Origin of the sequence: Umezawaea sp. (assembly GCF_036375055.1) — a bacterium.
GTDB lineage: Bacteria > Actinomycetota > Actinomycetes > Mycobacteriales > Pseudonocardiaceae > Umezawaea.
On the sequence record NZ_DASUSQ010000046.1, the window covers coordinates 57,672 to 173,014 of the forward strand.

General features: G+C 72.6%; 90 protein-coding genes (2 of these 90 cut by a window edge). 55 read left to right on the top strand and 35 right to left on the bottom strand.

Annotated elements, in window-relative coordinates:
• Together VFZ92_RS13645 and VFZ92_RS13650 are read left to right on the top strand one after the other, a co-directional pair.
• On the top strand, positions 1 to 2,184 hold the 3' portion of the coding sequence (locus VFZ92_RS13645; protein WP_330876263.1) for an AfsR/SARP family transcriptional regulator. The gene continues 759 nt to the left of window position 1, outside the view; 2,184 of the gene's 2,943 nt are visible here — the last part of the coding sequence; the start codon falls outside the window, past its left edge; it ends in the stop codon at positions 2,182 to 2,184.
• 123 nt (positions 2,185 to 2,307) lie between these two features.
• The gene (locus tag VFZ92_RS13650) at positions 2,308 to 3,087 is read left to right on the top strand and encodes an endonuclease/exonuclease/phosphatase family protein (RefSeq protein ID WP_330876264.1); all 780 of its coding nucleotides are present in this window, start codon (positions 2,308 to 2,310) and stop codon (positions 3,085 to 3,087) included.
• Between the two features lie 162 nt (positions 3,088 to 3,249).
• On the opposite strand, the gene VFZ92_RS13655 is transcribed toward VFZ92_RS13650, so the two are convergent.
• Positions 3,250 to 4,719 carry an alpha/beta hydrolase gene (locus VFZ92_RS13655; protein WP_330876265.1) on the bottom strand — a complete coding sequence of 490 codons (1,470 nt, stop codon included), beginning with the start codon at positions 4,717 to 4,719 and terminating at the stop codon, positions 3,250 to 3,252.
• 161 nt (positions 4,720 to 4,880) lie between these two features.
• Between VFZ92_RS13655 and VFZ92_RS13660 the strand changes: the two genes are divergently transcribed.
• From VFZ92_RS13660 to VFZ92_RS13670, 3 genes are read left to right on the top strand one after another with little or no spacing between them, the layout of a single operon-like run.
• Positions 4,881 to 5,381, top strand: coding sequence for a TetR/AcrR family transcriptional regulator (locus tag VFZ92_RS13660; protein WP_330876266.1), 501 nt, complete (start codon positions 4,881 to 4,883; stop codon positions 5,379 to 5,381).
• Positions 5,382 to 5,394: 13 nt separating this feature from the next.
• Positions 5,395 to 5,754 (top strand): hypothetical protein, encoded by a 360-nt coding sequence (locus VFZ92_RS13665; protein ID WP_330876267.1) that lies wholly within the window; start codon positions 5,395 to 5,397, stop codon positions 5,752 to 5,754.
• Positions 5,755 to 5,758: 4 nt separating this feature from the next.
• The gene (locus tag VFZ92_RS13670; RefSeq protein ID WP_330876268.1) at positions 5,759 to 6,787 is read left to right on the top strand and encodes an alpha/beta hydrolase; all 1,029 of its coding nucleotides are present in this window, start codon (positions 5,759 to 5,761) and stop codon (positions 6,785 to 6,787) included.
• A 52-nt stretch (positions 6,788 to 6,839) separates the two neighbouring features.
• On the opposite strand, the gene VFZ92_RS13675 is transcribed toward VFZ92_RS13670, so the two are convergent.
• From VFZ92_RS13675 to VFZ92_RS13685, 3 genes are all read right to left on the bottom strand, one after another.
• Positions 6,840 to 7,727, bottom strand: a complete 888-nt coding sequence (locus tag VFZ92_RS13675; protein WP_330876269.1) for an SDR family NAD(P)-dependent oxidoreductase — start codon at positions 7,725 to 7,727, stop codon at positions 6,840 to 6,842.
• Positions 7,724 to 8,911 carry a zinc-dependent alcohol dehydrogenase gene (locus VFZ92_RS13680; protein WP_330876536.1) on the bottom strand — a complete coding sequence of 396 codons (1,188 nt, stop codon included), beginning with the start codon at positions 8,909 to 8,911 and terminating at the stop codon, positions 7,724 to 7,726. Before VFZ92_RS13680 ends, VFZ92_RS13675 begins: the two co-directional genes overlap by 4 nt.
• 301 nt (positions 8,912 to 9,212) lie before the next feature.
• Positions 9,213 to 9,674 carry a cupin domain-containing protein gene (locus VFZ92_RS13685; protein WP_330876270.1) on the bottom strand — a complete coding sequence of 154 codons (462 nt, stop codon included), beginning with the start codon at positions 9,672 to 9,674 and terminating at the stop codon, positions 9,213 to 9,215.
• Between the two features lie 88 nt (positions 9,675 to 9,762).
• Between VFZ92_RS13685 and VFZ92_RS13690 the strand changes: the two genes are divergently transcribed.
• The gene (locus VFZ92_RS13690) at positions 9,763 to 10,344 is read left to right on the top strand and encodes a TetR/AcrR family transcriptional regulator (RefSeq protein ID WP_330876271.1); all 582 of its coding nucleotides are present in this window, start codon (positions 9,763 to 9,765) and stop codon (positions 10,342 to 10,344) included.
• A gap of 22 nt (positions 10,345 to 10,366) precedes the next feature.
• Here the strand turns inward: VFZ92_RS13690 and VFZ92_RS13695 are convergent, their stop codons facing one another.
• On the bottom strand, positions 10,367 to 11,200 hold the full coding sequence (locus VFZ92_RS13695; RefSeq protein WP_330876272.1) for a phytanoyl-CoA dioxygenase family protein: 834 nt from the start codon (positions 11,198 to 11,200) through the stop codon (positions 10,367 to 10,369).
• Positions 11,201 to 11,485: 285 nt separating this feature from the next.
• Here VFZ92_RS13695 and VFZ92_RS13700 point away from each other — a divergent pair, with 285 nt between their 5' ends.
• The 4 genes from VFZ92_RS13700 to VFZ92_RS13715 are packed head-to-tail and all read left to right on the top strand — an operon-like array spanning position 11,486 to position 14,686.
• A complete protein-coding gene (locus VFZ92_RS13700; RefSeq protein ID WP_330876273.1) occupies positions 11,486 to 12,040 on the top strand; it encodes an EF-hand domain-containing protein in 555 nt (184 codons plus the stop codon).
• 4 nt (positions 12,041 to 12,044) lie between these two features.
• A complete protein-coding gene (locus VFZ92_RS13705) occupies positions 12,045 to 12,830 on the top strand; it encodes a class I SAM-dependent methyltransferase (RefSeq protein ID WP_330876274.1) in 786 nt (261 codons plus the stop codon).
• Positions 12,781 to 13,944, top strand: a complete 1,164-nt coding sequence (locus tag VFZ92_RS13710) for a GNAT family N-acetyltransferase (RefSeq protein ID WP_330876275.1) — start codon at positions 12,781 to 12,783, stop codon at positions 13,942 to 13,944. The genes VFZ92_RS13705 and VFZ92_RS13710 overlap by 50 nt, the downstream gene beginning before the upstream one ends.
• Positions 13,945 to 13,975: 31 nt before the next feature.
• A complete protein-coding gene (locus VFZ92_RS13715) occupies positions 13,976 to 14,686 on the top strand; it encodes a pyridoxamine 5'-phosphate oxidase family protein (protein ID WP_330876276.1) in 711 nt (236 codons plus the stop codon).
• 150 nt (positions 14,687 to 14,836) lie between these two features.
• Here the strand turns inward: VFZ92_RS13715 and VFZ92_RS13720 are convergent, their stop codons facing one another.
• The gene (locus VFZ92_RS13720; protein WP_330876277.1) at positions 14,837 to 15,199 is read right to left on the bottom strand and encodes a hypothetical protein; all 363 of its coding nucleotides are present in this window, start codon (positions 15,197 to 15,199) and stop codon (positions 14,837 to 14,839) included.
• Positions 15,200 to 15,443: 244 nt separating this feature from the next.
• Between VFZ92_RS13720 and VFZ92_RS13725 the strand changes: the two genes are divergently transcribed.
• From VFZ92_RS13725 to VFZ92_RS13740, 4 genes are all read left to right on the top strand, one after another.
• The gene (locus tag VFZ92_RS13725; RefSeq protein WP_330876278.1) at positions 15,444 to 16,019 is read left to right on the top strand and encodes a dihydrofolate reductase family protein; all 576 of its coding nucleotides are present in this window, start codon (positions 15,444 to 15,446) and stop codon (positions 16,017 to 16,019) included.
• A 95-nt stretch (positions 16,020 to 16,114) separates the two neighbouring features.
• A complete protein-coding gene (locus tag VFZ92_RS13730) occupies positions 16,115 to 17,452 on the top strand; it encodes a serine hydrolase domain-containing protein (RefSeq protein ID WP_330876279.1) in 1,338 nt (445 codons plus the stop codon).
• Complete coding sequence (locus VFZ92_RS13735) at positions 17,449 to 18,366, top strand: sensor histidine kinase (protein ID WP_330876280.1); 918 nt, start codon at positions 17,449 to 17,451, stop codon at positions 18,364 to 18,366. Before VFZ92_RS13730 ends, VFZ92_RS13735 begins: the two co-directional genes overlap by 4 nt.
• Entirely contained in the window at positions 18,363 to 19,001 is a 639-nt protein-coding gene (locus VFZ92_RS13740; protein WP_330876281.1) for a response regulator transcription factor, read from the top strand. Before VFZ92_RS13735 ends, VFZ92_RS13740 begins: the two co-directional genes overlap by 4 nt.
• Positions 19,002 to 19,063: 62 nt before the next feature.
• Here the strand turns inward: VFZ92_RS13740 and VFZ92_RS13745 are convergent, their stop codons facing one another.
• From VFZ92_RS13745 to VFZ92_RS13765, 5 genes are all read right to left on the bottom strand, one after another.
• Positions 19,064 to 19,186: a hypothetical protein gene (locus tag VFZ92_RS13745; protein WP_330876282.1), complete on the bottom strand. Its 123-nt coding sequence runs from the start codon at positions 19,184 to 19,186 to the stop codon at positions 19,064 to 19,066.
• A 220-nt stretch (positions 19,187 to 19,406) separates the two neighbouring features.
• Positions 19,407 to 20,582: an MFS transporter gene (locus VFZ92_RS13750; protein WP_330876283.1), complete on the bottom strand. Its 1,176-nt coding sequence runs from the start codon at positions 20,580 to 20,582 to the stop codon at positions 19,407 to 19,409.
• A 23-nt stretch (positions 20,583 to 20,605) separates the two neighbouring features.
• Positions 20,606 to 21,301 carry a GntR family transcriptional regulator gene (locus VFZ92_RS13755; RefSeq protein WP_330876284.1) on the bottom strand — a complete coding sequence of 232 codons (696 nt, stop codon included), beginning with the start codon at positions 21,299 to 21,301 and terminating at the stop codon, positions 20,606 to 20,608.
• 255 nt (positions 21,302 to 21,556) lie between these two features.
• Entirely contained in the window at positions 21,557 to 24,481 is a 2,925-nt protein-coding gene (locus VFZ92_RS13760; protein WP_330876537.1) for a DUF4082 domain-containing protein, read from the bottom strand.
• A gap of 83 nt (positions 24,482 to 24,564) precedes the next feature.
• Positions 24,565 to 26,745, bottom strand: a complete 2,181-nt coding sequence (locus VFZ92_RS13765; protein WP_330876285.1) for an MMPL family transporter — start codon at positions 26,743 to 26,745, stop codon at positions 24,565 to 24,567.
• 336 nt (positions 26,746 to 27,081) lie between these two features.
• Between VFZ92_RS13765 and VFZ92_RS13770 the strand changes: the two genes are divergently transcribed.
• Together VFZ92_RS13770 and VFZ92_RS13775 are read left to right on the top strand one after the other, a co-directional pair.
• Positions 27,082 to 28,329 (top strand): sensor histidine kinase, encoded by a 1,248-nt coding sequence (locus VFZ92_RS13770; protein WP_330876286.1) that lies wholly within the window; start codon positions 27,082 to 27,084, stop codon positions 28,327 to 28,329.
• Positions 28,326 to 28,979 (top strand): response regulator transcription factor, encoded by a 654-nt coding sequence (locus VFZ92_RS13775; protein ID WP_330876287.1) that lies wholly within the window; start codon positions 28,326 to 28,328, stop codon positions 28,977 to 28,979. The genes VFZ92_RS13770 and VFZ92_RS13775 overlap by 4 nt, the downstream gene beginning before the upstream one ends.
• A gap of 156 nt (positions 28,980 to 29,135) precedes the next feature.
• Here the strand turns inward: VFZ92_RS13775 and VFZ92_RS13780 are convergent, their stop codons facing one another.
• The gene (locus tag VFZ92_RS13780; RefSeq protein ID WP_330876288.1) at positions 29,136 to 29,693 is read right to left on the bottom strand and encodes an EF-hand domain-containing protein; all 558 of its coding nucleotides are present in this window, start codon (positions 29,691 to 29,693) and stop codon (positions 29,136 to 29,138) included.
• A gap of 84 nt (positions 29,694 to 29,777) precedes the next feature.
• On the opposite strand from VFZ92_RS13780, the gene VFZ92_RS13785 reads away from it, so the two are divergent.
• From VFZ92_RS13785 to VFZ92_RS13810, 6 genes are all read left to right on the top strand, one after another.
• Positions 29,778 to 30,836, top strand: a complete 1,059-nt coding sequence (locus VFZ92_RS13785; protein ID WP_330876289.1) for an SDR family oxidoreductase — start codon at positions 29,778 to 29,780, stop codon at positions 30,834 to 30,836.
• Positions 30,833 to 32,509, top strand: coding sequence for a fatty acyl-AMP ligase (locus VFZ92_RS13790; protein WP_330876290.1), 1,677 nt, complete (start codon positions 30,833 to 30,835; stop codon positions 32,507 to 32,509). Before VFZ92_RS13785 ends, VFZ92_RS13790 begins: the two co-directional genes overlap by 4 nt.
• Positions 32,502 to 32,747 (top strand): acyl carrier protein, encoded by a 246-nt coding sequence (locus VFZ92_RS13795; protein ID WP_330876291.1) that lies wholly within the window; start codon positions 32,502 to 32,504, stop codon positions 32,745 to 32,747. The genes VFZ92_RS13790 and VFZ92_RS13795 overlap by 8 nt, the downstream gene beginning before the upstream one ends.
• A gap of 242 nt (positions 32,748 to 32,989) precedes the next feature.
• The gene (locus tag VFZ92_RS13800; RefSeq protein WP_330876292.1) at positions 32,990 to 35,101 is read left to right on the top strand and encodes a HelD family protein; all 2,112 of its coding nucleotides are present in this window, start codon (positions 32,990 to 32,992) and stop codon (positions 35,099 to 35,101) included.
• 33 nt (positions 35,102 to 35,134) lie between these two features.
• The gene (locus VFZ92_RS13805) at positions 35,135 to 35,728 is read left to right on the top strand and encodes a TetR/AcrR family transcriptional regulator (protein ID WP_330876293.1); all 594 of its coding nucleotides are present in this window, start codon (positions 35,135 to 35,137) and stop codon (positions 35,726 to 35,728) included.
• A 73-nt stretch (positions 35,729 to 35,801) separates the two neighbouring features.
• Positions 35,802 to 36,485: a type 1 glutamine amidotransferase domain-containing protein gene (locus tag VFZ92_RS13810; RefSeq protein ID WP_330876294.1), complete on the top strand. Its 684-nt coding sequence runs from the start codon at positions 35,802 to 35,804 to the stop codon at positions 36,483 to 36,485.
• A gap of 113 nt (positions 36,486 to 36,598) precedes the next feature.
• Here VFZ92_RS13810 and VFZ92_RS13815 read toward each other — a convergent pair whose 3' ends face one another.
• Genes VFZ92_RS13815 through VFZ92_RS13825 form a run of 3 tightly spaced genes read right to left on the bottom strand, consistent with a single transcriptional unit; the run spans position 36,599 to position 40,007 of the window.
• The gene (locus VFZ92_RS13815; protein ID WP_330876295.1) at positions 36,599 to 38,356 is read right to left on the bottom strand and encodes a tetratricopeptide repeat protein; all 1,758 of its coding nucleotides are present in this window, start codon (positions 38,354 to 38,356) and stop codon (positions 36,599 to 36,601) included.
• A complete protein-coding gene (locus VFZ92_RS13820) occupies positions 38,353 to 39,573 on the bottom strand; it encodes an ATP-binding protein (RefSeq protein ID WP_330876296.1) in 1,221 nt (406 codons plus the stop codon). Before VFZ92_RS13820 ends, VFZ92_RS13815 begins: the two co-directional genes overlap by 4 nt.
• On the bottom strand, positions 39,570 to 40,007 hold the full coding sequence (locus VFZ92_RS13825; RefSeq protein WP_330876297.1) for a hypothetical protein: 438 nt from the start codon (positions 40,005 to 40,007) through the stop codon (positions 39,570 to 39,572). Before VFZ92_RS13825 ends, VFZ92_RS13820 begins: the two co-directional genes overlap by 4 nt.
• A gap of 170 nt (positions 40,008 to 40,177) precedes the next feature.
• Between VFZ92_RS13825 and VFZ92_RS13830 the strand changes: the two genes are divergently transcribed.
• From VFZ92_RS13830 to VFZ92_RS13840, 3 genes are all read left to right on the top strand, one after another.
• Positions 40,178 to 40,648, top strand: a complete 471-nt coding sequence (locus VFZ92_RS13830; protein WP_330876298.1) for a YdeI/OmpD-associated family protein — start codon at positions 40,178 to 40,180, stop codon at positions 40,646 to 40,648.
• Between the two features lie 291 nt (positions 40,649 to 40,939).
• Positions 40,940 to 41,788 (top strand): hypothetical protein, encoded by an 849-nt coding sequence (locus VFZ92_RS13835; protein ID WP_330876299.1) that lies wholly within the window; start codon positions 40,940 to 40,942, stop codon positions 41,786 to 41,788.
• On the top strand, positions 41,788 to 42,315 hold the full coding sequence (locus VFZ92_RS13840) for a hypothetical protein (RefSeq protein ID WP_330876300.1): 528 nt from the start codon (positions 41,788 to 41,790) through the stop codon (positions 42,313 to 42,315). The genes VFZ92_RS13835 and VFZ92_RS13840 overlap by 1 nt, the downstream gene beginning before the upstream one ends.
• A 72-nt stretch (positions 42,316 to 42,387) precedes the next feature.
• On the opposite strand, the gene VFZ92_RS13845 is transcribed toward VFZ92_RS13840, so the two are convergent.
• The 3 genes from VFZ92_RS13845 to VFZ92_RS13855 form a co-directional block, all read right to left on the bottom strand.
• Positions 42,388 to 42,576 (bottom strand): hypothetical protein, encoded by a 189-nt coding sequence (locus tag VFZ92_RS13845; RefSeq protein WP_330876301.1) that lies wholly within the window; start codon positions 42,574 to 42,576, stop codon positions 42,388 to 42,390.
• A 179-nt stretch (positions 42,577 to 42,755) separates the two neighbouring features.
• Positions 42,756 to 43,316, bottom strand: coding sequence for a hypothetical protein (locus VFZ92_RS13850; protein WP_330876302.1), 561 nt, complete (start codon positions 43,314 to 43,316; stop codon positions 42,756 to 42,758).
• A gap of 102 nt (positions 43,317 to 43,418) precedes the next feature.
• Positions 43,419 to 43,910 (bottom strand): SRPBCC family protein, encoded by a 492-nt coding sequence (locus VFZ92_RS13855; protein ID WP_330876303.1) that lies wholly within the window; start codon positions 43,908 to 43,910, stop codon positions 43,419 to 43,421.
• Positions 43,911 to 44,253: 343 nt separating this feature from the next.
• Between VFZ92_RS13855 and VFZ92_RS13860 the strand changes: the two genes are divergently transcribed.
• Positions 44,254 to 45,588, top strand: coding sequence for a glycoside hydrolase family 16 protein (locus VFZ92_RS13860; RefSeq protein WP_330876304.1), 1,335 nt, complete (start codon positions 44,254 to 44,256; stop codon positions 45,586 to 45,588).
• A gap of 62 nt (positions 45,589 to 45,650) precedes the next feature.
• On the opposite strand, the gene VFZ92_RS13865 is transcribed toward VFZ92_RS13860, so the two are convergent.
• A complete protein-coding gene (locus tag VFZ92_RS13865) occupies positions 45,651 to 46,409 on the bottom strand; it encodes an AfsR/SARP family transcriptional regulator (protein WP_330876305.1) in 759 nt (252 codons plus the stop codon).
• Positions 46,410 to 46,473: 64 nt separating this feature from the next.
• Positions 46,474 to 48,024: an extracellular solute-binding protein gene (locus VFZ92_RS13870; protein WP_330876306.1), complete on the bottom strand. Its 1,551-nt coding sequence runs from the start codon at positions 48,022 to 48,024 to the stop codon at positions 46,474 to 46,476.
• Between the two features lie 272 nt (positions 48,025 to 48,296).
• Here VFZ92_RS13870 and VFZ92_RS13875 point away from each other — a divergent pair, with 272 nt between their 5' ends.
• Entirely contained in the window at positions 48,297 to 50,078 is a 1,782-nt protein-coding gene (locus VFZ92_RS13875) for a serine/threonine-protein kinase (protein ID WP_330876307.1), read from the top strand.
• A 72-nt stretch (positions 50,079 to 50,150) separates the two neighbouring features.
• Positions 50,151 to 50,939, top strand: coding sequence for an FHA domain-containing protein (locus VFZ92_RS13880; RefSeq protein WP_330876308.1), 789 nt, complete (start codon positions 50,151 to 50,153; stop codon positions 50,937 to 50,939).
• A 122-nt stretch (positions 50,940 to 51,061) separates the two neighbouring features.
• Here the strand turns inward: VFZ92_RS13880 and VFZ92_RS13885 are convergent, their stop codons facing one another.
• Entirely contained in the window at positions 51,062 to 51,367 is a 306-nt protein-coding gene (locus tag VFZ92_RS13885; RefSeq protein WP_330876309.1) for a hypothetical protein, read from the bottom strand.
• 337 nt (positions 51,368 to 51,704) lie between these two features.
• On the opposite strand from VFZ92_RS13885, the gene VFZ92_RS13890 reads away from it, so the two are divergent.
• Positions 51,705 to 52,727, top strand: a complete 1,023-nt coding sequence (locus VFZ92_RS13890) for a zinc-dependent alcohol dehydrogenase family protein (protein ID WP_330876310.1) — start codon at positions 51,705 to 51,707, stop codon at positions 52,725 to 52,727.
• Between the two features lie 53 nt (positions 52,728 to 52,780).
• On the opposite strand, the gene VFZ92_RS13895 is transcribed toward VFZ92_RS13890, so the two are convergent.
• Entirely contained in the window at positions 52,781 to 55,474 is a 2,694-nt protein-coding gene (locus VFZ92_RS13895; RefSeq protein ID WP_330876311.1) for a hypothetical protein, read from the bottom strand.
• A gap of 167 nt (positions 55,475 to 55,641) precedes the next feature.
• Between VFZ92_RS13895 and VFZ92_RS13900 the strand changes: the two genes are divergently transcribed.
• Entirely contained in the window at positions 55,642 to 56,481 is an 840-nt protein-coding gene (locus tag VFZ92_RS13900) for an MEDS domain-containing protein (protein WP_330876312.1), read from the top strand.
• Positions 56,478 to 57,425 carry a sensor histidine kinase gene (locus tag VFZ92_RS13905; protein ID WP_330876313.1) on the top strand — a complete coding sequence of 316 codons (948 nt, stop codon included), beginning with the start codon at positions 56,478 to 56,480 and terminating at the stop codon, positions 57,423 to 57,425. Before VFZ92_RS13900 ends, VFZ92_RS13905 begins: the two co-directional genes overlap by 4 nt.
• Positions 57,426 to 57,483: 58 nt before the next feature.
• Here VFZ92_RS13905 and VFZ92_RS13910 read toward each other — a convergent pair whose 3' ends face one another.
• Together VFZ92_RS13910 and VFZ92_RS13915 are read right to left on the bottom strand one after the other, a co-directional pair.
• On the bottom strand, positions 57,484 to 58,581 hold the full coding sequence (locus VFZ92_RS13910; protein WP_330876314.1) for a saccharopine dehydrogenase C-terminal domain-containing protein: 1,098 nt from the start codon (positions 58,579 to 58,581) through the stop codon (positions 57,484 to 57,486).
• Entirely contained in the window at positions 58,574 to 59,602 is a 1,029-nt protein-coding gene (locus VFZ92_RS13915) for a saccharopine dehydrogenase (RefSeq protein ID WP_330876315.1), read from the bottom strand. Before VFZ92_RS13915 ends, VFZ92_RS13910 begins: the two co-directional genes overlap by 8 nt.
• A 623-nt stretch (positions 59,603 to 60,225) precedes the next feature.
• Between VFZ92_RS13915 and VFZ92_RS13920 the strand changes: the two genes are divergently transcribed.
• The 10 genes from VFZ92_RS13920 to VFZ92_RS13965 all read left to right on the top strand — a co-directional run bounded on the left by VFZ92_RS13920 (position 60,226) and on the right by VFZ92_RS13965 (position 71,295).
• Positions 60,226 to 61,542, top strand: a complete 1,317-nt coding sequence (locus tag VFZ92_RS13920; protein ID WP_330876316.1) for a lysine N(6)-hydroxylase/L-ornithine N(5)-oxygenase family protein — start codon at positions 60,226 to 60,228, stop codon at positions 61,540 to 61,542.
• A complete protein-coding gene (locus VFZ92_RS13925; RefSeq protein WP_330876317.1) occupies positions 61,539 to 62,567 on the top strand; it encodes an FAD-dependent oxidoreductase in 1,029 nt (342 codons plus the stop codon). The genes VFZ92_RS13920 and VFZ92_RS13925 overlap by 4 nt, the downstream gene beginning before the upstream one ends.
• A complete protein-coding gene (locus VFZ92_RS13930) occupies positions 62,564 to 64,537 on the top strand; it encodes a class I tRNA ligase family protein (protein ID WP_330876318.1) in 1,974 nt (657 codons plus the stop codon). Before VFZ92_RS13925 ends, VFZ92_RS13930 begins: the two co-directional genes overlap by 4 nt.
• A complete protein-coding gene (locus tag VFZ92_RS13935; RefSeq protein ID WP_330876319.1) occupies positions 64,537 to 66,084 on the top strand; it encodes an AMP-binding protein in 1,548 nt (515 codons plus the stop codon). Before VFZ92_RS13930 ends, VFZ92_RS13935 begins: the two co-directional genes overlap by 1 nt.
• Entirely contained in the window at positions 66,081 to 66,674 is a 594-nt protein-coding gene (locus VFZ92_RS13940) for a GNAT family protein (RefSeq protein WP_330876320.1), read from the top strand. Before VFZ92_RS13935 ends, VFZ92_RS13940 begins: the two co-directional genes overlap by 4 nt.
• A 21-nt stretch (positions 66,675 to 66,695) precedes the next feature.
• Complete coding sequence (locus VFZ92_RS13945) at positions 66,696 to 67,400, top strand: hypothetical protein (RefSeq protein ID WP_330876321.1); 705 nt, start codon at positions 66,696 to 66,698, stop codon at positions 67,398 to 67,400.
• A gap of 16 nt (positions 67,401 to 67,416) precedes the next feature.
• Positions 67,417 to 68,373: a cupin-like domain-containing protein gene (locus VFZ92_RS13950; protein WP_330876322.1), complete on the top strand. Its 957-nt coding sequence runs from the start codon at positions 67,417 to 67,419 to the stop codon at positions 68,371 to 68,373.
• A gap of 61 nt (positions 68,374 to 68,434) precedes the next feature.
• The gene (locus VFZ92_RS13955) at positions 68,435 to 69,628 is read left to right on the top strand and encodes an ATP-grasp domain-containing protein (RefSeq protein WP_330876323.1); all 1,194 of its coding nucleotides are present in this window, start codon (positions 68,435 to 68,437) and stop codon (positions 69,626 to 69,628) included.
• Positions 69,625 to 70,842, top strand: coding sequence for an MFS transporter (locus VFZ92_RS13960; protein WP_330876324.1), 1,218 nt, complete (start codon positions 69,625 to 69,627; stop codon positions 70,840 to 70,842). Before VFZ92_RS13955 ends, VFZ92_RS13960 begins: the two co-directional genes overlap by 4 nt.
• Positions 70,843 to 70,866: 24 nt before the next feature.
• A complete protein-coding gene (locus VFZ92_RS13965) occupies positions 70,867 to 71,295 on the top strand; it encodes a GNAT family N-acetyltransferase (protein ID WP_330876538.1) in 429 nt (142 codons plus the stop codon).
• 84 nt (positions 71,296 to 71,379) lie between these two features.
• Here VFZ92_RS13965 and VFZ92_RS13970 read toward each other — a convergent pair whose 3' ends face one another.
• Together VFZ92_RS13970 and VFZ92_RS13975 are read right to left on the bottom strand one after the other, a co-directional pair.
• Positions 71,380 to 72,372 (bottom strand): TauD/TfdA family dioxygenase, encoded by a 993-nt coding sequence (locus tag VFZ92_RS13970; RefSeq protein WP_330876325.1) that lies wholly within the window; start codon positions 72,370 to 72,372, stop codon positions 71,380 to 71,382.
• A 68-nt stretch (positions 72,373 to 72,440) separates the two neighbouring features.
• Positions 72,441 to 73,841, bottom strand: a complete 1,401-nt coding sequence (locus tag VFZ92_RS13975; RefSeq protein ID WP_330876326.1) for a DHA2 family efflux MFS transporter permease subunit — start codon at positions 73,839 to 73,841, stop codon at positions 72,441 to 72,443.
• Between the two features lie 307 nt (positions 73,842 to 74,148).
• On the opposite strand from VFZ92_RS13975, the gene VFZ92_RS13980 reads away from it, so the two are divergent.
• From VFZ92_RS13980 to VFZ92_RS14005, 6 genes are read left to right on the top strand one after another with little or no spacing between them, the layout of a single operon-like run.
• On the top strand, positions 74,149 to 75,333 hold the full coding sequence (locus tag VFZ92_RS13980; RefSeq protein ID WP_330876327.1) for a cytochrome P450: 1,185 nt from the start codon (positions 74,149 to 74,151) through the stop codon (positions 75,331 to 75,333).
• Positions 75,330 to 81,284, top strand: coding sequence for an amino acid adenylation domain-containing protein (locus tag VFZ92_RS13985; protein WP_330876328.1), 5,955 nt, complete (start codon positions 75,330 to 75,332; stop codon positions 81,282 to 81,284). Before VFZ92_RS13980 ends, VFZ92_RS13985 begins: the two co-directional genes overlap by 4 nt.
• 2 nt (positions 81,285 to 81,286) lie before the next feature.
• On the top strand, positions 81,287 to 86,260 hold the full coding sequence (locus VFZ92_RS13990; protein WP_330876329.1) for a MupA/Atu3671 family FMN-dependent luciferase-like monooxygenase: 4,974 nt from the start codon (positions 81,287 to 81,289) through the stop codon (positions 86,258 to 86,260).
• Positions 86,253 to 89,255: a type I polyketide synthase gene (locus VFZ92_RS13995; protein ID WP_330876330.1), complete on the top strand. Its 3,003-nt coding sequence runs from the start codon at positions 86,253 to 86,255 to the stop codon at positions 89,253 to 89,255. The genes VFZ92_RS13990 and VFZ92_RS13995 overlap by 8 nt, the downstream gene beginning before the upstream one ends.
• On the top strand, positions 89,252 to 91,756 hold the full coding sequence (locus VFZ92_RS14000; RefSeq protein ID WP_330876331.1) for a MupA/Atu3671 family FMN-dependent luciferase-like monooxygenase: 2,505 nt from the start codon (positions 89,252 to 89,254) through the stop codon (positions 91,754 to 91,756). The genes VFZ92_RS13995 and VFZ92_RS14000 overlap by 4 nt, the downstream gene beginning before the upstream one ends.
• A gap of 11 nt (positions 91,757 to 91,767) precedes the next feature.
• On the top strand, positions 91,768 to 96,366 hold the full coding sequence (locus tag VFZ92_RS14005) for an amino acid adenylation domain-containing protein (RefSeq protein WP_330876332.1): 4,599 nt from the start codon (positions 91,768 to 91,770) through the stop codon (positions 96,364 to 96,366).
• A 10-nt stretch (positions 96,367 to 96,376) separates the two neighbouring features.
• Here the strand turns inward: VFZ92_RS14005 and VFZ92_RS14010 are convergent, their stop codons facing one another.
• Both VFZ92_RS14010 and VFZ92_RS14015 read right to left on the bottom strand, forming a co-directional pair.
• On the bottom strand, positions 96,377 to 97,081 hold the full coding sequence (locus VFZ92_RS14010; RefSeq protein ID WP_330876333.1) for a thioesterase II family protein: 705 nt from the start codon (positions 97,079 to 97,081) through the stop codon (positions 96,377 to 96,379).
• 59 nt (positions 97,082 to 97,140) lie between these two features.
• The gene (locus tag VFZ92_RS14015; protein ID WP_330876334.1) at positions 97,141 to 97,344 is read right to left on the bottom strand and encodes an MbtH family protein; all 204 of its coding nucleotides are present in this window, start codon (positions 97,342 to 97,344) and stop codon (positions 97,141 to 97,143) included.
• 234 nt (positions 97,345 to 97,578) lie between these two features.
• Here VFZ92_RS14015 and VFZ92_RS14020 point away from each other — a divergent pair, with 234 nt between their 5' ends.
• Positions 97,579 to 98,241, top strand: coding sequence for a hypothetical protein (locus tag VFZ92_RS14020; protein WP_330876335.1), 663 nt, complete (start codon positions 97,579 to 97,581; stop codon positions 98,239 to 98,241).
• A gap of 210 nt (positions 98,242 to 98,451) precedes the next feature.
• On the opposite strand, the gene VFZ92_RS14025 is transcribed toward VFZ92_RS14020, so the two are convergent.
• On the bottom strand, positions 98,452 to 98,802 hold the full coding sequence (locus VFZ92_RS14025; protein ID WP_330876336.1) for a metalloregulator ArsR/SmtB family transcription factor: 351 nt from the start codon (positions 98,800 to 98,802) through the stop codon (positions 98,452 to 98,454).
• A gap of 78 nt (positions 98,803 to 98,880) precedes the next feature.
• The gene (gene arsB, locus VFZ92_RS14030; RefSeq protein WP_330876337.1) at positions 98,881 to 99,963 is read right to left on the bottom strand and encodes an ACR3 family arsenite efflux transporter; all 1,083 of its coding nucleotides are present in this window, start codon (positions 99,961 to 99,963) and stop codon (positions 98,881 to 98,883) included.
• A 297-nt stretch (positions 99,964 to 100,260) separates the two neighbouring features.
• On the opposite strand from arsB, the gene VFZ92_RS14035 reads away from it, so the two are divergent.
• The 5 genes from VFZ92_RS14035 (at position 100,261) to VFZ92_RS14055 (ending at position 105,349) form a co-directional block, all read left to right on the top strand.
• A complete protein-coding gene (locus VFZ92_RS14035; protein ID WP_330876338.1) occupies positions 100,261 to 100,689 on the top strand; it encodes an arsenate reductase ArsC in 429 nt (142 codons plus the stop codon).
• A gap of 214 nt (positions 100,690 to 100,903) precedes the next feature.
• The gene (locus VFZ92_RS14040; RefSeq protein WP_330876339.1) at positions 100,904 to 101,080 is read left to right on the top strand and encodes a hypothetical protein; all 177 of its coding nucleotides are present in this window, start codon (positions 100,904 to 100,906) and stop codon (positions 101,078 to 101,080) included.
• A 31-nt stretch (positions 101,081 to 101,111) separates the two neighbouring features.
• On the top strand, positions 101,112 to 102,761 hold the full coding sequence (locus VFZ92_RS14045; RefSeq protein ID WP_330876340.1) for a SulP family inorganic anion transporter: 1,650 nt from the start codon (positions 101,112 to 101,114) through the stop codon (positions 102,759 to 102,761).
• Positions 102,762 to 102,846: 85 nt separating this feature from the next.
• Complete coding sequence (locus VFZ92_RS14050) at positions 102,847 to 103,200, top strand: metalloregulator ArsR/SmtB family transcription factor (protein ID WP_330876341.1); 354 nt, start codon at positions 102,847 to 102,849, stop codon at positions 103,198 to 103,200.
• Positions 103,201 to 103,834: 634 nt separating this feature from the next.
• On the top strand, positions 103,835 to 105,349 hold the full coding sequence (locus tag VFZ92_RS14055) for a non-reducing end alpha-L-arabinofuranosidase family hydrolase (RefSeq protein ID WP_330876342.1): 1,515 nt from the start codon (positions 103,835 to 103,837) through the stop codon (positions 105,347 to 105,349).
• A gap of 81 nt (positions 105,350 to 105,430) precedes the next feature.
• Here VFZ92_RS14055 and VFZ92_RS14060 read toward each other — a convergent pair whose 3' ends face one another.
• The 3 genes from VFZ92_RS14060 to VFZ92_RS14070 form a co-directional block, all read right to left on the bottom strand.
• Positions 105,431 to 106,633 carry a hypothetical protein gene (locus VFZ92_RS14060; RefSeq protein ID WP_330876343.1) on the bottom strand — a complete coding sequence of 401 codons (1,203 nt, stop codon included), beginning with the start codon at positions 106,631 to 106,633 and terminating at the stop codon, positions 105,431 to 105,433.
• Positions 106,630 to 107,733 (bottom strand): ThiF family adenylyltransferase, encoded by a 1,104-nt coding sequence (locus tag VFZ92_RS14065; RefSeq protein ID WP_330876344.1) that lies wholly within the window; start codon positions 107,731 to 107,733, stop codon positions 106,630 to 106,632. Before VFZ92_RS14065 ends, VFZ92_RS14060 begins: the two co-directional genes overlap by 4 nt.
• Positions 107,734 to 108,004: 271 nt before the next feature.
• Complete coding sequence (locus VFZ92_RS14070; protein ID WP_330876345.1) at positions 108,005 to 110,641, bottom strand: ATP-binding protein; 2,637 nt, start codon at positions 110,639 to 110,641, stop codon at positions 108,005 to 108,007.
• Between the two features lie 194 nt (positions 110,642 to 110,835).
• On the opposite strand from VFZ92_RS14070, the gene VFZ92_RS14075 reads away from it, so the two are divergent.
• Positions 110,836 to 112,512 carry a ribonuclease J gene (locus VFZ92_RS14075; protein WP_330876539.1) on the top strand — a complete coding sequence of 559 codons (1,677 nt, stop codon included), beginning with the start codon at positions 110,836 to 110,838 and terminating at the stop codon, positions 112,510 to 112,512.
• A 135-nt stretch (positions 112,513 to 112,647) separates the two neighbouring features.
• On the opposite strand, the gene VFZ92_RS14080 is transcribed toward VFZ92_RS14075, so the two are convergent.
• Complete coding sequence (locus VFZ92_RS14080) at positions 112,648 to 113,499, bottom strand: amidohydrolase family protein (protein ID WP_330876346.1); 852 nt, start codon at positions 113,497 to 113,499, stop codon at positions 112,648 to 112,650.
• A 217-nt stretch (positions 113,500 to 113,716) separates the two neighbouring features.
• On the bottom strand, positions 113,717 to 114,505 hold the full coding sequence (locus VFZ92_RS14085; RefSeq protein ID WP_330876347.1) for a FadR/GntR family transcriptional regulator: 789 nt from the start codon (positions 114,503 to 114,505) through the stop codon (positions 113,717 to 113,719).
• Positions 114,506 to 114,696: 191 nt separating this feature from the next.
• Between VFZ92_RS14085 and VFZ92_RS14090 the strand changes: the two genes are divergently transcribed.
• On the top strand, positions 114,697 to 115,343 hold the 5' portion of the coding sequence (locus VFZ92_RS14090) for a mandelate racemase/muconate lactonizing enzyme family protein (RefSeq protein WP_330876348.1). 535 nt of this gene lie beyond the right edge of the window; the window shows 647 of its 1,182 coding nt (coding positions 1-647); it begins with the start codon at positions 114,697 to 114,699; its stop codon lies off the right edge, out of view.

A 115,343-nucleotide genomic window follows, 5' to 3' on the forward strand; every position in this document is an offset into this window, starting at 1 on the left:
CAGCTGCCCGCGAACGTGGCGGGGTTCACCGGTCGCGACAAGGCCCTCGCCCGGCTCGGCGACGACGCGGACGTCTGGGTGGTCACCGGTCCCCCTGGCGTCGGCAAGACCGCGCTCGCCGTGCGCTGGGGCCACCACAACGCCGACCGGTTCCCCGACGGCCAGCTGTACGTGGACCTGGGCGGCTTCTCCACCGGAGCGCCCCTGACGACCCGCGACGCGATGGGCAGGCTGCTGCGCTCGCTCGACACGCCCCCCGACCGGATACCGCACGACGTCGCCGAGCAGACCGCGCTGTACCGCTCGCTGATGACGGGCAGGCGCGTGCTCGTGGTGCTGGACAACGCCCGCGGCTCGGAGGACGTCCGGCCGCTGCTCCCCGGCCGCCCCGGCTGCGTCGTGATCGTGACGAGCCGCAACGACCTGCACGGCCTGGTCGGGCTGGACGACGCGCGGGCGCTGTCGCTGGGCGCCCTCGGCGACGACGACACGATCGGCCTGTTCCGGCACGTCCTGGGCGCCCACCGGGTCGAGGCCGAACTCGACGACGTGCGACGGCTGTCCGGGCTGTGCGGCAACCTCCCCCTGGCCGTCCGCCTCGCCGCCGCCACCCTCGCCGCCCAGCCCGACCGGCGGATCGGCGACCTGGCGGACCGGATGGAGAACGGCAACCGGCTCACCGCGCTGGCGGTCGGCACGGAGAGCGAGACCACCGTGCGCGCGGCGTTCGACCTGTCCTACGCCGCGCTGCCGCCGCGGGCGCGCGTCCTGTTCCGCAGGCTGGCGCTGGCGCCGGGCCCGGACTTCACCGCCCACGTCGCCAGGGCGCTGGCGGGCGACACCGCCGACGGGCTGCTCGCCGACCTGTGCGGCGCGCACCTGGTCGACCACTACGCGCCCGGCCGCTACCGGTTCCACGACCTGCTGCGCGCCTACGCCGTGGAACGCGCCGACGACGAGGGCGACCGGCACGACGCGCTCGACGCGGTCCTCCCCCACTACCTGCGGTGGACGCGGGCCGCGGTGAACACGGTGTTCCTGGTGGGCGGTCCCACCGCGACGGTCGACGGCACCGGGGCGGCACCCGAGTTCGAGGACGAGGCGTCGGCACTGGCCTGGCTGGACGCCGAGCACGCCAACCTGGTCGCCGCCGTGGACCTCGCGGCCGAGCACGGGCCCGCGCACGTCACGTGGCAGCTCGTCGACGCGCTGCACAACTACTTCTGGTCCCGGCGCAACGAACTGGACTGGACGGCGACCGCCGAGACCGCGCTCCGCGCCGCCGAGTCCGCGGAGGACGGACGCGCGCAGGCCACCGTGCACCGGACGCTGGGGCTCGCGCACTGGGCCCGCGGCGACGGCGAGTCCTCGATCCGCCACAGCAAGCGGGCGCTGGAGCTGTCACGGGCGACGGGCTACCTCCTCGGGGAGGCGAGGGCGCTGACGAGCCTCGGACTCGCGCACGGGGACCGGGGCGGTCCCGCCGAGGCGGCCGACTTCCAGGCCGCGGCACTGGCCATCGACCTGGCCAACGGCAACGACTACCGGGCCGCGGTGTCGCGGTGCAACCTCGGGTTCGCGCTGACCCACCTCGGCTACCCGGGGGACGCGGTCGAGCGGTTCGAAGCGTCCCTGGTGACCATGCGCGCGCTGGGCAAGCGGTACGCCGAGGCCAGCGTCCTCAACGGCCTCGGCGTCGCCCGGCTCGAACTCGGCGACGTCGACCTCGCGGCGGACCTGCTGGAGGAGTCGCTGCTGGCGGCCCGCGAGACCAGCCACCACCACTGCGAGGTCGGCTCGTTGACGGCCCTGGTGGACGTGCGCCGCGAGCAGTCCGACCACGAGGCCGCCGCGCGCTGCGCCGAGCAGGCGCTGGAACTGGCCCGCGACCGCGAGATGGCCGCGGAGGAGGGCACGGTGCTGACCGCCATGGCGGAACTCGCGCTGGCCGGGGGCGACCACGACGCCGCTCGACGGCACGCGACCGAGGCCCTGCGGATCCAGCAGGAGGCCGGGTACCCGTACGGCCGCGCGCGAGCGTTGCGCGCGCTCGGGTGGGCGCTCGGCGACGGGGCGGGCGGCCCCTACCTCGTGGAGGCTCAGGCCGTGTTCGACACGTTCGGCACCCCGCGGGCGGAGGAGCTGCGCGGGCTGGGACCGCGCAAGCCGTTCACCGGGACCTGAGGACCCGGCCGTCGGCGGGACCGCGGACGGGGGCGCACAGGGGATCGCCCACACCGTGCGGGTGTGTCCCCACGTCCGTACGGCGGTACGGCCGGGCACCGACCTGGCACCACCATGGTCGGCATGGACCCACCGCGCCGGAGCACCGGCCTGCTGCTCGCCGCGATCCTGCTCGCCGCGGGAGTGGCGGTCCCCGCCCTGGCCGCCACCGCGTTCAAGGTGTTGCAGATGAACCTCTGCAACAGCGGCGTCGCGGGCTGCTACCAGAACGGGCTCGCGGTCGGCGAGGCCGTGACGGTGATCCGCGACCGGCAGCCGGACGTGGTCTCGGTGAACGAGGTGTGCCTGTCCGACCTGCCCGGCCTCACCGCCGCGGTCGGCGCGGGCGCCCAGTACCGGTTCGCCTTCGTGCGCGACAGGTCCACCGGTTCCGACTACCAGTGCACGGCGGGCCGCGGCGCGTACGGCAGCGGGATCATCGTCAAGGAGGGCATCACCTCGGGCGGGACCGGCGTGTACTCGGCGCAGGACGGCGGCAACGAGATGCGGGCCTGGGCGTGCGCGCTGAGCGCGGTGCGCGGGTTCACCGCGTGCACCACCCACCTGAGCACCACCGCCACCACGGCGCTCGCGCAGTGCCGCGAACTCCTTCCCGCCACGGTCCTGTCCTTCGACCCCACCGGCTCGCCCACCACCGGGCACGTGGCGGTGGGCGACCTGAACCTGAGGTACCGCCCCGGTTCTCCCACCAACGCGCAGAACTGCGTCCCGGCGGGCTGGTTCCGCAAGGGCGACGGCGACGTGCAGCACGTCACCGCCCGCACCCTCACGTTCGTGTCGACCCAGACCTACGCGATGTCCCGCACCGACCACCCGGCGTTCGTCGTCAACTACACGTTCTGAGGCGCGACGGGGGGAACGGGCTCGCTCCGGCCGTCGTGGCTCAGCGGGTGCGGTGCGGGGTGGGCGAGGACGATCGGCGGCATGTCCCCGGCGAAGACCCCGACGTCGCGTCGGGGTCGAGGACGATCCCGTTCAACGCCCGCGCCGCGCCGCGGCCCGACGTCAGCCGGCGCGGCAGACCTCACCCGCGGGCGGGAGGACGCCGGTCGTCAGGAAGGTGTTCACCGCACCGCGGACGCACCGGCTCAGCAGGTAGGCGCCGTGGCCCGAGCCGTCCAGGGTGAGCAGGCGGGCGTTGTCGAGCTGGGCGGTCAGTTCCGTGCTCCAGCGGTAGGGGCCCGCGGTGTCCCCGGTGATGCCGATGACGAGCACCGGGGCGACGCCGGGTGCCCTCAGCCGGTGCGGCGGGACCGGTGCAGGCGCGGGCCAGTGCCGGCAGGGCGCGCCGGAGGTCAGTTCCAGCCCGTACACCGGTGCCGTCCGCGCCACCCCGGTGGCGTCGCCCCGCACCTGTGCCGCGGTGCGCGGGTCGGGTAGGTCCTGGCAGGTCGTGGCCGTGTTGCCGATGTCGATCGTCGGTCCCCGCGTCGTGGCCGCGAGGGTGCTCGCGTCTCCGGCCAGCACCCCGGCCAGCTCCTCGTCCAGCCTCTCCCTGCCGTTCTGGTCCGAGACGTCCCGCGTCAGCGCGGTCATCAGCCGCGCCTGGTTCACGACCTGGTCGCCGCCGCGGATCGGCCTGCTGTCGGTGTCCCGCACGAGCTGCTGGATCCACGCTCGGGCCGCGTCGGGCGGGATCGTCGCGAAAGGACACGCGGGGCGGTCGGCGCAGCCGGTGAGGTAGGCGGTCAGGGCCTGCTCCTTGGCCTCCGCCACCCCGGCCATCCAGGACCCGTAGGTCTGGTCCGGGTGGCCCGCGCTGTCCAGGACCACGCGGCCGACCCGCTTCGGGAACGTCTCGGCGTACCGGCCGCCCATGACGGTGCCGTAGGAGATGCCCAGGTAGTCCAGCCTCGGTTGCCCCAGCACCGCGCGCAGCACGTCCATGTCCCGCACGGTGCTGCCCGTGTCCACGTGGTCGAAGATCGGTCCGGACGCCTGCCTGCACGCGTGGGCCCACCGCCCGACGGCCGCCTCGTAGGCCTCCACCTCCGCCGGGGTGTCCGGCGAGCCGTCCACCTCCTCGACGGCCTCGGACGCCTCCGCCGGGCAGGTCAGCGGCGCCGAACCCCCGACTCCGCGCGGGTCCCAGCTGACCAGGTCGTACCCGGGGGGCGCGTGGCCGCGCACCTGCCCGCCGAACAGGAAGTCGATCCCGGACCGACCCGGCCCACCGGGGTTGACCAGCAGCGAGCCACGGCCCTCGCCCCGCAGCCGGGCCACGGCGAGTTCGACCGCGGCCCCGGCGGGCCGCGCCCAGTCGACCGGCACCGTGACGTTCGTGCACTCCGCGCCCGCGGGCCCGCACGGCTGCCAGTCGGGTTGTTGCCGGTAGAACCGCGCGTACGCGGGCGTGGTAGCCGGGTCCCGCGCCTCCTCGGGCGCCGATGGACGGCTCTGCGCCGCGGTCGCCACCCAGACGGTCGATGCCGCCGCGACCAGGACCGCGGCCAGCAGGTGGTGCTTCTTCGTCATCATCATCCGCTCCCTCGTTCCGCTCGCCCGGAAGCCTCTCGGGTGGCGGTGGAGCGCCACAGCCGGCTACCCGGCCGACCGGTGGTGGGGGTGCCCCTACCCGACCAATTGAGGAACGTTCGTTCTTGACTGATCGTTCCTCAAAACGCTACGGTCGTGCCATGGGCAGGACGAGGACGTTCGACGAGGACGAGGTGGTGCGCGCCGCCGCGACGCTGTTCGGCGGTCGCGCGTACGACGGGGTGTCGGTGGACGACCTCGTCACCCACCTCGGCGTGCACCGCAACAGCCTCTACAAGACGTTCGGCAGCAAGCGCGGCCTCTACCTGGTCGCCCTGCGCCGCCACCTCGCCCACGACGTCCGTCCCCTGGTCGACGCGCTCGGCTCGGCACCGGACGCCGCGAGCGCGCTGCGGCTCATCACGTCGGCAGACCTCGGACTTCTGCTGCTCGCGGCGGTCGAACGGGCACCGGCCGACACCGAGGTCGCCGCCGAGGTGGCCGCCGCGCTGGACGCCGTCGACCAGGCCGTCGCCGACGCGCTCGGCGTTCCCGCCGACCTGGCGGCCGCTCTCACGTCCGCCGCGCTGGGCATCCTCCTGCGCGGCAACCCCCACGGGGTCGGCACCGCGCTGGCCCACCGCCTCGATCCTCTCGGCTGACAAGGAGAACCACATGGCACTGGTCCACATCGAAGGCGACGACCTCGTCGTCGTGATCGAGGGTCTCGACAAGCTCTGGGCCCTCAAGAGCAGTCTGACGATCCCCCTGGGCAACGTCCGCGGCGCGACCGCCGACCCCGGCATCGCCGCCGAACCCAAGGGGATCCGCGCGCCGGGCGCCCACGTGCCCGGCGTCCTCACGGTGGGCACGTTCCACCTCGACGGCGAGAAGGTCTTCTGGGACGTCAAGGACCCGTCGAAGGCCGTCGTGGTCGAACTCGCCGACGAGCACTACGCCCGCCTGGTCATCCAGGTCGACGATCCCCGCGCGACCGTCGCGCTGGTCGAGAACGCCCTCATCGGGAAGGGGTGATCCGGTGTTCCCCCGCTCCGCCGCGGTCGTGGTGGCCCTGGCCGTCGCGACCGCCACCCCCGCCGGGGCGACGCCCGGCTTCGTGCCCGCGGCCGACCGCGAGGTGGTCTTCACCGTCGACGGGACCACGACGTACGGCACCCTGCACGTTCCCGCGCACCGCGCCGGGCAGCGGTTGCGCGCCGCACTGCTGCTGCCCGGCAGCGGACCCACCGACCGCGACGGCAACCAGCCTCCCGCGGCGTCCCCGAACACCCTGGCGCAGGTGGCCGACGCGCTCGCCGTCGACCGGGTGGCCACGCTGCGGTTCGACAAGTACGGCACCGGCCGCACCGGGCTCGGTGCCTACCGCGACCACCCGGACACCCTCGACCACCCGGCGTTCGTCCGCCAGGCGGCGGCTGCGTACGAGTCGTTGCGCGACCAACCGGAGACCAACCCGCACGCGCTGTCGGTCGTCGGGCACAGCGAGGGCGCGATGACCGCGCTGCTGCTCGGCGGCACCGTCCACCCGCGCCCGACCGGCCTGGCCCTGCTGCAACCGCAGGCGATCCGCTTCCTGGACCTGGTCGCGCTGCAACTGCACGCCCAGGTCGCCGAGGCGACCCGGCACGGCCTGCTCACGCCGGACCAGCAGCGCACGATCGACGCGGCGGTCGACGCCGCCGTCACGGCCCTGCGCGAACACCGACCGGTCGACACGACCGACCTGCCACCCGCGGTCGGCCGGCTCTTCCAGGCGTTCCAGGGGCCGAGCGCCCGGTTCGTGGACAGCGACGACGCCGTCTACCCGCCGGAGCACGCCGCGGCCCTGCGGCCGGGGACCAGGGTGCTGCTCACCTGCGGCACGAACGACGTCCAGGTCCCCTGCTCGACGACGGACGCGCTGACCACCGCCCTGCGCCGCGCGCACGTCGGAGGACCGGGCCGGGTACCGCTGTCCGGGGTGGACCACCTGCTGCACGACACCGACCACCCGGACGCCCTCGCCCCAGCCGTGCTCGACGCCCTGCACCGGTTCGCCGGGCGCTGAGGGCACCCGGCGGGCCGCCTCCACCGGCGCGACACCGGTTCGTCGACGGTCGTCAGCTCCGCGCGGGCCAGTGGCCGTGCACGCGTTCCCGCTCGGGCACCGGCTGGTGCACGTTGCCCGCCGCGGGCTCCGCGGGCTTGCGGGTGAGGGCGGCCAGCCGGAACAGCGGACCGACCAGCCTGTCGTAGAGCAGCGGCAGGAGCCGGAAACCGGCGATGACGAGCGGATTCCCCGGCCCGACCGCCACCGAGACGTGCCTGCGGGGGCGGTCGGCCAACCGCACGATCGCCGCACCCACCCGCTCCGGCGACAGGACCGGCCACGGCGGCCGAGCGCTCCGGCCGGTGTAGTTGGCGGCCTGGTAGTAGATGGGGGTGTTGATGCTTCCGGGGCTCACGATGCAGACGTGCACGCCGGGTTCGTCCCGCGTCTCCTGCTGGAGGGTGCGGAGCACGGCGCGCTGCCCCCACTTCGACGCCGCGTAGGCCCCCATCTGCGGGACGGTGACCGAGCCCAGCAGGGAGTTGACCCCGATGAACGTGCCCGCGCGCTGGCGGCGCATGACCGGGAGGACCGCGCGGCTCAGGTGGACCGTGCCGTGCACCGCGGTGTCGACGACGGTGGTGAACACCTCCGCGGGCATCGTCTCGACGGTGCCGTAGCCCATGACCGTCGCGGTGTGCACGACGACGTCGACGCGCCCGTGCCGGTCCAGGGTCCGCGCCACGATCCGGTCGGCCGCCGCCGGATCGCGCACGTCCTCGACGAGGACGTCCACGGCACCGCTCCCCGCGTCCCGGCACGCCGCCTCCGCGGCGTCGAGCGCGCCCGCGCTGCGCGACACCAGCACCAGGTCGTCGTCACGAGCGGCGAACGCGACCGCGGCGGCCAGACCGATCCCGCTGCTGGCGCCGACGACGACCACGACCCGTCCGGTCACGGGTTGAGCACCACCTTGACGCAGCCGTCCCGCTTCTCCCGGAACATCTCGTAGCCGTTCGCGGCCTCGGCCAGGGGCAGGTGGTGCGTGACGAGGTCCAGCGCGCCGAGCGGGTCGGCCGGGTCGAGCAGCAGCGGCAGGATCTGATCGGTCCACCGGCGCACGTGGGCCTGCCCCATGCGGAGCTGGATCCCCCGGTCGAACATCTCCATCATCGGCATCGCGTCGACCTCGCCCCCGTACACGCCGGACACCGAGACCGTCCCACCCCGCCGCACGCCCTTCAGCGCGGCGTGCAGGGCGTCGAGCCGGTCGACGGCCATCTTGTCGGTCACCTTCTGCGCCAGGGCGTCCGGGAGGAGCCCCACTGCCTTCTGGGCCGCGGCGACGAGCCGACCACCGTGGGCCTCCATCCCGACGGCGTCGATGGTGGCTTCCGGACCGCGACCGTCGACCATCTCGATCAGCGTCGCGGCCACGTCGTCGACGTCGTCGAGGTTGACGGTTTCGGCGCCGTACCTCGCGGCCAGGGCGAGCCGCTCGGGCACCCGGTCGACCCCGATGACCCGGCCCGCGCCCAGGTGCGCGGCGATGCGCACGGCGAACTGCCCGACCGGGCCGAGGCCGAGCACCGCCACCGAGCCACCGGGCGGCACGTCGGCGTAGCGGACCGCCTGCCAGGCGGTCGGGAGGATGTCGGACAGGAACAGGAACCGCTCGTCCGGCGTGTCCGCGGGCACGATGACCGGTCCGAACTGGGCCTGCGGCACGCGGAGGTACTCGGCCTGCCCTCCGGGCACGGAGCCGTAGAGCGAGGTGTAGCCGAACAGGCTCGCGCCCTTGCCCTCACCGCGGACCTGGGTCGTCTCGCACTGCGCGAACAGTCCGCGACCGCACATCCAGCAGTGGCCGCACGAGATGTTGAACGGCACCACGACCCGGTCCCCCACCGACAGGTGGCCCGCGGCGTCGGGGCCCACCTCCTCGACGACGCCCATCGCCTCGTGGCCGAGCACGTCACCCGGTGCGAGGTACGGGCCCAGCACGCCGTAGAGGTGCAGGTCGGAACCGCAGATCGCGGTCGAGGTCACCCTGATGATCGCGTCGGTGGGCTCCTCGATGCGCGGATCGGGCACCTCGGTGACCTGAACGTTCTGATTTCCCTGCCATGTGAGTGCTTTGATGTCGACTCCTCGATCGGTGGTTCGACTGGGGCGTCGCAGAATTTTTCACGTTCGCGTACGACGATTCGTTCCAGGAGTCGAGTCAAGCACCACCTCGCGGAATCCGCATGACGGCTCGGCCGCGGAACGCGCTGGTGGGAATCGTCAAAAAAGCTCCCCCAGCGCGTTTGAACATCTGGTGGGCGACCGAAACACCCTTTCGCGGGAATTTCGAGCGGTGCCGGTGCCCGAACCGCACCCACGGGTCCGCACGGCCGTCGCCGTGGTCACCGGACCCGTGGGTCGACCGGGGGGCCGGAGGTCACGTGGCGTACTCGGTGGACGGTTCGGTGGCGTAGTTCTCCCAGATCGGCGCCATGGTCTCGCGCGTCATCGGCTGCCCGGACTCGACCATGGCCTTGAGGTCGCGGAAGTACTGCACGTACAGGTCCGGCGTGAAGGTGCTCAGCATGACCAGCGGGTCGTCGCCGATGTTGGCGAACGTGTGCGGCGCCCCCGGCGGGACCAGGACCCACGTGCCCGCGCCGACGTCGTGGTCGTCCTGCCCCACGGTGAACCGCGCGGTGCCCGAGAGCACGTAGAAGCCCTCGTCGTGCTGGGCGTGGCGGTGCTGCGGAGGGCCGGGGGTGTGCGGGGGGATCGTGATCTCGCCGATCCCCAGGCGGTGCTCGGTGTTGCCGCCGTCTTCGAGGATCCGGATCCGCGCGGGCCCGTTGGCGATGACTTCGCCGTCACCGGGGCCGACGACCGATACAGCGACCATGGAGGAGCCTCCCGAGTGAAGTGATTGCAGCTTGTGCAATCACTGTAGCACCGATGACTGCACATCGTGCAGTCGCTAGGCTCGGACCATGCCGCGATGGAAACCGGACGCAGCCGAACGCCTGCAAGCCGCCGCACTGGAACTGTTCGACGAGCAGGGGTTCGAGAGCACGACGGTCGCCGAGATCGCCCAGCGGGCGGGGCTCACCCAGCGGACGTTCTTCAACCACTTCACCGACAAGCGCGAGGTGCTGTTCATCCTCAGCTCGGAGATCCAGCGGGCGGTCGTCGGCGAGATCGCGGCCTGCGACGACGCCGTGCCGCCGCTCGACGCGGTCGTGCGCGCGCTGGAGGTCGTCGCCGACGGGCTGTTCGAGGAACGCCGCGCCGTGGCGACCCGCAGGCACGCCGTGATCGCCGCCAACCCGGAGTTGCAGGAGCGCGAACTCGGCAAGAACGCCGCGCTCACCGACGCCATCGCGGCCGAACTCCACGCACGGGGGTGCGACCCCGACACCGCGTTCCTCGCCGCGGGCACCGCCGTGCTCGCGCAGCAGGCGGCGTTCCAGCGGTGGACGCGGCCGGGCGAGACCCGGACGCTGCGCCACCTCCTGTCCGAGGCGGTGCGCTCCCTCGGCACGATCGTCAGCGAGGACCCGGTGACCTCCTAGCGCGATCGCGGGTGCCGCCCGATCAGCCGCCACCCGGACGGCGCCCGTCGACGTCCTTCCGCGTGGCGTCGCGACCGGCGACCAGTTCGGGGTGCGGCACGGTCGGGTCGGCGTAGACGTTGCCCGCCCGGTCCCGCCCCCGCGCCAGGAAGATCTGGTGGCGCTCGCCCACCTCCTCGTGGTTGAACCGCACCGCGGTGCTGATGTAGCGCATGGTGAACCCGGCCCGTCGGCGGTCGCCGCGGTTGGCCCCGCTGCCGTGCACGAGCGCCGCGCTGTGGACGCTGCACTCGTTGCGCCGCAACAGGATCGGCACGGCGCGGGACTCGTCCACGCACTCCGGGTCCAGTTCCTCGTCGAACACCCCGTCCGCGCCGCGCGTGGGCCGGTACCGCCGCTCGCCGGGTGCGTGGCTGCCCGGCACCACCCTCATGCAGCCGTTGCCCTCGTCCACCTCGTCGAGCGCGAGCCAGATCGTGACGGCCCCGGCGGACGGGGTGATCATGTTCCGCCAGTAGTAGGCGTCGTCGTGCCACGGCACGCTCCTGCCGTCACCGGCGGGCTTGCAGAGGAAGTGCGACGAGAACACCGCGATGTCCGGCCCGACGAGCTGCTGGACCAGGTCCAGCACACCGGGGTCCATGAGCCACTCGAACAGGCGCGGATCGGTGAAGTGCGGGACGTCCATGTCCTCCGGGCGCGTCCCGTCCGGCAGCTCGGCGAGCGTGCGCTCGAAGTGCTCCCGCAACGCCTCGTACTTCTTCGGCGGCAACAGCTCCGGCAGCGTCAGGTACCCGTTGTCGCGGTAGAACGACAGGTCCCGCTCGGACAGGTGCCTGCTGGTGGCGATGGTCATGTCCGCTCCTCCTGGAGCATCGGCTCGGCGGTGGCCGACACGTCACCGCCGGGCTGGCGTCGACGGCGCAACGCGTTCGTGCGCCTGGACTCCGAGCGTGCCACCGGTCGGCCCGATGACAAGGCCCTCAGCAGCTCCGGGGACTGGGAAATGGTGGATCCCTTGTGCCCTTACGGGATTCGTCCGCCCGGCAGTACCCTGCGATCACCGGCGCCTCGCCGCCGACACGCACGACGTGAACGGTGCCGACAACCAACCTCCATTCGCAGGACCGAGGTGGACCCGATGCCGCATCAGATCACCGATCGCAAGTTCGACATCCTCTTCGACTGGTTCGACCACACCAACGACAACTGGCTCACGCACGAGGACTTCGAGCAGATGGCGGAGTTGTTCACCGCCGTGGCCCGTCCGGACGACCACGAGAACCGCGGCGCCATGCGCGAGGCGTTCACCGCGTGGTGGGACCTGCTGCGCGACGCGGGCGTCACGGACGCCCAGGGGCGCGTGGGACGGCAGGGGTTCATCCAGGTCATGCGGTCCGGCGTGACCGAGCCGAAGAACTTCGAGCACGTGATCATGGGAATCGTGAACGCGCTCATGAGCGCTCTGGACACCGACCGCAGCAACGAGCTCAGCGCCAGGGAGTACGTCCGGATGTACGAGGCCCTCGGGATCAGCCCGGAGACCTCCGACGCCGCGTTCCGGCGCCTGGACCGCAACGGCAGCGGCAGCATCACCCACGCCGAGTTCCGCAGGGCCATCGAGGAGTTCTACCTCAGCACGGACCCCGAGGCTCCCGGCAACTGGCTGCTGGGCGACCCGCTGTCGGCAGAGTGAGGAGTTGAGCAGCCGCTTCGACACCCTGGCTCGGGTGTACGAGGAGATGTTCGCCCTGCCCTGGCGGCGGCACCTGGAGTCGTACACGGTGCTGGAACTGCTCGGGGACCTGTCCGGCAAGGCCGTCGCGGACCTGGGTTGCGGTGCGGGCGACTACTGCCGACTGCTCAAGCGGGCAGGGGCCGCCAGGGTGGTGGGCCACGACACCTCCGCCGGCATGATCGCCCACGCCGCGGCGCGCGAGGCGCGGGAGGGGCTGGGCGTCGAGTACACGACGACACCGCCGCGGGCGGGCGCGTTCGACGTCGTCCTCGGCGTGTACGTCCTGCCCTACGCCGAGGACTACCGCGCCCTCGCGCGGTTGTGCGCGGTCGCGGGTGACGCGCTGCGCGACGGCGGCCGGTTCGTCACCCTGCCGGTCAACCCGGACTACGACGGCGCACCGGACCACTACGCGCGCTACGGGTTCCGGCTGCACGAGGCCGAACCCCGCGCGGACGCGTCGAAGGTCGTCCTGGAGTTGGCGTTCGGCGCGCACCGCGACACCATCACGGCCCGCTGGTGGAGTCGGCGCACCCTGCACCGGGCCCTGGCCGAGGCCGGGTTCACGGACGTCGCCTGGCCCGGCTTCCGGGTCTCGCCCGACGGCGTCCGGGAGCACGGCACCGAGTTCTGGTCGGCGTACCTCGACCGCCCCCACGCCGCGATCGTCACCTGCCGGAAAGGAACGCCGAGCCGCCATGTCGACGCGAACGACGAAGACCGCGGCGGGCCGCGCGTCAGCACCTGACCACGTGTCCACGCGCGTGGTCCCCGACATCCTCGACGTGCCGGGTGCGCGGTGGGACCGGCTCGTGGGCCCGGACGGCTTCTACAGCACGCACCGCTGGCTGCACGGCCTGCGCCACGCCTTCGGCCCCGACCGGGTCCTGATCGCCGAGGGCCGCGGCGGGGAACTGCTGGGCGGGCTGCCCACCTGGTCGGGCGAGGCCGACGGGTCCGGCCTGTTCGACCTGTCGCGGGTGCTGCCGGGGGCGGGCGCGGACTGGTTGTGGCTGGGTGCCCGCCGGGCGACCCGCAACGAACTGGTCGCCTCGGCGCGGCCGGTGCTGCGCGCGCTGCTGGAGCACGCGCTCGCCCTGGCCCGCGAGGAGGGACGTGCCGGGCTGGTCATGCCCTACCTGCCCGCCCGGCACGCGCTGCTGCTGGCCGCCGCCCACCCGCGCGCCCAGGTCTTCCTCCACAGCGCGGACGTCGTGCTGCCGATCCCACCGGGTGGCCTGGACGTCCACCTGGCAACGCTGTCCCGGCGGGACCGGAACCGTCGCAGGCGGGAGGAGCGTGCCGTCCGGGAAGCCGGGGTCGAGGTCGCGTGGCTGCCGTTCACCCGCGACCTGGAGGCCGACGCCGTCCGGCTGGTCACCCAGAACCGGGCCCGGTACGGGGGTACGGCGGACGAGGGGTGGATGCGGCGGGTCTTCGAGGGCCAGCGGGCCGCGGGGCTGCTGGACGACGCCCACGCCGGTGTCGCGGCCAGGGACGGCCGCCCGCACGCGGTCATGATCTTCTACGGTCGCGGGGACCGGCTGCACGCCCGCTACTTCGGCTTCGACTACGCCCACGCCCGCCCGGCGGGCGAGTACTTCCTGCTGCTGCACCGGATGCCGCTGCGGCACGGGGCCGCGGCCGGGTTCCGCCACTGCCACCTGGGCATCTCGGCCTGGCACGGCAAGGTCCAGCGCGGCGCGGTGCTCTCCCCGCTCGCCGCGGTGGTCCTCTCCCCGAACGGCACGATCCCCGGCGCGGAGCACAACGCCGCCGCGCTCCGGACCTGGCGCGCGCTCGCACCGGGCCGCCCGGAGGCCTACGACCCGGACTGGGACCTGTGGGACCGGAGCCGCTGAGCGGACCCACCGCGAGGGGAAGGGGCACCACGTGCTGCACCTGGTCTACCGCATCAAACCGTCTCCGGCCGCCGAGCGGGACCCGCACGCCTTCTGGGCCTGGGTGCGGGACCGCGAGCGGTGGTTCTACGACGGGCTCGACACCGTCCTCGCCACCCGGTGGCGGGTGCGGACCATCGGCCAGGACGTGCACACCCTCGAACACACCGTCACCTTCGCCGACGAGGCCGCGTGGGGCCGCTACCGCCGTGCCGTCGCCGACCGCGGCAGCGACCCGGAGTGGGAGCGGCGCCGCGTCGAGCAGGGGCGCTGGTGGACCCTGCTCGACGCCGACCTGCTCAGCGACCCGCCGGTCCCCCTCGGCATCACCCGCGACACCCCCGAGGACGCGGCGGGGCCCGCCGACCGCGTCCGGCACCTCCTGGGCACGGGGCGCCGGGCCACGCTCGCCACCACGGACGGCACCACACCCTGGATCGACACGGTCGACGTCACCGTCCTGCGCGATCCCCTGCGGCTGCTGTGGCGCTCCCCGCGCGAGGCCCGCCACTCCCGCGACGTCGCCACCCACCCGGACGTCTCCGGGATCGTCCACGCGGACGGGTCGGCGGGCGGTGGGGTGCGGTTCACCGGCACGGCCCGCGACAGCGACCCGCTCGGCCGCCACGTCCTGCACGTCGCCCGCCTGTGGTGGTCGGACGACGAGCAGGACGTGGAGGTCGACCCGCGCGCCCTCGGCTGAGCGCTCGTCGGGTCACGCGCGGTCCTCGATCCGTTCGAGGACGGCGGTGGTGCTGCCCGCGGCGTCGAGCCCGTGCGCGCGCAGCCTGGTCGAGGCCCAGCCGGACCGGATCGCGGGCGACCGGGCGCACGCAGGCGGATGACGTCCGGCTCAGGGCCCGAGCACCAGCTTCTGGTACTGCTCCCGGTCCAGGTCGTACACCTCCAGCGTGACCTGGGTCGGGAGGCCGTCCACCGGCGCGAGGTGGTCGCGGACGATGCCGATGCCCACCCGCCCCACCTCCTGCTTGAGCCCCACCGGCCGCCCGGACAGCAGGCCGATCCGCACGTGGACCATCGCCGCGGGCGCCCCGTCCCCGATCACGGACTCCTCGATCCGCCGGAACCGGGTCTTGAACGCGGCCACGTCGGAGTCGACCAGCGGCGCGACGGTCCGGTGCAGCGCGAGGGCGAGGGCTCGGCGGTCCAGGGCCCCGCTCAGCTCGGCGGAGTACTCGACGGTGATCTGCGGCATGGGCTCACGCTACCGGCGCGGTGAGGACCGGGAGTTCGGTGCGGCCCCAACCGGAACCCGACCCCCGCACGGTCGAACGGCGCCCGAGCGGTGGACGTGCTCCCGGAGGGTAGATCGCCGCGGCACCGTGAACGCCTGACCAGTGCGTGCACGGCCGCGAAGGATCTTCGAGCGATCTGTCGAACGTGGCCGGGTTCGTTCGACGCAGAGATGACAGCACAGCAGGACTACCCAGGAGCACCCGATGCGCACCCTGATCAGCACCGCGTTCGTCTCGCTCGACGGGGTCGTGGAGGCCCCCGGCGGCGAGCCCGGCCACCGCAGCTCCGGCTGGACCTTCAAGGACATCGAGTTCGTGGAGGCCGCCTACGAGCTGAAGGCGCGCGAGCAGGACGAGGCCGCCGCCATGATGATGGGACGCGTCAGCTACGACGCCTTCTCGCCGGTGTGGCCGACCATGACCGAGGAGTTCCCGCGCTACAACGCGATGCCGAAGTACGTCGTCTCCACCACGCTGGAGGACAGCGACCTCGTCACGAACTGGGGCGACATCACGATCCTCCGCTCCCTCGACGACGTCGCCGCGCTCAAGGAGACCGACGGCGGGCCGATCCTGGTCCACGGCAGCGCGAAGCTCAACCGCGGCCTCGCCGACGCCGGTCTCGTCGACCGCTACCACCTGCTCGTCTTCCCCGTCCTGCTCGGCGCGGGCAAGCGCCTGTTCAGCACCACCGACCGGGACAAGCAGCGGCTCACGGTCGTCGAGAGCGAGACGTACCGCAACGGCGTCCAGAAGCTCGTCTACGAGGTCGACCGCTGACCGATCGACCACGGTCACCCCCGACGATCGTCGGGGGTGACCGTGGTCGATCGGCGGATCCGGCACCACCCCGCCGATCCCTAGCGTTCCGGCCCATGAGGACACTCGTGGCCGGACTGGTGCTGGCCCTCTCCCCCGCACCCGCGCCCGCGTCGATCGACAGCTACCTGGCCCTGGCCCTCGACGCGACCGGGCTGCCCGGCGTCTCGGTCGTCGTCACGCACGGCGACCGGGTCGTGCACGCCACCGGCGCCGGGCGCGACGGGCACGGCGACCCCGTCACCGCGAACACCGCGATGCGGGTCGCGTCGGTGAGCAAGTCGTTCACCGCCGCCGCCGTCCTGACGCTCGTCGAGGACGGCCGTGTCGGGCTGGACGACCAGGTGCACGACCGGCTCCCCCAGCTCCCGCCGCGCATCACCGTGCGCCACCTGCTCAACCAGACCTCCGGCATCTCCGACGCCTCCGTCGACATCGGACGGCTGACCGGGGCCCGCACGCTCGCCGAGTACGTCGACCTCCTGCCGCCCGTCGACGCCGCCGAACCCGGCACCCGGTACGCCTACTGCAACGTCAACTACGACGTCGCCGCCCGCCTGGTCGAGGTGGTCTCCGGCCAGTCCTACGAGGACTACCTGCGGCAGCACGTGTTCGAGCCGCTCGGCATGCGGGACAGCAAGGCGGGCGGCGACGCGCCGAACGGCTTCAACTCGCTGTACGGGATCTGGCTCGACCGGCCCGAGCTGGACGACGGCCCGGCCGTCGGCGGCGCGGGTTCGGTGATCACGACCGCGCACGACATGGGCCGCTGGCTCGTCGCCCAGAACGGCCACGGCCCGTTCGCCGCGGCGTCGCTCGACGCCATGCACTCGCCGTCGGACGTGCACGAGTACGGCATGGGCTGGCAGCCCGACGACAACGGCCTGCTCGTGCACAGCGGCAACCTGTGGACGTACAACGCGATCCAGGCCATCGACCCCGAGACCGGCTACGGCTACGCCGTGATGACCAACGGCGCCCCGCTCGTCGACGACACCGCCACGATCCTCGACGGGCTGATCGCGCTGAGCCGTGGCGGGACGCCCGCGGAGCCCGGCAGCTCCCGGCAGCTCGTCGAGTGGGTGCTCGCGGCGGTCGGGCTGCTCGCCGCGGCGCTCGGGGTGCTCGGGGTGGCGCGGGCGCGGCGCTGGGCGGAACGCGAGCACGGGCGGCGACGGTGGCTGACGGTCGCGCGGCTGCTGGTCGTGGCGTCGCCCGCCGTGCTGTTCGCGCTCTACCCGTGGTTCGTGTCGTTCATCAGCTCCGGCCGGACGGTGCTGTGGGCGCAGCTCGGCTACTTCGCGCTGCCGCTCACGATCACGCTCGCCGCCGCGGGGCTGTCCGGGCTCGCGGTGCTGACCGCTCGCGTCGTCCGGCTAGTGTCGGTCCGATGAGCCTCGGGGTCCTCGCCGTCCTCGGCCTGATCAGCGGGCTGAACATGGAGGGCGGCCTGCCGGTGTGGCGGGTGTGCGCGTTCGCGGTGCTGGCGCTGCTGGCGTACCTGCACGGCAGGCACGTCGACGCCCGCTTCGGCTGGCAGGTCCTCACCGGGGTCGGCGTCGTCGGCTGCTCGGTCGTGGCCGTGCTGGACCGCACCGAGGTGACGTCGGTGCTGCTCATCCTGGTGCTCACGGTCGTGCTGCCGCGGCTCGCGGGCCGGTACCGGCGGCAGCAGGCGCTGCTGATCGCGGCCGAGCGGGAACGGGTGCGGCAGCTGGAGCGGGAGCGGGAGCACGTCGCCGAGCGGGCGCGGCTCCAGGAGCGGGGCAGGCTGGCGGCGGAGCTGCACGACTCGCTCGGCCACGACCTGGCGCTGATCGCGCTGCGGGCAGGCGCGCTCGAACTGTCACCCGGCCTGTCCGGCGAGGACGCGGGCACGGCCGGCGCGGTGCGGGCATCGGCGGTGGCGGCGACCGACCGGCTGCGGCAGTCGATCGCGATGCTGCGCGAACGCGACGAGGTGCCGCCGGTCGCGGCCCTGGTGGCGAACGCGCGGGACGCGGGCATGACCGTGGCGGTCGACGGTCTGCAGGACCTGCCGGACGTGGTGGACCAGGCCGTGCGCCGGGTCGCGCGGGAGGCGCTGACGAACGCCGCCCGGCACGCGCCGGGCGAACCGGTGACGATGACGATGACGGTCGCGGAGCGGCTGGTGACGCTGGAGGTCGGGAATCCGTTGAGGGGTCCGGTCGGCAGGGGCAGTGGCCTGGAGGGGTTGGCGGAGCGGCTGCGGCTGCTGGGCGGCGAGCTGGTCGTGACGACCGAGAACGGGTCGTTCACGCTGCTGGCACGGGTGCCGCTGACGTGATCAGGGTGCTGCTGGCCGACGACGAGGCCATGATCAGGGCGGGGCTGTCGGCGGTGCTGGCGACGGATCCGGAGATCACCGTGGTGGCGGAGGCGGCCGACGGGCGCGCGGCGGTGGAGCTGACGCACGCCCACCAGCCGGACGTGGTGCTGATGGACATCCGCATGCCGCGCCTCGACGGCCTCGCCGCGGCCCGCGAACTGCGGGACGTCGTCCCGGTCGTGATGCTGACGACGTTCGACGAGGACGAGTACGTGGCCCAGGCCCTTGAGGACGGCGCGAGCGGCTTCCTGCTGAAGGCCGCGGACCCCCGTGAGCTGCTGATCGCGGTGCGGGCGGTCGCCGACGGCGCGGCGTACCTGTCACCGCGGGTCGCCCGCCGCGTCCTGGCCGGGTTGCGGACGGGCCTGACCAGGCCCGCGGCGGCGAAGCGCAGGGTGGCGGCGCTGACCCCGCGCGAGCGGGACGTGCTGGCGCTGGTCGGGCAGGGCCTGTCGAACCAGGAGATCGCGGGACGCCTGCACCTGGCGGAGGGCACGGTGAAGGCGCACCTGTCCGCGATCCTGCGCGGGCTGGACGTGCAGAACCGCGTGCAGGCGGCCATCACCGCGTACGAGGCCGGCATGACGGAGTGACCGTCGTCAGCCGGTCGCGAGCAGCGGCGCGGGCGCCCACCCGGCCGGCCGGCGCACCGTGCTCACACGACCTCCTCCGCGGTCACCAGCGCACCGGTCACCACCACCACCATCGCGACCGCGACCCGCACGTCGGCGACGAGTCCTGGAACCAGGACGGCGGCGACGGATCCCTTCGCGGGCACCGGGGAACTCCTCCGGCCAGCGGCCCGTCACGCGGCCTCGGCTCGGTCTCGATCCGGTTCGACCAGGAAGCCACAGGCCGGCGAGTGCGCCACCCTCAGGGCGCCGACGCCCAGCGGGCGCGGCCCAGGACTCTCGGCGAACGCCGCCACGGCCGCCTTGACCCGCGCGCAGCCGCGCGGAGCAGGAGTCGGTGGAGGTCGGCGGTCGTGGAGGTGTCCGTCACGGATCGTCTCCGTCGTCGATCGGTGGTGGGTCGTTCTGCTTCAGGCGCGCCGCCGCGACACCCGCGGCCGTCAGCCCCGCTGCGGTCAGGACGAGGACACCGGAGGCGCCGGTACCCGCCGCCAGCAGGCCCGCGACGCTGGGCACGAACACCTGGCCGACCCGGTTCCCGGTCAGGCGCAACGACATCGCCCGGCCCCGCAGGCCCGGCGGAGTGGATTCGGCGAGCCAGGACATGGTGAGCGGCTGGCCGACGCCGAGCCCGAGGCCGATCGCGAGGACGACCACCGCCAGCAGCCACACCGGCATCGGCACCGCCGCCGCGACGAGGCCGACGGCGGACAGCGCGATGCTGCCGACGAGCAGCGGGCGGCGGCCCAGCCACGCGGCCAGCCGCCCCAGGAACAGCCGCGACCCCATCGACGCCACGGCCCGCAGGGTGAGCAGCCCGCCGACGACACCGGAGGCGATCCCGCGTTCGGCGCCCAGCGCGGGCAGGTACACCAGGGTGATGTCGACGGCCGCGATCACCACGCAGCTCACCGTGAGCGCGCGGAGCAGACCGGGGCGGCGCAGCAGGTCGCGCAGCCCGGCGGGTTCACCGTCCGCGGCGGGAGGTCGGCGCACGGCCGGTGGGCGGAGCGCCAGCGTGACACCCAGCAGCACCACCGTGATCGCGACCGTCACGCCGAAGATCGTGCCGGTGTCCGGGATGGTCCGCGAGCCGCCGAACAGCAGGATCAGCCCCGGTCCCACGGCCTGCCCCAGCGACGCGGCGAACGTGTAGTAGCCGAACGCCGCGTCGTAGCGGTGCGGCGCGGTCACGTTCGCGACCAGCGCCTGCTGCGCGACCACCGAGCACAGGTGCCCCGTGCCCAGCAGCACGCTGCCCACCAGCAACCCCACCACACCGCCGCCGACGAGCACGAACGCCCCGGCCGAGGCGCACACCAGCAGCGCGCCCGCCAGCAGCACCCGGCGTTCCCCGAACCGGTCCACGGCCTGCCCGGACGGGATGGCCAGCAGCAGCGGGGCCACCGCGAACGCCGCCGACAGCACCCCCAGCCACGCCGGGGGCACGTCCAGCTCCAGGGCGCGGTAGGTGGAGGTGGGGCGCAGCACGAACGTCACGAGCTGGACGAGGACGGTGTGCGCGAGCAGCAGGACCAGCATCCCGCGCCCGCCGCCGACGCCGTTCAGGGCAGCGCGCGAGGTGTCGCGACCGGGCCCACGCCCAGGCGCGACGCGGCCTTCGCCCCGAGGCTGGTGGAGATGTGCTGGTGCATCACGGCCGCCGCCGCGTCGGAGTCGCCCGCCACGACGTGCTCCACGAGCCGGTGGTGCTCGGCGGTCGTCCGCGCGCGCTCCTGCTCACCGCGCACGACCTCCAGGCCGAGCCTGCGGTAGCGGTCCGCCTTGTCCCACAGTCCGTCGAGGGTCGCGATGAGCAGGTCGTTGTGCGACGCCCGGTAGAGCGCGGCGTGGAACCGCCGGTGCGCGATCAGGTCCTCGACGCCGGGGTTGCCCGGCAGCGGTTCGAGGCCCTGGACCGCGGCGCGGATCTCCTGGATGTCGGACTTCGTGCGGCGCTGCGCGGCCAGCGCGACGGCCAGCGGGTCCAGCGACCGGCGCAGCTCCAGCAGGTCGCGCGCCTCTTCGGCGGTCAACTCGGTGACCCGCGCGTCGCGGTGCGCGTCCAGCTCGACCAGGCCCTCGGACTTCAGCCGCCGCAACCCCTCCCGCAGCGGCGTCGTGCTGATCCCGATGGTGCGCGCCAGCGTCGCCTGGTTGAGCACCTCCCCCGGCCCGAACTCGCCGGACAGGATCTTCTCGCGCAGGGTCGTGTACGCGAAGTCGCTCTTCGTCATGAAGGGCTCAGCGGGTTCCGCCATCCAGGACCTCCCTCAGGGCTAGGTTATAACCTACATGCTGCCCCAGTGAGCCTGGCCAGAGGGACTACCAGCGGGAAAATCCCTGACCGGAGGGAAGCCCGACCGGCAGGAGGCATAGGTTATAACCGGCAGCGTCACACGGAGCTGGTGGCCGACGAGTCCCGCGGCCGGGGTCGGCACCGGCTCGAAGCGGTGGGGCGGGCCCCGCACAGGGACCGCGCGGGGCGGGCCCCACCGCCGTTCAGGGGTTCGGCACTACGTCGTGAACACCACGTCCACCCAGTAGTTCAGGTCGCGGTAGGTCTTGTCCGGGAAGCTGCCGCCGACGTTGTACACCCCGTTCCCGCCGCTGCCGACGGAGGACGGCGCCGTGAGCGGACCACTGGTGCGGGCGGACGTGAAGTAGTCGTAGTCGTACGAGTACCGCCCGCCGGGACAGAGGTACGACGCGACGTACGTGCTGCCCGCGACGACCGTGACCGGCGTGGGCAGCTGCACCGTCTGCCAGCCGCTCGGCGTCTCGTTGGTGGCGGTGGCCGTGCCGAGCCGGGTGCCCGCGGACGACCACACGCTCACCGTGTGCGTGCCGAGGTTCTGCGGTCCTTTGTAGAACTTGACCGCGGTGATCCTCCCGTTGACCGCGGGGGTGAACTTGACGCCCAGCTCACCGGTGCTGGTGTCGGTCGTGGTGATGTTCCCCGGCGGGGTGGAACCCGACCAGAACGAGGCCGGGAACGTGTGCGGCGTGTAGACCGCGCTGAAGTTCCCCGCCACGACCGGGAACATCGCGTACGTGACGCCCTTGACGGTCTCCTGCGCGTGGGCGACCGCCGTGCCGTTCCTGGTGATGGCCGTGAGCGCGCCCTTGACCGACTGCACCGGCAGCATCCCGCGCAGCATCCCGTTGGTCCGACCGTCCACGGTGGCCGTGAAGGTCAGGTTGTTGCCGCTCCAGGCGATCTCCGAGAAGAACGAGTTGTTGCGGCCGTCGGTCCAGTCGAGGATCTGCTTCGCGGTGATCATCGGCACGCCGCGGGCCTTCGCCGAGGCGATCACCTTCGCGCCGAAGTCGTCCGCGAAGTAGTAGTGCGTGCCGAAGACGCCGTAGTAGCCCTCGACGCCGAGGGCGCGGTCGAGCATGGTGTCGATGCCCGCCGGGTAGGTCAGGCCGTTCTCGTCGACGAGCTGCGAGACGACCTGGTAGACGTCGATCATCGTGCCGTCGAGGTCGGCGAACCGCATCGGCAGGCCGGAGCCGGTGAACATGCCGGGCCGGTTCTGGACCCACCAGTGCGGTGCGTAGTAGTAGTTCAGGTCCATCCGGATGCCCTTGCCCAGCTCGACCTTCGGCTGGGTCGCCCAGTCGCTCCACGCGATGCAGTGCGTCCGGTTGCCCTGCTGCGGCGGCAGGCTCGGGAAGGCGGAGGCCCACGCCGCCAACTCGGAGGTGAACGTCGCCTCCAGCGAGGCGGGCGTCCAGTTCGCGCAGCCGGTGTTGACGTGGACGCCGAGGTCGAACCCCTGCGCCGCGTAGGCCGCCGCCTGCGCGTCGGTCATGGTCGTGCCGTCGACGAACATCCAGGACGTGGCCCGCAGGCACTCCCACCCGTCCAGCGCCGCACCCGCGGGCGTGTTGGTCTTGAGCAGCTCGAAGTAGTCCCGCGTCCCGGTGGCGGTGCCGTGGTCGTCGAGCGCCATGACGATGGCGGCCTTGAGCCCCTTGGGCAGGTACCACGTCCTCGGGATCGGCTTCTTGGCGTGGTTGATCGACGCGAGGACGTTCACCAGCAGGCGCTGCTGCTCGTCCGCCTGGGGGATGGCCACCCTGCTGAAGTCGATCCAGTCCGGCTGGACGTCACCGGCCCTCGCGCCGAAGAACAGGTCCACCGGCCGCAGCGGCGGGTCCGCATCGCGCTCGTCGCCCGCCCAGGCCGGATTCCCCTGCCGGGTCTGGACGACCGAGCGCGCCAGGTCGTAGGTGAACGCCACCGCGTGACCGCCGCCCGCCGTCTGGCGCACCGTGACGGCCGGGCTGGTGGTAGCGGTCGTGGCGGTGCTGCAGAGCGTGGCCACGGTCGTCGCGTTCGTCGCCGCGTAGCGGTCCGCGGTGCCGTGGTACTGGAGGGTCGCGGTCGGCAGCCCCGGCACCCGCGCGCTGTCGATCAGCAGGTAGCCGTTGTCCAGCGTGGTCCCCAGGTCGGTGAGCCCGAGCAGTCCGCTGAGCTTCTTGTCCGGCCGGGCCGCGACGAGGTTGCCACCGGCGTCGACCCAGTCGGTGAACATCGTGACCTGCGCCTGGGTCAGCGGGACGTCGCCGAGCACGGCCACGTCGTGCTGGCCGAGGACGGTGGCGTCGACCGCGGACAGGTCGACCGTCGTGAACGAGCCGATGCCCTCGGCGCGCAGGATCTCGCTGTAGTACCGGCTGTACGGCCGCGCGTCCGACTTGATCAGCAGGACGGGTCCGCCGAACCCCTGGTCCAGCGGCGCGGGCTGGAAGAGCACGTCGACCCAGTAGTTGGCGCTCGCGTGCGTCGAGTCGGGGAACCCGCTCGTCGGCCCGTACCGGAACACGCCGTTCGGCTCCGCCGGTGTCGACGCGGGCGCGTGCAGCAGCCCGCTGAGCCTGCCGGTGGCGAAGTAGCCGTAGTCGACGCTGTAGTGGCCCTGCGGCGCGAAGTACGAGGCGATGCAGGTCGTGCCCGCCTGGACCGGGACCGGGGTGGCGAACGTCGCCGTCTGCCACCCCGTCGCGGTCTCGTCCGTGAAGACCGCGCTCGCCAGCCGCACCCCGTTCGCCGTCCACACCGAGCCGGTGTGGGTGCCGTCGTTTCCGACGCCTTTGTAGAACCTCACCCCGGTGATGCGACCGGATCCGCCGACTCTGAAACGAACTCCCAACTCCAGCGGTTCGGCGTCCGCCTCGGAAATGATCGAGGGCGTGTCAGATGGTCTCCATATGCTGTAAGGCCCTTCGGTGGCGACCAGGTTTTCCACCTGGACAGCGGCCGCTGAGCCAATCATTTGATCAGCTGTCATGCACGACTCTACCTCCGCAAACACGCCCGCTGCCTGCATGGTTGCGCAACTGTCACCAATCAAGGATTCGAATGGGTGCCATTTAATTGACGATTTCCGCAAAAAGATGATCTCGCCCGCGGTGATTGGGCCGACCAGCATGTCGGAGGCTTTGAAAGGATTGCCGACGATCCCGTCCCTGCGGGTCGGCACAAATGGATGTCGGGTCCACCCGCTCCACCGGTTCAGCGGACGTCGGCGGTCGACCGCTCCTCGCGCGCGGGCTCCCGCGGCTGGAGGGTGGCGCCCTCCACGTCGAGCCGGGGCAGCCACCGCAGCCGGCGCGGTAGCCACCAGGCCCGTTCGCCGAGCAGGGCCATGGCCGCCGGGACGAGCACCATCCGGACCACGAACGCGTCGACGAGGATGCCCGCGGCCAGCGCGAACGCGATCGACATCATGGTCGCGTCCGCTCCGGGGAAGAACCCGGCGAAGACCGCGAACATGATGGCCGCCGCCGCGACCACGACCGGGGCCGCCTGCCGGAAGCCCGTGCGGATCGCCGCGGTGTTCGGTTCGCCGTCGCCGTGGGCCTCGTGCATCCGGGACACCAGGAAGACCTGGTAGTCCATGGCCAGGCCGAACAGGATGCCGACGACGAGGATCGGGGTGAGGCTGATCAGCGGGCCGGGGTCGTCGATGCCGAACAGGTCGCTGAACCAGCCCCACTGGAAGATCGCCACGGAGGAGCCGAGCGCGGAGCCGATGGTCAGCAGGAAGCCCAGCACGCCCACCAGGGGCACGAGCAGGGACCGGAACACCAGGACCAGCAGCACGAACGCCAGGCCGACGACGAGCGCCAGGTAGCCGGGCAGGGCGGCGTTGACGGTGGCGGCCACGTCGACGCCGACGGCGGTCTGCCCGGTGACGTAGGCGCGGGGGTCCTCGCCGCGCAACCGGTCGCGGATGTCGTCGACCAACCGCTCCGTGGCCGCGCTGGCCGGACCGGACCCCGGGATGACGGTGAGCAGCGCGGCGGTGCCGTCGGCGTTGGGCACCGGGTCGGTCACCACCGCGACGTCGGGCAGGGCGGCGAGGGAGGCCTTGGCGTCGGCGGCGGCCCGCGGGGCGCCCGCGCCGTCGAAGAACACGGTGAGGGGGCCGGTGAAACCCGCCCCGAAGGCGTCGGCGAGCATCAGCTCGGCCCTGCCCTGGGTGGTGCTCCCGGTGGGCGTGGCGGCGAGGGTGGTCCGCAGCGAGAACAGCGGGATGCTCAGCGCGCCGAGCGCCGCGGTGGTCAGCACCAGCGCGACCACCCGCCTGCGGGTGACCCCGTCGACCCAGCCGCGGAAGAAGCCCCGGTCCCGGTGCGCGGGAGCCGGTTCGCCGGTCGGCGCGGCGCGCTCCCCGCGGGGGAGCGCCCGGCGGCCGAGCAGCGCCAGCACCGCGGGGACGAGCGTGGTGGCGATGAGCACCGCGATGACGACGGTGAAGGCCCCGGCGACACCCATCTGCGTGAGGAAGGGGATGCCGGTGACGAACAGGCCGACCAGTGCGATGACGACGGTGAGACCGGCGGTCACCACGGCGGCGCCCGCGGTGCCCACCGAGGTGGCGACGGCGGTGCCGACGTCGTGGCCGCGGCGCAGCTCGTGGCGGAACCGGCTGACGATGAACAGGGCGTAGTCGATGCCGACCGCCAGGCCCAGCATCGTGGCCAGCAGCGGCGTGGAGGAGGTCAGGTCGACGAAGCCGGTGGCGATCTGGATGCCGCAGACGCCGACCCCGACGCCTACCAGCGCGGTCAGCAGGTTCATCCCGGCGATCGTCAGCGCGCCGTAGGTGACGACCAGCACGACGAGGGCCGCGAGCACGCCGATGAGTTCGGCGGAGTGCGCCCCGCCCCCGCCGACCTGGACGGCGTCCCCGGACGCCTCGACGGTGAGCCCGCCGCTCCGCGCTCCGGCGACGGCGTCCGAGAGGGCGTCGTGCTGGGCCTTCGTGAGGTCGAAGGAGCTGACCTCGTAGGTGACGGTGCTGTAGGCGGTGGTCAGGTCCGGCGACAGGGCGGTGGGCGTCGGCTGGAGCGGGTTGGTCGCCGAGGCGACCCCGTCGAGGCCGCCCAGCCTGGTGACGAGGTCGCTGACGGCGGCGGTGTTGGCCCCGGTGGTCAGCGTCTGCCCCTCCTGGGCCTTGACGACGATCCGCGCGGTCGCGGTGCCACCGCCGCCTCCGCCGAACTCGCGCTCGATGAGGTCCATCGCCTCGACCGACTCCTGGCCGGGCAGCGAGAAGGTGTTCACCGTGGGGCCGGACAGCTGACCCGCGCCGACACCCGCGCCGATGAGCACCACCAGCCAGGTGAGGATGAACAGGGCCGGGCGCCGGTAGGCCGCGGCGCCGACGCGGAAGAGCAGGCGTGCCACGGTGATCAGCCCTCCGCGCGGTCGCGAAGGGACGGACGGGGGGCGGGGGTGCGGTCGGCGAGCGCCGGAACGTGGAGGCGGGACATGGTGTCCAGCCTGTCTCCCCCCACCGCGGACGGCATCGCTCGCCAGGTGGCTTTCCGGGCCCCGTCCGCTAGTCCTCGCGAGCTACGTCCCCGGCGTCGCGGGCACCGCCGCGGTCGCTCCGCGACGTGGACGTCCTGGTGCGCCGTCGTCCCCCTTCGACATCGCGTAGTCCTGGAGGACTAGTGGCGACGTCCGGGTGTCGATCCGGCGGCCGATGCGACGAGGGCGCGCGGAGAGCATCCTGGGGAGGTGTCGTCCACAGTGGAACCACCCGACCGGTCGTCCCGATGGCCCCCGCACGAGCAGGTCGGCACGACGACCCCGCTGAGAGCGGCCGTCCGCGACCTCTGGCCGCTGCTCGCGGTGGTCCTGCTGGGTCTGCTGGTGCTGCGCGATTCCGGGATCACCGCTCCGCCCTGGCTGGTCGTGCTGGTGGTGGTCGCCCCCCTGCTCCCCGCCCTCGGGCGGCACCGCCGTCCGGTGCCCGCCTTCCTCGGCACCGCCGCGTGCGCGGTCGCCGCCTTCGCCGCCCTCGGGCTCAGCGGTCACGAACTCGTCGTCCCGGTCCTGGCGCTCACCGTCTGCCTGGTGACCGTCGTGGACCGGGAACCGGACCGGGTGGTCGTCCCGGCGGTCGTGGCGTGCCTGCTGTTCGACGCCGCCACCGTGCTGACGCCCATGGCGCCCGCCCCTGGGGCCACCAGGCCGGTGTACGCCCTGGTGGCGCTCACCGGGGCCGCCGTGCTGCTGGGGCGCAACCGCCGGGCCCGGCGTGCCGTGCTGGCGGGGTTGCGGGAACGCGCGGAGACCGCCGAACGCACCAGGTACACGCTCGCCCAGGCCGCCGTGGCCGAGGAGCGGCGGCACATCGCCCGAGAGGTGCACGACATCGTCTCCCACAACATCGCCGTGATGACCAACCTGGCCGACGGGGCCGCCGTCGCGTTGCGCCGCAACGCCGAACCGCCCGGCGCGCTCACCGCGGTCGAGGCCATCGCGAGCACCGGGCGGGAGGCGATGGAGGAGATGCACGCCCTGCTCGGGGTGCTGCGGGACCCCGGTGAACGCGACGAGCCCACCCGGCCGCCCGCACCGGGGATCGACCAGCTGCCCACCCTGGTGGAGCAGGTCAGGGCCGCAGGCCTGGACGTCGCGCTGGTTCGGCACGGGAACTCCCGCTCCGTCGGCGGCGGCACCTCCCTGACGGCGTACCGCCTGGTCCAGGAGGCGCTGAGCAACAGCCTGCGCCACGCCCGCGACGCGCGGTCGGCCGTGGTGACGCTGCGGTGGTCGACCGATCAGCTCGTCCTCGACGTCGTCGACGACGGGGCGTCCCCCGGCGCGGCCCCGGCAGGCGGCGGGCACGGCCTCATCGGGATGCGAGAACGGGTGCTCGCCCACGGCGGCACGATCACCGCGGGGCCGGGTACCACCTCCGGGTGGCGGGTCACCGCACACCTTCCGCTGGCCACACCTCACGCGGGGAGCCCGACATGACCACGGTGGTGCTCGTCGACGACGAACCGCTCGTCCGGCTGGGCCTGGGCATGGTCCTGGACGGCAGCGACGACATCGAGGTGGTCGGCCAGGCGGGCGACGGCGAGGAGGCCGTGGCCCTCGTCGCGCGGTTGCGGCCCGACGTCGTGGTCATGGACATGCGGATGCCGGGGACCGACGGCGTGCGGGCGACGCGGCGGATCGTGGCGTCCGGACTGCCCAGCCGGGTCCTGGCCCTGACCACGTTCGACCTGGACGAGTACGCGTTCGCCGCGCTCCGGGCGGGCGCCAGCGGGTTCCTGCTCAAGACCTCCGACCCCCGGCTGCTGGTCGACGCGATCCGCACCATCGCCCGCGGTGACGCGGTGGTCGCGCCGCGGGTGACCCGGCGGCTGCTGGAGACCTTCGCCGAGCACCTGCCGACCGGCGACGCCCCCACCACCGACCCGAGGGTGGCCCGGTTGACCGACCGCGAACGGGAGGTCCTCGTCGAGATGGCCACCGGCAAGTCCAACGCCGAGATCGCCCGCGACCTCGTCGTCTCCGAGTACACCGTCAAGGCGCACGTCGCGCGGGTGCTGGGCAAGCTCGAACTCCGCGACCGGACCCAGGCCGCCGTCTTCGCGTTCCGGCAGGGCCTCGCCCGGTGATCCGCCCCTCGTCCCCCGGCCGCGGTGCGGCTCGGCCACCACCGCGGCCACCCGACCGTCGACGACGCCCACCCACCGGCGTGGAGCCCGCGGGCCGGGCCGTGGACCCGGTCCTGTCGGGTGCGGGCCGCTCGCGGCCGACACCCGACAGCCGGGTCAGACCGCGATCGGCCCGAAGATCCAGTTGCCCGTGGAGCTCTCCTCCGGGCTGCGGAAGAACTGCTCGTTGGCCGCGTGCAGCTCGTCGCGGCTGAGCCAGCCGTTGCCGTCCAGGTCGAGCTTGTCGAACGCGGTGCTGCTCGCGTCCTCGGACAGGCGGAACGCGCTGGCCGTCATGCGCACGTACTCGGTCCGGGTGATCCGGCCGTCGCCGTCGACGTCCATCAGGTCGTAGAAGGCGTCGGCGATCGGTGCGATGTGGGTCCGGTAGCCCTCGTCGGACGTGGTCACGAACCGGTCCATGCCCGAGGAGTACTCCCCGACGTCGACGCGCTCGTCCCCGTCGGCGTCCATCGGGAGCGTGACCGCCTCCCACAGCCTGTTGTAGCGCTCCCGGACGAGCCCGCTCTCGGACGAGCCCGGCGCGTACCCGAACGCGGTGACGAACCGGTCGGCGGAGGCCGTGTAATCCATCTTGTCGATGGTGCCGTCGTCGTCCACGTCCAGCAGTGCGAAGAGGTGTGCGAATTTTCGTCTTTGCAACTCGTTGAGCATGGGACGCGACCCTTTCATCTCGGGCATTGCCGTGACAGCATGAAACACTACTTTCCGTGATGCCGCCAGGGGAAGGTCGTTCTCATGGATTACCACGTCGTGGACGGGGCCAACGGTTTTGTGGCCTCCCACCTCATCGCCGCGCTCGTGGCGCGCGGCGATGAGGTGGTCGCTTTGGCGCGCGCCAGTGGGGAAGTCGTCCGGAGAAAGGTCGCGGACGCCCTGACCACACTGCACCTGGATCCCGACCTGGTGAGGAAAGTCCAGTTCACAGCCTTCTCGCTCGCTCGATCCGACCTGGGAGCATCAGCGCCTGATGTATTCCGGAAACCGTGCGCGTATTGGCACGGCGCCGCCCTCATCACGTTCTTCCCGCGCCGCGAGGCGGAACTGCACGCCGTCAACGTGGTCGGCTCGGCCAACACCGTGGCCGCGTTCACCGAGCACGCCCGACCCGGCTCCAGGTACGTCCACGTCGGCACCGCATACCAACACGGCACTACTCAGGGTAAAGCGATTGAGCAATGGCCTGACTATAGTCACCCGTCCGAGTTCAGAAATGACTACGAGCATTCCAAGAGAGTGGCCGAGGTCGAACTCTCGCAGTCCGGACTGGCGCGGAACGGTGACGTGCTGGTCACTCGACTAGGTGTCATGGTCGGACACTCCGGAACCGGCAGGGCGCTGTCCGACCTCGGGATCTACGACTTCATCAGGGTCATCGCGCTGTTCGCGAGGCGGAGCCCCGGCGAACGCGTCCGCTTCGTCTGCCACCCAGGGGCGGCGCTGCACCTGACCCCCGTCGACGGCACCGTGGACCGGATGCTGGCGCTGGCCGACGGTCCGCTCGACCGGCCGGTGCGTCACCTCGTGCCCTCGACCGCGGTACCGGTCACCGACCTGTTCGCCGCGATCTCCGCGCACCTGCCCGTCGAACTGGTCGCGGTCACCGCCGCCGACGTCGAGGCGGAGCCCTTCGGCAGGTTCGAGGCGATCGTCAACATGCGGTGCAAGTTCACCTCCCCCTACCTGAGGTACGAGTACGAGTTCGAGTCCCACCCGGACGCCGAGCCGCCACCCGTCACGCCTCGGATCCTCGACCTCCTCATCTCCTGGTACATCCGCGAAGGACTCCCCGAATGACGGACTTCGTCACCCGCTTCCGCGCCCGCCCGCGCTCCGACCGGAAGGTCACCTACCTCCCCGACGGACGCCCGCCGGTCGAACTGACCCACGCCGAACTCGACCGGAGGGCAAGGGCCGTGGCGCACTGGCTGACCGGGTCCGGGATGGCGGGCGAACCGGTGCTGCTGCTCTACCCCGCCGGGCTGGACTTCCTCGTCGCGTTCCTCGGCTGCCTCTACGCGCGGGCCGTGGCGGTGCCCGCGCCCCTCCCGCTGTCCGGGGCCTCGCGCGTGGACCGGGTGGGGCTCCTGGCCGAGGACTCGGGCGCGCGGATGGTGCTCACCGACGAGGCGCACGTGGCCGCGCTGGGCGGTCTGGCGGCGCGGACCTTCGACGAGACGGCCGACCCCGGTCCCCTGGAACCGCCGGAGGTGGACGCCGACACCGTCGCCTACCTCCAGTACACCTCCGGATCCACCAGCAGGCCGCGCGGCGTCGAGGTCACCCACGGCGGTCTGACGCACAACCTGGAGCTGTTCGGGAAGGTCAGCGGCGCGGTCCCCGTGCGGCGGCTCGGCGGCTGGCTGCCGCACCACCACGACATGGGACTGGTCGGTCTCCAGTTGCAGGCCCTGCACGCGGAGGCCGACCTGGTCCTGCTCTCGCCGGAGGCGGTGGTGGCCCGTCCGATCCGCTGGCTGCGCGCGATCAGCGACCACCGCGTGGACTGGACCGTGGCCCCCGACTTCGGCTACGCGTGGGCGACCCGCAGGGTCGGCGACGAGGAGCTCGGCGGACTCGACCTGTCCTGCCTGACGATGGCGGTCAGCGGAGCCGAACCGATCCGGATCGCCACGCTGGACGCGTTCGCGGACAGGTTCGCGCCGGTCGGGTTCCGGCGCACGGCGCTGAACCCCGGCTACGGGCTCGCCGAGTCCACCCTGGTGGTGACCTGCACGTCACGCGGCCTCGGGCCGACCGTCCTCTCGGTCACCCCGGCCTCGCTGGCGGCGGGCGAGGTCGTGCCCACCCCGGACGCCGACGGTGTGCCGCTGGTCGGGTGCGGCGAGCCCGACGCCATGGACGTCCGCGTCGTGGACCCGGCCACCGGCGTCGAGGTGGGTGACGGCACGGTCGGCGAGATCACGGTGTCCGGGCCCAGCCTCGCCGCGGGCTACCACGGCGACCCCGCCGCGACGCGCGCCGCGTTCGTCACCGGCCCGGACGGCCGGTGGCTGCGCACCGGCGACCTGGGGTTCCTGCTCGACGGGCAGCTGTACGTCACCGGGCGGCTCAAGGAACTCCTCATCGTCCGCGGCCGGAACCTGTACCCGCAGGACATCGAGCTCTCGGCGCGGGAGGCGCACCCGGACGCGGGCAGGGGCGCGGCCTTCGGCGTGCGGGACGCCGAGTCGGTGGAGCACGTCGTCCTGGTGCAGGAGATGCGCCGCGCCGCGCGGGGCGTCCCCTCCGAGTTCGCCGACGCCGTGCTCGACGCCGTGACCGAGCAGTTCGGCGTGTCCGCGAGCATCGTCGTCGTGCGGTCGAACGCGATCCGCCACACCACGAGCGGCAAGGTGCGTCGAGGGCACATGCGCGAGCTGTTCCTCACGGGCGGACTGCCGTCCCTGCACAGCGCCCTGTCCCCCGCGGTCACCGCCGTCGTCGCCTCGGAGGGGGTCCATGTCTGACGAGTCGTTGAGGGCGTGGCTGGTCGACGCCGTGGCGGGCTACCTGGGGCTGCCGCCGTCGCGGGTCGGCACCGGGGTGAAGCTGCGGTCGCTCGGCCTGGACTCCGTGCACGCCATGGGGCTGTGCGTCGACGTCGAGGAACGCTGGGGGATCCTCGTGGAACCCACGCTGGTGTGGGACTTCCCGACCATCGACGCCGTCGTGGCGCACCTGGGAGGGCGGATCGACCGGACGTGAGCGCCGGGTCTCGGGGAACCGTGCGCCGGGTCGGCGGCGGACGCGGGGCGTCCCCACCGGGCACCCGCACCGATCGCGGGAGGAGTGGTCGACGCCCTCCACCCCGCGCAGGCAGACCAGTGCCCCGTGGTGGAGCGCCGCCTGAACCGGGCGGCTGAGGTGGCGGGGAAGAACAAGACTGTTCTTCCCCGCCGTCGCCGTGCACGCTCGACGGCACTGATCACCGACCTCGGGGGGACCGCGTGGCCGTGTCCGGTGGTGGCATCGACCGTGAGATCGACGTCGAGCAGGAGTACCTGACGGCCCTGTACGTCCGCCTGGACGCCGTGCGCGAGGAGGCCGCCGAGCGGCTGGCGGCCCGACGGGCCGAGGGGGACCGGGACGCCGCCGCGGTCTGGCGGGCGGAGGTGGCACGGCTCGACGCGGCGGAGCAGGGGTTGTGCTTCGGGCGGCTGGACCTGCACGACGGACGGCGCGTCCACGTCGGCAGGCTCAGCCTGTTCCGGGACCAGGACGGCGAACCGCTGCTGGTGGACTGGCGCGCTCCGGCCGCCAGGGCGTTCTACACCGCGACGGCGGTCTCCCCGGACGGGGTGAGGCGACGGCGGCGCATCACGACGCGGGGCCGGACCGTCGTCGCGCTGGACGACGAGTTGCTGACCCCGGACGGTGCCCGCGACGACGACCTGGTCGGTGAGGCGGCGCTGCTGGCGGCGGTGACCGCCGAGCGGACCGGGCGGATGCGCGACGTCGTGACGACCCTCCAGTCCGAACAGGACCGGATCATCCGGCACGGGACCAGCGGGGTGCTGGTGGTGCAGGGCGGTCCCGGCACGGGGAAGACGGCCGTCGCGCTGCACCGGGTCGCGTACCTGCTCCACACCCGTCCGCACCTGCGCACCCGCGGTGTCCTGGTGGTGGGTCCCAGCCGGGTCTTCCTCGACTACATCGGCCAGGTCCTGCCGGGTCTCGGCGAGCACAGCGTGGTGACCGCGACCATCGCCGACCTGAGACCGGACGTCGAGGTCAGCCGGGTGGACCCGCCGGGGATCGTCGAGCACAAGGGCGAGGCGGTCATGGCCGAACGGCTGGCGGCGGCCGTGCGGTCGCGGATCCGGACACCGGACCACGTGGTCGACGTCGAGTTCGAGCAGCAGGTGCTGCGGCTCGACCCGCGCTGCTGCGACCGCGCCGCGCGGAAGGCCCAGCGGTCCGGGCTTCCGCACAACCAGGCCAGGTTGGTCTTCCAGCAGGCGGTCGTGGACGTCCTCGCCCAACGCCTGACCGAGTCGATGGAGGCCGTCGTGCTCACCGACACCGGCGAGGCGATCGACGGCGGCGACCCCGACGGCGGGCTCGGCGAGGCCGATCTGCGTGCGCTGGCCGCGGCGGGTGTCGTGATCGACCGGGACGATCGCGACGACGGGCCGAGGACCCTGTTGGACGAGGACGACCGGGCCGGTCTGCGGGACTCGCTGCTCGCCGACACCGGCGTCCGGGCCGCGCTCGACGCGCTGTGGCCGCCGCTGACCCCGGAGCGCGTCGTGTCGGACCTGCTCGACGAGCGGGCTGACGGCTGGAGCGCGGCGGACGTGCCTCTGCTGGACGAGGTCGCCGCCCTGATCGGCCAGGGCACCGCCCGCGCGACGTTCGGGCACGTGGTCGTCGACGAGGCGCAGGAACTGTCCGAGATGGCCTGGCGGATGCTGATGCGCCGGTGCCCCAGCAGGTCGATGACCATCGTCGGGGACCTCGCGCAGACCGGGAACCCGGCCGGCACCTCGTCGTGGGACCGCGTGCTGCGGCCACACGTGCGGGACCGGTGGCAGCTCGCCCGGCTCAGCGTCAACTACCGCACACCGGCGGAGGTCATGGCCGCCACCGCCGACCTGCTCGCGGCCCACCACCCCGGAACGCCGCCACCCCGGTCCGTCCGCTCGACCGGAGAACCACCGTGGCGCACCGGCACCGCGGACCTGGTCGCGACCATCGCCGACCTCGCCGCGGCGCACACCGACGGCCGACTCGCGATCATCTCCCCAGGGGTCCACATCGAGTCCCTGGCCGCCGCGCTGTCCCTCACCACCCCGCCGGACCTGACCGGCGAGGTGGTGCTGCTCACCCCCGACCAGGCCAAGGGCCTGGAGTTCGACTCGGTCCTGATCGCGGACCCCGCCGAGATCCTCGACTCCGCACCACGGGGCCACAACGACCTCTACGTCGCCATGACGAGGGCGACCCACCGGTTGGGCGTCGTGCACCCCGGCCGACCACCAGCCGAGCTGTCCGCGCTGCGGGAGCTCCACCCGGACGCGACCGGACAGGCCCTCGGCACGGCACCACCCATCGACTAGACGACCGGTCTAATTGAGTGCTACCGTCCGCCCATGCCGACCGCACCAGGGAGCACCGACACCCGCCGGGGCATTCTCGACGCCGCTCAGCGGATCATGGCGCACAAGGGGTACGCCGCGGTCGGCATCAACGAGGTGCTCGCCGAGGCGAAGGTGCCGAAAGGCTCCTTCTACCACTACTTCAGCTCGAAGGACGCCTTCGGCGAAGCCATGATGAAGAGCTACTTCCAGGAGTACCTCGCCGACATGGAGCGCGTCCTGGAGCAGGGTGGCCGGTCGGCCGCCGAGCGGCTGATGACCTACTGGCAGCAGTGGTACGACACGCAGAGCGTGGACGAGTGCCACGGCCGGTGCCTGGCCGTGAAGCTGGGGGCCGAGGTGTCGGACCTGTCGGAGGCCATGCGCCTCGCGCTCAAGGAGGGCACGACGGCGATCGTCGACCGCCTGGAGCGGACGATCGACCAGGGGCTGCGGGACGGCTCCCTCACGATCACCGGGCAGGCCCGCGCGACGGCGGAAGTCCTGTACAACACCTGGCTCGGCGCCAGCGTGATGGCCAAGATCCACCGCAGCGGCGCACCGCTGGACACCACCATGGCGGCCACCCGCCTGCTGCTGGGCCAGTAGAGCGCCGCGTCGTCCACCACCGGTCCCAGGCGTGTGCCCACATCAAGACGACCGGTCTGCTGAAGGAGTACCAGTGAAGGTTCTCGTAGTCCTCACGTCCCACGACGAGCTCGGCGACACCGGGCGCAAGACGGGCTTCTGGCTCGAAGAGCTGGCGGCCCCCTACTACCGCTTCACCGACGCGGGCTGGCAGGTCGTGCTCGCCTCCCCCGAGGGCGGGCGGCCGCCGCTCGACCCGGTGAGCAACGAACCGAACTCCCAGACCGACGACACGCGCCGCTTCGAAGCCGACCCCGAGGCCACCGCGGCCCTGGCGACCACCGCACGGCTGGACTCCGTCACGGCCGACGACTTCGACGCGGTGTTCTACCCCGGTGGGCACGGGCCCCTGTGGGACCTCGCCGAGGACGCGGACTCCGCTCGGCTGATCGAGAACACCCTGCGTTCGGGCAAACCGGTCGCGCTCGTGTGCCACGCGCCCGGCGTGCTGCGCCACACCACCAACGAGGACGGCACCCCCTTGGTGCGGGGCAGGGACGTCACCGGCTTCGCCAACACCGAGGAGGCCGGGGTGCAGCTCACCGACGTCGTCCCCTTCCTCGTGGAGGACGAACTGGTGGGGCTGGGCGGGAACTACTCCAAGACCGACGACTGGCAGCCCCACGTCGTCCGCGACGGACTGCTGATCACCGGCCAGAACCCGGCCTCCTCCGCCCCCGCCGCCGACGCCCTCATCGCACTGCTCGACGAGCGCTGAGGGACCCCGCGCGGGTCCGTCCCGTCACGGGCCGGACCCGCGCGGGTCCGTCCTCGCCGGAGCGGGTGTCCGGGCCGTCCTCGGCGGTGTTCGCGGTCCTCGGATGAACGCGATCACGGAACGGTGGTGGCGGACACGGAGATCCGGACGAGCCCCCCGGTCCCCCACCACAAGCCGAGTCGGTGCTCGGCGAGGTCGTAGTTGACCGTGACCTCGCCGGTGGCGCGGTTCTCCCAGCTGTTGTGCACGGGGGCGCCGTGCGCCCGCACGTAGGCGTCGACCGGTTCGCGGTGCCCGACGAGGTCGAGCCCGGAGATCACGCGGTCGGCGCCCCGGCAGAGCGCGACGTCGACGGTGACCTTCTTCACCAGCCCGTCGAGCAGCGCGACGTCGACGCCGCCGGGACCCGGGACCACGGGATCCAGAGCACTCCGCCGGACGGTCGCGCCGGGGAAGAGCCTGAGCAGCTCCGCGTACGGCGCGGAGCCCTCGGACGAGCCCAGGGCGGCGTACACCGTCGAGATGGCACCGGTCAGGGACGTCCCGGGGACAGGAGGCAGGTCGGTCGGGACTTCCTCGACCCTCCGGGGTGCCGGCCGTGGGTCCGACCCGCCGAAGGCGGCCACCCGGTCCCAGACCCAGTCGGCCATCGACGCGGCGACGGGTACGTCGGGATGTCCGGGTCGACGCTCGACCAACTCCCCGAACGAGACGACGACCAGGTACGCCCCGGCGTCGTCGGTCATCACCTGCTCCCAGGCCTCGTTCTCCGGCCAGTCCGGGTGCGCCGCCGGGTCGGCCCCGATCTCGGCGCTCGTGTCGACGATCTCGGCTGCCGACATCAGGCGGAACGGCGCGGCCAGCCCCCAGGCAGCGCCGGATCCGGGCCGCTGGCCGTCGTGCCAGGCCACCAGGTCCTCCGCGACCATGGAGCCGACCTCGTCGCCGTGAGGCACCTCGGAGAGCGAGACCCCTGGCCGCAGCGCGGCCCGCAGGTCGGCGGGCGCCACCTCGTCCAACGCCGCCAACGCGGAGGCCAGGTCGGTGCCGGTCACCTGGTCGCGGAGCTGCCGCCACCCCAGCTCGATCACCCCGGTGCGGCGGACGTCCTCCAGCGTGATGTCCTGGGCGTGAGCGTTCTCGACGATCCTCAGCATCGTCCGAGCCGTCCCCACCAGGTTGTGCAGCAGGTCCTCGGTCGGGTTCTCCCGCAGCAGGCGCAGACCGAGCTGTTCGGCATCGGTGAACCGGTACCGCACCAGGTAGGACCAGCCGAGCACCAGGGCGATCCAGGGGTTCGCCGCACCGGCCCGCACGGCCTCCTCGGCCGAGGGGACGAACCTGTCGAGCGGTGCGAAGCTCCCCAGGAGGTACGCGGCGCGCTTCCCGAGCGCGTTGCCGAGCGCGTCCGGCGCCGTCCGGGAGCACAGTGCCACCGCCTCGTCGAGGTGGCGCCACCCGTCCTCGTGCTCCCCGTGGAGCGCCAGGGCGAACCCCAGCTCCATCCAGTCGTCCCACTCCCCGTGATCCTCGGCCAGCACGGTGCGCGCCCACCGCAGCGCCTCGGGGTGATCGTGCTCAGCCAGCGCCAGGTGCCGGAGGGCACGAGCCGCGTTGGTGAACTGGCCGTCGCGGCGACCGGCCACCTGGAGGAAGAGGCGCCGCGCCTCGTCCGCCTCGCCGCGGACCTCCCGGTGGTTGCCGAGCAGCAGCGACGCGCTGCTCCGCTCCGGCTGGGCCGCGAGCACCCGCGACGCCAGCACGGCGACCTCGGGGTGCGACGGTTGTGCCGCGAACAGCTCCCAGGCCAGGTCCAGGTCCCGCTCCACGGCGTCGCCGTCGTCGGAGGCCGTGCGGCCGACGTCCCTCACCGCATGCCTCGCCGGACCCGGTACGCCCGCAGCTGCTCGAAGGTGCCGTCGTCGACGCCGTACTCCAGCACCGGCGCCACCTGGTCGAACCAGGACGTCGTGGACGGGGTGACGCCGCCGACCGCGGCCAGCACCGCGTCGGTGGTGACCGGCACCAGCTCACCCCTGTCCATCGACTCGATCATCGCCTGCTGGAGCACGGTGGTCGTCAGGTGAGTGAGGTCGGCACCGGAGAGCCCCTCGGTCACCGCCGCGACGGCGACCGCATCGACACCGTCGGCCGGTCTGCCCTCCAGCACACCCCGGACGATCGCCGCCCTGGCGGTCGCGTCCGGCGGCAGCACCAGCACCGTCTTGTCGATCCGACCCGGTCGACGCAGCGCGGAGTCGATGTCCCACGGCCGGTTCGTCGCGGCCAGGAAGTAGACCCCGTCGTTCACGCCTGCCACGCCGTCGAGCTCCTCCAAGAGCTGGGTCACGAGCATCCGCATCGACTGCGATCCGCCACCACCGGAGGTGCGCCGCCCGCCGAGCGCGTCGAACTCGTCGAAGAAGATCACGCACGGCGCTGCCGCGCGTGCGTTGCGGAACACGCTCTGGACGGCCTTCTCGCTCTCCCCGATCCACTTGCTGAGCAGGTCCGCGAGGGTCACGTGGATGAAGGACGCTCCGAGATCGCCCGCGATCGCCCTGGCGATGAACGTCTTCCCGCAGCCGGGCGGGCCGTACATCAGCAGCGACCCGCCCGGCTTCTGCCCGAACGCCGCCGCCAACTCGGGATTGCGCAGCGGAGCCAGGAACACGGTGTCCAGGTGCCGCTTGACCTCGGCGAGACCCGCGACGTCGGCCAGCGTCACCGCCGGGCGCTCGGCGTCCCACGCCGACGCGGCGGCACCGCCGTCCCGGCGGTCCTCGTCGACCGGCGTCGGGACCGGTCCACCGGGGCGCCCCGTCGGCGCGGACAGCGCGCTCTCGGCGGGCGGCGGCGGGTTCGAGGCGCGCAACCGCGCCGCCAGCAGCCGGGCGCGGAGCAGGCGGACCCGCGCGGGATCGCCGCCGAGGGCCTCCAGCGCGTCCAGTTCGACGGCGGCCCGGCCCGGATCCCGCTCCAGCAGCAGCGTGACGAAGTCCTCGCGCAGCGCCGGGTTGCCGGGGTCGGCCTCCACCTCGCGCGCGATCACCTCGACGAAGCCGTCGCCCGGATCGGCGCCGTTCACCGCGCGGCCCCGTCGACCCAGCCCTTGAGCAGACCCAGGTTCGCCAGCGGGATGTAGTGGCCGAGCCGCGGGTGGTCCAGCGTCACGCCGAAGACGCCTGCCTCGCCGAACGAGGCGACGTAGTCGATCGCTCCCGGCACCGGGACGCCGAACAACGGCACCGCACCGCCCTCCGCGTCGGTCAGCCCGAGGGCGCGGGCGGCGTCACCTGCCCGTGCGGCACTGCTGTAGAGGCAGATCATCGGCCCCTGCTCGGCCGCCGCGGCGTAGGGACGGGGCTGCTCGGCCGAGCCACGCGCGATGAAGAACCAGTGCTCCAGCGCGGTCACCTGCCGCCACAGCGCGATCTGCGCCGCGGTGTCCCCGGCGGGCGCTGCCCTGACCGCCTCGTCGAGGCGGTCCAGCTCGGCGACGGTCTCGGGGTTGTTGTCCATGGCCACTCGGTTCTCTCGTCTGCTCGGCTGTCCGCGCGGCGGTCGCGGCCCCGAGGGCAAGCATGCCTCCGAGCACGGCGAACAGGCGGTTGGACATGTCGTCGTGGCCCTGTTTCTCCTCACATCGGCCAGGTCGCCCCCGCGCAGCGGCGCCCGTACGATCCCCGCACATGACAGCGCGTCGTTTCACCGGCACGGTCCGCGAGGAGGGGCGGGGTCGGGTGGTCGTGCCCGTCCCGTTCGACCCCGACCAGGTCTGGGGTGTGAAAGCGCGGCACCACATCACCGGCACCGTCGACGACGTGCGCGTCCGCGGCGTCGTCGAGGCTTCCGGCACCGACCGCTGGGTCGTCCTCACCCCCGCCTGGCTGCGCGACCACGCCCTCGCCCCCGGCGACCGCGTCGCGGTGGTGCTGGCCCCGGAAGGCCCGCAACGCGCCGACCTCGCCGAGGACATCGCGTCCGCGCTCGACGCCGCACCTGCGGCGGCCGCGCACTTCGACTCCCTCGCCCAGTTCTACCGCCGCGCCTACCTGCGCTGGATCGACGGCACCGCGCGCCGCCCGGAGCTGCGCGCGGCGCGGATCGCCGAAGTGGTCGACCTCTTGGCGGCCGGGATCAAGCAGCGCCCCAAAACCTGACCGCTCAGCCCGCCGGGCAACCGCCCCTCACCGCGACACCGCGGAGCCGAGCCCCGTTCCGGGACGACGGCCGCGTTCACCGACGCCCGCTCCCGCCGGTGCGCGGGTGCAACGCACCTCCAGACCGGGACGTGGGGCCGTCCGGTAGTCCGTTCCACGCTCCGTCCCGCTCGACACGACGGTCAGCGCTGCCGGCGGGCCCCGGAACGCCCGGCGACAGCCGGTTCGGGCGTCGCGATCGCCACCGGCGCGAACGCGCCCGCGGGGGACGACCGCGGCGGTCCTGGCCGAGTGCCCCGCACGACGCGGAACGTCCACCGGGGCACCTCGGAGACCGTCGTCCAGGCCGGGAGCATCGGTTCGGTGGTCTTCACCGGGGACCGGAAGGTGGCGATCGCCATCGTGGCCGCCGCGGTGGTGGTCGCGGCGGCCGTCGTCCTCAGCGGCGGGGATGCCGAACCCGCTGTCTCCGCGCCCCCGCCGACGACCACGGGTTCCCCGGTGCCCACCGAGCCGCTCCTCGTCACGCCGGAGAGGAACACCCACATGTGCGAGGGCGACTGGACCACGCCCAAGGCACCGCACCAGCTCAGCCCGCCGCCTGCCGGTGCGACGCGGTGGACCGAGTGGGGCCTGGTGTCCGACGGGGCCGCCACGGAGCACAACCACGTCACGGTGACCGTGCACGGCGCTGCCGGTCCCTACAGCGTGGTGCTCACCGGTATGTCGGTGACCGTCGACCGTGCCGCCCCGATGACCGGGACCCGGCTGACGAAGCGGTGCGGTGGACCCGAGCACGTGCGCCTGGTCGAGGTCGACCTCGACGAGCCGGAGCCCCGGCCGACCGGGCTCGACCTGACGCCGACGATGCGGACGTGGGCCGAGGAGAACGCCCAACCCGCCGAACCGGTGCGGTTCCCCTACGAGGTGAGCCCGCTGGACAGCGAGACGTTCGCGGTACGGGCGCACACCACCACGTGCGACTGCGCGTGGCGGCTGGAGATCCACTGGGCCGGCGGCGGACGCCGCGGCACCACCGTGGTCGACGACGACGGGCGTCCGTTCCGGGTCACCGCCTCCCCCGCGGGCACCACCACGTGCAGCGTGGTCACCGACCCCCCGCTCTGCGAGGCGCACTAGTGCACGTGATCGTCAAGGCCACGATCGCGGCGAGCGCGTTGGTGCTCGCCGCGATCGGCATTCGGATCGCGCAGGACGCCTCGACCACGGCGCCCCCTCCGCCGACCGCCGCGGCACCACCGTCGACCACCTCCGCCACCACGCCCGCGCGGCGGCCGTGCGGCACGGTGCTGACCGAGGACGCGAGCAGCCTCCCGCTCGACCAGACCACCCTCACCCTGGTCCGGTCGATCCACGACGCCGCCTGCCGGCACGACCACGACGACCTCGTCCTGCTCATGGAGCCCCGGTTCGGTGGCGGCACGGCGCACGAGGCCATCGCGGGGACGCTCGCGGCGACACCGGAGGGGGCCGCGTTCGACACCCTGGCCGCCGTGCTCGGAACGGCGGCCGAGGGCGGCCAGGGCGGGATCACCTACTGCACACCACGGGGTGACTTCGCGTCGTTCGACCGGGGCACGATCACCCGGCCCGGCGGCTGGAGCGACTTCGGGATGGCCAGGGGCGAGAACGCGCCCTGCCGCTGAGGCACCAGCCCACCGGCACCGGCGCGCGACGGCGACCTCCGACCGGGTCGCGGTGGTGCCCGTCGCCCGCTGTCACGCCCGCGTGGACGGGATGTCCAGCCGCGGCAGCACCAGCGGGTCCTCACCGGGGTCCCGGTCGGCGGGGCGATGCCGGTCGGCGGCGTCCACCCGGTCGCGGCCACGCGGTCGGGATCCCCGGCAGGCGCCCCGGCCCGGAAGTCGACGATCGACCTCGGCGACGGACATAGCGGAGCGGTCCACGTCAGCGCGTCCGCGACCGAGCGCTGCGGCTGGTCCCGCACGTCTCGACCGGGTCGGTCGCGGGCGCCGGAGCACAGGCCACGGGCGCGGACGAGCGCGGTCGTCTCGTCGCGGACCGCCCTGCTCGTCCCCGTGGCCGGGCTGCGCCGCTCTGGCACGGGAACCTCCACCGGGCTACCTCAGGTCGCGCGGTCGGGCGACGGGGGCAGGGGCTGGAGGGACTTCCACGTGAGTTCGGGGAGCGGGCCGCTGGTGATGTCGAGGTCTCCCCTGGCGCGGGCGTAGAACTCGTTGCGCAGCCGCATGGCGTTGCGGTAGGCGTTCAGGAACGCGGACGGGTCGGGGTTTTCCTCGCGGAGGATGTGCTCCAACTGCCACACCTGCTCGCTCCACGCCCGTGCGGCGGAGATCGTCGCGGGCTCGCCGAGGAGCAGGACGGTCTCCCACCGGGCGGCGCGGTCGGTCTCCCCCTCGGCGAGGGCGGTGAACGCGGTGTCGAGGTCGACGGGCTGCCCCGTGGCCAGCAGCCCCTTGGTCTCCGCGATCCGACGGCACAGCCGGACCATGTGCTTGACCGCGCCCGCGTACTCCGAGTACGCGAGGAGGCGCTTGTCGTCCCAGCGGGCGGACTGCGTCCGCCGCCAGCGGGCTCGCTCGATGGTGGAGGTGAAGAGGAACGTGGCGGCTGATCCGAGCAGGACACCGGCGATGGTCAACACCTGCGCAACGATCGGGTTCACAGGTCGCAGCCTGCCACCTCCCAGGACGCCCCACACCCCGTTCGGAGAAGCGGGCAGGGTGTCCGGGGGGATTCGTCCCAGCCCTCCCGAGCGGACCGCGGTTCAGGCCCGCGCCTCGCGGACGTCCTTGCCGCGCTCGGCGAACGCCTTGAAGTCCTCCATGTGCCGCAACGACTGCTTGCGGAAGGAGCCGGGCATCACGAGCCCCACCAGCCGCATCGCCAAGCCGCTGAACCGGTACTCGTTCTCGTTCACCCAGAGCGTCGTCCCCTGGCCGGTTTCGGTCAGGCGGTCGCTCACGGCGCTCCACATTCCCTTGCCGACGATCTCGCGCTCGAAGTGGACGACGGCGTCCCCCGCGATCCCGTGCAGGTCCACCGGTTCCCGGCGCGTGACGGTCTCGGTGCACTCGAACTCCTGCCGCCCCGTCCGCAGCACGACCCGCGACGTGGTGCCGACCTGCCCGTGCTCCCCGCTCAGCGGCTCGTGCAGCACCAGGCCCCGCAGCCACTTCGGCAGGTGCTCCGGGTCTGCGAGCAGCTGAGCCACCTTCTCCCGAGGCAGGGCGATCTCCATGGAGACGGTGTACTTCACGGCGGCACGCTCCTGTTCTCGGGTGAACGGACGCACACCAACAGCCTCGTTCTACCTGAATCGGCCCTGCTTCATCGTCGCACCGGCCGAAGCGCCGCGCATCTTGGTCCGGTAACTGGAACTCACCACCCCGACTCCTTTCGACCGGATCGCCGAACCGAACCGTAGCCGCGCGTTTCGGGACGGGTCCCAGGACGGGAACCGCAGGACGGGACAAGGGAGCGACACGCCGGAGAACCGGTGCGGTCCACCGTGGTGGACCTGGTCGGCACCGGTTCAGCGCCGGTTCAGCGCGGTGCGCGATCTTCCCGTCGACCCGTGCGACGAACAGGAGGAACGACCCATGACGCTGTACCGAAGGAGATGGCTCGCCGGTGCGGGTGCCCTCAGCGCCGCGACCGCGCTGGTCGTGGCCGGTGTGGCGATCGCGCAGCCGCCGACCGGGGCGGGCACGAACGTCTCGACGTGCAACAACCCGGTGCTGAACAAGACTCTCGCCGAGTGGGGCTCGCTGCGCGGGGCGAGCGCGGTCCGCGAGGCCGTCGCCGACCACCGGTCGGCGAGGTTCGCCTACGCGCAGAGGAACAACTCCGTGCTGAACCCCTCGTTCTACCTGCCGCAGCAGCAGGTCACGAGCGGTGAGGTGTGGACCTTCTCCTACGACGTGGCGGCCGAGCAGAGCGGGCGTGCCCGCGTCGAGGTCGACTGGTACTCCACGCCCGAGGGCGACAACAGCGGGTACCTCGGGAACGTCCCCGGCACGTGGGTGTCGTTCGCGGCCGGTGGGTGGACCCGCGTCGCGGGCGAGTTCACCGTTCCGCCCGGTGCGGTGCGGGCGAACGTGGTCACCGACCACGAGTACACCGCCACCGGCGCGAGCTTCCGGGCGACCGCGTGCGACTACCGCGTGGGCTCCACCACGACCACCACGACGACGACCACCACGCCCCCGTCCAACGACCAGGCGCAGGCGGCCGTTCGGCACGGATGGGGCGCACCGCTGCCGAGCTCCGACGAGTTCAGCGGCACCGGTGCCGTCGACCCGGCGAAGTGGTCCGTGCCCAGCGGCACCGTCGGCGGGACGGCGGGCTGCTGGGAGGGGCACAACGGCAACGGCAGGCGCTGCGCGAAGAACGCCGCGGTGTCGGGCGGGATCATGAGGATGACCGGTGAGGCGAACGGCGACACGGGCTGGCTCAAGCACCGGCTCGACCGGCAGTACGGCCGCTGGGAGATCCGCTCGCGCTCGCAGAACACCGGCACCTCGGGCGGTCGGTACCACGTGCTGCACCTGATCTGGCCGACCTCCGAGCGGTGGCCCCAGGACGGCGAGTACGACTGGGTCGAGTACACCGATCCCGACGCCCAGTGCCTGTCGGCGTTCCTGCACTACCCGCACCCCTCGAACGTCGGCGTCCAGCAGGAGTACCGCGAACGCTGTCCGGTGGACATGCGCCAGTGGCACAACTTCGCCTTCGAGTGGACCGCGTCCGGCTTGGTCGGCTACGTGGACGGCGTCGAGTGGTTCCGCGTCTCCGGCGGTGGCGGCCCGAACGGGCGGCAGAACATCCAGACCATGCCGTCGGGGCACCTCAACATCCAACTCGACAACTTCACCGGCGACAGCGGCCTGCGCGCGGCGGTGTTCGAGGTCGACTGGGTCCGCGTCTACAACTGACCCGCCCACGGCGGAGGAGGCGCGGCGGTGGTCCCGCCGCACCCACCGGGTGCGGCGGGACGCTACCGGGCGGTCACCGCGACCGGGCGGTCCAGGGCGGGGTCGTTCCGCAGCATCCGCTCGTACAGGCGGTGCAGGTCAGGTCCGGGGCCGGTGCCCGTCGCGACGCCCGACGCCCGCCGCGCGTGGTGGAAGGCCCGGAACGCGTCGGTGGGCCGTCCCGCGCGGTACAGGGCCACCATCAGCAGCCCGTGCAGCCGCTCGTGCCACGGGTGGGCGGCGACGAGGACGCGCAGCTCCGGAACCAGCTCCGCGTCCCGTCCGGCCCGCACCTCCAGGTCCAGGCGCTCCTCCAGCACCGCCAGGCGCTCCTCGGTCAACGCCTGCTTGATCGAGGCGACGCCGGGCGCGTTCACGTCCTCCAGCGGCTCGCCCCGCCACAGGTCCAGCGCTCGGCGCAGTGCCGCCGCCCGTCCTTCGCCGCGGGACCGCGCGACGAGCGCGCGAAACCGGTGGAGGTCGATCAGCGCCGGGTCCACCTCCAACACGTAGCCCGCGGTGTGGTGCGCCAGGCGAACGCCCGGATCGATCGACAGGATCCGCCGCAGACCCGACACGGCCTGCTGCACGACGTTGCGCGCCGTCCGCGGCATCCGGTCGTCGTCCCACAGCGCGTCGACGAACCGCTCGAACACCACCACACGGCCGACGTCCTTCAGCAGCAGTGCCAGCACGCACCGCTGCTGCGCCTTGGGGACCGCGACCTCCAGGCCCCGGTGCCACACCGCGACCGGCCCCAGCAGACCGAATTCCACACGCACCCCCGGTCATCCCTCCACCACCGACCCCTCGGCGCCCGTCTTCGCCACGGCGGCTCCAGCGGGTCTAGCCGGAACCTCCTGGTCGCCCCTTCCTCAGGATTTCCGCCAACTCCCTGGCCGTGTCGTCGGAAATCACGTCCTGCGCGGTGACCACGCTCTTGACCGCGGCGCGGAACGCCCGGCTGAACTCGGTGTAGTTGGCGGTCCTCGGGCGCAGCCCGGCGTCCCGCAACGCCCCGCGCACCTGGCCGAGGTGCTCTCCCCTTGCTCGGTCGTACACCGAGTCCCTGGTCGGTGCGAAGCCACCGATCTCGGCCAGGATCTGCTGGCTCTGCGCGCTGGTGAGGAACTCGACGAGGGCCTGCGCGGCCTTCGGCTCGTCCGTGTGCGCCGAGATCGCCAGGTTCTGACCGCCGAGCACGCTCGGCGTGGGCGGGATCGCGGCGCGGAAGGTGACGCCCGCCGCGTCCAACTCGTCCCGCCGGTCGGTCAGCTGCTCGCGGGCGACCGCCCAGTTCCGCATGAACGCGGTGCGCCCCTTGGCGAACTGCTCGACGGCGTCGGGGGCGGTGGTGTCCTCGGGTAGCGGGTCGTCCAGGGCGACACCGGGTGTCCTCGTCTCCGCGTTGAGCTTGCGCATGCCCTCGTAGTCGTTCTTCGTGAAGCGCACGCGGCTCTTGTCGGGGGTCAGCGTGACGTCGCCGTCCTCGGTCACGACCTCACCGCCCGCCGCCCGGATGGCCTCCAGCGCCTCGACCATGAACATCTCGCCGGAGAACTGGGCGGTGTTCGCCGCTTCCAACCCACCTCGCGCCTCGGCCGCGGGGATGCCGGAGTGGCCGTCCCAGCTGGTCGGCGGGGTGATGCCCGGGATGTCGGTGCGGTGGTAGATCAGACCGACGTCGGTGTTGAGCGGTAGCGCCCACAGCTCGTCGCCCACCTCGCAGGTGCGCCGCGCAGGGGCCATGAAGTCGTCCAGGTCGTCGCCGGAGTTCGACCGGTCCACCGCACGGAGGTAGCCGTTGTCGATGAACTCCGTCATCCACACCACGTCGAGGACGTAGATGTCGGCCTCGTGCTCACCGTCCTGCCTCGCGTCGCTGGTGATGCGTTCGTGCTGCTCGTCGGTCTCACCGGCCGCGGTCACGATCCTGGCCCTGTGTCGCGGGCGGGATTCGTTCCACTGCTCGACCAGGGTGTTGCGCGGGTCGCCGGGGCTCAGGTCCGACGCCGTCATGATGACGAGTTCGCCGGTCTCCAGCGGGGACGGCAGCAGGACGCAGCTGCCCAGGCCGAGGACCAGGACCGTGCTGACGACGCCGACCGCCTTCAGCGGGCGGACCAGTGCCTTCAGAACTCGCTCCGCCACCGAGGGGAACGGTCCCGACCACTGCCAGAACTCCTTCGCCGCACGGGGCAGGGCGGTGATCAGCACGCTCGACACGACCAGCATCACCCCGGTCGCGGCGAGGTGGGGGATGCCGTCGACCCGCCACCACTCGTCCGCGTCCGCGGCCAAGCGCGCGGACGTCGAGGTGACCACGAGGGTAACCAGGACGAACAGGACGATGAGCGGAACTCGACAACCGGGCCGTCGGCCCACCGGATCAGTCATGCCTTCCTCCGGTCGAAGCGGTCGCCCCCCGTCGAACGCGAGTCGCGGGACGAAGCGACGCCCTGGCCGGAACGGGCCGTCGGCGCACGTCGCCCGGCCACCGCCGCGGACGTCACCACGCGCTCGCGGGCAGGTCCCACCACGTCCTCCTCGTCGGGAACGATCCGCACGCAGCATGGCGGTAGAGGTCCGGGAGGGTTCCCGCGAAAGCCTGGAGAGCTGCTTGTTCGACTGGATACGATGCGGAGAAGGTCACACGGGGAGAGCGAATCGTGCAGACGGAGCAGCTCGTCGCCAACAGGTACCGGCTGGAGGAGCAGATCGGCTCCGGGAGCGGCGGAGTCGTGTGGCGGGCCACGGACGAACGCCTCGGCAGGCCGGTCGCGCTGAAGCGAGCGCTGTCCGGGGACGGGGACCCGCAGCGGTTCCGGCAGTTGGAGCGCGAGGCGAAGCTGCTCGCCCAGCTGAACCACCGGCACGTCGTGACGATCCACGACGTGCTCGACGACAACGGCGAGTGCTGGCTGGTCATGGAGTACGTGCCCGCGCGGAGCATGGCCGAGCTGGACGTGGTCGCACCTCGGCAGGCCGCGAAGCTGGGCGCGCAGATCGCCGACGCGCTCGCGGCGGTGCACGCGAAGGGGATCCTGCACCGCGACATCAAACCCGGCAACGTCCTCATGATCTCCGACGACGAGGTGAAGATCGCCGACTTCGGCATCTCCCGCGGCGCCACGGGTGAGCAGACCGTGACCTGCCCCGGTCTGCTCACGGGGTCACCGGGGTACGTGGCGCCGGAGGTGGCCAACGGTGCCGCGCCGACGGCGGCGTCCGACGTGTTCTCGCTGGCGTCCACGCTGTTCGCCGTGGTGGAGGGCGAGTCACCGGTCGGCGCGACGAACGACGACGTGCAGCGGCGCCTCCGCCGGGCCGCCAACGGGGCCATCGCCTCGCCGCGCAGGAGCGGCCCGCTCGCGCCGGTGCTGGAACGGATGCTGCGGGTCGACGCGGACCAGCGTCCCACCGCGGCCGAGGCGCACGAGATCCTCGCCGACGTCGCGGGCGTGGAGGCGACGCGGCGCGCACCCCGCCCGAGGTCCCCTCGGCGCCGCGGACTCCTCGTGACCGCCGGGGTGCTGGTCGCGGTCGCGGCGGTGGTGGCGAGCTGGATCGCGTTCTCCGGTGGACCCAGGACACCGACGGGGCCGGTGCTGGCCGACCCGAGGACCGCCGATCCGTGCGCGCTGCTGCGCGACGCGTCCCAGGCCCTGGAACCGTTCGGGAACCCCAACCTGGTGTCGGACAACTCCGGGTTCAACCAGTGCAACGTCATCGTCAAGAAGCGCGGGAGGGAGGCGAACGTCGTAGCGTTGATCGACAACACTCCCAGCGATCAGCCCCTCGTGCAGGAACAGGACAGGGGGCGGTACCGGCTCGTGACCGAACCGGCGGGTGAGGGGTCCTGCAAGCGCAGGTTGCTGTTACCCGACCGCTACGAGATCAAGATCGAGGTGACCAGGGCCAACGGGATCGAGGCCAACGCGTGCGACATGGCCGACGCCACCGTCCGGAGCGTCGACGCGGTGATCACCGAAGGACCGGTTCCCACGCGCCGAGCCGAGAACCCGGCGTTGCGGCCGGACTCGCTCAGCCGGACGAACGCGTGCAGGGCCAAGGACTCGCCGTCGTTCCCCGATCGGTCCGGGATCGACCGCGCGAATCCGGAGGTCGGCTTCGGCCGCTGGAAGTGCACCTGGACCAGTACCGCCGACGGGACCGTTTACCTGCTGCGCTTCACCCGTGCGGAGCTGTTGGGCAAGTCCGGTGCGACGATTTCGATGATCGACAACCGGCCTTCCGCGACCAGCTACCCCGGAGACAAGCCCAGCGACGACAAGTGCGAGATCGAGGTGTACAACCTCACCTACGTGGACTCCTACGGCCACGAGAAGAACGAGGTGCTGGAAGCCACTGTCATCGGCAAGCACCTGCCCCCGGACGAGCGGTGCGGGCTCGCGACCCGGTTGGCCACCGCCTTCTTCCCGTCACGGTGACGCGGGAACCCTCCCGCGGGTCTCGGACAGGCTGACGGACGCGCTGCTCACCCGAGGTGCCAGGAGGCTGACATGCCAGAGGAACGGCCGAACGAGCTCCCGGCGAACCACCACAGCCTCGCCCTCGGCGTCTCCGTCGGCGTCGCGCCCGGCATGCTGCACGTGCTGGCGGCGACCGGCGGCATCACCCTCGGCCCCAAGGAGGGGCGGACCGTCCTCTTCGGACGGAGCAGGCCGGACGTGCACGTCTGCGTCGGCGAGGACGACCTGCGCGTCAGCAGGGAGCACGGGGCGCTCACCTGTCGCGGTGACCGGTGGTGGATCAGCACGCTGGGCCGCCTCCCGTTGCGGCTGCCCGAATCCCGCCTGCTGTTCCGGCAGGACGACCCGATCCCGTTGCGAACGGGGTACACCCCGCTGTTCGTCCGCGGCTCCCACGAACGACTGCACCTGCTCGAAGTGCACGTGCAACCCGAGGAGGGCGACCGACCACCGACCGACCACCACGCGCCGACCCGGCCTCCGCGCACGTGGCACCTCAGTCCCGTGGAGAAGCGCGTGGTCGTCGTGCTCGCCCAGCGGTACCTGCTGCACGAGCTGCACCCGATCCCCCTGTCCTGGCGCCAGGTCGCGGAACACCTCAACGAGATCCGGCCGGACGACGACTGGAACCACAAGAGGGTCGAGCGCGTCGTCGCCGAGGTGCGGAACCGGTTGAGCAGGAACGGTGTTTCCGGCCTGACCCGCGAGGAGGTCGGCGAGCCCATCGGGAACACGCTGAACCACAACCTCATCCGCGAGCTGATGGAGAGCACCACCCTCGTCCCACCGGACCTGCGCGTCCTCGACCACGACGGCTGACACCACCGCGGTGCCACGTCCCGGTTCGGCGCGGAGGAGCACGAACGGGTCTTCCCGGTCGGCGGACGCGGTGGTCGAACCCCACGATCCGCCGCCGGAAGACCCGCACCGCGGTCGCGCGCCTAACTGCCGAGCGCGTACCCGTGGTTGGCGGCGTACCAACCGGCACCGCAGTCGGCGACCGAGGTCTCGTGGACGCGGACACTGCGTCCGTACACCACCTTCTGCGGCACCAGGTCACGCCGGCAGTAGGCGATCGCCATCACCGTGCTCAGGGCGCCCGCACTGCTCGTGCACCGCGCCCCCACCCTCGGGGTGTCGATGAAGTAGCTGGAGCAGTTGGTGATCGCGCCGGCAGGAGACGCGCTGAACACGGTCACCCCCGCGATGGCGAGGGCTACTGCGAACGCCGCCGTTGTCTTGCGCATGCTCACTCCGATCGACGGGGGTCAGGTCGTGCACACCGCCGATCGTGACGACGTCCGCGGGGAGCGGTCCCGCGGTCTCGTTGTAGGGGCCGCGGACGAGGGGGTGAACGGCACCAGCCCGTCCACTTCGAACACGTCGTCACCGGCGTGGTGACGGGGTGCGCCGCGGTCTGGTGGCCGCCGCGAACCCAGGGTTGCGGAACCGGGTGCGCGCTGATCGAATCCATCACCCACCTCGTCCTCCACGCGGACGGGCCCCAGGGCGATGGCCGTCGCCGGAGAGATGCCCAGGACCGACCGTCACCCGATCGAACACACCCCCGAGGAGCACCCGACCATGCGCGGAGCTGTCATCCACGCCCCCGGCGACGTCCGCCTGGAGGACCGTCCCGACCCCGCCGTCCAGTCCCCCACCGACGCCATCGTCCGCCTGTCCGCCACCTGCGTGTGCGGGTCGGACCTGTGGCCCTACCGCGGCGTCGAAACCGTGTCCGGGCCCACGCCGATGGGCCACGAGTACGTCGGGATCGTCGAGGAGGTCGGCGGCGAGGTCACCGGGATCAGACCCGGCCAGTTCGTGGTCGGCTCGTTCTTCGCCTCCGACAACACCTGCGAGATCTGCCGGGCCGGGTTCCAGACCTCCTGCGTGCACCGCCAGGCGGTCGGCGTGGACGGCGCCCAGGCCGAGTACCTGCGGGTCCCGCTCGCCGACGGCACGCTCGTCGCCACCCCCGAGGTGCCCTCGGACGACCTGCTGCCGAGCCTGCTCGCGGCCTCCGACGTGCTGGGCACCGGGTGGTTCGGCGCCGTGGCCGCGGACGTGGGTCCCGGCAAGACCGTGGCCGTCGTCGGCGACGGCGCCGTGGGCCTGCTCGGGGTGCTCGCCGCCCGTGAGCTGGGCGCGGAACGGATCATCGCCATGAGCCGCCACGAATCCCGGCAGGAGCTCGCCACCGCGTTCGGCGCCACCGACATCGTCACCGAACGCGGCGACGACGGCGTCGCGCGGATCAAGGACCTCACCGACGGCCTCGGCGCCCACAGCGTGATCGAGGCCGTCGGCACCCAGGAGTCCATGACGCAGGCCATCCGCTCCACCCGGCCCGGCGGCTCCACGGGTTACGTCGGCGTCGCGCACGACGTCACCCTCCCCGGCGAGGAACTGTTCTTCAGCCACGTCCGCCTCCTGGGCGGCCCGGCCCCCGTCCGCCGCTTCCTCCCCGACCTCATCGACCGCATCTGGACCGGCGCCATCGACCCCGGCAGGGTCTTCGACCTCGCACTGCCCCTCGACCAGGTCGCCGAGGGCTACCGGGCCATGGACGAACGCCGCGCCATCAAGACCCTCCTCCGCCCCTGACCCCTGGCGCGGACGGCGCTACCAGCCCGGAACCCCGCCGCTGGGCCCGCGGTTCACCCGGCGGGCGTGCCGTCGGCGACCTCTCCGGAGGCCGACCCGGTGGACGAGAGCAGCGTGAGGTTGAGGCGGATCCGCTCGACCGGCTCGACCTCCAGGTCGGCCACCGTCGGCACGGTCAGCACCCCGGTCAGCTCCCCGCGCGGGATGCTGGCCAGCGGCTGCACCCGCGTGCTCGACAACGGCCGCGAGGGCAGCGGCTCCTCCTGGGAGACGTTGCGGCGGAACCACAGCTCGTCGACGTCCGTGGTGGACAGCTCGGCCCCCTCGGGGGCGGTGGGCCTGCCCGTGACCAGGAGCATCCGGTCGGCGGGCGCGGACAGCGTCATCCGCCACGCCAGGGTGCCGCCCTCGGTGATCGCGTCGGTGACCGGGGTGGCGGTGAAGGTCGGCTCCGGGTCGTCGTTCGGCACGGTCAGCCTGTCGGCGTACCGGCCGACGACCGCGCCCCGCACGGGTTTGACCAGCACCGTGCGCCGCGCGTCCAGGTTCCAGCGGGTGTTGCCGGTGATCCGCACCAGGACCTCCAGCTCGCGCTGTCCCGGCTCGATCGCCACCAGCTGCTCGGTGTACGCGGCGTCGCCCTCGTTCTGGACGAACACCCGCACCGCGCCCGCGCCGCTCCCGGTGACCGAGACCGGGAACCGGACGGTCCGCACGCCCGAGTCGCCCTCCTCGGCGGTCAGCGCGCCCAGGTCGACGCGCGGCAGCGCGACCGGCCGCGGGGCGGGCAGGCCGGGAGCGTAACCGTGGGCGTCCACGAGCCACGCCTGCCCGGAACCACCGTGCGGGACCAGTTCCAGCTCGGCGACGCGGCCCAGGTCGATCCCCTGCGCGGGCAGCGGCACGCGCACCTCCTGCGCCCAGCGGGCGGAGATCCGGTCGGTGGCGGGCAGCCCGTCCAGCGCCACCGACCCCAGCGCCGCGCGGCGCCCGGCCGCGTCGGTCACGGCCACGTCGAAGCGGGTGGTCGGGCTGTTCGGCGGCACGGCCAGCCTCAGCGCCAGCTGCCGCGCCCCCTCCAGCGACACCGGCGTGCCGGGTCGCGCGGTCGCGGCCTGCCCGTCGGCCGTCCACCCCAGCGCCACGGCGAACCGGCCGGACTCGGGCACGATGCGGTTGAACCGGACGAAGTGCGGCGACGGGCGGCCTGCGGCCGGGTCGACGCACGCCGCGGCCGGGTCCGCCGAGACCTGCGCGCACACCCGTGCCGAACCCGCGGCCGAGGTCGCCTCGTCGGGCACGACGAACGGGGAGCGCGCGCCGCCGACGGCGTGGGCGAGCACGCGCGCCGGGTCGGCCGAGGGCGCTCGGACGCCCGAACCGTCCAGCAGCGGCAGCACCCGCCGGTCTCCGGCGACGAACAGGCGTGCCGCCGCGGCGATGTAGGTCGCGCCCGCGGTCTGCTGCTGCTCGGCGGTGAGCCGGGTGGGCGTCCCCGGCGAGCACACCGGGTCCTCGGGTGGGGAGAGGAAGTCGTCGGACGCCGGGGCCTCCGCCTGGCCGGGCGTCCACTCGCTGTTGAAGAAGTTGTGGTTGGCGCCGACGAAGTACAGCGCGCTGTGCAGCGCGGCCCCCCGGCTCACACCGCGGGTGGCGTCCACGTACAGCTGGCCCTGGAGGTCGGACACGTCGCCGTCGCAGCCGGGCAGGATCGTCACCGACGGCACGTCCGGCGCCGGGTTGTGCGCGAAGACCGTCGGGCCGATCAGCAGTTGGCCCTTGATCGTCCAGAGCACCGGGCCGTCGTGGCCGCTGCCCGGCGGCGGCGGGGAGAGGCTGTCGACCGCGGCCCGGTTGACGCCCTCGCCGCCGCGGGAGTGCCCGACCAGCAACACCTGACGCAGGTCGGCGACCGGTGCGGCGCGGACCACCTCGGGCGCGGAACCGCGACCGGCCCCCGCCCAGTCCGCCCACCGCGCCAGGTGCGCGCGCACCAGCGCCGACCGGGCGCCCGCGCCCAGTTCCACGTCCAACCCGTCCTGGGCGTTGACCGAGTTGGCGGACACGGACACCGTCACGTAGCCCTGCGAGGCCAGCAGCCGCTGCGCCCCCAGGTAGCCGCGGTAGCTCGGCACCGGCTCGGCGGGCTCCGGACAGGGCCACGTCAACAGCATCTGGGTGCCGTCGTAGCAGGTGATGTGCCTGCCGTGCAGGAACAGCGCCACGGGGCGACGGCCCGTCGCACCGACCGGCGCGACGACCACGGCCCTCATCTCCAACGGCACCGCGTAACCGGGCGCGGTGATGGGGTCGAGCTCGTACTCCCCGGTGGACGTGGCGAACGGGCCGGGCGTGCCGGGGTCGGTGCTCCCCGCGGGCAGGAGCGCGGGCGGCGGCGCGACCGAACCGGCCGACGGGAGAACGGGCTCCTCGACGTCCAGGCGCCTGCCCGACAGCCGCACCTGGAGCGCGTCGACGCCCTCGACGTCCGCCGCGTCCAGGGTGTAGGTGCGCAGGTCCGCCGACGGTCGCGGCACCCCCAGCAGCCGGTCGCCGTCCCAGAACTCGACCGCCGCGCCACCCGGCGGGACCGGGGCGGTCGCCGTCCACACCAGCCCCGTAGCGGTGATCGCCCACCCCGGCCGCGGCGGCGCGTCGGGCGCTCGTCGGACCTGGGCCGTCGCCGTGACCGGCGCGACGAGGGTCGCCGCCACCAGGACGGGCAGCAGCAGTTTCGCCCAGCGCATGTGGTCCCCCCGGATCGACTGGCGGTCGACCAGTTCTAGCGCTGCCGGACACCGCGGCACAAGCGTTCTCGAAACACTTTCGCACCTTTGGCCGAAACACCTACCGGCCTGAAAACCACCGCACCGGTGGTGCGGACCCTCGCCACCGGTACGCGTAGGATCACGGTATGCGCAGGTCAGGGCTCGTGGAACATGCTCGTGATCTGGGGGTTCACGATCACGTGTGCTGGCGGTACGACGACGTGCTCGAATTCCAGGCCCGCGCGCGGGAGTTCTTGCGCGAAGGCCTGGAGCAGGGCAGTCGCATCCTCTACACCGCTCCCGGCCCGGTGGACGCCCTGGTGGAGAGCTTGCGGGGGATCGACGGGATCGACCGGGCGTTGCGGGACGGCGCCGCCCACGTGGCGTCGGTGGACGCGGTGTACTCCGCAGGCGGGGTGGTCGACCCCGTGGCCCAGGTGCGGACGTACGCCAACGCCACCGAGGCAGCCCTGGCGGACGGGTTCTCCGGACTGCGGGTGGCCGCGGACGTGACTCCCCTGGTGCGCTCCGCGCGGCAGTTCGACGCCTTCGCCCGCTACGAGCACCTCGCGGACCGCTACATGGCCGATCACGCGTTCTCGGCGTTGTGCGCCTACTCCGCCGCGGACGTCGACGACCGGGCGTTCGCGCACGTCGCGAGCTTGCACCCGAACACCAACACCGACACGTCCGGTTTCCGGCTGCACGCCCTCGGCGGAGGCCTCACCGCCCTGGGTGGCGAGGTGGACTCCTCCACCGAGCTGTTCACCGCGGCCCTGGACCGCGTCGACCTACGTCCTCAGAACGGAGAACTGGTGCTCGACGCCACAGCGCTGACGTTCCTCGACCACAACAGCTTGCTGCGCCTGGTCGATCGTCTCTCCGACCGCGGCTCCCCGGTGGTGCTGCGCACCTCCTGGCCCGGTTTGAGCCGACTCGTGAAGCTCCTCGACCTGCACTCCGTGCGAGTCGAGGAAGTCGCGTGACGCTCCAGGCGACGCCGCCCCGCGGTGGATTCATCCACCCGGCCCTGTTCTACGGCTCCGACGACGACTACCTGAGCACACTCGTGCCCTTCATCACCGACGGCGTGGCGAACGGCGAACCCGTCGCCGTGGCGGTGCCCGGCGCGCGGCTGGAGCTGCTGCGCGAGGCGTTGGGCACGGCCGCGGACGACGTGCGGATGCTGGACATGGAGGAGGTGGGCCGCAACCCCGGCACGATCATCCCGACCGTGCTGCGGCGGTTCGCCGACACCCACCGCGACCGGCACGTGCGCATCATCGGCGAACCGATCTGGGCGGGCCGCACCGCCACCGAGTACCCGGCCTGCGCCCAGCACGAAGCGTTGATCAACCTGGCGTTCGCCGGGCGTGACGTCACCATCGTCTGCCCCTACGACACCTCGACGCTCGACGACCGGGCGCTGGCCGACGCCCTGGCCACGCACCCGACGGTGTGGAACGCCGACGAGCGCCGCGACAGCGACCACTACGCCCCCGAGGCCGTGGTCAGCCTCTACAACCAACCCCTGGACGTGGGCCAGGACCCCGTCGACCTGGTGATCACCACCACCGCCGAGATCCGGGACGTCCGCAGGCTCGTCGACGCGTGGGCGCCGCGGTGGGGACTGGCCACCGACCGGGTGGCCGACCTCCAGCTCGTCGCGACCGAACTGGTCACCAACAGCCTCCGGTACACCGGTGCCGGGTGCCGGGTGCGGTTCTGGCTCGACGGGGAGACCCTGGTCTGCGCCGTCGAGGACACCGGTCGTCTCACCGATCCCCTCGCCGGTCGCCGCCCACCCGAGCCGGGGCAGCACGGAGGACAAGGACTCCTGCTGGTCAACCAACTCGTCGACCTCGTCCGCGTGCACACCAGCCCGCGCGGCACCACCGTCTACACGTTCCTGGCCCTGTCCGCCCCGTAGCGCAGGCCCCGAACAGCGTTCCGCGCGCTGTTCGGGGCGACCTCGGACCGCGACCGGCCTACCGGTGGGACCGGGTGGTGATCCCGTGCGCGCGCAGGGATTCGAGCCAGCGCTCGGCGTCACCGGGGCTCTCGGCGGCTCGGTGGAGACCCGCGGGCAGCCGTCCGGCGAGGATCTCGCCGACGCCCACCGCCGCCGTCGTGGAGACCAGGCGGGCCATGGCGCTGTCCTCGTCGTCGCCGACGAGGTCGAGCACGTGTTCGCCGGACCACGAGGTCCCGTCGGCGCCGTCGACCCGCAACGCCACGGCCAGCACGACCCTGTCGCGGTCGGCGCTCGTGGTCGGGTAGCGAGTGGCCAGCTCCTCGGCCAGCTCGGTGATCCGGTCCTGGTCACCACCGCGCAGTTCGGCGAAGACCGGTTGCCACGCCGCCTGCCAGCCGTCGAGGCGGAGCGTGCCGCGGACGAACTCGTCCAGCGTCCACCCCGCGTCCATCCCGTACTGGGCGACGAACGGCACGCTGTCCCGGTTGGGGTAGACCTCGAACCGCTCTCCGCCGATGACGTGCGGGCGGACCGCCTCCCACGGCCTGTCCGCGATCCGCTCGGTGCCGTCCTCGACGTACCGGGCAGGCGAGCACAGCGCGGTGAGGACACCGCGCGGCGCCCAGCTGAAGCGGTACCGGAAGTCGTTGGGCACGGCCGGAATGCCACCGCAGTAGGAGGTGAAGGCGACCCGCGCCGGTCCCTCGACCGCGGCTCGCGCCTCCGCGACGAGGCTGTGGGCCAGGAGGTGGTCGATGCCGGGGTCGAGCCCGGCCTCGGTGAGCACCACGACCCCGGCGTCGCGGGCCTGCTCGGCGATCTCGGGGGACACGTAGCTGGTGTTGGCGAAGTGCGCGCCCGCCGCGAGGCAGACCCCGAGGAGTCGCCCGTGCTCGGTGGCGGGCAGCATCGAGACCACGACGTCCCCCGCGGCGGGAGCGAGGTCGTCGAGGGCGGCCGTCCCCACCCGGCCCGCCAGTCCGAGCCGCTCCGCGCAGGCCGCTGCCTTCGCGGCCGTCCGCCCGTGCACGACGACGTCGGCGATCTCGCTGAGGACGCGGACACCGCTGCCGGTCGACAGGCCGGTCCCGACCCAGTGCACCCTAGGCATCGACGTTCTCCTTCACCGCGTCGTGGAAGTGCTTCACCGCTCGGCGCCACGGAGCGGCGTCGAGGTCCAGCAGTTGGGGCGTCAACTCGGCGGAGAACGCCGCGCTGGCCTCCACGGGCAGCAGGGACGGCAGGTTGTCGATCGCGATCACGTCCACGGGCCGCTCCCCGTCGCGCAGCCTGCGCGCGGGTTCGTCCCAGGACGTGACGCGGTCGTTGACCGGCAGGACGTTGTGCCGCGAGGTCACGTCGCAGGTCACGTCCGAGACCACCCGCAGCGAACGCCCCGGCGCGTCCAGGTCGGCGTCGGTCAGGAACGGGGGCGACGGGCGGGTGGTGAGCACCGTGTTGACCAGGACGTCGTGCCCGATCAGCGCCGCCCGGTCCAGGTTCGCGGTCTCGGGCAGGTCCCACTCGGTCGGGACGAGGCCCGCGACGACCAGTGCGTCCCTCGCGCCTCGCCCGCTGCGGCCGAGCGCGCCGATGACCAGACCCCTCAGCGGATCGCCCGGCACCCGCAGCGCGGCGTCCAGGTCGGCGCGGGTGGTCGGCAGCAGCGGTGCCGACAGGCGACCGCGCGCGTGCAGCACGGCCAGTGCGGCGCCGACGTAGCCCGCCCAGTAGCCGAACGCCGCGAGCCGTCGTCCCGCGTCGTCGGTCAGGTACTCCAGGTCGAGCAGCGTTCCGCCACCGGAGTGGAACCGGTCGAGCAGGTCGCGGGCGCCCGCCTGGCCCTTGAAGGCGTGTCCGAAGAACACGTGCCGGTGGCGGAGCTCCCCCGGGTGGTCGGGCAGTTCCTTCAGCCCGACCACGACGACGTCGGACGGCGCGTCGACCCAACTGCCCTCGGGAGCGACGTCGCAGCCCGCGGCCCGGTAGTCCTCGACCGGGAACGCCCGCTGCGCCGACGCCTCGACGGTCACGTCGATCCCGGCCTCGACGAGGACGTGCACGTCCTCGGGCACGACCGGCGCGCGCCGCTCCGTCGCCCGAGCTTCCCCTCGGATCCACAACCGGGTCATCGCGAAGAGTCCTTTCGAGACAGAGGTGCGGAGTTCGGGGGCGGGACGTCGTCGTCGGATCGATCGACGGATGGTCGCACGCGCTCGCGGGACATCATTTCCCGACAGGCCAAGGGGTTCCCGGACCGCGGTTCCCCCCACCGCACGGGTGCCGAAACTACCATGATCCACTGTGGTCGACAACGAGATCCGACCACCACGCGGGGGGTTCGGACCGGGCCGCGCCCGCGCCCAGCACACCACCTCCCCCTGGCGCAACCGGTTCCACCCCCTCACTGCGGCTTACCGAAATATCGGGCAGCCCCACGGCCGGTACCACGTTTTTTCGTAACTTGGTTGAAATGGGCGCGCGGCCGCTGTAGCCTCGAACGAGGGGAATATCAGGTGCTCATCCGTCTGGGGAGAAGCTTTGAGCTCTGGGGTTGATCTTTTTTCTGCGACTTCGACCGAGTGGTCGCACGAAGTCGATATGCATCAGTAGACGATCTTTTCCATAACGTCGGGCGGCCGGTTTCGGCAGCCCCGCGTTGTGCTGCGCGACCTTCGTGAACCGTCGGTCGCGCGCCTTGCCCTGCCCTGCGCGTTCGCGTTCCTGGGTCGTATGGACTATGGGGGTCTTTGCAATGCGCGATGCTTCTGTGCGCACGCACTACGATTGTATTGGAATTGGCGCTGGCCCGGCCAACCTGAGTTTGGCTTCACTTCTGCACTCCCGTCCGGAGATCACGAACCTCTTCCTGGAAAAAAGGGCTGAATTCGGCTGGCACGACGGTCAACAGTTACCAGGAGCGACGCTTCAGGTGTCGATGCTCAAGGATCTGGTCAGCCTGGCCGATCCGACGAGCAAGTTCTCGTTCCTGTCCTACCTGCACTCGTGCGGCAAGATCTACCACTTCATCAACGCCCAGTTCGACGCGGTGCCCCGCCAGGAGTTCCGCAACTACATGCACTGGGCGAGCGACCAGAACGAGAACGTCGTCTTCGGCGAGGAGGTCCTCTCCGTCGACTTCGACCAGGTCTTCGTCGTCCGGACCAACAAGCGAACGCTGACCGCGAACAACATCTCCGTCGGCGTCGGCACCAAGCCGTGGGTGCCCGCCGTCGCGCAGCTCGGTGAGCAGCAGTTCCACGTCAGCGACATCGTCGAGCTGGGGGCGAACCTGCGGAGCAAGCGGGTGTGCGTGGTCGGCGGCGGGCAGTCCGGCGCCGAGGCGTTCCTCGACCTCATCAGCAGGCCCGAGCACGAGCGGCCGCGTCGCGTGTCCTGGGTGACCAGGCGGCGCAACTACTTCCCGATCGACGATTCGCCGTTCACCAACGACTTCTTCGTGCCGAGCTACTCGGACTACTTCTTCAACCTCGACCGGGCCAAGCGGGAGGAGTTCATCTCCCAGCACGTGCTCGCCAGCGACGGGATCTCCGAAGCCACCCTGAGGGAGATCTACCAGCGCATCTACGTGCTCAGGTTCATCGAGGGAGCACACGACGCCGTCGCCCTCTACCCGAACCGCGAGGTGTTCGACGTCGGTCCCGGCAGCGGGCAGAACGACCTGGCGATCAAGGTGTCGAACAGCAACCACCCCGGTGTGGTGGGGCAGGTCGACGCCGACGTGATCGTGTGGGCGACCGGGTTCCGGTCCGCGCCGTCGGACTTCCTCGACCCGATCGCGCACCGGTTCGAGCGCGAGGGCGCCGAGCTGAGGATCGACAAGGACTTCATCGTGCGGTGGGACGGTCCCTCCGACCGCAACGTGTTCCTGCACAACGCGGCACCGACGCAGCGGGGCCTGCCCGACCGGAACCTCAGCCTCATCGCGTGGCGCAGCCAGCGCGTCGTCGACCGGCTGCGCGGTGTCCGCAGCGACGAGCAGCTCGCGTCGTTCATCGAGTGGTCGGCGAAGCTCGGCACCGAGGACGCCACGAAGGTCGTGTTCGGATGAGCGGGCCCGACGTCGACGTCGCGGTCGTGGGCGGCGGGATCGTGGGCTGCCTCATCGCCCGCGAACTCGTCGCGCGCGCACCGCACCTCGCGGTCACCGTGCTCGACCGCGACATCGCCGGGTCGGGAGCCAGCAGGAGGTCCGCGGGCGTGCACTTCCCGCGCGGGGCAACCCCGCGCGTGCGGCGGATGACCGAGTACAGCCACCGCCACTACGAGCGGCTGGCGGAGTCCGACCCGGCGCTGCCGATCTTCCCGCTCGCCGCGTCGGTGGTGTCCGCGGACGCCGCGGCCGTGACCGGCGCGTACCTGGAACTGGCTCGGCCCACCGAGCGGCCGGACGGCTCCTGGGACGTGGCCGGGTGCCACTACGCCGATGTCGGCGCGCTGACCACCGTGCTCGCCGGTGAGCTGCGGTCGCGGGTCAAGTTCCGCGAGGGTGTCGCGGTGACGGCCGTCGAGCCGGGGCCGGACGGGGTGCTGCTCCGGCTGGGCACCGGCGAGTCGCTGCTCGCGGGGCGGGTCGTCATCGCGCCCGGTCCGTGGGTGCACGCGCCCGCCTGGCGCGACCTCCTCGAACCGCTGGGCGTGCGGGTGAAGCAGGTCGTCGCGCTGCACGTCGACCAGGTGCCCACCGCCGAGGACCGCCTCGTCGTGTTCCAGGACGTCGACGCGTTCCTGCTGCCCATGGCGCACCGCGGCCACCAGCTCTTCAGCTTCACGAGCAAGCACTGGGACGTCGTGCCCGACGAGTTCACCGACGGGCTCAGCGAGCGGGCGCTCGCCGAAGGACGCGAGGTGCTCGGGCTGCTCGCGCCGCGGCTCGTGGAGCGCACCACGTCCGGTCGGGTGTTCTGCGACGCCTACAGCCCCACCGGGGAGCCGCTCGTGCGCACGGTCGACCCGAGCGGTCGGGTCGTCTTCGCGGGCGCGGCCAACGGCTCCGGATACCGGCTCGCTCCGGCCATCGCGGCGGAAACCGCCGACCTACTCCGCATCGGCTCAGGACAAAGGATCAGCGCGTGATCGTCAGCCAGTACAACACCGACGAGCTGTCCAAGGCGTTCGGCATCGACATGAGCTCGGAGTCCGGGTTCGGACCCGGCGCGGGCTGGGGCCGGGTCGTCCCCGGTGCCTCCAGCGATCCGCACCAGCACGACGAGACCGAGGTCTTCGTCATCGTCCGCGGCACGGGCGAGCTGGTCGTCGACGGCAGGCGCAGCCCGGTCGCGCCCGGCACCGTCGTCCGGTTCGAGCCGTTCGAGACCCACGTCATCGAGAACACCGGCGACGAGGACCTGATCTTCTTCGACCTGTACTGGCGGGACCCCGCGGAGGCGACCTCGGCGGCCGCGGGCAGGAACCGGTTCGGCGACCGCCCCGTCTTCGTCTTCTCCACGCCGCCGACGCCGAACGGCGACCTGCACCTCGGGCACCTGTCCGGGCCGTACCTCGGCGCGGACGCGTTCGTCCGGTTCCAGCGGCTCAACGGCGTCAACGCCTGGCACCTCACCGGCAGCGACGACTACCAGAGCTACGTCGTCGACCGCGCCGAGCGCGACGGGAGGTCCCCGGCGGAGACGGCGGCGCACTTCTCGTCCGAGATCGCCGAGACGCTCCGCATGATGGACATCGAGGTCGAGCAGTACACGGTCACGAACGCGGACGAGACCTACCGCGCGGGCCTGCGGCGCTTCTTCTCCCGCGTGGTCGAGTCCGGTGTCGTGCGACCGCTGGAGGCGCCCGCGCTGCTCGACGACGAGACCGGCGAGTACCTCTACGAGGTGGGCGTGTCCGGTGGCTGCCCCGGTTGCGGCAACGGCACGAACGGCAACATCTGCGAGGAGTGCGGCGAGCCGAACGTCTGCGCGGACCTGGTCGACCCCCGCACGCGGCGCACCGGGAACCCCGCCGCGCACGGCGTGTCGACCCGGTACTCGTTGCCGCTGCACGAGTTCCGCAAGGAGGTCACCGCCCACCACAACCTCGGCCGGGTGCCCGCGCGGCTGCGCGAGCTGACGCACCGGGTGTTCGCCCGCGAGGAGTTCGAGCTGCCGATCACCCACCCCTCGCAGTGGGGCGTGCCGCCCGCTGAGTCCGGTGTGGACGGTCAGGTCATCTGGGTGTGGCCGGAGATGGCGTACGGGTTCCTGCACGGCATCGAGGCGCTCGGCAGGAAGCTCCAGACCGGGTGGCAGGCCGACGCACCCGAGCAGGACTGGAAGGTCGTCCACTTCTTCGGCTACGACAACAGCTTCTACCACGCGCTGCTCTACCCCGTGCTCTACTCGCTCGCGTTCCCGTCCTGGCAGCCCGACATCGACTACCACGTCAACGAGTTCCTCCTCCTGAACAACGAGAAGTTCTCGACCAGCCGCAAGCACGCCATCTGGGGCAAGGAGGTGCTGACCCCGGAGAGCGTCGACGCGGTCCGCTACTTCCTCGCGGGCACGCGGTCCGAGGGCAGGCGGACGAACTTCGACCCGACCCGGTACGACCAGGTGCTCGGCGACACGCTGATCGGGTCGTGGCAGCGCTGGCTGCACGAGCTCGACGGTCGGGTGCGCGAGTGGTACGGCGGCGTCGTGCCGGACGCGGGTGTGTGGACGCCGGAGCACGTCGCGTTCCTCGACAAGCTGGCCAACCGGCTGTCCGCGGTCACCGGCGGACTCGGTGCGGACGGCTTCTCGCTGAACCGCGCCGCCGCCGAACTGGACGGCATCGTGCGGGACGTGCGCGAGTTCGCCGAGTTGGAGCACCAGGTCGCGGGCATCGACACCTGGAAGGACGAGACCCGCAGCGTCGTCGCGCTCGAACTGGCGGCCGCGCGGCTGCTGGCGAGCGTCGCGGCACCGGTCATGCCGGGCTTCGCCGCCCGGCTCACCGCCGCGCTCGGCCTGCCGGGGGCGACCACCTGGCCGACCACGGTCGAACTGGTCCCGGCGGGCACGCCGATCGAGCTGGGGGTCACCTTCTTCCACGGGGGGACCGCCTGATGCTCGACGTCGTCAACGCGATCGCGTTGCAGCGCAACACCGACACCCGGCACCGCTTCCACCACGCGCACGAGGGCGAACTCCGGTCGCTGAGCCTGGCCGAGGTCGACGCACGGGCCACCGCGGTGGCGCTGCGGTTGCGGGAACTCGGGATCGGCCGCCGCGACCGGGTCGGCATCATGGCCCGCAACAGCCGCGAGTGGGTGCTGCTCGACATCGCGGTGCTCAAGCTCGGTGCCGTCACGGCGGGGTTCGAACCGGGGCGGTTCGACTCGGAGGAGGTCGTGCGCGACTTCGGTCTCTCCGCGCTGTTCACCGACTCCCCCGACGCCGACGGGCGGGTGGTCCTCGACATCGCCGTCATCGCCGACTGGGCGGGTGACGGCGCGGAGAGCGAGCCGCTGCACACCGGCTACGACGCCGCCGACATCTGCGCGATCAAGTTCACCTCCGGCAGCACCGGCATGCCGAAGGGGCTTGAGGCGACCGTGGCCAGCGTCAACAGCGCGCTGGACGCGACGCAGGACATGTTCGCCCACGGTGACGGCGACAACCTGCTGGTGTTCCTCGGCAACTGGTTCCTCCAGCAGCGGTACTGGATCTACTCCGCGCTGGTCTTCGGGCACGACGTCACGCTCGCGTCCGTCGACGACGTGCTGGACGTGGCACCGCTCGCGGCGCCGACCGTCGTCATGGGCGTGCCCGGCTTCTACGAGGACGTGAAGACGCGCATCGAGGCCACCGGCGCCACCCCCGGCACCGAGGTGATCCAGAAGTGGCTCGGCGGCCGGATCCGGTACCTGTGGACCGGTTCCGCGCCGGCGAGCCGGGCCGTGCTGGAGTTCTTCAACGACAACGGGGTGCCGCTGTACGAGGGGTACGGTCTCAACGAGACGTGCATCGTCTCGAAGAACCACCCCGGCGCGTTCCGGCTCGGCAGCGTCGGCAGGGTGCTGCCGGGCAAGAGGGTCCGGTTCGACCAGGACGGTGTGCTCATCGTCGGCAGCACGCACCCGATCAACACCAGGTACACCTGGTCGGCTCCGGGCGTGAACGAGAAGACGTTCCTGCCGACCGGTGAGGTGAAGACCTACGACGTCGGGTACGTCGACGACGACGGCTTCCTGTTCGTGCAGGGCCGGGTGGACGACGTCATCGCGCTGGGCACCGGGTACAACGTGCTCGCGCCGATGATCGAGCACCTGGTGCGCGAACACCCGGCCGTCCACGAGTGCGTCCTGCACGGCAGCGGCAGGCAGTTCCTCTCCGCGGTCGTGTCGCCCGCCTCACCCGACGTCGACGAGGCCGACCTGCGCCGGTTCGTCCGGTCGCTCAACGAGGGCCTGCTGGAGGAGCAGCGCGTCCAGGCGGTCGTGCTCGCGGCGGAGCGGTTCTCCATCGAGAACGGGATGCTCACCGGCCAGTTCAAGCCGCGGCGCAAGGACATCCACACCCGCTACGCGGCCGAACTGGAGTCGATCTACGCGGGTGCGTTGCCCGACGACGTCCCCCTGCTGGTCACCGAGCAAGTCAAGGAGCACGCATGAGCTGGGACAAGTTCACGGACCTGGTCCTCACCAACAGCAGGGTCGAGCTGCGCCGGGTGCGGATCACCGACAGGGAGGCGTTCGAGCGCATCTCCTTCGACGAGAGCATCTGGACGTACTTCGTGTCCCGGATCTCGACGCAGGACGACCTCGACCAGTTCATCGAGACCGCGGTGCGCGACACGCTCACCGGGACCCGCATCGTGTTCGCCATCATCGACCGCGAAACCGGTCGGGTCATGGGCAGTTCCGCCTACGGCAACCTCAACGAGGCGGACCGCAGGCTGGAGATCGGCTGGTCGTGGGTGGCACCCGAGGCGCGCCGGACCGGCGTCAACCGCGGGGCCAAGCTCGCGCTGCTGGACCACGCGTTCGGCGAGCTCGGCTGCGAGCGGGTCGAGTTCAAGACCGACGTGCTGAACACCGGCGCCCGCGACGGGCTCAAGGGGATCGGCGCGACCGAGGAAGGCGTGCTGCGCAGCTTCAACTACATGCCCGGTGGGCGCCGTCGCGACGTCGTCTACTACAGCATCCTGCGCAACGAATGGCCGTCCGTGCGGCAGGAGCGGTTTTCCGCGCTCGGCACGTGAGGCGAAACCCGGGGGAGGACAATGAACACGGAAGAACTGACGTTCGTCGTCGGTGAGCACCGGCTCGCCGCCACGAAGGTCCTCGGCGACGACGGGCGCGCCCCGAGCGTCGTGCACCTGCACGGGCTCGGGCCGACCGCGGACCGGCACGGCGTCCGCTACCTGCTCGACGAGCTCGCCGAACACGGTCACGGGTCCCTGACCTTCGAGTTCTCCGGCAACGGGGACAGCACGGGCGTGCTGGAGGAGTCCACGCTGGGCATCCGGCTCGCCGAGTCGCGGGCGGCGGCCGCCCAGCTGGGCTCCGACGAGGCGCCGGTGGTGATCGGCACCAGCATGGGGGCGCACCTCGGTGCGGCGCTCGTGCCCGAGCTGCGGCCACGAGCACTGGTCCTGTTCGTGCCCGCCGCGTACCCGGCGGGCTCGGACGACGACCGCTTCTACGACACGCTCGCCAAGCCGGGCAACCACCCGGACTCCCCCGCGTTCGCGGGGATCCGGGAGTTCGACGGCGACCTGCTGATCATCGCGGGCACGCACGACCAGGTCGTGCCCCCCGACGTCGTGGACGGGTACGTCGCGAACGCGGTGCGCGCCCGATCGGTCGACGTCGTCGAACTCGACTGCGACCACTTCGTCCACCGCTGGCTCCCTGCACAGGACACCGTCCTGAACGACGTCCACAAGGCGATTCTGCAGGTCGTCTCCGCACACATCTCACGCTGACACGAAAGGCAATCGAGTGGTCATCGAGGAAAACATTCTCCGACGCCATGACAGGGAGAGCCAGGACGCCGTCGAGGCGGGCTTCCAGTCCGGCCCCCTCGTGGACGCGCTGGCTTCGGCGCCCGTCCTGGAGACGCGCGGCGGCCTGTCGAAGGAGGAGTTCGACGAGGAGTACCGCACGCGGCTCCGCCCGGTCGTGCTCAAGGGCTTCGTGAAGGACTGGCCGTCGGTGCAGACCTGGTCCTTCGAGCACCTCGCGCAGCGGTGCCCGGACGTCAAGGTCACCGTCAACAGCTACAACTCGAAGGAAGCGCGCACGGTCACGTTCCCCGAGTTCGTCACGCTGCTGAAGGAGAACGAGGGCAACACCGAATCGCCCCTGTACCTCCAGGAGTGGTACTACCAGACGAACGCGCCGCAGATCGCGGCCGACATGCCGGAACTGGACGTCGCGCAGTACGACTTCCGGCAGGACCTCTACGGCGAGAAGGCCTCCACGAACCACCAGCTGTGGCTGGGCCAGGAGGGTGGCGTCACCCGCCTGCACCAGGACTCGTACTCGGTCGACGTGATGCACGCGCAGATCGTCGGTTCGAAGCGCTGGTACGTCATGGGCCCGAAGGCCGAGCTGCGCCTCGGCGCGGACGGCAAGCCGGACTGGGACGGGCTGCTCAGCTCGCCGGACACCCAGCTGCACCAGTTCGACCTCATGCCGGGTGACCTGCTGTACCTGCCCGCGAACTGGTTCCACCGCATCCAGTTGCTGAGCAACTCGATCGGCCTCGGCCGCAAGTGCCTGGACCAGGCGCACCTGCGGGTGCACATCAAGCAGCGGATGAACGAGCTGCTCGCGCTGCTGCTCAACTTCGACGAGGTCAAGGAGACGCACCCGGAGCTGGTGCCGGTCCTGATGTCCCGCAGCCGGGCGTTCGCCGACCGTCTGGGCGTCGACCTGTCGAGGCTGCGCCCGTAGTCGCACGAGTTCCCCGGACCCCCACGGGTCCGGGGAACTCGACTTTCCGAGGAGATTCGTGGTGAAGCACGTTCTGGTGGTTGGTGGACCCAGCTCCACCCTGGACAAGCTGGACAAGCTCGGGGTTCGGTACTCGATGGTGCAGATCCCGCGCATGGTGGACGAGCGGCAGTTCGGCGGTGCCGAGCGCTACGCGGTGCTCGACTACCGCGACCTCGGCGAGCTGTCCGCGGTCGCGCGGGCGTGGCACGCCATCGATCCCTTCGACGCCGCGGTGTCCTTCACCGAGTACGGCCTGGAGCCCGCCTCCCGCATCGCCCGCGATCTCGGCATCGCGGGCGACAACCTCCGCGCGGTGCTGGCGACGCGGGACAAGACGAGGACGCGCGCGCTGCTCAACGAGCACGGCCTGAGTTCCGTCCGGCACCGCGTGTGCGCGACCCTCGAGGACGCCCGCGCGTTCTTCCGCGAGCTGGGTGGCGATCCCATCGTGCTCAAGCCCACCGACGGCGGGCTCAGCGAGGGTGTCTTCGTCGTCGAGGCGGAGGACGAGCTCGACGAGCGGTGGGCGTGGACCAGCGCCGCCGCCTCGGGCACCGTGCTGGCGGAGGAGTTCCTGAACGGTCCCGAGTACAGCGTGGAGACGATCTCGTTGGACGGTGCGCACGAGATCGCGATGATCACCGAGAAGCTGACCACCGAGCTGCCGCGGTTCGTCGAGCTGGGCCACCAGGTGCCCGCCCGCCTCGACCCGGCCGTGCGCGCGCGGGTCGAGACCCTGATCCTCGACTTCCTCGACCTGATCGGCCAGACGACCGGCCCCGTGCACACCGAGGTCCGCGTGACGGCGGCCGGGCCGAAGCTCATCGAGTCCCAGACCCGCGTGGGTGGCGACCAGGTCTGGGAGCTGTGCGAGATGGTGAGCGGCATCGACCTGATGGCCGAGGGGATCGCCCGGCAGGTCGGGCTGCCCGCACCGGCCAGGACCCCGGTCGCGCCCGCCGCGGCGATCCGGTTCTTCGGCCACGAGAACGTGCGCGTGCTCGACGTCCAGGACGTCGCGTCGGCCGAGGGCGCGCGCGGTGTGGTGCGCGTGGTGTGCTCGCTGGAGCCGGGGCAGGAACTCGGGCCGCTGGAGTCGTCCAACTCCCGGCAGGGTTACGTGCTGTGCACCGGTGACGACCCGGAGGACGCGGTCGCGAACGCCGAGGCCGCTCGTCGCCTGGTGCGGGTGAAGGTGGAACCGCTGGCATGACCAGGACCGCACCGCCGCCCGTCGACAGCGCCTACACGCGCCGGGCGACGACCTACGTCGTCACGCACTACCTGCTGGTGTACCTGGGGTACTACGGCGTGGTGTCCACGCTGGTGGTCGCGTTGACGGCGGCCTCGTTCAACACGGCGCAGATCGCGGCGCTGGTCGTGGTGTTCTCGCTCACCAACAAGATCGCGAACATCCCGCTGGCGCCGTGGCTCGACCGCATGCCGGCCGCGCAGTCGGTGCTGCTCGGCTGTTCGATGGCGGGCGTGGGCTTCGTGAGCCTCCGCTTCTCCTCCGGCATGACGATGACCGTGCTGTCGCTCGCGTTCGCCGGCGCGGGCATCTCGATCAACGCGCTGGCGACCAAGCAGCTCGCGGCCGCGGCCAGCGACCGGATCGCCAACCACTCCACGCTGTTCTCGCTGATCAGCATGGGTGTGAACATCGCGGCCGCGGTCGCGGCGCCGGTCGCGCTGTTCTTCGTCGACCGCGAGATGCACGACCAGGTGCTGCTGGCCATCGCGGCGATCTACGTGGCCGCCGGCGTCGTGGCGTTCCTGCGGCGCGACACCGTGCGGACGCGGCGGACCACCAAGGCCACCTCGTTCCGCAGGTACCTGGACGTGCTGGTGGAGCCGGGGATGCGCCGGTTCCTGCTGATCAACTCGTTCTACTGGATCATCTACGGCCAGCTGTTCACCGTGCTGGCGGTGTACGTCTCGTCCACGCTGGGGTCACCGAGGCTGCTGGGCTGGCTCTACACGGGCAACGCGCTGCTGGTGGTGTTCCTCCAGCTGTTCGTCACCCGCTTCGCGAACAGGGTCGCCAAGGGCAGGGCCCTCACCATCGTGGTGCTGTCGTACGGGCTGTTCGCGGTGTCGTTCCTGACGCCGCAGCTGGTGCCGGGCTACCTCGGCGCGGTCCTGTTCGTCGTGCTGTTCACGATCGCCGAGATGATGTTCGTGCCGAGCGGTGACGTGCTGATCGTCGGCCTGATCAACCCGGAGAGCCGGGCCGTGGGGTACAGCCTGTTCGCCATCAGCACCGCGCTGGGCGAGGCGCTGGGCTCCGGTGCCGGTGTCGCCGCGTACCGCTACCTGGTCGACCAGGGCCGGGGCGGCTGGTTCTGGGTGGCCGCCGCGGGGCTCGCCGTGGTGTTCGCCGTGATCACCCAGAGCTTGCGGGGCACGTCCCTGGCGGGCAAGTGATGGTTTGATCGACGCATGGTTGAGGTGAGCCCGTTGCGTCAGGACGATCGAGCGGCATGGGAGGTGCTGGCCCGCGCGTACAAGGACTTCTACGACACCGAGGTGCCGGACACCGGGTACGACGAGGCGTGGCGCCGTCTCGGGGAGGGCACGGAGCTGTTCGGCTTCGCGGCCCGGCTGGACGGTGAGGTGGTGGGCATCGTGCACTACCTGTTCCACGCCAACGTCTGGTCGCCCGGCGCGTGCTACCTCCAGGACCTGTACGTGGACGAGAGGGCGCGGGGCCACGGTGCGGCACGCGCCCTCATCGAGCGGGTGGCGCGGGAGACCGAGGAGCGCGGGCTGTCGCGGCTGTACTGGAACACGAAGCAGGACAACGCCCTCGCCAGGGCGCTCTACGACAAGGTGGCCAGGTTCCGGGGTTTCATCACCTACGAGTACAAGTTCGACTGACACCGCACGCGAGAGGCCCTCGACCGCACTGGTCGAGGGCCTCTCGCGCTGGTCGCGGGTGACCGCGCCGCACCGGCCTCGGGGTCAGCGCGGCGACGCCGAGAACGGGTCCGCCATGCCGACGACCACCTTGCGCGCGCCCGTGAACGGGGCACGGCCGTGCGCGGCGAGCATGTTGTCGAGCAGCAGGACGTCCCCCTCCCGCCACGGGAACTCGATCATCTCCGCGTCGTAGGCCGCGCGCAGCTCGTCGAGCACGTGCGGCTCGATCTCGGCACCGTCGCCGTAGTAGGTGTTGTTCGGCAGGTTGTCGGCGCCGAGCGCGTCGGTCAGCGCCGCCGCCATGTCCGCGCCGAGCGTGGAGACGTGGAAGAACGTGATGTGGTTGAACCACACCCATTCCCCGGTCCTCGGGTGCTGGGACACCGCGGTGCGGTGCTGCCTGGTGCGCAGCTCCCGCGCGGAGCGCCACTCGGTCTCGATGCCGTTGGCCGCGCAGTACCGGTCGACCTCGGCCGGGTCGTCGGTCTGGAACGCCTCCTGCCAGCTCAGGCCGAGGCCCGAGCCGAAGTTGCGCACGTAGAGGTAGCCGCGTTCGGCGAAGTCGTCCCTGATGCGGGCCGGGATCCGGTCGTGCACGCGGCGGCAGTCCGCGATCGGCGTCATGCCGCCCCCGCTCGCCGCGGTGAGGCAGCAGAAGCAGATCCGCAGCGGCCAGACGAGGTTGTAGGACTGCTCGTTGTGCAGGTAGATCCGCTCGTGCGACGGGTGGTCGGTCGAGGTGAACACGTTGCCGTGCACCGCGTGCCGCGGCGAGGAGCGCTCGACGTAGTCCAGCGGCTCGCCGCAGACGGTCCGGACGACCCGCTCGAACGCCTCCGCCGTGACGCCGCCGAACCCGCGCAGCAGCACGGCGCCGTAGGTCGAGACCCGGTCCTGGAGCAGGTCGCGGGCGTCGGACGCCCAGTCCACCAGGTCGGGGGGCGATCCGACCGGCTCGACGACCAGCGGCATCGTCCGTCCGTCGACCAGCAGTCCCTCGGTGATCTCCAGCCCGGCGGTGGTGTGCTCAGCCATGGCAGTCCTTCCCGGCCGCCGCCCGTGGCGCGCGGCAGTGGTGGTCGAGTCCTCGTCGGGTGCCGCCGCTAGGAGCGCTGGGCTCCGGGCAGACCGCGCGGCAGCGACCAGGTGAGCAGGAGTGCGGCCACGGTGACGCCCGTGACCACCCAGAACGTGACGCCGAAGGCTTCGGCGCCGCCCGAGCCGATCTGCGACTGGAGCACGACGGCGAACAGGGCGGCGCCGAACGAACCGCCCACCCGTTGCAGGATGTTCATCGCGGAGGAGGCGCGCGGGATCGCCGAGTCGGGCAGACCGCCCTGGAACACCGCGGCCATCAGCGGGCTCACCGCGAGACCGAGTCCGGCGCCGCGCACCAGGAGCGCCAGCCACAGCAGCACGGGGTGCGGGTCGGACGGCAGCAGGGCGAACACCAGGGTGGCCAGCGACATCACCGAGAGACCGGCCAGCATCGCGGGGCGCGGACCGAGCTTGTCGGACAGCTTCCCGCCCAGGAACAGCATGAGCAGCATGCCGACGCCGTGCGGCGCGACGTCGAGACCGGCCTGGAGCGCGGTGTGTCCCCGCGCCTGCTGGAAGTACAGCGGGAACAGGTAGACCGCGCCGTAGAGGATCGTCCCGCAGACGACCATCATCGCGGACAGCGTCCAGAACCACCGGGACGAGAACAGCCGCAGGTCGATGATCGGCGTCACCGTGGTGCGCAGCGCGTGCACGACGTAGCCCCCCAGCAGGGCGAGCCCGCCGATCACGGAGACCAGCACGGCGGTCGAGGTCGCGCCCGAGGTCGGCACCCGCGACAGCCCGTAGACCAGCAGCGCCAGGCCTGGCGAGAGCAGCATCAGGCCGACGACGTCGAGCGTCTTGTCCCCCGCACCCTCGTCCGCGGGCAGCATCCGGGCCGCGATCACGCCCGCGACCAGGCAGATCGGCAGGTTGATGTAGAAGATCCACCGCCACCCGACGGTGTCCACCAGCAGGCCGCCCAGCGTGGGGCCGAACACCGAGGCGAACTGGGTCGGGATCGTCACCAGCGCCATCAGCCTGCCGACCCTGGTCGGACCGGCCGCGCGGGCGAGGATCATCTGCGCGAGCGGCACGATCATCCCGCCCCCGAAGCCCTGCACGACGCGGAACGCGATGAGCGAACCCGCCGACCAGGCCAGCCCGCACAGCAGCGAGGCACCGACGAACAGGCCCAGTGCGGACAGCCACATGGTCTTCGCGCCGAACCGGTCCACCGCCCACCCCGTCACCGGGATGACGGTCGCGATGCCGAGCAGGTAGCCGGTGATGATCCACTGGATGGTCGACACCGGCGTCGCGAAGTGCGCGCCTATGCCGTTGAGCGCCACGGAGACGATGGTCGCGTCCAGCGCGGCCGTGAAGGTGCCCACCGCGATGACGGCACCGAGCACGACCAGGCGGCGGTCGATCCGCTCGACCTCCGACACATCACTTGGCATGGTGGCATCTCCCCAGAGTCACTTGTAGACACCATGGCGGGTCACCGCCCGTACGTCAACACTCTTGCGCGGAGCCGAAAACACCCCTTCGGCTCGGGTGCGAACCCTGGTGTTGTTGTGCCATAGTCGGAAAGAAGCCGCGGTTCCACCGAACCCGGCGACACTGGGGCAACTACTGGGGAGTAGCAACCTTTCGCCGTGGCAGTGCCACGTGGAACGCCGTCGACGACGCACGCCTTGACGACGGTCCCGAGAAAGGATCGTCATGCACGACAGGCCTAGACCATCCGCGGCACAACTGTCCACAATGGACTTGAGTGATCCGGGGACGCACGCCGAGAACGACCTCACCGACGCGTGGCGGGAGCTTCGGGCCGAACAGCCCGTGCACTGGCACGCCCGGTCCGGTGGCAGGAGGGGGTTCTGGGTGTTGAGCCGGTACGACGCCGTGCTCGCGCTGCACCGCGACGACCGCTTCACCTCCGGGCGGGGCAACGTGCTCGACACGCTGCTGGCGGGCGGGGACTCCGGCGCGGGCAGCATGCTGCCGGTGACCGACGGGCCCCGGCACGCGGCCCTGCGGCGGTTGCTGCTCAAGGCGTTCACCCCGCGCGCGCTCGACGCGATCGGGGACCAGGTCCGCAAGACCACCCGCGGGCTGCTCGACGACGCGCTCGCCGCGGGCGAGGTCGACTTCGCGCTCGACGTGGCCGCGCACGTCCCCCTCGCCACGATCTGCGACCTGCTGGGCGTCCCCGAGGAGGACCGGCGGTTCATCCTCGACCAGACCAAGCAGGCGCTGGGCTCCGAGGAGGGCGGGCACTCGGCCGACGACTCCTGGCTGGCGAAGAACGAGATCCTGCTGTACTTCGCCGAACTGGCCGCGCAGCGGCGCGACGTCCCGCACGCCGACGTGGTGAGCCTGCTGGCGACCGCGCAGGTCGACGGCGTGGACCTCAGCGACGCGGACGTGGTCCTCAACTGCTACAGCCTGATCCTCGGCGGCGACGAGACCACCAGGCTGACCATGACCGGCGGCGTGCTCGCGCTGATCGAGCACCCCGACCAGTGGCGTGCCCTGCGCGCCGGTGACGTCGGGCTCGACGAGGCCGTCGAGGAGGTCCTGCGGTGGACCACCGCGACCACCCACCTCGGCCGCACCGCGCTGGTGGACACCGAGATCGACGGCGTGACGATCGCCGAGGGCGACGTCGTCACCGGCTGGACCTCCTCGGCCAACCGCGACGAGCGCGTGTTCACCGACCCCGACCGGCTCGACCTCGGCCGCAAGCCCAACCGGCACCTGGCGTTCGGGCACGGCCCGCACTTCTGCCTCGGTGCCCACCTCGCACGCGTGGAGATCGGTGTGCTGCTCGACGAACTGCGCTCGTCCGTCCGCTCCGTGCGGCAGACCGGCGCCCCCAGGTACTTCCACTCCAACTTCCTCTCCGGCGTGAGCAGCCTGCCGGTGGCGCTGGAGGCCGTCCGATGACCGACCTCATCACCCTCTTCGAGGCGCGGGTCGACGCGGACCCCGAGCGGACCGCCGTGGAGTTCGGCCCCTGGACGTGGACCTACGGCGACCTGGACGCGCGCGCCAACCGGCTGGCCAACCACCTGGTCGAGGCCGGGGTGGCCCGCGGCGCGTTCGTGGGGATCTGCACCGACCAGCGGTCGGACATGGTGGTCGCCGCGCTCGCGATCCTCAAGGTGGGCGCGGTGTACGTGCCGCTGGACGTCACCTACCCCGCCGAGCGCCTCGCCTGGATGGTGCGCGACGTCGGCCTCGCCGCCGTGGTGACCCAGCGCAGGTTCGCCGATCTGCTGCCCGCCACCGGGACCGCCGTCGTGCGGCTGGACGTGGACGGGCCGCGGATCGCCGCGGCGTCGCCCGCGCGCCCCGGCGGCCAGTCGGCGACCACCCCGGTCTGCCTGATGTACACCTCCGGCTCGACCGGGCTGCCCAAGGGCGTGCTGGTACCGCAGCGGGGCGTGGTGCGGCTCGTCGTGGACGCCTGCTACCTCACCGTCTCACCGGTCGACCGGGTCGCGTTCGCGGCGCACTTCTCCTTCGACGCCGCGCTGCTGGAGGTGTGGGGCGCGCTGCTGAACGGCGCGTGCCTGGTGGGGCTGCCCAAGGACGTCCTGGTCTCCCCGCGCGACCTGGCCCGGTTCGTCCGGCGCACGCGGATCAGCACGATGTTCCTGACCACGTCGCTGTTCAACGAGGTGGTGCGGGCGGACGCGACCGCGCTGGCGACGGTCGCGCGGCTCCTGGTCGGCGGTGAGGCCGCCGACCCGGACGCGATGCGCGCCGCGCTCGCCCACCACGGCGGCGGGGAGCTGCTGAACTGCTACGGCCCCACCGAGGCCACGACGTTCGCGGCCGTGCACGAGGTCACCGCGGTCGACCCCGGCGCCCGGTCGGTCCCGATCGGCACGGCCATCGACGAGACCGTCCTGCACGTGCTGGACGAGCGGATGCGGCCGGTCCCGGACGGCACGACCGGCGAGCTGCACATCAGCGGCTCCGGCGTCGCGCTCGGGTACTGGCGGCGGCCCGCCCAGACGGCGCTCGCGTTCGTGCCCGACCCGTTCGCCGGGGACGGCAGCCGGATGTACCGGACCGGCGACCTGGTGACCCGACGGCCCGACGGCGTCCTGGAGTTCGTCGGCAGGGTGGACGACCAGGTCAAGGTCCGCGGGTTCCGGATCGAGCTCGGCGAGGTCGAGAACGCCCTGCGCGCGCACCCGGCGCTCGACGCGGTCGTCGCCGCGGTGCGCGAGGAGCGGCCGGGCGACAAGCGGCTGGTCGCGTACCTGCTGCCCGGCGCGCGGGCGGCCGAGCACGTGCCCGCCACCGAGCTGTGGCGCACGCTGTTCGACGAGACCTACGCGGGGCCGGGTGCCGGTGGTCCCGGCATCGACGCGACCCGCTGGACCAGCAGCTACGGCAAGCCGTTCAGCGAGCTGGAGATGGAGGAGTGGCGGCTGAGCACGCTGCCCCTGCTGCGCGGGCTGCCGCACGACAGCGTGCTGGAGATCGGCTGCGGCGCGGGCAACGTGGCGCGCGACCTCGCGGCCGAGACCCGGCGCTACGTCGCGACCGACTTCTCCGCGTCGGCGCTGGAGCGGTTCCGCACCCGGATGTCGCGGGACGGCCAGCGGATCGACCAGCTGGAGCTGGTGCTCACGGCCGCGGACGACCTGTCCGGGATCGACCCGGACCCCGTCGACATGGTGCTGCTGGAGTCCGTCGTCCAGTTCTTCCCCGACCTCGACCACCTGCTGCGGGTGCTGACCGACGTCACCTCCCGCGTCCGCGACGGCGGCGTCGTCGTGGTCGCCGACGTGCGCAACCTGGCCCTGCTGGAGCACTTCCACGACTCGGTCGGCGACGACCCGGAGTTGGAGGACGAGCTGGTCGTGCACCCCGCGTGGTTCCGGGCGCTGCCGGGTCTCCTCGACCGGATCGGCCACGTCGAGGTGCGGCACAAGCGCGGCACCGTCGCCAACGAGCTGACCCGCTACCGCTACGACGTGGTGCTGCACGTGGCCCCGGCCTCGGCGGCCGAACCGGTCGAGTGGCTGGACTGGTCCGACGTGGGTGACCTGGAGCGACTGGCCGCGCTGGTGGCGGGCACGCGCCTGCTCGCCGTGGCCCGCGTGCCCAACGCGCGGCTGACGGCGGGCGGGGTGGAACCCGAGGACCTGTGGGTGCTCGCCGAGGGCGCGGGCCGCACGGTCGACGTGCTGCTGTCCGATGTGGACGCGATGGACGTCGTCTTCTCCCCCGCCACCGAGCCGCGACCGCTGGTGGCGCAGCGAGAACTCGACCGGCCGGACGTCCTGGCCAACGAGCCGCGCGCGGGCAGGCTGCGCCGCAGGCTGCCCGCGCTGGTGCGCGAACTGGCGCGGACCGCGCTGCCGCCGCAGATGGTGCCGAGCGCGTTCGTCGTGGTGGACCGGTTCCCGTTGTCCCCCACCGGCAAGGTGGACCGGGCGGCACTGCCCGCACCGGGCAGGACGGCCGCGGCGGAGGTCGCGCGGTCGACCCGGGGCGCGGTGGAGGACCTGATCGCGCGCATGTGGTCGGAGGTGCTCGGCGTCGACGAGGTCGGCGTGCACGAGAACTTCTTCGACCTCGGCGGGCACTCGCTGCTCGCGACCCAGGTGGTGTCGCGGATGCGCACCGCGTTCTCGGTCGACCTCCCGCTGCGCGAGATGCTGGACGGCCCCACCGTGGCCGGCCTGGCCGAGGTCGTGCGCGGCCTGGCGGGCACGGGTCGTGGCAGGAGGCTGCCCGCGGTGCGGGCGAGGCGGCACGAGGGCGCGAGCGCGCCGTCGTTCGGGCAGGACCGGTTCTGGTTCCTGGACCGGCTCCAGCCCGGCAACGCGCTCAACAACCTGGCGCTGGGCTTCCGGCTGCGGGGCGCGCTCGACGTCGACGCGCTGCGGTCCGCGCTGGACGTGCTCGTCGCCCGGCACGAGGCCCTGCGGACCGGCTTCCAGACCGTGGACGGCGGCCCGAGGCAGGTCGTCGTGGAGCCGGTCCCGATCGTGCTGCCGATCGTGCCGCCGGGCGAGGACCTCGACGCGACCCTCAGGGCGGAGGCGCGCAGGCCGTTCGACCTCACCGCCCCGCCGCTGGTGCGCGCACTGCTGGTGGCCATGGGCGAGCGGGACCACGTCCTGCTGATCACCGTCCACCACATCGTGTCCGACGGCTGGTCGCTCGGCGTGTTCTACCGCGAGCTGGCCGCCGCGTACGCGGGCGAGGCGCTGCCGGACGCGCCGCCGGTGTCCTACCGGGACTTCGCGGACTGGCAGCGGGACCGGATGACCGGCGACGTGCTGGCGGGCCAGCTCGCCTACTGGCGGGAGCAGCTGGCCGGGGCGCCGGAGCTGCCCGCGCTGCCGACCGACCGGCCGCGTCCGGCCGCGCAGTCCTTCCGGGGCGCGACCCACCGGTTCACGCTGGCGCCGGACCTGGTGTCCGCGCTGGAGGAACTGGCCAGGCGCCGGGAGGCGACCCTGTTCATGGTGCTGCTGGCGGCGGTCAAGGCCGTGCTGCACCGCTACACCGGCGAGCACGACGTGGTGCTCGGCACCCCCATCGCCAACCGGCTCCGACCGGAACTCGAAGGGGTGCTGGGGTTCTTCGTCAACACGCTGGTGCTGCGCACGTCACTGGCGGGCGACCCGACGTTCGACGACCTGGTCGACCGGGTGCGCGAGACGGCGCTGTCCGCCTACGCCCACCAGGAACTCCCGTTCGAGAAGCTGGTCGACGAGCTGGCACCCGCCCGCGACCTGAGCTACCCGCCCCTGGTGCAGGTGCTGTTCGCCCTCCAGAACACCCCCGGCGAAGGTCTGCGGCTGCCGGGGCTCGACGCGGAACCCGTGCACGTCGACCGCCGCGCGACCCAGTTCGACCTGGTGTTCTCGCTGGAGCAGGAGAGCGGCGGCGGCATCACCGCGACCATCGAGTACAGCACCGACCTGTTCGACGAGGCCACCGTGGTGCGGCTGGCCGGGCACCTGCGGACGCTGGCGGCCGGTGTCGCGTCCACTCCGGGCGCACCGATCTCGGCGCTCCCCCTGCTCACCGAGGAGGAGCACGCCCAGATCGCCGGGCTCAACGACACGGCCGCGTCCGACGACGGTCCGCGGCTGCTGCACCAGCTCGTCGAGGCGCAGGTCCGGCGCACGCCGGAGGCCACCGCGCTGGTGCACGAGGGCGAGAGCCTCACCTACGCGGAGCTGGACGCGCGCGCCAACCGCGTGGCCCGGTGGCTGAGGTCGCGCGGGGTCGGGCCGGAGAAGGTCGTCGCCGTCCTGCTGCCGCGCTGCCTCGACCTGCCGGTGGCGCTGCTCGCGGTGCTCAAGGCGGGCGGGGCGTACCTGCCGATCGACCTCGCCTACCCCGAGGAGCGGCGCGCGTTCATGCTCGCCGACTCGCGGGCGACCGTCGTGCTCACCGAGTTCGGGACCGCGCTCGACGAGGCCGTCGCGGGCCTGCCGGACGAGGACCCGCGCACCAGGGTCGACCCGGCGAACCCGGCGTACGTCATCTACACCTCCGGCTCCACCGGGCGTCCCAAGGGCGTCGTCGTGCCGCACTCGGGCGTGGTGAACCTGCTGGGCGACAGCACGTTCGCCGAGATGGTCCCGCGCGGCGAGCGGGCGAGCCTGTGGACGAGCACGAGCTTCGACGGGTCGGTCCCGGAGCTGTTCCTCGCCCTGGGCCGGGGTGCCGAGCTGCACGTCGTCCCCGAGCACCGGCGCACGGTGCCCGCCGACTTCGTGTCCTGGCTGGCCGAGCACGACATCAAGGCCGGGTACCTGGCGCCGTTCATGGTCGCCGAGGCCGCGAGCGCGCCCGCGCTGCCCGCGCTGCGCGGGCTGACGCTGGCGACCGAGCCGATCGCGGCGGGCACGTACGGCAGGCTCGCGGAGCGGCTGGACGGCTGCTACGTGGTCAACGCCTACGGCCCCACCGAGGCCAGCGTGGCGGCGAGCGCGTACGTGGTGCCGACTCCCCCGCCCGCCGACGGGATCCTGCCGATCGGCAGGCCGCTGCGCAACGTCCGGCTGCACGTCCTGGACGCGACCGGGGCGCCGGTGCCCGCCGGGGTGACCGGTGAGCTCTGGATCGCCGGTGCCGGACTGGCCCGCGGCTACCACGGCGACCCCGGTCTGACCGCGGACCGCTTCCGGCCCGACCCGTTCGGGCCGCCGGGCGGCCGGATGTACCGCACCGGCGACCTGGCCTGGCGCCGCGCGGACGGCGAACTCGTGTTCGCGGGCCGGGCCGACGACCAGGTGAAGCTGCGCGGGCTGCGGATCGAGCCGACCGAGGTGCAGGCCGCGATCGAGCGCCACCCCGGTGTGTCCGACGCGCACGTCACCGTCCACTCGGGGCGGTTGGTCGCCTACGTCGTCCCGGCGGACGGCACCGGTGTCGACGTGGACGACCTGCGGGCACGGCTCGCGGGGTCGCTGCCGCGGTTCCTGGTGCCGAGCCACTTCGTCGAGCTGGCCGCGCTCCCGCTGCTGCCCAACGGGAAGCTCGACCGCGAGCTGCTGCCCGCGCCGAGCACCGCGCGCTCCGGCAGGGGTCGCGCGCCCCGGACGGAGCTGGAGCGGCTGGTGGCGGGGATCTGGACCGACCTGCTCGGCGTCCGCGACCCGAGGGTCACGGACAACTTCTTCCGCGAGGGCGGGGAATCGCTCACCGCGGCCCGCGTCGTGGCACGGCTGTCGGCGGAGCTGGGGGTGGAGGTGCCGGTGCGGCTCGCGTTCGAGCACGAGACGCTCGGCGACCTGGCCGCCGCGGTCGCCGACGTGACCACCCGTCCGACGGCGTCGATCCCGCTGGTGCGGACGGCGCCGACCACGCTCGCGGAACTCGTCGCGGCCGACACGACCCGGAGGGCCTGACCATGGCGGAGCTGCGCAGCGCGAGACCGTCGTTCGGCCAGGAGCGGTTCTGGTTCCTGGAGAAGCTCGTACCCGGCAAGCCGGTGTACCACCTGCCGGTCGCCCTGCGGCTGCGCGGCGACCTCGACGTGGCCGGGGTGCACACGGCGCTCGCGGCGGTCGTCGCCAGGCACGAGTCGTTGCGCACCAGGTTCGTCGAGGTCGACGGCCGGGTCTACCAGGTGGTCGAGGACTCCGTCGGGGTGGAGCTGCCGACGGTGTCGGCGACCGAGGAGGAACTGCCCGCCCTGCTCACCGAGGCCGCGGCGGTCCCGTTCGCGCTCGACCGCGCGCCGCTGCTGCGGGCGCTGCTGGTGCGCCTGGCCGAGGACGACCACGTGCTGCTGGTGACGACGCACCACATCGTCTCCGACGCGGTGTCGCTGGAGGTGTTCCTCACCGAGCTGGGGGACGCCTACCGCGGCGCCACGTCGGCCCCGCCGCCGTTGCAGTACGTCGACTTCGCCGAGTGGCAGCGCGCCCGGCTGTCGGGGCCCGTGCTCGACGAGCACCTGGCGTTCTGGCGCGAACGGCTGGCGGGCGCGCCCGAGCTGCTCGAACTGCCGTCGGACCGGCCTCGACCGGCGACCCAGAGCTACGCGGGCGCCACCCACCGGTTCGACCTCGACCCCGCGCTGATGACCGCGCTGCGGGACCTGGGCACCGCCCGCGGGGCGACGCCGTTCATGACCCTGCTCGCCGGGTTCCTCGCCGTGCTGCACCGCTACACCGGCCGCACGGACCTCGTGGTGGGCACACCGGTGGCCAACCGCACCCTCCCCGAGCTGGAACGGCTCGTCGGCTTCTTCGTCAACACGCTGGTGCTGCGGACCTCGCTCGACGGCGACCCGTCGTTCGCCGAACTCCTCGACCGGGTGCGCGGCGACGCGCTCGACTCCTACCGGTTCGCGGACGTGCCGTTCGAGAGCCTGGTGGAGGCACTGGCCCCGCCGCGCGACCCCAGCCACTCCCCGCTGGTCCAGGTGCTGTTCGCGCTGCACGACTCGGCCGCGCTCACCCTGGCGCTGCCGGGGCTGCGCGTCGACCCGGTGCCCGTCGACAGCGGCGCCAGCCAGCTCGACCTCGCGCTCACCGTGGAGACCCGCGCGACCGGCTCCACCGGTGTCGTCGAGTACAACACCGACCTGTTCGACGAGGCGACGATCGTCCGGTTCGCCGGGCACCTGACGACGCTGCTCGCGGGCGCGGTCGCCGACCCCGACCGGCCGCTGTCCCTGCTGCCGCTGACGACGGCGGCCGACGCCGACGTGGTGCGAGCCCTCAACGCCACCGACCTCGACCACGCCCGCGACGCGCTGGTGCACGACCTGGTCGCGGAGCAGGCGCGGTCGCGACCGGACGCGCCCGCGGTCGTGTTCGGCTCCACGACGCTGACCTACCGGGAGCTGGACGAGCGGGCCAACCGGGTGGCACGGCACCTCGTCGAGCGCGGCATCGGGCCGGAAAGCCTGGTCGCGGTGGCGATGCGGCGTTCCCAGGACCTCCCCGTGGCGCTGCTCGGCGTGCTCAAGGCCGGTGGCGCCTACGTCCCCGTCGACCCCGAGTACCCGGTGCGGCGCAAGGAGTTCATGCTCGCCGACTCCGGCGCGTCCGTGGTGCTCACCGGGCTGGACGGCATCGGGGACCACCCCGCCGACGCCCCCGCCGTGCCGGTGCGGCCGGACAACCCGGCGTACGTGATCTACACGTCGGGCTCGACCGGCACGCCGAAGGGCGTGACCGTGCCGCACCGGACGCTGACGAACTTCCTGCACGCCATGGACGAGCACATCACCGCGGGCCCCGGATCGGTGTGGCTGGCGACGACGAGCGTCTCGTTCGACATCGCCGCGCTCGAACTGCTGTGGACGCTGGCCCGCGGCGTCACCGTCGTGGTGCAGGGCGACGCCCCGGTGCCCCCGGTGGACTTCAGCCTGTTCTACTTCGCCAGCGCCGACAGCGGCACCCACGACGCCTACCGGCTGCTCCTGGAAGGGGCGAAGTTCGCCGACCGCAACGGGTTCACCGGCGTCTGGACGCCCGAGCGGCACTTCCACCCGTTCGGCGGCCCCTACCCCAACCCCGCCGTCACGGGCGCGGCCATCGCCGCGGTGACCGACCGGATCGCCATCCGCGCGGGCAGCGTCGTGCTGCCGTTGCAGGACCCGCTGCGGGTCGCCGAGGAGTGGTCCGTCGTGGACGGTCTGTCCGGTGGGCGCGCGGAGGTGTCGTTCGCGTCGGGCTGGCTGGCCGACGACTTCGTGCTGGCGCCGGACAACCACGCCGACCGCAAGCGCGTGCTGGCCGAGGGCATGGCCACCGTGAGGGCGCTCTGGCGCGGCGAGGCGGTCACGCGGGTCAACGGGGCGGGCGAGGAGATCGAGGTCCGCACGCACCCCCGGCCGGTGACCGCGGAACTGCCGACGTGGCTGACCTCCGCGGGCGACCCCGCGACGTTCGAGGCCGCGGGCCGGGAGGGCGTCAACCTGCTCACCCACCTGCTCGGCCAGGACCTCGACGAGCTGGCGGTCAAGATCACCCGGTACCGCGAGGCGTGGACCGAGGCGGGGCACGCGGGCACCGGCAGGGTCGCCCTCATGGTGCACACCAGCGTCGACCGCGACCCCGAGGTGGTGCGCGAGCGGGTCCGCGAACCCTTCATCGCCTACCTGCGCAGCTCGCTCGGCCTGATCAAGCAGCTGCTCACCGGGCCGGACGGCCCGGTCGACCTCGACTCGGTGCCGCCTGCCGAGCTGGACGAGCTGCTGTCGGTGTTCTACGACCGCTACGCCACCGAGGCCGGTCTGTTCGGGTCGCCGGAGTCGTGCCGTCCGATGGTGGACCGGATCGTCGCCGCGGGCGTGGACGAGATCGCCTGCCTGATCGACTTCGGCATCGACGCCACGACCGTGCTGGAGTCGCTGCCGCGGCTGGACGAGCTCCGCGCGGCCTACGCCCGCACCGACGGGTCCGACGACACCGTGCCGACCCAGCTCGCCCGCCACGCCGTCACGCACGTGCAGTGCACGCCGTCGCTGGCGCTCGCGCTCACCGGCACGGACGCCGGGCTCAGCGCGTTCCGCGGGCTCGACCAGCTCGTGATCGGCGGCGAGGCGTTCCCCGCCGCGCTCGCCACCCGGCTGGCCGAGTCCGGGCAGCGCGCCGTGCTCAACGCGTACGGGCCCACCGAGACCACGATCTGGTCCACCCTGCACCCGGTGGACCCGGCCGCGGGCGCACCGCCGATCGGGCGGCCCATCGCCAACACCCGCGTCCACCTCGTCGACGCGGCGGGCGAGCCCGTCCCGGTCGGCGTGCCCGGTGAGCTGCTGATCGGCGGCGAGGGCGTGGTGCGCGGCTACTGGGGCAGGCCGGGGCTGACCGCCGACCGCTTCGTCCCGGACCCGTTCGGGCCGCCGGGCCAGCGGCTCTACCGCACCGGGGACATCGCGGTGCTGCGGCCGGACGGCGTGCTGGAGTACCGGGGACGCGCCGACGGCCAGGTGAAGCTGCGCGGCAGGCGGATCGAGCTCGGCGAGGTCGAGTCCGCGATCGAGGCGAGCCCCGACGTCGACCAGGCCGTGGTGCGCGTCGCGGACGAGGGCACCGACCGCGCCGCGCTGGTGGCCTACGTGAAGCCGCGCGGCGGCGTGGACGCGGGCGACGACCCCGAGCTGGTCGCGCTGCCGACCGGCGGGGTGCTCGCGACGGTGGACCGCCGGGGCGCCGCCGAGCTGCACCAGGAGATCTTCGTCAACGAGGAGTACCTCGACGGCTTCCTGCGGCTGTGGGACGGCGCCGTCGTGGTCGACGCGGGCGCCAACGTCGGCGCGTTCACGCTGTTCGCCCACCGGCGGTGCAGGCCCGCGCGGATCATCGCGGTCGAGCCGATCCCGCCGACGTTCGCCCGGCTGGAGAAGACCGTGCGCGCCAACGGCATCGACGCCGTCCTCGTCAACGCCGGGCTGGCCGCCGAACCGGGAACGGCGTCGTTCACGCACTACCCGGAGCTGACCGGGCTGTCGGGCCGGTACGCCGACCCGGTCGCCGACCGCGAGCGGGCGGCCGTGCTGTTCGACGGGCCGGAGCGGGACGTGGAGCAGTTCCTGGACCAGCGCTACCGCAACGAGTCCTACGACTGCGCGCTCACCACGCTGTCCGAGGTGGTCCGCGAGCACGCGCTCGACCGGATCGACCTGCTGAAGATCGACGTCGAGCGCGCGGAGATGGACGTGCTCGACGGCCTGTCGGACACCGACTGGGACCTGGTGCGCCAGGTCTGCGTCGAGGTCGAGGGCGACGACCGGCGCGACGAGGTGCTGGCCGTGCTGACCAAGCGCGGGTTCGAGACGCACTCGCTGGTGCTGCTGGACGCGCTGGAGGTCTCCATCGTGCACGGTCGCCGCGCGGGCCTGCCCGCGCGGCCCGCGACCCGCGCCGACGCGCCCCTGGACCTCGCGGCGCTGCGGACTCGGCTCGCGGACGCGCTGCCGGGGTACCTGGTGCCCGAGCGGTTCGTGGCCGTGGCGGGTTTCCCGCTCACCCCCAACGGCAAGGTGGACCGGCGCGCGCTGGCCGCGACACCCACCGCACCGCCACCCGCGCGGGCTCCCGTCGCACCCCGCGGCGACCTGGAGCGGAGGCTGGCGGCGGTGTGGTCGTCCGTGCTCGACGTCGACTCGATCGGCGTGCACGACAACTTCTTCGACGCGGGCGGCAACTCGCTGCTGCTCATCAGGGTGCACGCGAAGCTGGCGGAACTGGGCGCCGGAGCCCCCCGGCTCGTCGACCTGTTCTCGCACCCCACCATCGCCTCGCTGGCCGCCTCGATGGAGGGCGCGGCCCCCGTGGCGCACGAGGACATCGAGGACATCGAGGACCGGCGCTCCGGCCGCAGCCGGTTCCTCCAGCGCAGAAGGGGAGGTTCCGGTGCTTGACGACGACCTGATCGCCATCGTCGGGATGGCGGGCCGGTTCCCCGGCAGCCCCTCGGTGGCCGAGTTCTGGGCCAACAGCCTGGCGGGCGCCGAAGGGGTGTCGTTCTACGGCCGCGACGAGCTGATCGAGGCGGGGGAACCCGCCGAGCTGGTCGACGATCCCGCCTACGTCCCGGCGAGCGCCCCGCTGGCCGACCACGACCGGTTCGACGCGGAGCTGTTCGGCTACAGCCCGCGCGAGGCGCGCGTGATGGACCCGCAGCAGCGGGTGTTCCTGGAGTCGGCGTGGGAGGCGCTGGAGGACGCGGCCTGCGACCCCGACCGGCTGCGCGCCAGGATCGGCGTGTTCGCGGGCACCGGCATGACCCGCTACCTGTGGCAGAACGTCGTGCCCGCGCTGGGGTCCTCGCTCAACCCGCTGGAAGCCAGGCTGCTCAACGACAAGGACTTCCTGGCCACCACCACGAGCTACAGGCTGAACCTGCGCGGTCCGAGCGTGAACGTGCAGACCGCGTGCTCCACGTCCCTGGTCGCGGTGCACCTGGCCGCGCAGAGCCTGCTGTCGCACGAGTGCGACCTGGCGCTGGCGGGCGGCGTCACGATCGAGCTGCCGCACCGGGTCGGGTACCTCTACCAGGAGGGCGGCGTCAACTCGCCGGACGGGCACTGCCTGCCGTTCGACCACCGCGCCGCCGGGTGCGTCGGCGGCAGCGGCGTCGGGGTCGTCGTGCTGCAACGGCTCGGCGAGGCGAGGGCGCAGCACCGCCGCGTGCACGCCGTCCTGCGCGGGTCGGCGGTCAACAACGACGGCTCCGGCAAGGTCGGCTTCACCGCGCCCAGCGTGACCGGGCAGGCCGCCGTGGTCCGCGACGCGCTGTTCATCGCCGAGGCCAAGCCGGAGAGCATCGGGTACGTCGAGACGCACGGCACCGGCACGCCCATCGGCGACCCGATCGAGGTCGAGGCGCTGCGCGGGGCGTTCGACGGGGTGGCCGCGGGCAGCGTCGCGCTCGGCTCGACCAAGGCGTCCATCGGACACCTGGACGCGGCGGCGGGCATCGCCGGGCTGATCAGGGCCGTGCTGGCGGTGCGCGAGGGCGTGCTGCCGCCCAGCCCGTACTTCGAGGCCCCGAACCCGCTGCTGGAACTGGACGGCTCACCGTTCTACCTGCCGACGACGGCCACGGCGTGGCCGGGGGGCGACACCCCGCGCCGGGCCGGGGTGAGCTCGTTCGGCATGGGCGGCACCAACGCGCACGTCGTCGTCGAGCAGCCCCCGGCGGTGCCCGACAGCGCGCCGGACGTGCCCGGCAGGCAGCTCCTGGTGCTCTCCGCGGCGAGCGAGCGGTCGCTGGAGGCGTGGCGGCTGCGGCTGGCCGACGCGGTCCCGGACAGCGGGCTCGCGGACGTCGCGCACACGCTGGCGACCGGCCGCCGCCGCCTGCCGCACCGGCTGGCCGTGGTGGCCGACTCCCCGGAGCAGGCCGTCGACCGGCTGCGCGACGTGAGCGCGCGGCGCATCCGGATCGCGGGCGACCCGCCCTCGGTGGTGTTCCTGTTCCCCGGACAGGGCGCGCAGCGGCCGGGGATGGCCGCGGGCCCGCACCGGGTGGCGCCGGTGTTCCGCACCGAACTGGACCGGTGCGTGGAGCTGTTCGAGCGGCAGGGCGTCGCCCTGCGGGACCCGCTGCTGGACGCGGGCTCCGACCCGGACGCCCTGCGGCGCACCGATCTCGCCCAGCCCGCGCTGTTCGCGCACTCCTACGCGCTGGCGCGGCAGTGGGAGCACTGGGGTGTCGCGCCGGCCGCGATGGCGGGACACAGCGTCGGCGAGTACGTCGCCGCCTGCCTGGCCGGTGTGCTCGACCTGCCCGACGCCGTGCGGCTGGTGGCCAGGAGGGGCGCGCTGATGGCGGCGCTGCCCGCCGGGTCGATGCTCGCCGTCGCGCTGCCCGAGGACGAGGCGGTCGCGCTGCTGACCGACGGCGTGGAGCTGGCCGCGGTCAACGGACCCCGGCAGTGCGTGCTGTCCGGCCGGACCGACGCGATCGAGCGGCTGCACGGGACCCTGTCGGCGAACGGCGTGCGCTGCAAGGTGCTGGAGACCTCGCACGCGTTCCACTCGGCGATGCTCGACCCGGTGCTGGAGCGGTTCGAGCAGGAGGTGCGCCGGACCCCGCTCCGGCCGCCGTCGATCCCGTTCGCCTCCTGCGTCACGGGAGCGCTCATCGAACCGGGCCAGGCGACCGACCCGGCCTACTGGGCGCGCCAGGCACGCCGGGCGGTCCGCTTCGGCGACGCCCTCGACCTGCTGGCCGCCGATCCCGGCACGCTGTTCATCGAGGTCGGCGCGGGCCGGGGCATGGCGGAACTGGCGCGCAGGCACCTGCGGGCACTCCGGCACGCGCCGATCAGCTCACTGCCGCTCACCGGCGGCGACCACGACGAGCACCTGCTGGCGGCGCTGGGCCAGGCCTGGGAGCACGGCGTCGACGTCGACTGGACGGCGGTGCACGGGGACGGGCCCCGGCGCGTCGCGGCGCTCCCCGGATACCCGTTCACCCGCAAGCGGCACTGGATCACCGCACCCGGCAGGTCGTCGACCGCGACGGCCCCGGTCGACGAGCCCGCACCGGTGGTGGCCACGACCGGGCGGGCCACCACGACCGAGGCCGAGGCCATCGTGATCGCGGTGTTCCGGGAGGCGTTCGGCGTGGACGACATCGGCCCCCAGGACGACTTCTTCGGCCTCGGCGGGACCTCGCTGCTGGCCGCGGAGGTGGTGCACCGGCTGCGGAAGCGGTTCGCCGTCGAGTTCCCGGTGCGCTACCTGTTCGAGGCGCCGGGCGTGGCGGACCTGGCCGCGCTGATCAGCGGCACCGACCAGGGCGACACCGAGGAGGACCTCGACGCGCTCGTCGCCGAGCTGTCCGCGCTGCCCGACCACGAGATCGCCCACCTGCTCGCCGACGGCACGGACGGAGCAACGCCATGACGCGGACCCTGCGGCAGCGGCTCGCGGCCCTGACGCCCGCGGAACGGGCCGCTCTCACCGAGCGGCTGCACACCCGCTCGGCGAAACCGGCCAGGACGCTGGACTTCAGCCTCTTCTACTTCGCCAACGCCGCCGAGGACGAGCCCCGGTACCGGTTCCTGCTCGACACGGCCGCGCTGGCCGACAGACTCGGCTTCACCGCGGTGTGGACGCCGGAACGGCACTTCCACTCCTTCGGCGGCCTCTACCCGAACCCGTCCGTGCTCAGCGCGGCGCTCGCGATGGCCACCGAACGGGTGCGGATCCGCGCGGGCAGCCTCGTGCTGCCGCTGCACCACCCGATCCGGGTCTGCGAGGACTGGTCGGTCATCGACAACCTGTCCGGCGGACGCGTCGGCCTGTCGTTCGCCACGGGCTGGCACGGCACCGACTTCGCGCTCGCCCCCGACCACTACGAGGACCGCCGCGAGCGGACGTGGGACGCGATCGACGTGGTGCGCAAGCTGTGGCGCGGCGAGACCGTGGACTTCCCCGGTCCCGGCGGGACCACCGTGACGCCCACCCCGTTCCCCCGCCCCGTCCAGCCGGAACTGCCGGTGTGGGTCACGGCGTCCGGCAACCCGGACAGCTTCACCAAGGCGGGCGAGCTCGGCGCGAACGTGCTGTCGGCGCTGATCGGCCAGTCGCCCGAACACCTGGCCGCCAACATCGCCCGCTACCGCGCCGCCCGCGCCGCGCACGGGCACGACCCGGACGCGGGCACCGTGACCGTGATGCTGCACGCCTACCTCGACCGGGACGCGACGGCCGCTCGGGACCTGTGCGCGGCACCGCTGCGCGAGTACCTGCGCGGCTACCTCGAACAGCAGCGGGACATGGTCGGCGACCAGGACCCGGAGGTCGACGTCGAGGCGCGGCTGGACTTCGCCTACGAGATGTACTCCACGCAGACCGCGCTGATCGGCTCGCCGGACACCGTCCGCCCGCTGCTGGCCCGGCTGGGCGACGCGGGCGTGGACGAGATCGCCTGCCTGGTGGACTTCGGCGTCCCGCTGGACAGGGCGGTCGAGAGCATCCACCTGCTGGCGGGGGTGAAGGACGGCCAGACGGCCACCACCGCGCCGGTCACCACCGCACCGCTGGGCATCGACCAGGACCGCATGCGCAGGCTGGAACTGGCCAACCCCGCCGGTCCGGCCAACTACGTCACCACGGGGCTGCGGATCCGCGGACCGCTGCGCGCCGACGCGCTGGACGACGCGCTGCGGTTCGTCGGCGGCAGGCACGAGGCGCTGCGCACCACGTTCGACACGCGCGACGGCGTTCCGCTGCAACGGATCGGCACCGACTTCGCGGTGCGGCTGGAGCGGTTCGACGTGACCGACGTGCCACCGGGGGAACGGGTGCGCGCCGCGCGGGAGCTGCGCACGGAGTTCGCCCGGCGCCCGTTCCCCGACGACCGGCCCGCCGTGCGGGTGGCGCTGATCAGGCTCGCCGAGGACGACCACCAGCTGGCGGTGGTCAAGCACCACATGATCACCGACTGGGTGTCGTTCACCGTCTTCCTGCGCGAGCTGTTCGGCGCCTACCGGGACCTCGTCCTCGGCCGCGCACCGGACCTCCCGCCCGCGGTGCCCTACCGGGCGTTCGCCGAACGGGAGCGCGAGCGGTTGCGCGGCGGGAAGCTGGACGACCAGCTCGACCACTGGGTCGAGCAGCTCGCCGGAGCACCGGACCCGGTCACCCTGCCGATGGCCGTGGAGCGCCCGGCGAAGCAGACGTTCGAGGGCGAGCGCGCCTGGATGCTGTTCTCCCACGAGACCACGGCCAAGCTCAACGCGGTCAGCCGGGCGGAGCGGGTGACGCCGTTCATGACCGCCTACACCGCGCTGGTGGCCTGCCTGGGCCACGTCACCGGCGAGTCGGACCTGGTGCTCGGCTCGCCGACGGCCAACCGCGACTGGGCGCCGGAGAACCTCCTGGGGCTGCTGCTGCGCCCGATGCCGCTGCGCACCCGGCTGCGGCCGGAGCAGACCTTCCGCTCGGCGCTCGCGGACGTCCGCGCGGTCACCTCGGCGGCGCTGGCCAACGCCGAGGTCCCGTACCAGGCGCTGGTGGACCGGCTGGCGCCGGAGCGCGACCTGGACTGGCTGCCGCTGTTCAAGCTGCGGTACCTGTTCCTGCGCTGGGACGAGCCGGTGGCGATCTCCGGGCTGACCCTGAGCCCGCTCGACACCGACCCCAGGACGTCGCTCTACGACGGCACCGTCTCGCTGTGGGACGACGCGCACGGCATGTTCGGCCGGATCGAGTACAACTCCGACCTGTTCGCGCGCGACACCGTCGTGTCGACCATCGAGACCTTCGCGACCATGCTCGACGCCGCGGTCACCGATCCCGACCTGCGCGTCGGCGACCTGCCCACGTCGGGCTCCCGGCGCTTCCACGTCGACCAGGACGAGCTCGAAGTCCGCCTCGGCGACCAGCGCCCCCGTTCCTGAGGAGTACCACAGTGCACACCCGCGACGAAGTCCACGCGGCCGTCACGCCGGTATGGCGCGACGTCCTCGGCAGGTCCGAGCTGCCCGCGGACGCCGATTTCTTCGAGCTGGGCGGCGATTCCATCCAGGGCGCCCGGCTCATGGGCAGGCTGCGCGAGCTGTTCAGCCTGCCCCTCCCGCTCCAGCTGATCTTCTTCCACCCGGCGCTGCCCGACTTCACCACCGCCGTGGGCGAGGCGGCCGAGCGGCTCCGGGCGGAACCGGCGGTGGACAGCGCCGCGATCAGCGCGGGCCCGCTGCCGCTCTCGGCGCAGCAGGAGGAGCTCTGGGTCGCCGACCAGCTGACGCCCGGCAACCTCGCCTACACCGAACTGCTCCCGCTGCGGCTGACCGGGCCGCTGGACGTGGCCCGGCTCCAGGCCTCCGTCGACGCGCTGGTGGCCCGGCACGACTCGTTGCGCACCAGGTTCCCCACCGGCCCGGACGGCGTCCCGCACCAGGACGTGCTGCCCGCGCTGGAGGTGGCGCTCGACCGGGTCGACGTGTCCGATGTGGACAAGGCGCGGCAGGTCGCGCTCGACCGCCTCACCGAGCCGTTCGACCTCGCCGAGGGGCCGCTGGTGCGCGCGGTGCTGCTCGCCCTCGACCCGACCGACCACGTGTTCCTGCTGTACGCGCACCACATCGTCGCCGACGGCCTGTCGCTCGCCGTGCTCTGCGACGAGCTGGCCGACCACTACGCCGGACGCGGGCTGCCGCGGCCCGCCCCGACCACCCGAGACCGCGGTCCGGTCGACCTCACCGGTCAGCTGGAGTACTGGAAGGAGCAGCTCCGGGGCGTGCGGCCGCTGGACCTGCCGCTGGACCGACCGCGCGCCGCGGTGCGCGACAACGGCGGGAGCAGGCTGCGGACCACGATGTCCGGCGAGCTGCGCGACGCGGTGCGCGCGCTGGCCCGCGACGAGGGCGCGACGCAGTTCGTCGCGCTGCTGGCGGCGTTCCAGGTGCTGCTCGGCCGCTGGGCGGGCACCGAGGACGTGGCGATCGGCTCGCCGGTGTCCGCGCGGTCGGCACCGGAACTGGAGCGCGTGGTCGGCTACCTGGTCACCATGGCCACCTTCCGCGGCGACCTGTCCGGCGACCCGAGCTTCCGGGAACTGCTGCGGCGCACCCGCGACGTGGCGTTCGGCGCGCTGACCAACAGCGACGTGCCGTTCACCAGGGTGGTGGCGGAGCTGGCGCCGGAGCGCGACCAGTCGCGTCCGCCGATCTTCTCGGCGACCCTGGTGTCGCAACCGACCCCGCCCACCCTGGTCGCCGACCTCGGTGACGTGACCGGGGCGTCGTTCCCGGTGCCCCGCCGGTACAGCACCTACGACCTGACGCTGTACGCCTGGGACGCCCCCGACGAGCTGATCATCGACATCGAGTACGCCACCGCGCTGTTCGACACCTCGACCGCGCGGCGGCTGGCCGAGCAGTTCGCCCGGCTGGTCGAGGGCGCGGTCGCCGCGCCGGACGCCCCGCTGTCGACGCTGGAGATCCTGCCCGAGCCGGAACTGCGGCGGGTGGTGCGGGACTGGAACGACACGGCGGCGGCGTTCGCGCTCGACCGACCGGTGCACGAACTCGTGACCGCGCGGGCAGAACGCGCCCCGGACCGGATCGCGGTCGTCGACGGCGAGCACGAGATCACCTACGCCCGGCTGCACGACCGGGCCGCCGCCCTCGCGCGACGGCTCCGCGAGGGCGGTGCCGGGCCGGACGTGGTGGTGGCCGTGCGGATGGCGCGGTCGGTGGACCAGCTCGTGGCGCTGCTGGCGGTGTGGCAGGCGGGTGGCGCGTACCTGCCGCTCGACCCGGCCTACCCGGCCGAGCGGCTCGACTTCATGATCACCGACAGCGGGGCGCGGCTGCTCATCACCGCTGCGGACGGCGGCGGGCACGAGGTGCTGCCGCTCGGCGACGCCCTCCCGGCCGCCGGTGGGTCCACCGTGGACAACCTCGCGTACGTGATCTACACCTCCGGCTCGACGGGCGAGCCCAAGGGCGTGCTCGTGCCGCACCGGGGGATCCTGAACCGGATCCTGTGGATGCAGCACGAGTACGGGCTCACCGAGGACGACGTGATGCTCCAGAACGCGGCGTACACGTTCGACTTCTCGGTGTGGGAGTTCTTCGGGCCGCTGGTGCTGGGCGCGCGCGTGGTGCTGCCCGACGCCGACGGGCACCGCGACAACGCTCAGCTCGTCGAGCTGATCGCCCGGCACGGCGTGACCACGGTGCACTTCGTGCCGTCGATGCTGCGCTACTTCCTGGCGGAGCCGGGGCTGTCCCGCCTCACCGCGCTGCGCCGGGTGTTCAGCGGCGGCGAACCGCTGCCCGCCGGGCTCGTCGCCGAGTTCTCCGCGCGGTTGGGCCACGTCGAGCTGCACAACCTCTACGGGCCGACCGAGACCAGCGTGGACGTCACGCACTGGCCGGTGGCGCCGGACGAGGCGGCGGTCATGCCGATCGGCCGCCCGGTGGACAACACCACGTGCTACGTGCTCGACGACCGGATGCGCCCGCAGCCGATCGGCGTGCCGGGCGAACTGCACATCGGCGGCGTGCAGCTGGCGCGCGGCTACCTCGGGAGGCCGGGGCTGACCGCGGACCGGTTCGTGGCCGACCCGTTCGGGCCGCCCGGCGGCAGGCTGTACCGCACCGGCGACCGGGCTCGGTGGCGCGCGGACGGCGTGATCGAGTTCCTCGGGCGGATCGACCGGCAGGCCAAGGTCCGCGGGTTCCGCGTCGAACCCGGCGAGGTCGAGGCCGCCCTCACCGCGCACGCGGGCGTCCGCGAAGCGGCGGTGGTCGTGCGGGAGGACGAGCACGGCGAACGGCGGCTGGTCGCCTACCTGGTGGGCGACCCGGTCGGCACGGCGGCGCTGCGCGCGTGGCTGGCCGACCGGCTGCCCGACCACTCGATCCCGACCGCGTACGTCCAGCTGGACCGGCTTCCGCTGTCCCCCAGCGGAAAGCTCGACCACGAGGCGCTCGCGGCCCCCACCGGCGACCGGCCGGACGTGGCCGCGGGGTACAGCGCGCCCGTCGGCGAGCGCGAGGAACTGCTCGCCGGGCTGTGGTCGGACGTGCTCGGCGTGGACCGCATCGGCCGCGACGACAACTTCTTCGAGCTGGGCGGCGACTCGATCCGGGGCATCCACGTGATCGCCAAGGCCAGGCGCGCGGGCCTCGCGGTGACCGTGCCGCAGCTGTTCCGCCACCAGACGGTCGCGGAACTCGCCGCCGTGGCCACGGCCGTGGTCGACGCGCCCGCACCCGCCAAGCCCGTGGGGGCGACGTTCCCGCTCACGGCGTTGCAGATCGGCATGGTGCGGGAGGCGGCCCTGGCACCGGGCAAGGGGATGTACGTCGTGCCCGCGGAGGCGCTGCTGTCCGGCGACGTCGACCCGGACGCGCTCCGCGCGGCGTTCGCGGCGCTCACCGCCCACCACCCGGTCCTGCGCACGTCGGTCAGCGGGGACACCCAGACCGTCCACCCGGCTGTCGAGCCGGTCTTCACCCACGAGGACTGGAGCGCGTACCCGGAGGCCGAGCAGGAGCGGCGCAGGCGCGAGCGGATCGAATCCGAGTGGCGCAGGGGTTTCCGGCTGGACACGGCGCCGCTGTCCCGGCTCTCCCTGGTGCGCCTGGCCCACGACCGGCACAGCCTGGTGTGGACGCGGCACAACGTGCTGCTCGACGGGTGGAGCTACGCGCGGCTGTTCGACGAGCTGCTCCGGCTGCACGCGGCCATCCGCGACGGCGAGCCGGTGCCGGAACTCGCCGCGCCGGAGTCGTTCGGGCGCTACGTCGACTGGCTCGCGCCCCGCGCCGAGGCGGCGGCGGACGCGCTGTGGACGGAGTTCCTCGCCGACCTGCGGCCCGTGACGCTGTTCGACCCCGCACCGGTCGCACGGCAGGCCCCGTACGAGGAGCTGCGGTTCGAGCTGCCCGCCGAGGCCGAGACGTTCGTGCACCGCGCCCGGCTGACGCTCAGCGCGATGCTGGAGGGCGCGTGGGCGGCGGTGCTCGCCCGGCACACGGCCACGACGGACGTCCGGTACGGACTGGTGTTCTCCACCCGCCCGGCCGAGCTGCCCGCCGTCGAGGACATGCTCGGACTCCTGATCAACACCGTGCCGTCCGGCCTGCGGGTCGACCCGGCGCTACCGGTGGTCGAGTGGCTGCGGTCGCTCCAGGAGCGGGGCATCCGGCTCAAGGAGCTGGCGCCCGCCAGCCTGGAGGTGCTCCGCGACCGCGCGGGCGGCCCGCTGTGGGACACGTTGCTGCTGCTGCACAACTACCCGCACAACTTCGACGACACGATGCCCGGTGGCCTGCGGATGCTCGACACGCAGGGGTTCTCCAGGGTCGGCGCCGCCCTCATCGTGTCGGTGGACCCCCGACCGCTGCGGGTGGCGATGCTCTTCGACACCGCCAGGGTCGACTCGGACACGGTGCGGCAGCTCGGCGCGGACCTCGCCGAGCTGCTCACCGCGATGATGGCCGATCCCGACCGGCCGGTCGGGGAACTGCTCGCCCAGCGCCCTCAGGACGGCTGAGGCGGACCGGTCACGGTCCCGGTGGCGCTTCCAGGTCGGATTCGACCGCGGAAGTGATCATCGGGACCGACTCCGGCCGGAAGAACGCCCCGTCGTCACCGGGCAACAACCGGAGCCGGAATGACGAGGCGGTGTGGGACTTCCATTCCGCCACGTCATCCTGCGGGACAATTTCGTCGAATTCACCGACGAACGCGGAAATCGGGCAGCGCACGACACGATCAGGAGGCGACTGGTACCTCTCGACCAACAGCGAGTCCGCGCGATAGGTCGGCAGCATGAGTTCGACGAAGAACGGATCGGCCTTCAACGGGCTGTCCTCGCGCACCCTGATCGGGTCCGCCAGGAATTCGGCGTCGCTGAGCCGGTCATTGGTCACCGCGGGCGGCACGATCAGGTGCGGCGCCGATTCGGCCGACACGAACAGGTGGAGCGGGCCGGGCGCACCCGACTCCTCCTCCAGCTTCCGCGCCAGCTCGAACGCGACGAGAGCGCCCATGCTGTGCCCGAAGAACGCGAAGGGCACGTCCAGCAACCCGCGCAGCCCGTCCGCCAACCGCGCCACCAGTTCGTCCATGTCCGCGATGGCGGGTTCCCGCAGACGAGCCTCCCTACCAGGCGTTTGCACCAGAACAGGCTCGATCTCCTCGCCCAGCCGGTCGGCCAGTTCGCGGTAGCCCGAGGCCCCCTTGCCCGCGTACGGGAAGAAGAACAACCGCACCGGGCGGCCGCTCTCCACCGGCCGCCGGTACGCGATCCAGTCGTTCTTCGCCACTACCGCACCTGCTCTTCCATGAGCCGACGCAGGCTGAGCGGCCGCATGTCGCTCCAGACCTCGTCGATGTGCGCGAGGCATTCCTCCTTGGCCCCGACGAATCCGTCCGGCCGCCACCCCTCCGGAATGGCCTTGCCCTCGGGCCAAATGGAATACTGCTCCTCGTCGTTGAGGACCACGACGTACTGCGACGTTTCACCCATGCTGTTCCTCCCCAGTAGGCAGAACTAGATTATGGCATAGCGGAGGGCGGCCATGAGGAAGTCGAATGACCTCCGAACCACGCCGGTTGTCGCACCCCCACCGCGATGGTACGGTGCTTTTCCGGTCATCCGCCGCGGACCAGGCGCCGTAATCCTGGGTTTAGTCGAACCGAATCATCCGACCAGTTCGGAACCACGCGCACCGGCGCGGCTCGGCCAGAAGGGATTTCGACCATGTCTCCGTGGCAGCGCACCATCCCGGTCCTGCTCCTGGCGCTCGTCTCAGCGGGGGTGGCGCCCGCCCGGGCCGACACGTCGCACCACCCGGTGACCATCGCCAGGGCGCGGACCCTGCCGCTCGGCACGGTGGTCACGGTCGAGGGCACCGCCACGACCCCGTCGGGCGCGTTCGAATCCAGCTTCTTCGACAAGGGCTTCGCCATCCAGGACCGCTCCGCGGGCATCTACGTCAGCGTCGCGACCGACCTGCGCGTCACGCCCCGAGCCAGGGTGCGGGCCACGGGCACGCTGCGCGACAGCTCGGGCCTGCGCGTCCTGGTCCCCGACACCCCGGCCGCGGTGCGCGTGCGCGGTACGGGACCCGCGGTCCCCCCCAAGCGGCTGGCCACCGCCGCCGTCAACGAGACCACGGAGGGCCTCCTGGTGCGCGTGACCGCCACGATCACCCGAGCCCCCGAGTCGGACCTGCCCTACGGCCACAAGTTCTTCGTCGACGACGGCTCCGGCGAACTCACCATCTTCGTCAACACCCAGACCGGCATCGACCTCACCGGCCTCGCCGTGGGCAGGCGGGTCGGCGTGACCGGCTTCAGCAGCCAGTACGACACCCACTACGAGATCGACCCGAGGTTCCCGGCGGACATCACCGTCCGGTGAGCGGACGCCTCCACCCTCCCACCAGGCGAACCGGAGCAGCACTGCCGGCGGCCGGCCGACCTCGGCTCGACGGGCGGAGGCGGCGAGCCGCGCGCGGTTCGCCGCGCCGGACTCACCGTCTCCCCGTGACCCGGCCGCGCCGAGGACCCGCACCCGACGGCGGTCGTGCGGAGGTGTCTCCGGGCATCCCGAACGGCGAGCGGAGTCAGGTCACGCGAACAGGGCGCGCAGCGCCTGCCACCCCTCGGGGACGACGCTGAAGTACGCCCAGGTCCCCCGGCGCTCACGGGACAGCAGGCCGGCGTCGGTGAGCACCTTGAGGTGGTGGCTGACCGTGGGCTGGCTCAACCCCAGCGGTTCCACCAGGTCGCAGACGCACACCTCACCCCCCGGAGCGCCGTGGATGATGCTGAGCAACTGCAGGCGAGCCGGGTCCGCCACGGCCTTGAGGAGCTTGGCCAACCGCTCGGCGGTCGACCGGTCCAGCGGTTCGGCGGCCACGCTCACGCGAGCGCAGCCGTCGACGAGCGCCGGGAGCCCGCGCGTGCTCGTCGCATCCACACCCGTCACAGTACGCAGGTCACGGCCCTGGTGCCGTGGGCGGTGCCGCGTCCGAGGCACCGAGCGGGCCGCCCGTGCTCAACTCCCGCTCCGCGCGACCCAGCGGCGGCGCAGCCGCAGGCTGACGTAGACCAGCCCCACGAGCACCGGCACCTCGATCAACGGCCCGACCACGCCCGCGAGCGCCTGACCGGACGTGACGCCGAAGACGCCGATCGCCACGGCGATGGCCAACTCGAAGTTGTTGCCCGCGGCCGTGAAGGCGAGCGTGGTGGTGCGCTCGTAGGACAGCCCGGACGCCCTGCCCAACGCGTACGACCCGGCCCACATGATCGCGAAGTAGACGAGCAGCGGGAGCGCGATGCGCGCCACGTCCCACGGACGGGACGTGATCGTCTCCCCCTGCAACGCGAACAGGACGACGATCGTGAACAGCAGGCCGTACAGCGCGACCGGACCGATCCGGGGCAGGAACGTCGACTCGTACCAGCTCCGCCCGCGACGCCGTTCGCCGAGCGTGCGACTGAGGTAGCCGGCGGCCAGCGGGATGCCGAGGAAGATCAGCACGCTCTTGGCGATCTGCCACGGCGAGAAGTCGACCGACGCCGTGCCCAGGCCGAGCCAGGCGGGCAGCAGGTCGAGGTAGAACCAGCCGAGCACGCCGAACATGACCACCTGGAAGACCGAGTTGAGCGCGACCAGCACCGCGGCGGCCTCGCGGTCACCGCAGGCGAGGTCGTTCCAGATGATGACCATCGCGATGCACCGCGCCAGCCCGACGATGACCAGCCCCGTGCGGTACTCCGGCAGGTCGGGCAGGAAGGTCCACGCCAGCGCGAACATCAGCGCGGGTCCGAGGACCCAGTTCAACACGAGCGACAGGGCCATCGTCCGCCTGTCCCGCGTGACGGTGTCGAGCTTGTCGTAGCGGACCTTCGCCAGCACCGGGTACATCATCAGCAGCAGGCCCAGCGCGATCGGCAACGACACCCCGTCGACCTCGACCGCGTCGAGGACGCCCTGGAGCCCCGGCACGAACCGGCCGAAGGCCAGCCCGACCACCATCGCCACGCCGATCCACACCGGCAGGAACCGGTCGAGGAAGGACAACCGCTGAAGGACGTCGGACTCCGCCGCGACGGGCTGGGCGTCCTGGCTCAACCGGGCCTCCGAACTCGGTGGTGGGCGCCCGCCACGTCGGCGGGCACGCACAGGCGATCCTTGGATCGACTGTCATCGATCCGGAGAGTACATCGACATCGGTCGATCCGTCAGGTGGCGTCGCCCACGCGGGCGACGCCCACGCCCGACCCGTGGACACGACTCCCCTCACATTGACATACGTCGATCCAAGCTGGTCTGCTCTGCGTCGACGGCGCCGAGGGGTCGCCGTCCGATCGGCGGGCGGCGAGCCGCACGCGACGTCCCACGACCAGCGCCACGACGAGGAGAACGACGGTGGGCAAGATCCCGGAAGTGCTGTTCGTGTGCGTCCACAACGCGGGCAGGTCCCAAATGGCCGCGGCGCTGCTCCAGCACTACGCGCTGGGCAGGATCGCGGTCCGCTCAGCGGGTTCGGCACCGGCGGAGAAGGTCAACCCGGCCGCCGCCGAAGCCCTCGCCGAACTCGGCCTCGACATCACCGCCGAGATCCCGACCAAGCTGTCCCACGCCGACGTCGAGGCCTCCGACGTGGTGATCACCATGGGCTGCGGCGACACCTGCCCCGTGTTCCCCGGCAAGCGCTACCTCGACTGGCCCCTCGACGACCCCGCGGGCCGGGGTGTCGACGCCGTCCGCCCCATCCGCGACGACATCGACCGCCGCGTGCGCGCGCTCCTCGCCGAACTCCTCGACCGGAGGAGCCACGTCGAACCCCTGGCGTGACGGACGCGCCGCTCACGGCGCTCGGCCGATCGAGACCAGCGGGCGGTCGCACCCGTGGGACGGCGGCCGTCGGCGACCTGCCGTCCGGCGTCTTCGACTCGCCCATCTCGACACCGGGACCGACGATCGCGCGCCGCATGACTTGAAGAAGTTTGCAATTCATAAGATGATGTAACTCGCAACCTTCAGGGGGTCGTCGCACAGGAGGGAACGGATGAGCGAGTTCGCCACCACGGTGCGCGCCAGGGTCGAATCGGCCCACGAGTCGGCCCGCGCGGCACGGGCCGCGGGCGACGAGGAGCTCGCGGGCCTGCACGAGGCCGACCTCGGGAACCTGCTGCGCCTCGCCCGCGAGCACGGCGTCGACCTCGACGACGAGCAGGCGTGCTGACTCCGCCGTCGCACCTCCGGAGCGTCCGCTGATGCCGCGGTCCCTGCTGCCGGGCCGGGCCGAGTTCACGTCGTTCACCCTGTCCCCCCGACGCGATCTGCTGGCCGGGGTGACGGTGGCGGTCGTCGCGCTGCCGCTCGCGCTGGGGTTCGGCATCGCCTCCGGGCTCGGTGCCGCCGCCGGCCTCGTCACAGCGATCGTGGCGGGCGCGGTGGCGGCCGTGTTCGGCGGCTCCAGCCTCCAGGTGTCGGGACCGACCGGGGCCATGACCGTCGTGCTGGTCCCGATCGTGGCGGCTCACGGTCCAGGAGGTGTGCTGACGGTCGGCCTGATGGCGGGCGTGCTGCTGGTCGGGCTGGCCGTGGCGCGAGCGGGCAGGTACGTGCGGTACGTGCCGGCTCCGGTGGTCGAGGGGTTCACCCTGGGCATCGCAGGGGTGATCGCGTTGCAGCAGGTCCCCGCGGCGCTCGGCGTGCCGACGCCGCACGGGGAGCAGGTCGCGCTGGTCGCGGCGAAGGCGGTGGCCCGCTTCGCCGTGAACCCGACCTGGCAGGCCGCCACCCTCTCGCTCGGCGTGGCGCTGGTGGTGCTGCTCGGCGCCCGGTGGCGTCCGGCGATCCCGTTCTCGCTGGTCGCGGTGGTCGTGGCGACGCTCGTCGTCTGGGCGGCGCACCTGCCGGTGGCGCGCATCGGGGCCTTGCCGTCCTCACTGCCCGTGCCGTCGCCGGCGTTCCTGGACCTGACGACCCTCACGACCCTGCTGCCGTCGGCCGTGGCGGTGGCGGCGCTGGCGGCCCTGGAGAGCCTGCTGTCCGCCACGGTGGCGGACGCGATGAGCGTGGGCGAGCGCCACGACCCGGACAAGGAGCTGTTCGGTCAAGGCCTGGCCAACCTGGTCACCCCGCTCTTCGGCGGCGTGCCCGCGACGGCCGCGATCGCCCGCACGGCGGTCAACGTCCGGGCTGGGGCGAGGTCGAGGCTGGCCGCCCTGAGCCACGCGCTCGTGCTGGCCGCCATCGTGTTCACGGCGGCCCCGCTGGTGGCCGCGATCCCCGTCGCCGCGCTGGCCGGGGTGCTGCTGGCCACCGCGATCCGCATGGTCGAGGTCGGGTCGGTGCTCGCGCTGCTGCGCTCCACCCGTTCCGACGCGCTCGTCCTCGTCCTGACCGCCGCCACGACGCTGGCGCTGGACCTGGTCACGGCCGTCGTCGTCGGCCTGGTCGTCGCCTGCGGCCTGGCGCTGCGCTCGATCGCCAAGACCGCCAGGGTCGAGGAGGTCGTCCTCGACCACAGCCACCACGGCGAGGAGGAACGGTCGCTGCTGGCCGAGCACATCGTCGCCTACCGCTTGGACGGGCCGCTGTTCTTCGCCGCCGCTCACCGGTTCCTGCTGGAGCTCACCGAGGTCACCGACGTCAAGGTCGTCGTCCTGCGGCTCTCCCGCCTCACCACCGTCGACGCGACCGGCGCGATCGTGCTGCGCGACGTCGTCGAGCGCTTGGAGCACCGGGGCACCGCCGTGCTCGTCTCCGGCATCAGACCCGGCCACGAACGCGTGCTCGACGCGCTCGGCCTGGCCACCCGCCTCCGCGCGCTGGGCCGGGTGTTCGCCTCCACGCCCGAGGCCATCGAGCACGCCCGCACCCTGCTGCGCGAGGAGGGCGGGCAGCGGCGTTGCTAGAGTCCGATGACCAGACGGCGGAACGGGGGCGGCACGTGACGACGACCGCCGCACCAGGCCCACGACGCGACGACGGCGGACCCGCATGAGCAAGCCCCTGTACCAGCTCAAGGCGGAGTTCTTCAAGACGCTGGGGCACCCGGCCCGCATCAGGGTCCTGGAACTGCTCAGCGAACGCGAGCACGCCGTCGCGGAACTCCTGCCGGAACTGGGCATCGAGCCGTCGAACCTGTCGCAGCAGCTCGCGGTGCTCCGCCGCGCGGGCCTCGTCGTCACGCGCAAGGAGGGGTCCACCGTGTACTACTCCTTGACCAGCCCCCACGTGGCGGAGCTGCTGGCGGTGGCGCGCACCATCCTCACCACCGTCCTCTCCGGACAGGTCGAGCTGCTGGAGGACCTGCGCACCCCGGATCCAGCCCGGAGCCAGGTCACCGGCTAGCCGCGCTGCCGCGGGATCGACCAATGCTCCTTTCCGGGGAGCGCGGCGATGAGTTGTCGAACGGACCTCTGCGGAAAGCTGCTTCACGGGGACCTCCGCCCCTGTTCGACGAGCCTCGGCGGTGACCACGATGGGTAGGCCGACCGCATAGGGATGCCGGGAAACCCCGACCACCGGTTCACCACGACGAACGCACCGCCGCGGCCTGGGTCCTCACCGAGCCGGGGCCGGCCACGACCGTCGCGGCGACGAGCTTCCCAGGCTGGTGTCCCTGCCCGCGCCGGGCGCTCCTCCACGGCTTGATCCTCCCGACGCGACCCCCTTACCAAGATCCATGTTAACGCTAAATATTTAGCAAACGATCCACCCATAGAATCGGACATCAAAAACGCCTGATAAAAGCCCTAAATCACCCACAATTACTCTATTCAGTCCACTCACAACAAGTACCTTGGCGTTAAATTGTGATCGCTAACATCCGCACTGGCCGTTATCGGACGGGCCGCCGGACCGACAGGGCGGCCCTGCCGATCAGTCCCGCGTGCTGCCGCGACCACCGCGGGAAGCACGGGGATCGAGCCCTGTCACGCACCTCGGGCCTCGTGCGGGCCCTGATGCCGAAGGAGAACCACCGATGAGTTCGATGGGCCAAGCCCCGCCGACCGTGCCACCCCGCCGTACGGGTCGCCTCCGACGCGGCCGATGGGGACGTGCGCTGACCGCCCTGCTCGCGACCGCCCTCGCGGCCTCCTCGGCGGTCGCGCTCGACACCGGCGTGGCGTCGGCGGCGACCGTCGACACGAGTGCGTGGTACGCGCTGGTCAACCGCAACAGCGGCAAGGCGATGGACGTGTCGGGCACCTCCACCGCCGACGGCGCGGTCGTCCAGCAGTGGGCACGCCACGACCTCGGCAACCAGCTGTGGCAGTTCGTGGACTCCGGCGGCGGCTACTACAAGCTGAAGTCGAAGAACTCCGGCAAGGTGCTCGACGTCGACAGCAGGTCGACCGCCGACGGCGCGAAGGTCCAGCAGTGGGCCGACCTCAACGGGACCAACCAGCAGTTCAGCCTCGTCGACACCGACAGCGGGTACGTCAAGCTGATCAACCGCAACAGCGGCAAGGCGCTGGAGGTGACGGGCTCGTCGACCGCGGACGGCGCGGCCGTCGTCCAGTACGGCGACCAGAACGGCGCCAACCAGCAGTGGCAGCTCGTCAAGGTGGACGCCCCGCCGACCGGATCGTGCACGCTCCCGTCGACCTACCGCTGGTCGTCGACCGGCTCGCTGGCGAACCCGAAGTCGGGCTGGCTCTCGCTCAAGGACTTCACCAGCGTCATCCACAACGGCAAGCACCTCGTCTACGGGTCGACGGTCAACTCCTCGGCCCAGTACGGCTCGATGAACTTCAGCACCTTCACGAACTGGTCCGACATGGCCTCGGCCGGTCAGAACGGGATGAACTCCGGCACCGTGGCCCCCACGCTGTTCTACTTCGCCCCGAAGAACGTCTGGGTGCTCGCCTACCAGTGGGGCGGGACGGCCTTCAGCTACCGGACGTCGAGCGACCCCACCAACGCCAACGGGTGGTCGGCGCAGCAGACCCTCTTCACCGGCAGCATCCCCAACTCCAGCACCGGACCGATCGACCAGACCCTCATCGCCGACGGCTCGACCATGTACCTGTTCTTCGCCGGTGACAACGGCAAGATCTACCGCGCCAGCATGCCCATCGGGAACTTCCCCGGCAGCTTCGGCTCGTCGTGGACCCAGATCATGAGCGACACGCAGGCCAACCTCTTCGAGGGGGTCGAGGTCTACAAGGTCAAGGACCAGAACCAGTACCTCATGATCGTCGAGGCGATGGGCAGCGGCGGGCGCTACTTCCGCTCGTTCACCTCCAGCAGCCTGGGCGGCTCGTGGACTCCGCAGGCCGCCACCGAGAGCAACCCCTTCGCGGGCAGGGCGAACAGCGGCGCGACGTGGACCAACGACATCAGCCACGGCGACCTGGTCCGCAGCAACCCCGACCAGACCAAGACCATCGACCCCTGCAACCTGCAATTCCTCTACCAGGGCAAGGACCCGAACGCGGGCGGCGACTACAACCGCCTGCCCTGGCGACCGGGAGTGCTGACGCTGCAACGCTGATCGTCCAGCGCGGCCGGGTCGGCGCCCCCACCCCTCCCCGGGTGGGGGCGCCGACCCACCGGTGCCGAGCGCCGTGCTGGTTCAGCCGCGCCGCACGCGGTCCCGGACCGCGAGCGCGGCGGCGAGCGCGTACGGGCCGAGCAGCGCCGTCGCGCACAGCAGGGCGTACCAGAACCCGCCGGTGAGCGGTCCCGGCGCCATCCGCGTCGCCGCCCAGCTCAGCACGGTCGCGAGCACCGGCAGGACGAACACCGCGAACCAGGTGAGCACGCCCGCGAAACCCGCCAGCCACAGCCAGCGGAACCAGCCCGCGGCGCGGCGGTCGGCGGTGGAGGCTCCCGCGAGTTCGGCGGCCTGGTCGGCCGTGAGCGCGCCGAACGCCTCGCGCAGCCGCAGCGTCTTGACGCGCCACAGGTCGTGGCAGCCCAGCAGGTTCACCAGCACCGCGTACAGGTCGGTGCGCAGGAACACCATGCACTGCCACAGCAGACCCGCCAGCTTGAGGTACACGCCGACCGCCAGCACCGCGTCCACCGGGTCCGCCGCGGACCAGGCACCCGTGTGGATCAGCAGCCGACCGGCCAGCAGGAGGGCGAGCAGCACGACGTCGAGGGCCATCCCTCCCAGCAGCGGGCCGTAGCGCGCGCGGCGCGGGACGCTCCACAGCTGGGTCAGGTCGGTCTCGAAGACCAGGAGCATCATCCGCCGGTCCACGCCGAACCGGGCGCGCAGGCCCGCGGCTCGGGCCGCCAGCCAGTGCCCGCACTCGTGCAGCGCCATCGTCGACATCGACAGCGGCACGAGCAGCACCGCGTTCAGCCCGGTGTCACCGAGCGGGAACGCGTCGCGGGTCGGCTCCGGGAACAGCGCCGGGACGGTGGCGAGGACGGCCGTGCAGAACACGGCGAGCGCGGCGTAGCAGGTCCAGGCGACCCGGCCGAAGAACGGCCGCACCAGGCGCGGACCGACGCCCGCCACCCAGCGCCTGCCCTGGATCGGCGCGGTGGCGGGCGCCTCGCGGGGTTCGCCGGTCCCGTCGTCGACGAACCCCAGGTCGGTCAGCACGGCCACGAACGCGGTCACGTCCACCGGTTCGCCCGCGGCGGCCTCGGCCTCGGCCGCGGCGGCCTCCACGCTGTCGCCGCGCCGCAGCGCGGCGACGACGAGCCCGCCGATGGCGGGCACGGTGACGAACGTGCCGGTCTCCGGGTCGCCGATGAGCACGTCATCGCCTTCGGCCACCACGCTGAGCGGCCGCAGGCGGACCACCTCGGGCGCGTTCACGGCCGGGTGACCGGTTCGGCCGCGAGAGCGCACGCCGGGCACAGCGGGTCGCGCGGGAACGGCTGCCAGGTCGGCACGAGCCCGGTGCGCAGGTCGAGCACGACCTGCGCGCCCGCCGCGCGGGGCGGTTCGAAGCCGCTCAGGTAGCGCAGCGCCTCGTAGGCCATCAGCGATCCGAGCTGCATGGCGATCGGGCCGATGAGCGCGTTGTTGAACCGCAGGGACCTCGACAGCTCCTGCGCCACGCCCGCGGAGGTCGGGTCGCCGGGGGCGGGGCGGTCGGACTCGTCGCACAGCAGGCACGGGCTGGTGCCGGGGTCGACGGAGAAGTACATGAACTGCGTCCGCTGCATCCCCCCGCCGACGTACGGGACGCCTGCGCGCAGCGCGGCCTCGTTGACCCACAGGTGGGCGCCCTGCTCGGAGTCCAGCCCGCCGACGACGATGTCGACGTCGCCGGTGAGGTCGGCCAGGTCGGCGGCTCCGGTGATCCACCGGTCGACCGCGCGGACCTCGATGGCCGGGTCGTACTCGCGCACCCACTCGGCGGCCCGCTCGACCTTGGAGCGCCCGAGGTCGCGGTGGCGGTAGACGAACTGGCGGGCGAAGTTGCGCGGCTCCACGTCGTCGCGGTCGACCAGCGTCATGGCACCGACGCCGAGCCCGGCGAGGCACTGCACGATGCTCGACCCGACCCCGCCCGTGCCCAGGACCAGCACGCGGGACTCGCGGACCCGGCGGACGAACTCCGCGCGGGACTGGTCGCGCCGGGCGTAGGACGCGAAGAACGTCAGGTTCGAGAACTGGCGGGCGTCCAGTTCCGGGTCACCGAGCGACCGCTGGTCCGGCCGTTCCAGCAGGCCGAGCGAATCGAGCCCGTCCAGCCCGGAGGCCACGTCGTCCTCGGTGATCTCGACACCGCGCGCCACGAGGGCCCGCGCGAGGTCGGCCGCCGTCGCGGGTCCGCGGCGGAGTTCGTCGAGCAGCGCCGCCACCCGGCCGTCCGGGTCGGCCAGCGTGAGCGCCTCGCGCGGATCGCGGACCAGGACGAGGTCCCCGTCCAGCGGCTTCCACGCGCATTCCTTCAACACCACTCGCATCGGTTCTCCCCCTCTGTCGCCGACCGGACGGCACGGGGTGGGGCCGACGCGCGACCCCACCCCGTGCGGGCGACCGGCTCAGCCGTCGTTGCCGGTGGCCTTCACGGACTCGACCCTGCGAACCTCGATGGTCATGGCGACACCCCCCTTCCGCGCACGCGCCGGTCCCCCTGACCGGACGCCGGACCGGCCTCGTCGGCCTCGGTGCCGAGCTTGCCGCCCCCGGCCCGGCGGAGGCGGTTCTCGAACGAAGTCGAACGGGGCCGCGTGCTCAGCGGTCGCGCAGTCGGGCGCGGACGGTGTCGGCTTCCGCGACGCCCAGCCGCTCGTAGAGGGACAGCGCCTGCCGCCACCGCTCGCGGGCCTGGTCGTGGTCACCGAGGACGTGGTGGGCGTGGGCGAGGCCGTCGCAGGCGCGGGCCTGCTCCTGCTGGTGGCCGATCTCGCCCGCGCACGCGCACGCCTCGGCGTGCGCGGTCAGCGCCGCACGGGGAGAGCCCGTGGCGAGGGCCGTCTCGCCGAGCCCGTTGAGCGCTGCGGCCTGCCCACCGGGGTCGCCGAGGTCGCGGTAGAGGGCCAGGGCCAGCTCGTGGTGTTCGACGGCGAGGTCGAACCGCCCCGCCGTCCGGTGCAGGTCGCCCAGGTTGTCGAGCGCGCGGGCCTCGTCGTCCCGATCACCGATCCGCCGGGACAGCTCCAGTGCTCGGCGGTGGTGGTCGTGGGCCTGGTGGAGGCGGCCGGTGAGCCGTTCGACGACGCCCAGGTGGTCGTGCGCCGACGCCTGGCCTTCGAGCGCCCGCACGTCGGTGAACAGGTCCAGGGCCCGCCGGTGGTGCTCGGCCGCCTCGGAGTACCGCCCGAGGAGCCGGGCGAGGGTGCCGAGGTGGTTCAGCGCGCGGGCCTTGTCCTCCAGCGCGCCGAGGGCGTCGAACACGACCAGCGCGCGCCGGTGGTGGTCGGCGGCCTCCGCGTAGCGCCCGGTCAGCTGGTGGACGACGCCGAGGTTGCCCAGGCCGCTGGCCTCGCCGGGTCGGTCGCCCGCCCTCCTGCTCACCTCGACGGCCTGCTCCAGGTGGTCGATGGCGCGGTCGTAGTGGCCGGTGAACTGGTTGGCCATCGCGAGGTAGCGCAGCGCGCGGGCGACGGGCAGGGGCCCGGCGAGCCCGTCTGGCAGGGCCAGGGCGTCCCGCACGTGGTCGATCGCCAGGTCGTACCGCCCGGTGCGCACGTCGATCTCGCCGAGGTCCAGCAGCGCGCGGGCCTCGGCGGCGGTGTCGCCCCGCCGTCCGGCTCGGGCGATGACGTGCTCGTGCAGCAGCCGCGCGTCGGTGTAGCCGCCGGTGACGGCCAGGTGCCGGTGCAGGACCGCGGCGAGCAGCGCGCCGTCCTGGTCCGGCTGGGTGGCGACGGCGAGGAGATCGGTCCGCTCGACGTCCAGCCAGGCGCGGGCGGCGGCCGGGTCGGCGAGCGGCGCGGGCGGCACCCGCTGGTCGGGGATGCGCGGTCGGCGGTCCCGCTCGTGCGGGTAGAGCAGGTCCACGGCGAGGCCGGTGGTGTGCAGGTAGTGCCCGACCAGACGGGTCAGAGCGGCGCGGCGGGCTCCGGCGGGGTCCTCGTCGTGCGCGCGGCTGGTGGCGTAGGTGCGGATGAGGTCGTGGAAGCGGTAGCGGCCGGGCACGGGCTGCTGGAGGAGGTGGGCGGCGGCGAGCTGGTCCAGTTCGCCGCGCGCCTGGTCGGGGTCGGTGCCGGTGAGCGCCGCGACGGCGGGCGGGGTGAGGTCGGAGCCGGGGTGCAGGGCGAGGAGCCGGAACGTCCGCCGCGGCGCGGCGGGGAGGTCGCGGTAGGACAGGCTGATCGCCACCTCGACGCCGGTGTCCAGGCGCAGGCCGCGCCGGTGGTGCAGGAGCCTGTCGAGGTGGTCGGACAGCGCCCAGTCCGGGTTCGCCCGCATCCGCCCGGTGAGCAGGTCCAACGCCAGCGGCAGGTGGCCGAGCAGTCCGGCGATCTCGGCGGCGGTGCCGAGGTCGGCGTCGACGGCGTCGCCCGAGGCGCGGCGCAGCAGTTCGACCGCCTCGTCGGCGGCCAGCACGTCCAGGGTCAGCGAACGCACCGAGGGCAGGTCCGGCAGCCTGCGGCGGCTCGTGATCAGGGCGAAGGAGCCGGAGGTGCCGGGCAGCAGGGGGGCCACCTGCTCGGCGGAGGCGGCGTTGTCCAGCAGCAGCAGCGCGGTGCGGCCCGCCAGCAGTTCGCGGAACCTGTCCGCCCGGCCCGCCAGGCCGAGGTGCTGGACGCGGTCGCCGGGCACGCCGAGCTTGCGCAGGAAGCCCTCCAGCACGGCGCTCGGGTCGGCGGGCGGCCGGTCGGGGTCGTAGCCGCGCAGGTCGACGGCGAGCCGCACGTCGTCGAACCGCCCGTCGGCCATCAGCCGGTGGCCCGCGTGGACGGCCAGCCTCGTCTTGCCGACCCCCGGCATCCCGGCGATGACCCACCCGAGGGCGGCGTCCGGCGCGAGGACGCGGCGGAGGTCGTCCTGACGACCGGTGAACGCGGGCAGGTCGTCCGGCCAGGTCCCCGCGACGCCGACGATCGCGGCGGCGGCCGCCGTGCTCGCGACCAGCAGGCAGCCGTGCCGCCACTGCTCGGCCGCGTCGTCGTCGCCCAGCAGGAGCCGCGCGATGTCCACGACCAGTTCCACGTCCAACCGCGACCGACCGGGTTGGAAGCACCGGTAGACGGTGTTGAGCACGGGCCGTTCCGGCACACCGCGCGCCACCCGGTCGCGCGCCAGCTCGCGGTGGATGGCCCGGTAGGACATCCCGGACCACGCCTGGAGCAGTCGCAGCCGCTCGGTCAGGTGCTCGACCGTCGTCGCTCCGGCGGGTGACGGCGCCTCCCCGTTCGCGGCCACGGGCACTCCCCCTCGCATCGCCCACGCGTCCCCGACGTCCCCCGACGTCCCGTGGTGCTGCTCGTCAGGTGGAAACTACCGGCCGACGGGCCCGCGGTGTCCCGGTCCAGGCCCTCCGACCTGCCGAATCCACCGGCTGCACCAGGGCGATTGTCGCCGCCCCCGGCCACCCGCATACCGTGACCGGCGTGACCATGGCTCGAACCTCCGCCCCTCCGCCGCCCCTCTCCCCGGACACCCTCCGCGTCGTCGCCCTGGGAGGACTCGGGGAGATCGGCCGGAACATGACCGTGTTCGAGTACGACGGCAAGCTGCTCGTCGTCGACTGCGGGGTGCTGTTCCCCGAGGAGCACCAGCCCGGCGTGGACGTGATCCTGCCCGACTGGAGCCACTTCCGGGCCCGCCTGTCCGACGTGGTCGCGGTCGTGCTGACGCACGGCCACGAGGACCACATCGGCGCGGTCCCCTACCTGCTGCGCGAACGCCCCGACATCCCGGTCATCGGGTCCAGGCTGACCCTGAGCCTGCTGAAGGCCAAGCTCGTCGAACACCGCATCACCCCGGTGACCGTCGAGGTCACCGAGGGCAAGCTGCTCGCCCGCGGCCCGTTCGACCTGGAGTTCCTCGCGGTCAACCACTCCATCCCGGACAGCCTCGCCGTCGCCATCCGCACCTCCGCCGGCCTCGTCCTGCACACCGGCGACTTCAAGATGGACCAGTTCCCCCTCGACGGGCGCATGACCGACCTGCGCGGCTTCGCCCGCCTCGGCGAAGAGGGGGTCGACCTGTTCCTGGTCGACTCCACCAACGCCGACGTGCCCGGCTTCACCACCTCCGAACGCGAACTCGCGCCCGCCATCGAGGAGGTGTTCCGCACCACGCGTCGACGGGTGATCGTCTCCAGCTTCGCCAGCCACGTCCACCGCATCCAGCAGGTCCTCGACGCCGCCCACGCCCACGGTCGCAAGGTCGCCTTCGTGGGCCGCTCGATGGTCCGCAACATGGGTGTGGCGACCGAGCTGGGCTACCTCAAGGTGCCCGACGGTCTGGTCGTCGACGTCAAGCGCATGGACAGGATGTCACCCGAGAAGGTGACCCTCGTCTGCACCGGCTCGCAGGGCGAGCCGATGGCGGCGCTGTCGCGCATGGCCGGTGGCGACCACTCGATCCAGGTCGAGGAGGGCGACACCATCCTGCTGGCCAGCTCGCTCATCCCCGGCAACGAGAACGCGATCTACCGGGTCATCAACGGCCTGACCGACCGCGGCGCGAACGTCGTGCACAAGGGCAACGCCAAGGTGCACGTCTCCGGGCACGCCAGCGCGGGCGAACTGGTCTACTGCTACAACATCGTGCAGCCCGCCAACGTGCTGCCCGTGCACGGCGAAGCCCGCCACCTGCGGGCCAACGCCGAGCTGGCGGTCAAGACCGGCGTGCACCGCGACCGGGTGCCGATCGCCTCCAACGGCCACGTCATCGACCTGCACGAGGGCCGCGCCCGCATCACCGGCAAGGTCGAGATCCACAACGTCTACGTCGACGGGCAGACCGTGGGCGGCGTCACCGAGGAATCGCTGGCGCAGCGCCGCACCCTCGGTGAGGAGGGGGTGATCACCGTCGTCGCTCTCGTCGACCTCGACACCCGGCAGCTCGCCGAACCGCCGGACTTCATCGCCCACGGCTTCGAGCACGACGCCTCGACCTTCCGATCCGCGACCACCGCCATCGAGAAGGCGCTGGCCAACGCGGCCGGGCGGGACGCGACCGACATCCAGCGGCTCGAACAGGTCATCGCACGCGAGGTGCAGAACTGGGCGTACCGGACCCACCGCCGCCGACCCGTCGTCATCCCCGTGGTGGTCGAGGCGTGACAGCAGGCTGATCGACGACCCACCCCTCGTGGTGGCCACGGGTGAACGGCGGCCGGAGCCCGCCGTTCACCCGTGGTCGAGGGTCCCGACCCGACCACCGCGCGTTCCAACCCCGGCCAGGCGGGGTGGTCGCCGTCATCGATCCCCCAACCGGTAGACGCGGGTGGCCGTGCCGCCGAAGACCTGGTCGCGCTCGGCGGCGCTCAGGCCGTCGGTCACCTGCCGGGCCGACTCGACCACCTCGGCGTAGGACGCGGCGAGCAGGCACACCGGCCAGTCGGTGCCGAACATCAACCGGGACGGCCCGAACTCCTCCAGCGCGACGTCGACCCAGGGCCGGAGGTCGTCCACCGTCCAGTGCGGCCCCGCCTCGGTCACCAACCCGGACACCTTCGCGGCCACGTTGCGCAGAGCGGCCAGCTCCGCCAGCCGGGCCGCCCACGGTTCGAGCACGAGGCCCGCGATGTCCGGTTTGGACAGGTGGTCCAGCACGAACACCAGGTCCGGCAACGCCTTCGCCACCGCCACGACCGCGGGCAACTGGTGCGGGCGGGTCAGCACGTCGTAGACGAGTCCGGCGTCGCGCACCGCCCGCAGTCCGGCGACCACGTCGGGACGCGTCAGCCACTCCGGGTCGGGCTCGGGCTCCACCAGGTGCCGGACGCCCACCAGCTTGCCGCCACCGGGTCCGCGCCGCAGCCCGTCCAGCTGGTCGGCGACGTCGGGCGAGGTGAGGTCGACCCATCCCACGACCCCCGAGACCAGGTCGGACTCCCCGGCCAGCGCGAGGAACTCCACCGTCTCCCGGACGTCGGGCAGCACCTGGACCAGGACCGTGGCGTCGATGCCCGCGGCGCCGGTCGCCGCGCGCAGGTCGGCCTCGCCGAAGTCGCGGTGGAGGGGTTCCAGCCCCGCGAGCCACTCCTGCGGCCGGGCGGCGAGGTCCCACAGGTGGTGGTGCGCGTCGATCCGGCGCGCCGCGCTCACGCCTGTCCGATCCGCTGCCGCCGGACGCCCTGGCGGTCGATGCCCGGTCCGTCGAAGTCACCCATGCCAGATCGCTCCGTTCCTCGGCGTCGTCCACCGTGCCGGTGTCATCGGAACCCTCCGCGTCGAGCGGGTGCGCCGCGAAGAGCTGGTGCGGTGACCGCGATCCCACCGGGTCTCGCGCGGCTCCACCCGAACGGCGCGACACCCGACGGGGTCAGCGGTCACCGCACCAGCGCTCCAGGCGGCCCGGCTCCCCCGCCCCGCCCCGGCGCACGAGCCACGCCTCGGTGATGTGGGTCGACATCGCCTCGGCGGCGCCTGCCGGGTCGCGAGCCGCGATCCGCTCGTAGACGCGGCGGTGCCCCCTGTTGGACTCCGCGCAGAGGTCCGGGTCGGTCCTGCCCGTGTAGCGGGCCGTGTTGCCGACCTGGCTCTCCAGCGCGCGCACCACGCCCCTGGCGATGCGGTTGCCGGACGTCCGCATGATCCTGTCGTGGAACGCCCGGTCCTGCTCGCGGTAGGCGAGCGGGTCGTCCACCAGCCGGTCCATCAGGTCCACGAGCGCGCGCAGCGCGTCGACGGTGTCCTGGTCCGCGGTGCGAGCCGCGACCCCGGCCATGTCCGATTCGAGCAGTCGACGGGTGACCACCACGTCGTCCAGGACGCCCAGGGTCTCGTCCTCGGCGACGACGGCCCCGAGCACGACCTCGTCGAGCGTGTTCCACAGCGCCCGCGGGGCGACCACGGTGCCCGCGCCCTGGCGCACCTGGACCATCCCCTTCGCCTGCACCACCTTCACCGCTTCGCGGACGACGGTCCTGCTCACCGAGAACGCCTCGCACAGCGCGGGCTCCGGCGGCAGCGACGTGCCGGAGGGGTGGTCGCCGCGCACGATGCGCGCCACGAGTTCGGCGGTGACCGCCGTGGCCAGGTTCGCGGGACGCCGCGCCCAGTTCGGGGCGACCGGTGGGCTCGCGATCGGGTCGAGGCCTGGCGCCGTCATCGTTCCTCCGGTGTGCCCGAGCCGGTGCGTTCGGGCGTGGCGGCGAGTCTAGCCACCCCGACCCGTTGACGTAATACGTCATACGAATTACGTTCACCGTAGTTCGTCGGGCCGTCTCCGGAGGTGAGCCGCACCGCGCTGGGCAACGTCGGCGTCACATCGCCGCGAGGGCAGCACTCCGAAGGGCTGACATGCGCATCACCGGGTACCGGCTCCTCACCACGGTCCAGGACTGGGGTCGACCGATCGGCGACGCCAACGGCGTGCACGCCGACGGCCGCGTCCGGGTGCCGATCGTCGTCGTCGAGACCGACGCCGGCCTCACCGGCGTCGGTCTCGGACCGCACGTGGAGGTCGAGAGCGTCTTCGCCGCCATCGAGGGCGAGGACCCGCGCTGCGTGACCGCGCTCTACGACCGGATGCTGCGCCGGACGTTCAAGGCGGGCCACGCGGGCCCGGTGTTCGGCACCATCGGCGCGCTGGACACCGCGCTGTGGGACATCAAGGCCCAGGCGGCCGGAGAACCGCTGTGGCGGCTGCTCGGCGGTCGCGACCGCCGGGTGCCCGCCTACGCCTCGGGCCTGGACATCGGGCTGGACGACGAGGAGTTCACCGCGGTCCACCTCGCCTACGCCGACCGGGGCCTGCGGGCGGCGAAGGTCAAGGGAGGCCTCGACGTCGACCGCGACCGCCACCGCCTCGCCCTGGTCCGCGACATCCTCACCGAGGCGGCCCGAGGTACCCGGCCGAGCCTGATGCTCGACGCCAACGAGACCTGGACGCGCAAGCAGGCGGTCCGCCACGTCGCGGAGATCGAGCGGACGCTCGACCTGACCTG

Bases quoted from the DNA above. Each gene is read 5' to 3' on its own strand.
- VFZ92_RS13650 (WP_330876264.1), top strand. From the start codon at position 2,308: ATGGACCCACCGCGCCGGAGCACCGGCCTGCTGCTCGCCGCGATCCTG.
- VFZ92_RS13725 (WP_330876278.1), top strand. From the start codon at position 15,444: ATGCGCACCCTGATCAGCACCGCGTTCGTCTCGCTCGACGGGGTCGTG.
- VFZ92_RS13895 (WP_330876311.1), bottom strand. From the start codon at position 55,474: ATGCGCTGGGCGAAACTGCTGCTGCCCGTCCTGGTGGCGGCGACCCTC.
- VFZ92_RS13970 (WP_330876325.1), bottom strand. From the start codon at position 72,372: ATGGCTGAGCACACCACCGCCGGGCTGGAGATCACCGAGGGACTGCTG.
- VFZ92_RS13805 (WP_330876293.1), top strand. From the start codon at position 35,135: ATGCCGACCGCACCAGGGAGCACCGACACCCGCCGGGGCATTCTCGAC.
- VFZ92_RS13980 (WP_330876327.1), top strand. From the start codon at position 74,149: ATGGACTTGAGTGATCCGGGGACGCACGCCGAGAACGACCTCACCGAC.
- VFZ92_RS14015 (WP_330876334.1), bottom strand. From the start codon at position 97,344: ATGGGTGAAACGTCGCAGTACGTCGTGGTCCTCAACGACGAGGAGCAG.
- VFZ92_RS14040 (WP_330876339.1), top strand. From the start codon at position 100,904: ATGAGCGAGTTCGCCACCACGGTGCGCGCCAGGGTCGAATCGGCCCAC.
- VFZ92_RS13690 (WP_330876271.1), top strand. From the start codon at position 9,763: ATGCCGCGATGGAAACCGGACGCAGCCGAACGCCTGCAAGCCGCCGCA.
- VFZ92_RS13940 (WP_330876320.1), top strand. From the start codon at position 66,081: ATGAGCTGGGACAAGTTCACGGACCTGGTCCTCACCAACAGCAGGGTC.
- VFZ92_RS13885 (WP_330876309.1), bottom strand. From the start codon at position 51,367: ATGCGCAAGACAACGGCGGCGTTCGCAGTAGCCCTCGCCATCGCGGGG.
- VFZ92_RS13795 (WP_330876291.1), top strand. From the start codon at position 32,502: ATGTCTGACGAGTCGTTGAGGGCGTGGCTGGTCGACGCCGTGGCGGGC.
- VFZ92_RS13830 (WP_330876298.1), top strand. From the start codon at position 40,178: ATGACAGCGCGTCGTTTCACCGGCACGGTCCGCGAGGAGGGGCGGGGT.
- VFZ92_RS13685 (WP_330876270.1), bottom strand. From the start codon at position 9,674: ATGGTCGCTGTATCGGTCGTCGGCCCCGGTGACGGCGAAGTCATCGCC.
- VFZ92_RS13730 (WP_330876279.1), top strand. From the start codon at position 16,115: ATGAGGACACTCGTGGCCGGACTGGTGCTGGCCCTCTCCCCCGCACCC.
- VFZ92_RS14020 (WP_330876335.1), top strand. From the start codon at position 97,579: ATGTCTCCGTGGCAGCGCACCATCCCGGTCCTGCTCCTGGCGCTCGTC.
- VFZ92_RS13890 (WP_330876310.1), top strand. From the start codon at position 51,705: ATGCGCGGAGCTGTCATCCACGCCCCCGGCGACGTCCGCCTGGAGGAC.
- VFZ92_RS14055 (WP_330876342.1), top strand. From the start codon at position 103,835: ATGAGTTCGATGGGCCAAGCCCCGCCGACCGTGCCACCCCGCCGTACG.
- VFZ92_RS13860 (WP_330876304.1), top strand. From the start codon at position 44,254: ATGACGCTGTACCGAAGGAGATGGCTCGCCGGTGCGGGTGCCCTCAGC.
- VFZ92_RS13985 (WP_330876328.1), top strand. From the start codon at position 75,330: ATGACCGACCTCATCACCCTCTTCGAGGCGCGGGTCGACGCGGACCCC.
- VFZ92_RS13790 (WP_330876290.1), top strand. From the start codon at position 30,833: ATGACGGACTTCGTCACCCGCTTCCGCGCCCGCCCGCGCTCCGACCGG.
- VFZ92_RS14000 (WP_330876331.1), top strand. From the start codon at position 89,252: ATGACGCGGACCCTGCGGCAGCGGCTCGCGGCCCTGACGCCCGCGGAA.
- VFZ92_RS13785 (WP_330876289.1), top strand. From the start codon at position 29,778: ATGGATTACCACGTCGTGGACGGGGCCAACGGTTTTGTGGCCTCCCAC.
- VFZ92_RS13935 (WP_330876319.1), top strand. From the start codon at position 64,537: ATGCTCGACGTCGTCAACGCGATCGCGTTGCAGCGCAACACCGACACC.
- VFZ92_RS13870 (WP_330876306.1), bottom strand. From the start codon at position 48,024: ATGACTGATCCGGTGGGCCGACGGCCCGGTTGTCGAGTTCCGCTCATC.
- VFZ92_RS14045 (WP_330876340.1), top strand. From the start codon at position 101,112: ATGCCGCGGTCCCTGCTGCCGGGCCGGGCCGAGTTCACGTCGTTCACC.
- VFZ92_RS13755 (WP_330876284.1), bottom strand. From the start codon at position 21,301: ATGGCGGAACCCGCTGAGCCCTTCATGACGAAGAGCGACTTCGCGTAC.
- VFZ92_RS13660 (WP_330876266.1), top strand. From the start codon at position 4,881: ATGGGCAGGACGAGGACGTTCGACGAGGACGAGGTGGTGCGCGCCGCC.
- VFZ92_RS13695 (WP_330876272.1), bottom strand. From the start codon at position 11,200: ATGACCATCGCCACCAGCAGGCACCTGTCCGAGCGGGACCTGTCGTTC.
- VFZ92_RS13880 (WP_330876308.1), top strand. From the start codon at position 50,151: ATGCCAGAGGAACGGCCGAACGAGCTCCCGGCGAACCACCACAGCCTC.
- VFZ92_RS14085 (WP_330876347.1), bottom strand. From the start codon at position 114,505: ATGACGGCGCCAGGCCTCGACCCGATCGCGAGCCCACCGGTCGCCCCG.
- VFZ92_RS13825 (WP_330876297.1), bottom strand. From the start codon at position 40,007: ATGGACAACAACCCCGAGACCGTCGCCGAGCTGGACCGCCTCGACGAG.
- VFZ92_RS13780 (WP_330876288.1), bottom strand. From the start codon at position 29,693: ATGCTCAACGAGTTGCAAAGACGAAAATTCGCACACCTCTTCGCACTG.
- VFZ92_RS13945 (WP_330876321.1), top strand. From the start codon at position 66,696: ATGAACACGGAAGAACTGACGTTCGTCGTCGGTGAGCACCGGCTCGCC.
- VFZ92_RS13975 (WP_330876326.1), bottom strand. From the start codon at position 73,841: ATGCCAAGTGATGTGTCGGAGGTCGAGCGGATCGACCGCCGCCTGGTC.
- VFZ92_RS13910 (WP_330876314.1), bottom strand. From the start codon at position 58,581: ATGCCTAGGGTGCACTGGGTCGGGACCGGCCTGTCGACCGGCAGCGGT.
- VFZ92_RS13960 (WP_330876324.1), top strand. From the start codon at position 69,625: ATGACCAGGACCGCACCGCCGCCCGTCGACAGCGCCTACACGCGCCGG.
- VFZ92_RS13655 (WP_330876265.1), bottom strand. From the start codon at position 4,719: ATGACGAAGAAGCACCACCTGCTGGCCGCGGTCCTGGTCGCGGCGGCA.
- VFZ92_RS13735 (WP_330876280.1), top strand. From the start codon at position 17,449: ATGAGCCTCGGGGTCCTCGCCGTCCTCGGCCTGATCAGCGGGCTGAAC.
- VFZ92_RS13760 (WP_330876537.1), bottom strand. From the start codon at position 24,481: ATGCTGGTCGGCCCAATCACCGCGGGCGAGATCATCTTTTTGCGGAAA.
- VFZ92_RS13915 (WP_330876315.1), bottom strand. From the start codon at position 59,602: ATGACCCGGTTGTGGATCCGAGGGGAAGCTCGGGCGACGGAGCGGCGC.
- VFZ92_RS13710 (WP_330876275.1), top strand. From the start codon at position 12,781: ATGTCGACGCGAACGACGAAGACCGCGGCGGGCCGCGCGTCAGCACCT.
- VFZ92_RS13900 (WP_330876312.1), top strand. From the start codon at position 55,642: ATGCGCAGGTCAGGGCTCGTGGAACATGCTCGTGATCTGGGGGTTCAC.
- VFZ92_RS13990 (WP_330876329.1), top strand. From the start codon at position 81,287: ATGGCGGAGCTGCGCAGCGCGAGACCGTCGTTCGGCCAGGAGCGGTTC.
- VFZ92_RS13720 (WP_330876277.1), bottom strand. From the start codon at position 15,199: ATGCCGCAGATCACCGTCGAGTACTCCGCCGAGCTGAGCGGGGCCCTG.
- VFZ92_RS14075 (WP_330876539.1), top strand. From the start codon at position 110,836: ATGGCTCGAACCTCCGCCCCTCCGCCGCCCCTCTCCCCGGACACCCTC.
- VFZ92_RS14065 (WP_330876344.1), bottom strand. From the start codon at position 107,733: ATGCGAGTGGTGTTGAAGGAATGCGCGTGGAAGCCGCTGGACGGGGAC.
- VFZ92_RS13750 (WP_330876283.1), bottom strand. From the start codon at position 20,582: ATGCTGGTCCTGCTGCTCGCGCACACCGTCCTCGTCCAGCTCGTGACG.
- VFZ92_RS13700 (WP_330876273.1), top strand. From the start codon at position 11,486: ATGCCGCATCAGATCACCGATCGCAAGTTCGACATCCTCTTCGACTGG.
- VFZ92_RS13775 (WP_330876287.1), top strand. From the start codon at position 28,326: ATGACCACGGTGGTGCTCGTCGACGACGAACCGCTCGTCCGGCTGGGC.
- VFZ92_RS13920 (WP_330876316.1), top strand. From the start codon at position 60,226: ATGCGCGATGCTTCTGTGCGCACGCACTACGATTGTATTGGAATTGGC.
- VFZ92_RS14050 (WP_330876341.1), top strand. From the start codon at position 102,847: ATGAGCAAGCCCCTGTACCAGCTCAAGGCGGAGTTCTTCAAGACGCTG.
- VFZ92_RS13665 (WP_330876267.1), top strand. From the start codon at position 5,395: ATGGCACTGGTCCACATCGAAGGCGACGACCTCGTCGTCGTGATCGAG.
- VFZ92_RS13925 (WP_330876317.1), top strand. From the start codon at position 61,539: ATGAGCGGGCCCGACGTCGACGTCGCGGTCGTGGGCGGCGGGATCGTG.